Source organism: Microbacterium sp. NPDC079176 (assembly GCF_040686675.1).
Classification (GTDB): Bacteria; Actinomycetota; Actinomycetes; order Actinomycetales; family Microbacteriaceae; genus Microbacterium.
The window spans coordinates 673133-785374 of the sequence record NZ_JBFBLM010000001.1 but is presented as its reverse complement, the minus strand read 5'-3'; the positions used below and the strand labels follow the sequence as shown (position 1 = coordinate 785374).

General features: G+C 67.7%; 111 protein-coding genes, 1 tRNA gene and 1 pseudogene (2 of these 113 only partly in view). 44 read left to right on the top strand and 69 right to left on the bottom strand.

Going from position 1 to position 112242, the window contains the following annotated elements; translation table 11 throughout:
• Positions 1-867: the 3' portion of a M1 family metallopeptidase gene (locus AB0P11_RS03765; protein WP_363519860.1), read on the top strand. Its footprint begins 435 nt before the window's first position; 867 of the gene's 1302 nt are visible here — the last part of the coding sequence; its start codon lies beyond the left edge, outside the window; the stop codon is at positions 865-867.
• A 12-nt stretch (positions 868-879) separates the two neighbouring features.
• Here AB0P11_RS03765 and AB0P11_RS03760 read toward each other — a convergent pair whose 3' ends face one another.
• From AB0P11_RS03760 to AB0P11_RS03730, 7 genes are all read right to left on the bottom strand, one after another.
• Positions 880-1524 (bottom strand): hypothetical protein, encoded by a 645-nt coding sequence (locus tag AB0P11_RS03760; RefSeq protein ID WP_363519857.1) that lies wholly within the window; start codon positions 1522-1524, stop codon positions 880-882.
• Positions 1525-1558: 34 nt separating this feature from the next.
• Positions 1559-1858 carry a Dabb family protein gene (locus AB0P11_RS03755; RefSeq protein ID WP_053098852.1) on the bottom strand — a complete coding sequence of 100 codons (300 nt, stop codon included), beginning with the start codon at positions 1856-1858 and terminating at the stop codon, positions 1559-1561.
• Positions 1855-2145, bottom strand: a complete 291-nt coding sequence (locus tag AB0P11_RS03750; RefSeq protein ID WP_053098851.1) for a glutaredoxin family protein — start codon at positions 2143-2145, stop codon at positions 1855-1857. The genes AB0P11_RS03755 and AB0P11_RS03750 overlap by 4 nt, the downstream gene beginning before the upstream one ends.
• Complete coding sequence (locus AB0P11_RS03745; protein ID WP_053098850.1) at positions 2142-2444, bottom strand: rhodanese-like domain-containing protein; 303 nt, start codon at positions 2442-2444, stop codon at positions 2142-2144. Before AB0P11_RS03745 ends, AB0P11_RS03750 begins: the two co-directional genes overlap by 4 nt.
• 81 nt (positions 2445-2525) lie before the next feature.
• On the bottom strand, positions 2526-2624 hold the full coding sequence (locus AB0P11_RS03740) for an AURKAIP1/COX24 domain-containing protein (protein WP_003792170.1): 99 nt from the start codon (positions 2622-2624) through the stop codon (positions 2526-2528).
• A 135-nt stretch (positions 2625-2759) separates the two neighbouring features.
• Entirely contained in the window at positions 2760-2951 is a 192-nt protein-coding gene (locus tag AB0P11_RS03735; protein WP_053098849.1) for a helix-turn-helix domain-containing protein, read from the bottom strand.
• Between the two features lie 325 nt (positions 2952-3276).
• Positions 3277-3693, bottom strand: a complete 417-nt coding sequence (locus AB0P11_RS03730; RefSeq protein ID WP_053099390.1) for a metalloregulator ArsR/SmtB family transcription factor — start codon at positions 3691-3693, stop codon at positions 3277-3279.
• 104 nt (positions 3694-3797) lie between these two features.
• Between AB0P11_RS03730 and AB0P11_RS03725 the strand changes: the two genes are divergently transcribed.
• Positions 3798-5228, top strand: a complete 1431-nt coding sequence (locus tag AB0P11_RS03725) for a potassium transporter TrkG (protein ID WP_053098848.1) — start codon at positions 3798-3800, stop codon at positions 5226-5228.
• Positions 5221-5892 carry a TrkA family potassium uptake protein gene (locus tag AB0P11_RS03720; protein ID WP_047520565.1) on the top strand — a complete coding sequence of 224 codons (672 nt, stop codon included), beginning with the start codon at positions 5221-5223 and terminating at the stop codon, positions 5890-5892. Before AB0P11_RS03725 ends, AB0P11_RS03720 begins: the two co-directional genes overlap by 8 nt.
• A 21-nt stretch (positions 5893-5913) precedes the next feature.
• Here the strand turns inward: AB0P11_RS03720 and AB0P11_RS03715 are convergent, their stop codons facing one another.
• The gene (locus AB0P11_RS03715) at positions 5914-6201 is read right to left on the bottom strand and encodes a DUF1905 domain-containing protein (RefSeq protein ID WP_072590792.1); all 288 of its coding nucleotides are present in this window, start codon (positions 6199-6201) and stop codon (positions 5914-5916) included.
• 1 nt (position 6202) lies between these two features.
• Entirely contained in the window at positions 6203-7042 is an 840-nt protein-coding gene (gene proC, locus AB0P11_RS03710; RefSeq protein ID WP_363519851.1) for a pyrroline-5-carboxylate reductase, read from the bottom strand.
• A 60-nt stretch (positions 7043-7102) separates the two neighbouring features.
• Between proC and AB0P11_RS03705 the strand changes: the two genes are divergently transcribed.
• Positions 7103-8074, top strand: coding sequence for a cation diffusion facilitator family transporter (locus AB0P11_RS03705; protein WP_072590790.1), 972 nt, complete (start codon positions 7103-7105; stop codon positions 8072-8074).
• A gap of 23 nt (positions 8075-8097) precedes the next feature.
• Here AB0P11_RS03705 and tadA read toward each other — a convergent pair whose 3' ends face one another.
• Positions 8098-8553 carry a tRNA adenosine(34) deaminase TadA gene (gene tadA / locus AB0P11_RS03700; protein WP_056277087.1) on the bottom strand — a complete coding sequence of 152 codons (456 nt, stop codon included), beginning with the start codon at positions 8551-8553 and terminating at the stop codon, positions 8098-8100.
• A gap of 81 nt (positions 8554-8634) precedes the next feature.
• Between tadA and upp the strand changes: the two genes are divergently transcribed.
• Entirely contained in the window at positions 8635-9267 is a 633-nt protein-coding gene (gene upp, locus AB0P11_RS03695; RefSeq protein ID WP_042538962.1) for a uracil phosphoribosyltransferase, read from the top strand.
• Here upp and AB0P11_RS03690 read toward each other — a convergent pair.
• Entirely contained in the window at positions 9252-10232 is a 981-nt protein-coding gene (locus AB0P11_RS03690) for a LysR family transcriptional regulator (protein WP_056277084.1), read from the bottom strand. The two genes, upp and AB0P11_RS03690, sit on opposite strands and share 16 nt — an antisense overlap.
• A gap of 122 nt (positions 10233-10354) precedes the next feature.
• On the opposite strand from AB0P11_RS03690, the gene AB0P11_RS03685 reads away from it, so the two are divergent.
• Together AB0P11_RS03685 and AB0P11_RS03680 are read left to right on the top strand one after the other, a co-directional pair.
• The gene (locus AB0P11_RS03685) at positions 10355-11362 is read left to right on the top strand and encodes a putative oxygenase MesX (RefSeq protein WP_363519846.1); all 1008 of its coding nucleotides are present in this window, start codon (positions 10355-10357) and stop codon (positions 11360-11362) included.
• A gap of 20 nt (positions 11363-11382) precedes the next feature.
• Positions 11383-12420 (top strand): methionine synthase, encoded by a 1038-nt coding sequence (locus tag AB0P11_RS03680; protein WP_363519843.1) that lies wholly within the window; start codon positions 11383-11385, stop codon positions 12418-12420.
• Positions 12421-12448: 28 nt separating this feature from the next.
• Here AB0P11_RS03680 and AB0P11_RS03675 read toward each other — a convergent pair whose 3' ends face one another.
• The 3 genes from AB0P11_RS03675 to nadE all read right to left on the bottom strand — a co-directional run bounded on the left by AB0P11_RS03675 (position 12449) and on the right by nadE (position 17622).
• Positions 12449-13240 (bottom strand): hypothetical protein, encoded by a 792-nt coding sequence (locus AB0P11_RS03675; protein ID WP_363519840.1) that lies wholly within the window; start codon positions 13238-13240, stop codon positions 12449-12451.
• 24 nt (positions 13241-13264) lie between these two features.
• Entirely contained in the window at positions 13265-16735 is a 3471-nt protein-coding gene (locus AB0P11_RS03670; protein WP_363519837.1) for a TM0106 family RecB-like putative nuclease, read from the bottom strand.
• A gap of 68 nt (positions 16736-16803) precedes the next feature.
• The gene (gene nadE, locus AB0P11_RS03665; RefSeq protein ID WP_363519834.1) at positions 16804-17622 is read right to left on the bottom strand and encodes an ammonia-dependent NAD(+) synthetase; all 819 of its coding nucleotides are present in this window, start codon (positions 17620-17622) and stop codon (positions 16804-16806) included.
• Positions 17623-17734: 112 nt separating this feature from the next.
• Between nadE and AB0P11_RS03660 the strand changes: the two genes are divergently transcribed.
• Entirely contained in the window at positions 17735-18292 is a 558-nt protein-coding gene (locus tag AB0P11_RS03660) for a nucleoside phosphorylase (RefSeq protein WP_056277071.1), read from the top strand.
• 26 nt (positions 18293-18318) lie between these two features.
• On the opposite strand, the gene AB0P11_RS03655 is transcribed toward AB0P11_RS03660, so the two are convergent.
• The 4 genes from AB0P11_RS03655 to AB0P11_RS03640 form a co-directional block, all read right to left on the bottom strand.
• Positions 18319-21315: an SMC family ATPase gene (locus AB0P11_RS03655; RefSeq protein ID WP_363519831.1), complete on the bottom strand. Its 2997-nt coding sequence runs from the start codon at positions 21313-21315 to the stop codon at positions 18319-18321.
• Positions 21316-21366: 51 nt separating this feature from the next.
• Positions 21367-22521, bottom strand: a complete 1155-nt coding sequence (locus AB0P11_RS03650) for an exonuclease SbcCD subunit D (protein ID WP_053098836.1) — start codon at positions 22519-22521, stop codon at positions 21367-21369.
• Between the two features lie 109 nt (positions 22522-22630).
• Positions 22631-24076: an MFS transporter gene (locus AB0P11_RS03645; RefSeq protein ID WP_363519828.1), complete on the bottom strand. Its 1446-nt coding sequence runs from the start codon at positions 24074-24076 to the stop codon at positions 22631-22633.
• Positions 24077-24229: 153 nt separating this feature from the next.
• Positions 24230-24538 (bottom strand): GNAT family N-acetyltransferase, encoded by a 309-nt coding sequence (locus AB0P11_RS03640; RefSeq protein ID WP_053099389.1) that lies wholly within the window; start codon positions 24536-24538, stop codon positions 24230-24232.
• 328 nt (positions 24539-24866) lie between these two features.
• Here AB0P11_RS03640 and AB0P11_RS03635 point away from each other — a divergent pair, with 328 nt between their 5' ends.
• The 3 genes from AB0P11_RS03635 to AB0P11_RS03625 are packed head-to-tail and all read left to right on the top strand — an operon-like array spanning position 24867 to position 26798.
• Positions 24867-25568, top strand: a complete 702-nt coding sequence (locus AB0P11_RS03635) for a winged helix-turn-helix domain-containing protein (RefSeq protein WP_053098834.1) — start codon at positions 24867-24869, stop codon at positions 25566-25568.
• Positions 25569-25602: 34 nt separating this feature from the next.
• Entirely contained in the window at positions 25603-26562 is a 960-nt protein-coding gene (locus AB0P11_RS03630) for a DNA-3-methyladenine glycosylase 2 family protein (protein ID WP_363519823.1), read from the top strand.
• 38 nt (positions 26563-26600) lie between these two features.
• A complete protein-coding gene (locus AB0P11_RS03625; RefSeq protein WP_053098832.1) occupies positions 26601-26798 on the top strand; it encodes a hypothetical protein in 198 nt (65 codons plus the stop codon).
• A gap of 3 nt (positions 26799-26801) precedes the next feature.
• Here the strand turns inward: AB0P11_RS03625 and AB0P11_RS03620 are convergent, their stop codons facing one another.
• From AB0P11_RS03620 to AB0P11_RS03605, 4 genes are read right to left on the bottom strand one after another with little or no spacing between them, the layout of a single operon-like run.
• Complete coding sequence (locus tag AB0P11_RS03620; RefSeq protein ID WP_363519819.1) at positions 26802-27557, bottom strand: ATP-binding cassette domain-containing protein; 756 nt, start codon at positions 27555-27557, stop codon at positions 26802-26804.
• Positions 27554-28579: an iron chelate uptake ABC transporter family permease subunit gene (locus AB0P11_RS03615; RefSeq protein ID WP_320490924.1), complete on the bottom strand. Its 1026-nt coding sequence runs from the start codon at positions 28577-28579 to the stop codon at positions 27554-27556. The genes AB0P11_RS03620 and AB0P11_RS03615 overlap by 4 nt, the downstream gene beginning before the upstream one ends.
• On the bottom strand, positions 28572-29570 hold the full coding sequence (locus AB0P11_RS03610) for an iron chelate uptake ABC transporter family permease subunit (protein WP_363519815.1): 999 nt from the start codon (positions 29568-29570) through the stop codon (positions 28572-28574). The genes AB0P11_RS03615 and AB0P11_RS03610 overlap by 8 nt, the downstream gene beginning before the upstream one ends.
• Positions 29571-29622: 52 nt before the next feature.
• Positions 29623-30615 carry an ABC transporter substrate-binding protein gene (locus AB0P11_RS03605; protein ID WP_285365127.1) on the bottom strand — a complete coding sequence of 331 codons (993 nt, stop codon included), beginning with the start codon at positions 30613-30615 and terminating at the stop codon, positions 29623-29625.
• 102 nt (positions 30616-30717) lie between these two features.
• Here AB0P11_RS03605 and AB0P11_RS03600 point away from each other — a divergent pair, with 102 nt between their 5' ends.
• From AB0P11_RS03600 to AB0P11_RS03590, 3 genes are all read left to right on the top strand, one after another.
• Positions 30718-31485, top strand: coding sequence for a siderophore-interacting protein (locus AB0P11_RS03600; protein WP_363519811.1), 768 nt, complete (start codon positions 30718-30720; stop codon positions 31483-31485).
• A 33-nt stretch (positions 31486-31518) separates the two neighbouring features.
• Positions 31519-31923 (top strand): VOC family protein, encoded by a 405-nt coding sequence (locus AB0P11_RS03595; protein WP_053098827.1) that lies wholly within the window; start codon positions 31519-31521, stop codon positions 31921-31923.
• 147 nt (positions 31924-32070) lie between these two features.
• Positions 32071-32382 carry a hypothetical protein gene (locus AB0P11_RS03590; RefSeq protein ID WP_363519808.1) on the top strand — a complete coding sequence of 104 codons (312 nt, stop codon included), beginning with the start codon at positions 32071-32073 and terminating at the stop codon, positions 32380-32382.
• A gap of 31 nt (positions 32383-32413) precedes the next feature.
• On the opposite strand, the gene AB0P11_RS03585 is transcribed toward AB0P11_RS03590, so the two are convergent.
• Both AB0P11_RS03585 and AB0P11_RS03580 read right to left on the bottom strand, forming a co-directional pair.
• On the bottom strand, positions 32414-33868 hold the full coding sequence (locus tag AB0P11_RS03585; protein WP_072590778.1) for an MFS transporter: 1455 nt from the start codon (positions 33866-33868) through the stop codon (positions 32414-32416).
• A gap of 58 nt (positions 33869-33926) precedes the next feature.
• Positions 33927-35270 carry a M20/M25/M40 family metallo-hydrolase gene (locus tag AB0P11_RS03580; protein ID WP_053098825.1) on the bottom strand — a complete coding sequence of 448 codons (1344 nt, stop codon included), beginning with the start codon at positions 35268-35270 and terminating at the stop codon, positions 33927-33929.
• An 87-nt stretch (positions 35271-35357) separates the two neighbouring features.
• On the opposite strand from AB0P11_RS03580, the gene AB0P11_RS03575 reads away from it, so the two are divergent.
• The 4 genes from AB0P11_RS03575 to AB0P11_RS03560 all read left to right on the top strand — a co-directional run bounded on the left by AB0P11_RS03575 (position 35358) and on the right by AB0P11_RS03560 (position 37641).
• A complete protein-coding gene (locus tag AB0P11_RS03575; RefSeq protein ID WP_363519803.1) occupies positions 35358-36368 on the top strand; it encodes an FUSC family protein in 1011 nt (336 codons plus the stop codon).
• A gap of 40 nt (positions 36369-36408) precedes the next feature.
• Complete coding sequence (locus AB0P11_RS03570) at positions 36409-36807, top strand: DUF1801 domain-containing protein (RefSeq protein WP_053098823.1); 399 nt, start codon at positions 36409-36411, stop codon at positions 36805-36807.
• 62 nt (positions 36808-36869) lie between these two features.
• On the top strand, positions 36870-37136 hold the full coding sequence (locus AB0P11_RS03565; protein ID WP_053098822.1) for a thioredoxin family protein: 267 nt from the start codon (positions 36870-36872) through the stop codon (positions 37134-37136).
• Positions 37137-37230: 94 nt separating this feature from the next.
• Positions 37231-37641 (top strand): VOC family protein, encoded by a 411-nt coding sequence (locus AB0P11_RS03560; protein WP_363519799.1) that lies wholly within the window; start codon positions 37231-37233, stop codon positions 37639-37641.
• Between the two features lie 5 nt (positions 37642-37646).
• Here AB0P11_RS03560 and thrC read toward each other — a convergent pair whose 3' ends face one another.
• Positions 37647-39050, bottom strand: a complete 1404-nt coding sequence (gene thrC / locus AB0P11_RS03555; RefSeq protein ID WP_363519796.1) for a threonine synthase — start codon at positions 39048-39050, stop codon at positions 37647-37649.
• 178 nt (positions 39051-39228) lie between these two features.
• Here thrC and AB0P11_RS03550 point away from each other — a divergent pair, with 178 nt between their 5' ends.
• The 4 genes from AB0P11_RS03550 to treZ are packed head-to-tail and all read left to right on the top strand — an operon-like array spanning position 39229 to position 45819.
• A complete protein-coding gene (locus AB0P11_RS03550) occupies positions 39229-39513 on the top strand; it encodes a hypothetical protein (protein ID WP_053098820.1) in 285 nt (94 codons plus the stop codon).
• A complete protein-coding gene (gene glgX, locus AB0P11_RS03545) occupies positions 39510-41720 on the top strand; it encodes a glycogen debranching protein GlgX (RefSeq protein ID WP_363519793.1) in 2211 nt (736 codons plus the stop codon). The genes AB0P11_RS03550 and glgX overlap by 4 nt, the downstream gene beginning before the upstream one ends.
• A complete protein-coding gene (gene treY, locus AB0P11_RS03540; protein WP_363519790.1) occupies positions 41717-44065 on the top strand; it encodes a malto-oligosyltrehalose synthase in 2349 nt (782 codons plus the stop codon). The genes glgX and treY overlap by 4 nt, the downstream gene beginning before the upstream one ends.
• Positions 44062-45819, top strand: a complete 1758-nt coding sequence (treZ, locus tag AB0P11_RS03535) for a malto-oligosyltrehalose trehalohydrolase (protein WP_363519787.1) — start codon at positions 44062-44064, stop codon at positions 45817-45819. The genes treY and treZ overlap by 4 nt, the downstream gene beginning before the upstream one ends.
• Positions 45820-45835: 16 nt before the next feature.
• Here treZ and AB0P11_RS03530 read toward each other — a convergent pair whose 3' ends face one another.
• Positions 45836-46306, bottom strand: coding sequence for a GNAT family N-acetyltransferase (locus AB0P11_RS03530; protein ID WP_363519785.1), 471 nt, complete (start codon positions 46304-46306; stop codon positions 45836-45838).
• Positions 46307-46427: 121 nt separating this feature from the next.
• Here AB0P11_RS03530 and AB0P11_RS03525 point away from each other — a divergent pair, with 121 nt between their 5' ends.
• Both AB0P11_RS03525 and AB0P11_RS03520 read left to right on the top strand, forming a co-directional pair.
• Positions 46428-46763 (top strand): helix-turn-helix domain-containing protein, encoded by a 336-nt coding sequence (locus tag AB0P11_RS03525; protein ID WP_053099385.1) that lies wholly within the window; start codon positions 46428-46430, stop codon positions 46761-46763.
• Complete coding sequence (locus tag AB0P11_RS03520; protein ID WP_363519782.1) at positions 46763-47491, top strand: cation transporter; 729 nt, start codon at positions 46763-46765, stop codon at positions 47489-47491. The genes AB0P11_RS03525 and AB0P11_RS03520 overlap by 1 nt, the downstream gene beginning before the upstream one ends.
• A gap of 206 nt (positions 47492-47697) precedes the next feature.
• On the opposite strand, the gene AB0P11_RS03515 is transcribed toward AB0P11_RS03520, so the two are convergent.
• Both AB0P11_RS03515 and AB0P11_RS03510 read right to left on the bottom strand, forming a co-directional pair.
• A complete protein-coding gene (locus AB0P11_RS03515) occupies positions 47698-48300 on the bottom strand; it encodes a response regulator transcription factor (RefSeq protein ID WP_053098815.1) in 603 nt (200 codons plus the stop codon).
• Positions 48297-49517: a histidine kinase gene (locus AB0P11_RS03510; protein ID WP_056277026.1), complete on the bottom strand. Its 1221-nt coding sequence runs from the start codon at positions 49515-49517 to the stop codon at positions 48297-48299. Before AB0P11_RS03510 ends, AB0P11_RS03515 begins: the two co-directional genes overlap by 4 nt.
• Before the next feature lie 154 nt (positions 49518-49671).
• On the opposite strand from AB0P11_RS03510, the gene AB0P11_RS03505 reads away from it, so the two are divergent.
• Positions 49672-50214 carry a hypothetical protein gene (locus AB0P11_RS03505; protein ID WP_056277023.1) on the top strand — a complete coding sequence of 181 codons (543 nt, stop codon included), beginning with the start codon at positions 49672-49674 and terminating at the stop codon, positions 50212-50214.
• Positions 50215-50280: 66 nt separating this feature from the next.
• Here the strand turns inward: AB0P11_RS03505 and AB0P11_RS03500 are convergent, their stop codons facing one another.
• From AB0P11_RS03500 to AB0P11_RS03485, 4 genes are all read right to left on the bottom strand, one after another.
• Positions 50281-51825, bottom strand: a complete 1545-nt coding sequence (locus AB0P11_RS03500; RefSeq protein WP_056277020.1) for a DUF5979 domain-containing protein — start codon at positions 51823-51825, stop codon at positions 50281-50283.
• 250 nt (positions 51826-52075) lie between these two features.
• The gene (locus AB0P11_RS03495; RefSeq protein WP_056277718.1) at positions 52076-52762 is read right to left on the bottom strand and encodes a response regulator transcription factor; all 687 of its coding nucleotides are present in this window, start codon (positions 52760-52762) and stop codon (positions 52076-52078) included.
• On the bottom strand, positions 52759-53874 hold the full coding sequence (locus AB0P11_RS03490) for a histidine kinase (RefSeq protein ID WP_150115155.1): 1116 nt from the start codon (positions 53872-53874) through the stop codon (positions 52759-52761). Before AB0P11_RS03490 ends, AB0P11_RS03495 begins: the two co-directional genes overlap by 4 nt.
• A gap of 4 nt (positions 53875-53878) precedes the next feature.
• The gene (locus AB0P11_RS03485) at positions 53879-54577 is read right to left on the bottom strand and encodes a DUF2306 domain-containing protein (RefSeq protein ID WP_363519775.1); all 699 of its coding nucleotides are present in this window, start codon (positions 54575-54577) and stop codon (positions 53879-53881) included.
• 131 nt (positions 54578-54708) lie between these two features.
• On the opposite strand from AB0P11_RS03485, the gene AB0P11_RS03480 reads away from it, so the two are divergent.
• Positions 54709-55725, top strand: a complete 1017-nt coding sequence (locus AB0P11_RS03480) for an NAD(P)-dependent alcohol dehydrogenase (RefSeq protein WP_363519772.1) — start codon at positions 54709-54711, stop codon at positions 55723-55725.
• Between the two features lie 63 nt (positions 55726-55788).
• Positions 55789-56349 (top strand): annotated as a pseudogene (locus AB0P11_RS03475) (PfkB family carbohydrate kinase); the annotation flags it as partial.
• On the opposite strand, the gene AB0P11_RS03470 reads toward AB0P11_RS03475, so the two are convergent.
• The 6 genes from AB0P11_RS03470 to AB0P11_RS03445 all read right to left on the bottom strand — a co-directional run bounded on the left by AB0P11_RS03470 (position 56322) and on the right by AB0P11_RS03445 (position 63008).
• A complete protein-coding gene (locus AB0P11_RS03470) occupies positions 56322-57089 on the bottom strand; it encodes an SLC13 family permease (protein WP_363519769.1) in 768 nt (255 codons plus the stop codon). The pseudogene AB0P11_RS03475 and the gene AB0P11_RS03470 sit on opposite strands and share 28 nt — an antisense overlap.
• A gap of 126 nt (positions 57090-57215) precedes the next feature.
• The gene (locus AB0P11_RS03465; protein ID WP_363519766.1) at positions 57216-58274 is read right to left on the bottom strand and encodes a zinc-dependent alcohol dehydrogenase; all 1059 of its coding nucleotides are present in this window, start codon (positions 58272-58274) and stop codon (positions 57216-57218) included.
• Between the two features lie 108 nt (positions 58275-58382).
• Positions 58383-59816, bottom strand: coding sequence for an MBL fold metallo-hydrolase (locus AB0P11_RS03460; RefSeq protein WP_363519764.1), 1434 nt, complete (start codon positions 59814-59816; stop codon positions 58383-58385).
• The gene (locus AB0P11_RS03455; RefSeq protein ID WP_311417206.1) at positions 59813-60394 is read right to left on the bottom strand and encodes a flavodoxin domain-containing protein; all 582 of its coding nucleotides are present in this window, start codon (positions 60392-60394) and stop codon (positions 59813-59815) included. The genes AB0P11_RS03460 and AB0P11_RS03455 overlap by 4 nt, the downstream gene beginning before the upstream one ends.
• A 272-nt stretch (positions 60395-60666) precedes the next feature.
• Positions 60667-61314, bottom strand: coding sequence for a response regulator transcription factor (locus tag AB0P11_RS03450; protein ID WP_056277004.1), 648 nt, complete (start codon positions 61312-61314; stop codon positions 60667-60669).
• Entirely contained in the window at positions 61311-63008 is a 1698-nt protein-coding gene (locus AB0P11_RS03445) for a GAF domain-containing protein (protein WP_082586506.1), read from the bottom strand. Before AB0P11_RS03445 ends, AB0P11_RS03450 begins: the two co-directional genes overlap by 4 nt.
• Positions 63009-63113: 105 nt before the next feature.
• Between AB0P11_RS03445 and AB0P11_RS03440 the strand changes: the two genes are divergently transcribed.
• Both AB0P11_RS03440 and AB0P11_RS03435 read left to right on the top strand, forming a co-directional pair.
• Positions 63114-63926 carry a universal stress protein gene (locus AB0P11_RS03440; RefSeq protein WP_363519759.1) on the top strand — a complete coding sequence of 271 codons (813 nt, stop codon included), beginning with the start codon at positions 63114-63116 and terminating at the stop codon, positions 63924-63926.
• Positions 63923-64372 carry a universal stress protein gene (locus tag AB0P11_RS03435; RefSeq protein ID WP_056276993.1) on the top strand — a complete coding sequence of 150 codons (450 nt, stop codon included), beginning with the start codon at positions 63923-63925 and terminating at the stop codon, positions 64370-64372. Before AB0P11_RS03440 ends, AB0P11_RS03435 begins: the two co-directional genes overlap by 4 nt.
• 167 nt (positions 64373-64539) lie before the next feature.
• On the opposite strand, the gene AB0P11_RS03430 is transcribed toward AB0P11_RS03435, so the two are convergent.
• Positions 64540-65142, bottom strand: a complete 603-nt coding sequence (locus AB0P11_RS03430) for a pyridoxamine 5'-phosphate oxidase family protein (protein ID WP_363519756.1) — start codon at positions 65140-65142, stop codon at positions 64540-64542.
• Between the two features lie 180 nt (positions 65143-65322).
• Between AB0P11_RS03430 and AB0P11_RS03425 the strand changes: the two genes are divergently transcribed.
• Positions 65323-65976, top strand: a complete 654-nt coding sequence (locus tag AB0P11_RS03425; protein ID WP_056276986.1) for a response regulator transcription factor — start codon at positions 65323-65325, stop codon at positions 65974-65976.
• A gap of 13 nt (positions 65977-65989) precedes the next feature.
• On the opposite strand, the gene AB0P11_RS03420 is transcribed toward AB0P11_RS03425, so the two are convergent.
• Entirely contained in the window at positions 65990-66658 is a 669-nt protein-coding gene (locus AB0P11_RS03420) for a BON domain-containing protein (RefSeq protein WP_363519753.1), read from the bottom strand.
• On the bottom strand, positions 66655-69171 hold the full coding sequence (locus AB0P11_RS03415; RefSeq protein ID WP_363519750.1) for a phosphoketolase family protein: 2517 nt from the start codon (positions 69169-69171) through the stop codon (positions 66655-66657). Before AB0P11_RS03415 ends, AB0P11_RS03420 begins: the two co-directional genes overlap by 4 nt.
• A 157-nt stretch (positions 69172-69328) precedes the next feature.
• Between AB0P11_RS03415 and AB0P11_RS03410 the strand changes: the two genes are divergently transcribed.
• The 3 genes from AB0P11_RS03410 (at position 69329) to AB0P11_RS03400 (ending at position 72149) form a co-directional block, all read left to right on the top strand.
• Positions 69329-69751, top strand: a complete 423-nt coding sequence (locus tag AB0P11_RS03410; RefSeq protein WP_363519747.1) for a pyridoxamine 5'-phosphate oxidase family protein — start codon at positions 69329-69331, stop codon at positions 69749-69751.
• Positions 69752-69829: 78 nt separating this feature from the next.
• Positions 69830-70300 carry a universal stress protein gene (locus AB0P11_RS03405; protein ID WP_215174454.1) on the top strand — a complete coding sequence of 157 codons (471 nt, stop codon included), beginning with the start codon at positions 69830-69832 and terminating at the stop codon, positions 70298-70300.
• Between the two features lie 19 nt (positions 70301-70319).
• Positions 70320-72149, top strand: coding sequence for a heavy metal translocating P-type ATPase (locus AB0P11_RS03400; protein ID WP_363519744.1), 1830 nt, complete (start codon positions 70320-70322; stop codon positions 72147-72149).
• On the opposite strand, the gene AB0P11_RS03395 is transcribed toward AB0P11_RS03400, so the two are convergent.
• Entirely contained in the window at positions 72146-72985 is an 840-nt protein-coding gene (locus AB0P11_RS03395; RefSeq protein WP_363519742.1) for a universal stress protein, read from the bottom strand. The two genes, AB0P11_RS03400 and AB0P11_RS03395, sit on opposite strands and share 4 nt — an antisense overlap.
• Positions 72986-73022: 37 nt before the next feature.
• On the bottom strand, positions 73023-73694 hold the full coding sequence (locus tag AB0P11_RS03390) for a BON domain-containing protein (RefSeq protein WP_363519739.1): 672 nt from the start codon (positions 73692-73694) through the stop codon (positions 73023-73025).
• Positions 73695-73885: 191 nt separating this feature from the next.
• On the opposite strand from AB0P11_RS03390, the gene AB0P11_RS03385 reads away from it, so the two are divergent.
• From AB0P11_RS03385 to AB0P11_RS03375, 3 genes are all read left to right on the top strand, one after another.
• Positions 73886-74089 carry a hypothetical protein gene (locus AB0P11_RS03385; protein ID WP_363519736.1) on the top strand — a complete coding sequence of 68 codons (204 nt, stop codon included), beginning with the start codon at positions 73886-73888 and terminating at the stop codon, positions 74087-74089.
• 291 nt (positions 74090-74380) lie between these two features.
• Positions 74381-74467 carry a hypothetical protein gene (locus AB0P11_RS03380; protein WP_363519954.1) on the top strand — a complete coding sequence of 29 codons (87 nt, stop codon included), beginning with the start codon at positions 74381-74383 and terminating at the stop codon, positions 74465-74467.
• Positions 74434-75420, top strand: a complete 987-nt coding sequence (locus tag AB0P11_RS03375) for a hypothetical protein (protein WP_363519733.1) — start codon at positions 74434-74436, stop codon at positions 75418-75420. The genes AB0P11_RS03380 and AB0P11_RS03375 overlap by 34 nt, the downstream gene beginning before the upstream one ends.
• Before the next feature lie 22 nt (positions 75421-75442).
• On the opposite strand, the gene AB0P11_RS03370 is transcribed toward AB0P11_RS03375, so the two are convergent.
• The 3 genes from AB0P11_RS03370 to AB0P11_RS03360 all read right to left on the bottom strand — a co-directional run bounded on the left by AB0P11_RS03370 (position 75443) and on the right by AB0P11_RS03360 (position 77527).
• Positions 75443-75889: a hypothetical protein gene (locus tag AB0P11_RS03370; RefSeq protein WP_363519731.1), complete on the bottom strand. Its 447-nt coding sequence runs from the start codon at positions 75887-75889 to the stop codon at positions 75443-75445.
• Between the two features lie 124 nt (positions 75890-76013).
• Complete coding sequence (locus tag AB0P11_RS03365) at positions 76014-77162, bottom strand: polymer-forming cytoskeletal protein (RefSeq protein ID WP_363519728.1); 1149 nt, start codon at positions 77160-77162, stop codon at positions 76014-76016.
• A complete protein-coding gene (locus tag AB0P11_RS03360) occupies positions 77159-77527 on the bottom strand; it encodes a GyrI-like domain-containing protein (RefSeq protein ID WP_056276953.1) in 369 nt (122 codons plus the stop codon). Before AB0P11_RS03360 ends, AB0P11_RS03365 begins: the two co-directional genes overlap by 4 nt.
• A gap of 151 nt (positions 77528-77678) precedes the next feature.
• Here AB0P11_RS03360 and AB0P11_RS03355 point away from each other — a divergent pair, with 151 nt between their 5' ends.
• The 3 genes from AB0P11_RS03355 to hrpB all read left to right on the top strand — a co-directional run bounded on the left by AB0P11_RS03355 (position 77679) and on the right by hrpB (position 82614).
• Positions 77679-78107, top strand: a complete 429-nt coding sequence (locus AB0P11_RS03355; RefSeq protein WP_363519725.1) for a MarR family transcriptional regulator — start codon at positions 77679-77681, stop codon at positions 78105-78107.
• Between the two features lie 250 nt (positions 78108-78357).
• Complete coding sequence (locus AB0P11_RS03350) at positions 78358-79959, top strand: SPFH domain-containing protein (protein ID WP_363519722.1); 1602 nt, start codon at positions 78358-78360, stop codon at positions 79957-79959.
• 102 nt (positions 79960-80061) lie between these two features.
• On the top strand, positions 80062-82614 hold the full coding sequence (gene hrpB / locus AB0P11_RS03345) for an ATP-dependent helicase HrpB (RefSeq protein WP_363519719.1): 2553 nt from the start codon (positions 80062-80064) through the stop codon (positions 82612-82614).
• Positions 82615-82621: 7 nt separating this feature from the next.
• Here hrpB and AB0P11_RS03340 read toward each other — a convergent pair whose 3' ends face one another.
• From AB0P11_RS03340 to AB0P11_RS03320, 5 genes are all read right to left on the bottom strand, one after another.
• On the bottom strand, positions 82622-83356 hold the full coding sequence (locus AB0P11_RS03340) for an ABC transporter permease (protein ID WP_363519716.1): 735 nt from the start codon (positions 83354-83356) through the stop codon (positions 82622-82624).
• Positions 83353-84129: an ABC transporter ATP-binding protein gene (locus AB0P11_RS03335; RefSeq protein WP_157538082.1), complete on the bottom strand. Its 777-nt coding sequence runs from the start codon at positions 84127-84129 to the stop codon at positions 83353-83355. The genes AB0P11_RS03340 and AB0P11_RS03335 overlap by 4 nt, the downstream gene beginning before the upstream one ends.
• A 96-nt stretch (positions 84130-84225) precedes the next feature.
• Complete coding sequence (locus AB0P11_RS03330) at positions 84226-84822, bottom strand: TetR family transcriptional regulator (RefSeq protein ID WP_056276946.1); 597 nt, start codon at positions 84820-84822, stop codon at positions 84226-84228.
• A 34-nt stretch (positions 84823-84856) separates the two neighbouring features.
• Complete coding sequence (locus AB0P11_RS03325) at positions 84857-85609, bottom strand: AAA family ATPase (RefSeq protein WP_056276942.1); 753 nt, start codon at positions 85607-85609, stop codon at positions 84857-84859.
• Positions 85610-85661: 52 nt separating this feature from the next.
• Positions 85662-87155 carry an L-serine ammonia-lyase, iron-sulfur-dependent, subunit alpha gene (locus AB0P11_RS03320; RefSeq protein WP_363519711.1) on the bottom strand — a complete coding sequence of 498 codons (1494 nt, stop codon included), beginning with the start codon at positions 87153-87155 and terminating at the stop codon, positions 85662-85664.
• A 16-nt stretch (positions 87156-87171) separates the two neighbouring features.
• On the opposite strand from AB0P11_RS03320, the gene AB0P11_RS03315 reads away from it, so the two are divergent.
• The gene (locus AB0P11_RS03315) at positions 87172-87591 is read left to right on the top strand and encodes a hypothetical protein (protein WP_363519709.1); all 420 of its coding nucleotides are present in this window, start codon (positions 87172-87174) and stop codon (positions 87589-87591) included.
• Positions 87592-87667: 76 nt separating this feature from the next.
• On the opposite strand, the gene AB0P11_RS03310 is transcribed toward AB0P11_RS03315, so the two are convergent.
• Positions 87668-89398 carry an FAD-dependent oxidoreductase gene (locus AB0P11_RS03310; protein WP_363519707.1) on the bottom strand — a complete coding sequence of 577 codons (1731 nt, stop codon included), beginning with the start codon at positions 89396-89398 and terminating at the stop codon, positions 87668-87670.
• A gap of 71 nt (positions 89399-89469) precedes the next feature.
• Between AB0P11_RS03310 and AB0P11_RS03305 the strand changes: the two genes are divergently transcribed.
• Entirely contained in the window at positions 89470-90402 is a 933-nt protein-coding gene (locus AB0P11_RS03305; RefSeq protein ID WP_056276933.1) for a LysR family transcriptional regulator, read from the top strand.
• A gap of 6 nt (positions 90403-90408) precedes the next feature.
• Here the strand turns inward: AB0P11_RS03305 and AB0P11_RS03300 are convergent, their stop codons facing one another.
• The 5 genes from AB0P11_RS03300 to AB0P11_RS03280 all read right to left on the bottom strand — a co-directional run bounded on the left by AB0P11_RS03300 (position 90409) and on the right by AB0P11_RS03280 (position 97261).
• The gene (locus AB0P11_RS03300; RefSeq protein WP_363519705.1) at positions 90409-91455 is read right to left on the bottom strand and encodes a family 43 glycosylhydrolase; all 1047 of its coding nucleotides are present in this window, start codon (positions 91453-91455) and stop codon (positions 90409-90411) included.
• Positions 91452-94076 carry a family 78 glycoside hydrolase catalytic domain gene (locus AB0P11_RS03295; RefSeq protein WP_363519703.1) on the bottom strand — a complete coding sequence of 875 codons (2625 nt, stop codon included), beginning with the start codon at positions 94074-94076 and terminating at the stop codon, positions 91452-91454. The genes AB0P11_RS03300 and AB0P11_RS03295 overlap by 4 nt, the downstream gene beginning before the upstream one ends.
• 1 nt (position 94077) lies before the next feature.
• Positions 94078-94983 (bottom strand): carbohydrate ABC transporter permease, encoded by a 906-nt coding sequence (locus AB0P11_RS03290; protein ID WP_230101259.1) that lies wholly within the window; start codon positions 94981-94983, stop codon positions 94078-94080.
• Between the two features lie 4 nt (positions 94984-94987).
• Positions 94988-95872 (bottom strand): sugar ABC transporter permease, encoded by an 885-nt coding sequence (locus AB0P11_RS03285; RefSeq protein WP_053098799.1) that lies wholly within the window; start codon positions 95870-95872, stop codon positions 94988-94990.
• 63 nt (positions 95873-95935) lie between these two features.
• Entirely contained in the window at positions 95936-97261 is a 1326-nt protein-coding gene (locus AB0P11_RS03280) for an extracellular solute-binding protein (RefSeq protein WP_363519700.1), read from the bottom strand.
• 168 nt (positions 97262-97429) lie between these two features.
• On the opposite strand from AB0P11_RS03280, the gene AB0P11_RS03275 reads away from it, so the two are divergent.
• Positions 97430-98476: a LacI family DNA-binding transcriptional regulator gene (locus AB0P11_RS03275; protein ID WP_363519697.1), complete on the top strand. Its 1047-nt coding sequence runs from the start codon at positions 97430-97432 to the stop codon at positions 98474-98476.
• 218 nt (positions 98477-98694) lie between these two features.
• Here the strand turns inward: AB0P11_RS03275 and AB0P11_RS03270 are convergent.
• Positions 98695-98767: transfer RNA gene (locus AB0P11_RS03270), tRNA-Arg, on the bottom strand.
• Between the two features lie 66 nt (positions 98768-98833).
• Positions 98834-99415, bottom strand: a complete 582-nt coding sequence (locus tag AB0P11_RS03265) for a hypothetical protein (protein ID WP_056276922.1) — start codon at positions 99413-99415, stop codon at positions 98834-98836.
• A gap of 128 nt (positions 99416-99543) precedes the next feature.
• Here AB0P11_RS03265 and AB0P11_RS03260 point away from each other — a divergent pair, with 128 nt between their 5' ends.
• Positions 99544-100383 (top strand): SDR family NAD(P)-dependent oxidoreductase, encoded by an 840-nt coding sequence (locus AB0P11_RS03260; RefSeq protein WP_285365202.1) that lies wholly within the window; start codon positions 99544-99546, stop codon positions 100381-100383.
• 1 nt (position 100384) lies between these two features.
• On the opposite strand, the gene AB0P11_RS03255 is transcribed toward AB0P11_RS03260, so the two are convergent.
• From AB0P11_RS03255 to AB0P11_RS03220, 8 genes are all read right to left on the bottom strand, one after another.
• On the bottom strand, positions 100385-101248 hold the full coding sequence (locus tag AB0P11_RS03255; RefSeq protein ID WP_230101003.1) for a hypothetical protein: 864 nt from the start codon (positions 101246-101248) through the stop codon (positions 100385-100387).
• Positions 101249-101258: 10 nt separating this feature from the next.
• Positions 101259-101504: a hypothetical protein gene (locus tag AB0P11_RS03250; RefSeq protein ID WP_072590746.1), complete on the bottom strand. Its 246-nt coding sequence runs from the start codon at positions 101502-101504 to the stop codon at positions 101259-101261.
• A gap of 151 nt (positions 101505-101655) precedes the next feature.
• A complete protein-coding gene (locus AB0P11_RS03245; protein ID WP_053098794.1) occupies positions 101656-102306 on the bottom strand; it encodes a GntR family transcriptional regulator in 651 nt (216 codons plus the stop codon).
• A 138-nt stretch (positions 102307-102444) separates the two neighbouring features.
• Positions 102445-103086: an NAD(P)-binding domain-containing protein gene (locus tag AB0P11_RS03240; protein ID WP_187249954.1), complete on the bottom strand. Its 642-nt coding sequence runs from the start codon at positions 103084-103086 to the stop codon at positions 102445-102447.
• 56 nt (positions 103087-103142) lie between these two features.
• Positions 103143-104090 (bottom strand): GNAT family N-acetyltransferase, encoded by a 948-nt coding sequence (locus AB0P11_RS03235; RefSeq protein WP_363519690.1) that lies wholly within the window; start codon positions 104088-104090, stop codon positions 103143-103145.
• Between the two features lie 31 nt (positions 104091-104121).
• Positions 104122-104556: a Fe-S cluster assembly sulfur transfer protein SufU gene (gene sufU / locus AB0P11_RS03230; protein ID WP_056276906.1), complete on the bottom strand. Its 435-nt coding sequence runs from the start codon at positions 104554-104556 to the stop codon at positions 104122-104124.
• On the bottom strand, positions 104553-105875 hold the full coding sequence (locus AB0P11_RS03225) for a cysteine desulfurase (protein WP_363519686.1): 1323 nt from the start codon (positions 105873-105875) through the stop codon (positions 104553-104555). Before AB0P11_RS03225 ends, sufU begins: the two co-directional genes overlap by 4 nt.
• A 56-nt stretch (positions 105876-105931) precedes the next feature.
• The gene (locus AB0P11_RS03220) at positions 105932-107953 is read right to left on the bottom strand and encodes a sigma-70 family RNA polymerase sigma factor (RefSeq protein ID WP_363519683.1); all 2022 of its coding nucleotides are present in this window, start codon (positions 107951-107953) and stop codon (positions 105932-105934) included.
• 154 nt (positions 107954-108107) lie between these two features.
• On the opposite strand from AB0P11_RS03220, the gene AB0P11_RS03215 reads away from it, so the two are divergent.
• Positions 108108-109694: a helix-turn-helix domain-containing protein gene (locus AB0P11_RS03215; RefSeq protein ID WP_072590742.1), complete on the top strand. Its 1587-nt coding sequence runs from the start codon at positions 108108-108110 to the stop codon at positions 109692-109694.
• Positions 109695-109698: 4 nt separating this feature from the next.
• Here AB0P11_RS03215 and AB0P11_RS03210 read toward each other — a convergent pair whose 3' ends face one another.
• Together AB0P11_RS03210 and AB0P11_RS03205 are read right to left on the bottom strand one after the other, a co-directional pair.
• Positions 109699-111603 carry a sigma-70 family RNA polymerase sigma factor gene (locus AB0P11_RS03210; protein ID WP_363519680.1) on the bottom strand — a complete coding sequence of 635 codons (1905 nt, stop codon included), beginning with the start codon at positions 111601-111603 and terminating at the stop codon, positions 109699-109701.
• Between the two features lie 259 nt (positions 111604-111862).
• Positions 111863-112242, bottom strand: partial view of a hypothetical protein gene (locus tag AB0P11_RS03205; RefSeq protein WP_056276892.1) — the 3' portion only. The gene runs 214 nt beyond the window's last position; 380 of the gene's 594 nt are visible here — the last part of the coding sequence; the start codon falls outside the window, past its right edge; it ends in the stop codon at positions 111863-111865.

Genomic DNA, 112242 nt, shown 5'->3' with positions numbered 1-112242 from the left:
ACGTATCGGTTGGAGTTCACGGCCGATCCCGAGTACACCGTGGTCAGCGGCGGCGCAGCCACGCGATCGACGCAGCGCGGTCGCACCCGATGGATCTTCGAGCAGCCGGTGCCGACCGCGACATACCTGATGACCGTGCAGATCGGCCAGTACGACGATGACAGGGTCGCTCTCGGTACGACTCCCGGGCGTCTGTTCCACCCGCGGGCTCTCGCGGGTCGCGTGCGCTCCGACTTCGCCCCGCTGCCGCACATGATGGAGACGTTCGTCGAAGCCTTCGGCACGTATCCCTACGAGTCCTACAAAGTCGTCATCACACCCGACGATCTCGAGATCCCCCTCGAAGCGCAGGGCATGGCGATCTTCGGTGCGAATCACGTGGACGGAGCCGGGGGCAGCGAGCGCCTGATCGCGCATGAGCTCGCGCACCAGTGGTTCGGCAACAGCGTCGGCGTCGCCCGCTGGCGGGACATCTGGCTGAACGAGGGATTCGCCTGCTACGCCGAGTGGCTGTGGTCTGAAGCGTCCGGCGCGTCGACCGCCCACGAGAACGCTCTGGCCCATCACGCCGCCCTCCGCGGCCTCGCCCAGGATCTGCTGCTCTCGGATCCCGGTCCGAACGACATGTTCGACGATCGCGTCTACAAGCGCGGCGCCCTCACCCTGCATGCCCTGCGACTCACGCTCGGCGATGAGCGGTTCTTCGCTCTGACGCGGGAGTGGACCGCGCGGTTCGCGCGACTCGCTGTCACCAGCGACGACTTCCTCGGCCTCGTCGGCGAGGTGGCCGACGACCAGGCGCGCACCCTGGTGCGGACCTGGATCGACGAACTCCCGCTGCCCGCACTTCCTGCATCCCGGTCCTGAGACCGAGCGGGATCACCCCCGAGCGACGCTCAGCACGTACCCCGGTGGGCCGACCAGCGTCGTGACGTCGATCGTGGCGGCACGACCCGGAAGCGCTGCCGACCACACGCAGGGATCCGTGTTCTCGCGCAGTCGGAGGAGCACCTCTGACGGCTCTGTCTCGAATCCGCGACCATCCGCCTTGACCGCCGCCTCGATGCGCGTCCACCCCGCGAGATCCGGGGCGGCGCCGTCAGGGAACATCGTTCGCAGCTCGTCGACCCGGCCGGCCGCAGATGCCTGCTCGACATCGACGCCGAGCGACGCCGCAGTCCCCACCGCTGCCGGAGCCACTGCGACGACGACGAGACCCTCCGCATGACTCACGCTGAGCAAGACGCCGTCGGCGCGCGGCCGACCATGGTCCGCCCCGCACCTGGCACAGCGGCTCGAGATGACCACGTCGTGCGTTCCGGTGATCCTGCGTACGAGGGCGCGCATCAGTGCCCTGCCGGCGAGGAACGCCCGGGCACGGCTGCCGCTCAGCTCGCGGAGGCGTTCCCGCTGACCCATCGCTGCGGCATCGGCTTCAGTGAAATCGTGCAGCTGCGAGGGCGATGCCCAGGCGATCGTGATGTCACGCCAGGTGGTCTCGCCTGCGATTCCCCCTGCGCTCATCACACCGAGAACCGCCGATCAGAGGTTCAGAGGTTCAGAGTTCGAAGTCGACGGCCACACGGGAGGCGACGACCGAGCGCACATACGCCACGACCTCTTCGTGCGCCGGGTGCACCTGATACTCCTCGAGCGCAGCGATCGAATCGACGTCCGCGACGAGGGTGACGTCCCAGTTCGCGTCGGGATAAGCGACGTTCGCGCCCGCGGTGATCGAGCGCAGCTGCGGCACGACGCCGTCGAGAGCGTTCAGACGACGGGCGACCTCGGCGGCCTGCTCGGCGCGTGTCGCCGCATCGTCGGCTGCGAGCTTCCAGGTGACGACGTGACGGATCATCGGGCTTCCTTCTCGAGTGCGTCCTGCTGCACGGCTGATTCGAGCGCGTCGCGCAGTCGGTCGGCGGACAGACGCCAGTGCGCGTGCAGGTCGCCGTCGATCAGGACGACGGGGATCTTCTCCCACCACAGCTCGTAGAGCACAGGATCGTCGGCGATCGAGGCCTCCACGATCTCGATGCGCTCGGCTGCCGCGTCAGGCAGGTCGGCGACGACGGCGTCGATGATCTCGGACGCGACATCGCAGAGATGGCAGTCCGGCTTGCCGATGAGGGTCAGCGTGGTCACGCCGACGGCACCTCGATATCGCGGCCCTGCGCGATCCACTCGCCCGTTCCGCCCTCGACGTTGGTGGCGTCGTATCCGCGGGACTCGAGCGCTTCGACGACGCGCGCCGACCGCCCACCCGCTTGGCAGATGACGTCGAACGACTCTGCGGGCAGCTCTTCGAGCCGGTTGCCGATCTCGGACATCGGGATGTTGACTGCCCCGGGTACGTGACCGGCGGCGAACTCATCCACCTCTCGGACATCGATGAGCGGGGTGTTCGACCGCTCGGCGAGTTCGGTGACGGTGATCGACTTCATGGCATGCTCCTGCGACGAGTGGGAAACCGGGGGCAGAGACACAAAGCGCCCGTCCGGAGACAGGCGCTCGTGTCTGGTCGCTTACTTCTTGTTGCGACGCTGGTGGCGAGTCTTACGAAGCAGCTTGCGGTGCTTCTTCTTCGCCATGCGCTTGCGGCGCTTCTTGATGACAGAACCCACGGAAACCTCACTAAGTCAGTGGCTGGGTGTCGTCGGTGACAGACACCCGGGTACGGGCACGGAAAAATGCCTCGGATCAGTCTAGCAAACCGTGGAGCTTCTGCTGCACGCGCTCACGAGACGACGCCGAGGACGTCAGCCGACGTCGGCTATCGGTCGCTGCAGGGCCTCAGCGACCGCGGATTCCGGAACACGGAAACTGCGACCGAAGCGGATGGCTGGCAGCTCCCCAGCGTGCACCATCCGATAGACCGTCATCTTCGACACACGCATGAGTTCGGCGACCTCGGCCACCGTAAGGAACCGGACATCTGGAACCTCGGGCATCCCACGTACCCCTTTCTGGATTGTGTGCACACTCTATGGGCAAGGTGGGACACGTGTAAACCCATGTGGCCTGTGTGATCAGTGTGCATCCCCGACGGTCGCGAAGGCGCGCACGGGAAAGGTCCCGAATCCGCGCACGGCCGGCGGAACGGGCGAGGTCACAGCGGAGACATAGGACGTATGCCGGAACCGCTCAGACTGCCCTGCGAGGCTGACCACACGACTCACGATGGCACCATCCGAGTCACGCGGGCTGGGGCCCGCGGCCTCGCCCCTGACGACACGCCCCCCGATCGTCAGGGGCGATGTGTGTCTCCGGCCGCGATCAGCCGCCGAGGCGCTTGAGGGCCGTCGCGACCACGTGCTTCGCCGATGCCGCGGCGCGGCCGACGACCTCGGCCGCGTGTGCGGCTCCGTCGGGCAGCGGCAGTCCGGGGTAGTCGATGTCGGGTGCGTCGTCGCCGTAGGCATCCATGAGGAAGGGCACGAGCCAGTCGTCGACGACCTCGAGCGGCTCGACGGCCAAGCTGTAGAAACGACGCTGCCCGTCTTCGCGGACGCTGACCAGCTCGGCCTCGCGCAGGACCTTCAGATGCTTCGAGACGGTCGGCTGGCTGATGCCGAGGTCGGCGACGATCTGGCTCACGCTCGTTCCGGCGTCCCCTTCGGCGGTGCGTCGCAGGAGAAGCTGGAGAATGTCTCGCCTCGTACCGTCTGCGATCACGTCGAAGATGTCCGTCATGTGATCAGGGTAGTCGTCCCCGGCACGGAGTACCATGACGAAGGCTCGGCGATCAGCGCCGTGCATCCGCGCACGTCGGAGCAGGAAGATCGAAGGGGGACGCGATGTCGGGCATCGTTTCGGCGTCGTCGCCTCGACAGCGTCTCCAGAACGCCGCCTCCTGGGGCAAGCACATCATCACGTCGTCGCCCTCGCGCTTCGCGATCGTCATCTTCGCGCTGCTCATCCTGGTCTTCACGGTGCTGCTCTCGCTGCCGATCGCCTCGGCCTCGCGCACGGTCACGCCGTTGGCGGATGCACTGTTCACCGCGGTCTCCACCATCTGCGTCACGGGACTCGCGACCGTCGACATGGCGACGTACTGGTCGCCCTTCGGTCACGTGCTGATCTTCATCGGCGTCAACATCGGCGCGCTCGGCGTTCTCACCCTCGCCTCGTTGATGGGCATGCTCATCTCCAAGAGACTGGGACTCCGCGCCAAGCTCCTCGCCGCGGGAGACACCAACCCCCTTCGCGCGCACGGTGGCGTGGTGAACGAGAGCCAGACCGTCCGGCTGGGCGAAGTCGGTCAGCTCCTGACGACCGTGGCCGTCTCCGCGCTGATCATCGAGGGCGTGCTCGCGGTCCTCCTCTACCCCGCACTCGTGATGGCCGGGGTCGAGCCGATCGCAGCGCTCTGGGAGGCCCCCTACTTCGCCGCGATGGCCTTCACCAACACCGGCTTCGCGCCGAATGCCGGCGGAGTCGCCGTGTTCGCCGACGACTATCTCGTCCTCACGCTGCTGATGGCCGGCGTGTTCCTCGGCAGCATCGGCTTCCCGGTGATCTACACCCTGGCCAAGCACGTGTGGCACGTGAAGAAGTGGTCGCTGCACACCAAGCTCACCTTGGTCACCACGGTGCTGCTCTTCGTGCTCGGCGCCGCCGTCTTCCTGATCCTCGAGTACGCGAACCCGAAGACGTTCGGGTCGATGGATGCCGCGGACACGACCTTCCAGGCGTTCTTCCTGTCCGCGATGACGAGGTCGGGCGGCTTCAACGTGATCGAGATGGACGATCTGAACGGCTCATCCCTCCTCGCCGCGAGCATGCTGATGTTCGTCGGCGGCGGCTCGGCCTCCACCGCAGGCGGAATCAAGGTGACGACCCTGGCGGTGCTCGCGATCGCGGTGTGGTCCGAGGCCAAGGGCCGTCAGTCCGTCGAGGCGTTCGGCCGTCGCATCCCCAGCGACGTGCAGCGCGTCGCGTTGAGCGTCGTCGCCTGGGGAGCCACGATCGTGGCGCTCTCGACGATCATCATCGCCCAGATCACCAAGGCGGACATCAGCCACGTCCTCTTCGACGTCATCTCGGCTTTCGCCACCGTCGGACTCTCGACCGGCCTCACCGCCGATCTCCCCGACGCCGGTTCGTACGTCCTCGCGACCACCATCTTCATGGGGCGCGTTGGTACAGTGACTCTCGCCGCGGCCGTCGCCGCGACATCGCGAACGCAGTACTACTCACTGCCCGTGGAAAGGCCGATCGTTGGTTGAAGTCCTCCGGGGCGACGCTCCCGTCCTCGTCATCGGTCTCGGCCGGTTCGGTGCCGCCTGCGCAGGCGAACTCGATCGTCTCGACCGCGAGGTCCTGGCGATCGACGACAACCTCGAGCTCGTGCAGAAATGGTCGGACCGCGTCACGCACACGGTGCAGGCCGACGCCAAGAACATCGACGCCCTGCGGCAGATCGGCGCGCAGGACTTCCAGGTCGCCGTCGTCGCCGTCGGCTCGTCGATCGAGGCGTCGGTGCTGATCACCGCGAACCTCGTCGATCTCAAGGTGCCGCAGATCTGGGCCAAGGCGGTCTCGCAGTCGCACGGCAAGATCCTCGCCCGCGTCGGCGCCAACCACGTCATCTACCCCGAGCGAGAAGCCGGTGAGCGCGTCGCGCACCTCGTCTCCGGGCGGATGCTCGACTTCATCCGCTTCGACGACGACTTCGTGCTGGCCAAGATGTACCCGCCGAAGTTCATCCGCGGCGTGGGTCTGAACGAGTCCGGCGTGCGCAGCAAGTACAAGGTCACGGTCGTGGGAGTGAAGAGCCCGGGCAAGCCGTTCCGCTACGCCGAGGCGAACACGATCGTGACCAACCACGATCTGATCATCGTCTCGGGCACCAACAGCGACATCGAGCGCTTCGCCGCCCTCGACCGCTGACCGGCATCCGCGCGACGGACGTCAGGCGTCGATGTCGAGCGCGATCTCGACGAGGTCGTCGACCGCGACGCCCTCACGGTCTTGCAGTGCCTTCTTGATCGGCACGATGTAGCCGCCGTCCTTGGGCCAGAGGGCGGTGGTCACCGTCGTGTCGCCGATCGTGACGGATGCGGGGATCATCCCCCATCCGTAGGTGACGACGCTCGCGACCTCACCGATCATCTCGCTCTCCGCCGGCGGCACGGTGACGAAATGGAACGGCGCGGGACCGCGCCAAAACCAGATCTCCCCGGAGAACCGCAGCTGCATGTCAGGCTCCGGCCGCGAGTTCCTTCGCGCGTGCGAGCGCGGCAGCGGCGGCATCCGCGAAGGTGCGATCGAGGTGCGCGTCCTGCAGCACCGCCACGGCCTTCTCGGTGGTGCCCTTGGGGCTCGTGACCCTGCGGCGGAGCTCGGACGGCTCCTCACCCGACGCATCGAGCAGCGCAGTGGCGCCGATGAAGGTCTGCTCCACCATGACCCGCGCGTCGCTCTCGCTGAAGCCCATTCCCACGGCCGCCTTCGTCAGCTCCTCGATGAGCAGGTAGACGTAGGCGGGGCCGGAACCCGAGATCGTCGAGAGTGCGTCGATCTGCGATTCGGGAACCTCGACGACCGCACCCACGGTGGCGAAGAGGCGGTGCACGAGGGCGAGATCGTCGTCGGATGCCGCTGCCCCCGCGGCCAGACCGGTGACTCCTTTGCCAACTGTCGAGGGCGTGTTCGGCATCGATCGGATGACCCGCACGTCGGCGCCGAGATTGTCGGCGAAGGTCTGGAGCGTGACGCCCGCGGCGAGGCTCACGACGATCGCGTCGTCGGCCAGATGGGGGGCGATCTCGCGCAGCAGATCGGGCACCATCGCGGGCTTCACCCCGACGAGGACGATGCGAGCCTTCGCGACCGCATCCGCGTTGCCGTCGGTGGTCTCGGACAGGGCGATGCTCCTGACCCCGTCGAGGTCGGCGAGGGCCGCCGCCTTCTCGGGCGTGCGGTTCGTCGCGGTGATTCCCCCGTCGACCTGGATGCCGGATGCGACCACCCCTCGGAGGATCGCGCCGCCCATCGATCCGGCACCGAGGAACGCGAGAGCGGGAAGCGAGTCAGCCATGTCGCCATCCTACGGCGGGCGCACCGGGCGACCACGGACGAGCCGATCTAGACTCGACGCATGAGTGCATCCGGCGGCGGCAAGGCCATTCTCGCGGCGTTCCTGGCGAACCTGGGCATAGCCCTGGCGAAGTTCCTCGCGTGGGCGCTGTCGGGATCCGCATCGATGCTCGCCGAGGCGATCCACTCGGTCGCCGACTCGGGCAACCAGCTGCTGCTCATGCTGGGCGGACGCAAGGCGAAGCGCGAGGCGGACAGGGCGCACCCCTTCGGCTACGGGCGGGAACGGTACGTCTACGCGTTCGTGGTGTCGATCATCCTGTTCTCCGTCGGAGGTCTGTTCGCGATCTACGAGGCGATCGACAAGCTCACGCACCCGCATGAACTCGACAAGACGTGGTGGTGGCTGCCGATCGTCGTGCTGGTGGTCGCGATCGGCCTCGAGTCGTTCTCGCTGCGCACCGCCGTCAGAGAGAGCAATCTCGTCCGTGACACGGGCCAGTCCTGGGTGTCGTTCGTGCGCCGCGCGAAGGCGCCGGAGCTCCCCGTCGTGCTCCTCGAGGACGTCGGGGCACTCACCGGTCTCACGTTCGCACTGCTCGGCGTCGGGCTCACCGTGATCACCGGAAACCCGCTGTTCGACGCACTCGGCACATTGATGATCGGCATCCTGCTCGTACTCATCGCGATCGTGCTCGGCGTCGAGACGAAGAGCCTCCTCGTGGGCGAGGGCGCCACGCAGGCCGATCACGATCGCATCGTCGATGCGATCAACGCGGGCGACGAGATCGAGAAGATCATCCACATGAAGACCCTCTACCTGGGCCCGGACGAGCTCATGGTCGCGGCGAAGATCGCACTCAACGCGAACAAGCCGCTGCGCGAGGCAGCGGTCGACATCGATGCGATCGAGGCCCGCATCCGCGAGGCTCTTCCGATCGCACGCGTGATCTACATCGAGCCCGACGTGTACCGGCCGTCGCTCGACCCCGAGCCGTCGACCGACGTCTTCGTGCTCAAGTCCTCCGACTGATCGCTCGCGGGGTGCCGTGGCCGTCAGCGCCGCTGCTCGAAGAAGCTCCGCAGAAGGGCCGTGGCGGCATCCGCTTCGACCCCGCCGACGACCTCGGCGCGGTACGGCAGCCGACGGTCGCGCAGCACGTCGTACATGGAGCCGGCGGCCCCCGCCTTGTCGTCCCACGCGCCGAAGACGACGCGGCCGATCCGCGCCTGCAGGATCGCCCCCGCGCACATGATGCAGGGCTCGAGGGTCACGACGAGGGTGTGGCCGTCGAGATTCCACGAGCCGACGGACGCCGCGGCCGACCGCAGCGCCGCGATCTCGGCGTGCCCCGTGGGGTCGTGGGTCGCCTCACGATGATTGCGTCCTTCGGCGATGATCCGGCCCTCTGCGTCGAGCACCACCGCGCCGACCGGGATCTCCGAGGCCGCCGACGCCTCGGCCGCGAGCTCGAGCGCGCGTCGCATCGCACGGGCGTCGGAGGCGGTCATGCGTCGAGCCTACGACAGCCGCTCGGGCAGCCGACGGCATCCGATGTCGTACCGGAGCCCCCGGCGCATTAGCCTGTATCCATGCGTGTCCACGTCGCCGACCACCCTCTCGTCACTCACAAGCTCTCGGTGCTGCGCGACCATCGCACCCCGTCGCCCGTCTTCCGGCAGCTGACCGAAGAGCTCGTGACGCTTCTCGCGTATGAGGCGACCCGCAACGTGAAGGTCAGTCCGGTCGAGATCACCACCCCCGTGACGACGACGATGGGCGTGAAGATCTCGGAGCCCCGTCCGATCGTCGTGCCGATCCTGCGCGCCGGCCTCGGCATGCTCGAGGGCCTGGTGAAGCTGCTGCCGACGGCAGAGGTCGGGTTCCTGGGCATGGTCCGCGACGAGGAGACCTTCGAGCCGACCACCTACGCCGAGCGCCTTCCCGACGACCTGAGCGATCGTCAGTGCTTCGCGATCGATCCGATGCTCGCGACCGGCGGCTCGCTGGCTGCCGCCATCCAGTTCCTCTTCGACCGCGGGGCCAAGGACGTCACGGCGATCTGCCTGCTCGGCACTCCCGAAGGCCTCGCCGCCATCGAGGCGCTCGTCGGAGACCGCGATGTGACGATCGTGCTCGGGGCTCTCGATGAGCGCCTCAACGAGAAGGGCTACATCGTGCCCGGACTCGGCGACGCCGGCGATCGGCTCTACGGCACCGTCTGACGGATCTCCGGCTCGCGCGGTTCGTCCTCGAGAAGGGGCACGCCGAAGCTCGCCACCACGTCTCGCACCTCGCCGAGGTACTGCTGAGCCTGTTCGGTGAGCGGTATGGCCGTGCGTCCGATCCAGCCGATCTCGATGCGCTCGTCGACGTCGAGGGGCACGGCGACGATCTCGGGATCGAGATCGTCGCTGATGATGCCGGTCGAGATCGTGTATCCGTCGAGACCGATCATCAGGTTGAAGATCGTCGCTCGATCGGAGACCCGGATCTCCCGCGCACTCGAGAGGGTCGAGAGGATCTCCTCCGCGAAGTAGAACGAGTTGTTCGCGCCCTGGTCGAAGGTGAGACGCGGAAGGCCGACGAGATCGTCGAGGGTCGCACGGTCTCGCGACGCGAGTGCGTTCCGCCGTGAGACGAAGATGTGCGGCTCGGCGATGAAGAGCGGATGGAATGCGAGACCCGAGTCCCGCAGGAGCTTGTCGATCACGTTGCGGTTGAAGTCGTTGCGGAAGAGGATGCCGAGTTCGCTGCGGAGCGTCCGCACATCCTCGATGATGTCCCACGTGCGGGTCTCGCGGAGCGAGAACTCGTATTCGGCGGCGCTCGAGCGCTTGACCATCCGCACGAATGCATCGACGGCGAAGGAGTAGTGCTGGGTGGAGACCCCGAGGAGGCGGCGCGACGGTGGCCGCCCGAGGTAGCGCTGCTCGAGAAGCTCGGCCTGCTCGACGATCTGTCTGGCATACCCGAGGAACTCCGTGCCGTCGCTCGTGAGCGTCACCCCTCGCGCCGAGCGGGTCAGCAGATCGCGTCCGACTCGGCTCTCGAGGTCTTTCATCGCCGCGGACATCGTGGGCTGCGCGACATAGAGCACGTCGGCCGCCGCGGTGATGGACCCCTCCGCAGCGACCTCGATGAAGTACTGGAGCTGTTGCAGTGTGATCCCGCTCGATCGTCTGGGCATAGGAGAAGGCTATATCACCGCATAGCGGAGCCGAATTACCCGATAGCTCCGGCATCGCGGCACTATGAGATCACCGCTTTCGCGAGGCCCGATGGGCCTCCCCTCCCCCGGATTGGCCCCTCATGGCGAACGAGATCACGTTCAGCATCACGACCACTCGCTTCGACGAGGACTATGCCCCGTCCGACAGCTCGCGCATCACCACGAACTTCGCCAACCTCGCGCGCGGCGAGCGCCGCCAGCAGAACCTCCGCAACACCCTGGAGATGATCGACCGTCGCTTCAACGACCTCGCGGGCGGCGACGAGCGCTACACGGTCGAGCTCGACATCGTCTCGGTGCAGTTGCGATTCGCCGATGGCAACGACGAGGAGTTCCCGGTGCTCGAGGTGCTCGACGTCCACATCGTCGACCGGCTGACCGGAGAACGCCGCCATGGGATCGTGGGAAACAACTTCTCCTCCTACCTCCGCGACTACGACTTCAGCGTCGTCCTGCCTGCGGCGAGCGCGGCCGCCGGCGGATTCTCCACTCCCGACGACTTCGGCGTGCTGCACGGCAAGCTCTTCCAGCATTTCCTCGAGTCCGAGGCGTACCAGGAGCGCTTCTCGACCCTGCCGGTGATCTGCATCAGCGTCTCGACCAGCAGGACCTATCAGCGCAACGGCAACCACCACCCCGTGCTCGGCGCCGAGTACGTCCAGGACTCCTTCTCGCTCACCGACGAGTACTTCGGGAAGATGGGGCTGCAGGTCCGCTACTTCATGCCACGCGGCAGCGTGGCCCCCCTCGCCTTCTACTTCCGCGGCGACCTCCTGAGCGACTACTCCGATCTGCAGCTCATCGGCACGATCAGCACCATGGAGACCTTCCAGAAGATCTACCGGCCTGAGATCTACAACGCGAATGCGCCGGCCGAGAGCGTCTACCGTCCGAGCCTCGCCCACGACGACTATCAGCAGACGGAGATCACGTACGACCGCGAGGAGCGCAGCCAGCTCGCCGTCGTGCAGGGACGCTACGCCGATGAGCACTTCGTCACGCCGCACCGGACGGTGCTGGACCGGTGGGCTGCCGGGTATCCCGCTCCGTCCTCCCCCGCGTCCGCCTCCCCCGTTGCGGTCCGATGACCGGCCGCGGATCGTCGACCGTGCGAGAACTCCTCCCCACCTCGATCGTCGGAAGTCTGCCCAAGCCGGCGTGGCTCGCCCGGCCCGAAGCCCTCTGGTCGCCGTGGGAGCTGCAGGGCGATGCGCTCGCGGAGGGCAAGCATGACGCCCTGCGCGCCGCAGTGCACGAGCAGCGTCGACGCGGGATCGACATCATCAGCGACGGGGAGCAGACCCGTCAGCACTTCGTCACCACCTTCATCGAGCATCTCGACGGAGTCGACTTCGAGAATCGGGAGACGGTCCGCATCCGCGACCGCTATGACGCGAGCGTGCCGACCGTCGTCGGCGCAGTGAGCCGCCGCGCGCCCGTGTTCGTGGACGACGCGGCCTTCCTGCGCCAGCAGACCGACCAGCCGATCAAGTGGGCGCTGCCTGGCCCGATGACGATGATCGACACGCTGTCGGACCGCCACTATCGCAGCCGCGAGAAGCTGGCATGGGAGTTCGCGACGATCCTCAATCAGGAGGCGAAAGAGCTCGAGGCAGCCGGAGTCGACATCATCCAGTTCGACGAGCCCGCGTTCAACGTGTTCTTCGACGAGATGAAGGACTGGGGCGTCGCTGCTCTGGAGCGGGCAGCAGAAGGACTGCGTGCGGAGACCGCGGTCCACATCTGCTACGGCTACGGGATCAAGGCCAACAACGATTGGAAGGCGACCCTCGGAGCCGAGTGGAGGCAGTACGAGGAGTCGTTCCCCCTTCTGCAGCGATCCACCATCGACATCGTCTCGCTGGAGAGCCACCACTCCCACGTGCCGCTCGACCTCATCGAGCTGATCCGCGGCAAGAAGGTGATGCTCGGCGCGATCGACGTCGCGAGCGAGCAGATCGAGACTCCGGAAGAAGTCGCCGACACCCTGCGGCGCGCGCTCGAGTTCGTCGATGCGGACCTGCTCATCCCCAGCTCGAACTGCGGGATGGCGCCCCTACCGAGGCGCGTCGCTCTCGACAAGATGAGCGCCCTGTCAGCGGGAGCGCGAATCGTGCGCGACGAACTCGGCGGCACCGGCGCCTGACCGCGCTCGAGCAGCCGCGTCGTGTGACTCACGCCCTCACGAGGTAGCAGCGCTCCTCGCCGTACTTCGTGAAACCCGCTCGCGCGAGGATCGGCGCGGAGGTGGCGGTGCGCCCCTTCACCAACGCCGTGGTCGCTCCCCGTGCCGCGCTCTGGCGAAGCCGCTCCACGAGGACGGCACGGTAGGCTCCTCGTCCCCGTGCCTGCTCGATCGTCGCCGCTCCCCACAGACGTGCGAAGCCGTCGACGATCGTGCAGCCGCCCGTGCTGACCGCCTCGCCGTCCGCGCTGAGACGGGCGAGAACACGCACCTGCGTGCCTGCGTCGTACGCCGATGTGATCTCGTCGAGTTCGATGCGCAGGCATTCGTCATCGAGCGGCTGCTGCTTCCAGACCGGCACATTGATCGCGTCGACTTCGCGAACCTGCTCGAGCGTTCGCACGACCTCCGCCCTGGCTTCAGGCGGGACATCGCTCGCGGCGCTGTCGATCGTGGCGCTGTCGATCCGGCTCGCGAAGACGGCCACGGTGTCGATGTGCTCGGCTCCGCGCTTGCGGAGCTCGGCTTCGAGATCGGGGCGGTCGGACGCGTTGGTCCAGAACCGCAGCTCGCTCTCGTCCCACGCCCTCGTGCGGTCGATGGCGTGTTCTACGACGGTCGCGGCATCCGCATCCGAGTCGACCTGCGAGCCGCGCACTCCGCCACCGAATCGCGTCGGATACCGCACCAGCTGCAGATGGCTCCGCTGCTGCTCGCTGCCGCGGGGAAACCACACCCACGCCGCCGAGGCTCGCAGGACATCATCGATCGTGTGAGTCATCGCTCTCCTCTGCCGACGGCGACCTCAGCTCGCCGCTCCGACCAGACGCGCGAAGGCGCTCATCCGAGCGACCCCCTCGGGAGTGCGCGGAAGATCGTCGAGCAGGGCCGGTGAGTGGATGAGGTACGCCGCGACCTGCGCCCTCGAGATCGCCACATTCAACCGATTCTGCAGCAGGAGGAACTCCGGGCCTCGAGGAGCATCGCGTCCGCTGGACGCCGCGAGCGAGGTGATCGAGACCACCGCCTCCTTGCCCTGGAAGTTGTCGACCGTGCCGACCGGGACGTCGTGGAAGCCCGCCGCGGCGAGCGCATCGTGCACGGTCTGACGCTGGGCGTTGTACGGCGCGACGACGATGATGTCGTTCTGCGCCAGCGGGCGCGCCGTGGACTCTGCGTCATTGTCGGTGAACGTGCGTCCGACGAGACCGCGTACCAGCGCCACCACTTCGGCCGCCTCTTCCGGCGACTCTGTGGCGTTGCCTCGATGCCGCAGCGGGACGACGTGGAGCCCCGCGTCGACGCCGTCGATCGACCGCCTCTCGGTTCCGGGTGCCGAGGCGAGCTGGCCCGCGTACGCGAGCCTGGACACCGGGGCCGCGACGAACGGATGCATGCGCCACGATCTCGCGAGGAAGTAGCCGTGATCGGGCTTGATGACCGCGTCGCCGTCCATGACCCAGCCGAGCGCCGAGGTGTCGACCGGCTCGGGGTGCGCGCCCTGACTGACCTGAGGAAGCTGCTGCGGGTCTCCGAGGAGCAGCAGGTTCTTCGCTCCGGCCGCGACGGCGATCGTCGACGCGAGCGAGAACTGCCCTGCTTCGTCGACCACGAGGAGATCGAGCCCTCCGCGCTCGACGCGGGCGGTGTTGCTGAAGTCCCACGCTGTGCCGCCGACGACCGCACCGTGCTCGGCCTGCTCGGCGAGGAATGACGCCATGCCGTTCTTGGGGATGACGGTGTAGCCCGGCTCGACGGAGGGGTCTTTCGGAGCCTTGCCGACCTGACTCGCCGGCACACCGTCGGCGACGACTCGTTCGAGGAGGTTCTCGATGATCGCGTGGGACTGCGCCACGACACCGATCCGGAATCCGTGCTCCTTCACCAGCCGGGCGATCACCTGCGAGCCCGTGTAGGTCTTGCCGGTCCCCGGGGGACCCTGCACAGCGAGGTAGCTGCGGTCGAGATCGAGCACGCCTCGGACGATGGCGTCGATCACGTCGTCGCCCTGCTCGGGCAGCGGACGACCGGACAGCGTGCGCGGAGGGATGCGACGAAGCACGTCGGTGGCCGCGTCACGCGGGAACCCGGGTGCGGCCGCGTGGACGGAGTCCGCCCACTCATCGATCGCGCCCTGCAGCGAGACGACGCGTGGCGGCGCAGCCGGAGTGAGAGCGAGGGGAAGCTCGTCCCAGGTCTGCCCCTGGATCGCCGTCTCGGTGATCAGGTAGCCGTCGTCGAGCAACTCGGCGACCGTGACGGTGTGAGGGACATGCACCGCTCGTGACGGTGCCTCGGTGTCGAAGGGAGCCGGCACCGGATACAGGGCGAACGGCTGCGCCCCGGCGCCCAGAGTGGTGCCCGGCGACACCTCGCCGCGGATCTCGATGTCGCGCGACATCACCCGTCGGCCCTCGCCGATGCTCCAGTCCCTCTGCACGCGCGATGAGGCGCGGTCGATGCGCACGACGTCACGCGTGCCGTCCCACATCGTGACCGGTTCGCGCAGTCGCTGGAAGTGCGAGACCCAGAAGCTCTTCGCCTCGCGCGGGAAGTAGTCGATCGCCGCGGCCGCGATGCGATGCACCTGACCGTCGTCGCCTGCGTCGACCGCGCGCTCCGCATCGGCGAGCAGTGACACCGAGCGCGGTGACGGCTCGTAGATCACCTCGTCCGTTTCATCCGGCGGCGCCGGATTCACGCCCTCAGCCCTCGCGATGTCGATCAGCCAGTTGCGGAGGCGCCGGGTGGAGACGCAGTCGTAGCGGTTGTAGTCGGCGAGGTCGGCGAACACGGCATCCGCTTCTTCCTGCTCCCCCGCCGCCGCGAGCTCTCGAGCCGCGACGTACTGCACGATCGAGTCATCGCCCTTCTGGACGTCGCTCGTGCGCACATCCGCGCCCATGTAGAGAGGCTCGAGCTTCTTGATGGAGTACGACCTCGTGCCGACCCGCACGGTCCGCAGCACGAGCGGATACAGGTCGACGAACACTCCTTCACGCAGCAGTCGATCGATCTCACCCTCACGGACGCCGTGCCGCGCCGCCATGGCCACGAGGTGCGAGGTCTCATACGGGGCGTAGTGATAGATGTGCATGCCCGGATGAGCCGCGCGCCGCAGCTTCACGAAGTCGAGGAACCTCTCGAACGCCTCGCGTTCCGCCGCGAAATCGTGTGCCCAGAGCGCGGTGTACTGATCGGAGTTGTCGACCCATCCGAAGAGGTAGTCGATCCCCCAGTGAGCCTGGCCGTCCGGCGCCGGCTCGGTGTAGAGAGGGTCACCCTCGAAGTCGAAGAAGATGTCTCCGTGGCTCGGCACCGGGAGGGTATGGATCGCGGCCGCGTAGTGCACGTCGTAGGTCGGCGCACCGTCGGCATCCGCCTGGATCTGCAGTCGGGCCTGTGCCCTCAGAGTCTCGAACGTGTCGGTGTTCATGCCGTCAGGGGGCGTGGGCGCCTCTGCCAAGGCGTCGATGGTCTCGATGCCGGCGGCTCTCAGTCGCGCACGCTGCACGGGCCGCATGCGGGCGACCATGAGGAGATCTCGGTGCGCGATCACCTGTTCCTCGCAGGTGGCGCAGCGCCCGCACGCCACGACCTCGAGATCGCCGCGGTCGTCGCCCCACGCCAGCGCCGCCCCGGCGGAACCGTCGCCGATGCGACGATCTGCGATGAGCGCGCGCAGACGCGCCCGTCGCACCTGGAACAACGGGAGGAGGTCGTCGACGGAGTGGGTGCTCACTGAGCCGTCGCCGAGGATGAGGTCGACCTCGTCGGATCGTGGGATGCCGAGCCGATCGAGCTGATCGACATATGCCGCGAGCTGCATGAGGGCCGTGACCCGCGCTTTTCGGGCGAGCTTCGAATCCTGCACCCGCCAGCGACCGTCGTCGTCGCGCTTCAGGAAATCTGCGAATCCCACGAACTCGGGTGTAGCGAAAGCCGCCTGGAAGACGACGACAGCGTCGGAGCCGAGTGCCTGAACCGTCTCTTCGACCGCCGCCGCCAGGGCAACTGCGTCGACGGACGACACCTTCTCGACGAGATGCACCCGATCGGCGCCGAGATCATCGAGATAGCGCGCCAAGACGTTCCGCTCATGCACGTCTCCGAGCAGCGCCGCCCGCGCCAGCGTCGCGTCTTCGGGCTCGTCGACCGCGGGGACCCGCCCCAGCTTGGCGTCGATCGCACGGCACCACGCGAACTCGCATTCGGCCGCCGCCTTGAGGTCGCTCGCGCTCCAGATGACGCGCTGCGCCTGAGTGTCGATCCGCACGATGCTCCCGTTCTGTCGGACACTTCGACACTAGCCGCGGCATCCGACACGGGATCACGATGGGCCGCTCAGCGCCACCAGGAGTCGTCGGGCGTCACGGGCAGGTTGCGCTTGTGCTGGGTGGCGAGATAGCGCGACTCGATGCGCCCGGCGACCTCCGGGTCGACCTGGCGCCCTTCGAGGAAGTCGTCGATCTGCTCGTAGGTGAGTCCGAGCTCGTCCTCATCGGCGCGACCGGGCTGACCGTCGAGCAGATCGGCGGTGGGCACCTTGTAGGCGAGCTGGTCGGGAGCGTCGAGGAGCAGGAGAAGCGAACGCCCCTGCCTCTTGGTGAGCCCGGAGAGCGGGAGGATGTCGGCGGCCCCGTCGCCGAACTTCGTGTAGAAGCCCGTCACGGCCTCAGCCGCGTGGTCGGTGCCGATCACGAGCAGACCGTCGTGGCCGGCCAGCGCGTATTGCGTCACCATGCGCACTCGCGCCTTGATGTTGCCGCGATTGAAGTCGCTGATGTCGCTCGTGACGGCGAACTCGATGTCCTCCTCGACGCCGTCGACGCCGTTCTGGATGTTCACCTCGACCGACGCATCCGGCTCGATGAACTCGAGTGCTGCCTGGGCATCCGCCGCGTCCTTCTGGATGCGGTACGGCAGCCGGACGGCGAGGAACTTCGCCTCCCCGCCCGCTGCTCGCACCCGCTCGACGGCGAGCTGCGCCAGACGACCGGCGAGTGTCGAGTCCTGACCGCCCGAGATGCCGAGCACGAAACCTTTCGCGCCGGTGGTGCGCAGGTAGTCGACGAGGAACTGCACGCGGCGCTCCACCTCGATCTCGGGGTCGATCTCGGCCCTCACGCCGAGCGCTTCAGAGATCTGCTGCTGCAGGGTCATGTGTTCCTCCGGTCTACCCGACGTCAGTATCCTCCTCCAGTGTTACATCGAGATGACGTGGATCGCACGCGCGTGACTCCGCGGCGGCCGATGCACCTGAGAGGATGGCGGAGTGAAACTTCTCGTCGCAGCCATGGCCTCCGAACTCGCAGCGTTCCCGGAGGAGCTCGAGGGATTCGACCAGCTCGTGACCGGCGAGGGCAAGATGCAGGCCGTCTACGCCCTGACCCGTGCGCTCGACGCCAAGGAGTACTCCGAGGTCGTGGTCGTCGGCACCGCCGGTGGGATCGACCCTGAACTCGAGGCGACGGTCCACGAGATCGGCAGCGCGCTGCAGCATGACGTGTTCGACCTCGACGGTGTCGCAGGGCAGCACGTGTCTCTGCCGGCGCGCGTGTCGACGGGCCGCGAGGGTGTGCTGATCGCGACCGGAGACAGCTTCGTCGGCGATGCGGGGATCACGGCCGTCATCCGGCCGTCCGGTGCGGGACTGGTCGACATGGAGACCTATGCGTACATCTGGGTCGCCGAGAAGTTCGGGGTGCCGATCCGTGCTTTCCGAGCGATCTCCGATCGAGCCGAGGACGGTGCGCTCGTCGACTTCCGCGAGGCGATCGCCCGCTGCAGCGTGCAGCTGCGCGAGGTGATCCGTCGGGAGTACGGCGTCTGAGACACGCACCGCGTCGGTGCGGGGTCTCAGCGAGTCTCGATGACGCTCGGCCCGTTCGGCGTCGCGCGTACGGAGAGCTGCGCGGGGATCTGCTCCTGCATCGCCTCGACGTGGCTGATCACCCCGACGGTGCGACCGCCCTGTCGGAGCTCGTCGAGGGTGCGCATAGCGACGTCGAGCGTGTCGCCGTCGAGGGATCCGAACCCCTCGTCGATGAAGAGGGTGTCGAGACGGATGCCGCCGGCTCGCGCCGTGACCACCTCGGCGAGTCCGAGAGCGAGGGCGAGCGAACTCAGGAACGTCTCGCCTCCTGACAGGGACTGCGCTGGCCTTGTCTGGCCGGTGAATGCGTCGAACACGACGATCCCGAGCCCGGATGCCGCGCCGCGCGCGGCGAGCGCGTCGGAGTGACGCAGTTGGTAGCGCCCGGTCGACATGTCACCGAGGCGTCGATTGGCCGCCTCGACGATCTCCTCGAGCTCCGCGGCCAGCACGAACGTCTCGAGGGTCATCTTTCGCGTGTTCGCACCGCGCCCGGCGATGGTGTCGGCCAGGTTCTGCAGGACTTCGTACTCGGCGGCGTCCTCCGCGGTGCGCGCGTGCTCGGCGGCGGCGGCCTCGATGAGTGCTGCGAGCTGCTCCGCCACGGCGGCAGCTCGCCCGGCTTCGTCGACCGCTGCCGACCAGCGCTGCCGAGCGGCGAGGGACCTCAGCTCGGCGGGATCGAGATCGATCGGCTCCTCGGGCAGCGTGCGCAGTTCGAGGTCGAGGAGGATCGCGCGCTCCTTCTCTCTGAGCACGGCATGCTGCGTGATCCGGCTCTCGAGCGCCGCCTGGGAAGCGGCGGAGCGCAGCGCCCGCTCGACAGCGGCCACGTCGGGAAACTCGGAGGCGGCGAGTGCGGCGTCCCGCTCGAGCATCGCCGCGGTCGCCGCCTCTGCTCTGCGCTCACGTTCGGCCGACGCCTCGACCAGCGCGAGAGCAGCCTGAACTTCATCGAGCGTCGCAGCGAGCCGCGCTGCCACGGAGTCGAACGGTCCTTTCGCGTCGGCGATCGCCTGACGCGCCTCGGCCATGCGCTGAGCCACGAGCGAGTGCTCCTCGCGGGCTGCGGCCAGCGCGGCGGAGTCACGTTCTCTATCGATCTCGAGCCGCCGGATGCGTTCGATCAGGGCGTCGCGCCGCTGTTCGAGCCTCGTCCGCTCGTGCGAGGCCTCGACGCTCTCCGCGTGTGCGGCGGTCGCGTCGTGCAACTCTGTGGCCGCCTCATCGGCTGCTCGGCCGTCGGCCCGGGTGACTGCGGCGGCGAGATCCGCACGCAGCGCGGACACGTGCTCGGCGGCGTCCCGCTCACGCCGGGCGATGATGTCGCGCTCGGTCTCGGCTTCGTCGACGTCGTCGGCGGACACCGGATCCGTGTGCACGGCGGGAGCGGGATGCTCGGGGGATCCGCATACCGGACACGCTTCGTCGTCCTGCAGGGAAGCCGCCAGCTCTCCCGCGATGCCGTCGAGGCGCCGCTGTCTGAGCTGAGCCAGCGCCGTCTGGGCCGCGGCGAGCGCGGCGCTGGCCTCAGCGAGCTCTCGCTCCGCGCCGCCGTGCGCGACGCGGAGGCGTTCCGCCTCGAGCGCCGCCGCATGCCGCACGGCGGCACCATCTCGCGCTGCAGCCAGATCCGCGACGCGATCGGCACGCTGCCTCGCGGCGTCGCGGTCCAGAGTGAGCTGTTCGAGCTGTCCCGGAAGAGCGAGGCGATCGGCCTCCGCGGCCTCGATCCGCGCGGTCGCCGCCGCCACGGCATCCGCGGCCGCGGTGAGTTCGGCGTCGAGAGCGGACGCGGAACCCTCCAGTTCCGCCGCCCGCTGCCACGTGCCCGTCTGCCTGGTGCGCTCAGCCGCCCATTCCGCGAGATCGTCCGTGACGATGTCGTGAGCCGCCCACACGGCGCGTGCGCGCTTCTCGGCTTCGATCGACGCATCGAGCGCAGAAGACGCCGTCGCCGCGGCCGTGATCGGGCCCCGAAGAAGCTCCGCAGTCCGAGCCTCGTGCAGTTCCGTCCGCGCGTCCGCGATCCGATGCTCCTCGGCCTCGAGACGATCGAGCGCTGCCCTGGCACGATCGCGCTCGATCTGCGCCCTCTGCTCGTCTCGCAGCGTCGCGAGCGCCGCATCCGCGGCATCCGACTCCTTCTCGGCGTCGACACGCTCCGCCGCGCGACGCTCGGCGCGGTAGTCCGCTCGAGCCTGAGCGCGACGCAGACGGTCGAGACGCTCGTCCGTCGTCATCACGAGGGACTCCGCCTCACTCGATGCGGTGTCGCCTCCCTGCGCGTCGCTGTCATGCCCGAGGTCGGCGTTGTCGACCAGTCGCTCGCCTTCGTCGAGGCGGGCTGACACGGTGGCGAGACGGGCTCCGAGTGACCGCTCCGCCGCCTTGCGTCGCTCGTCGAAACGCGTCTGCACGTCCTCGAACCGCTCGGTGCCGAACAGCCGCCGCAGCAGCGCCTGCCGCTCACGACTGCCGGCGAGCAGGAACTCCGAGAAGCGGTTCTGCGCGAGCAGGATCACCTGCAGGAACTGCTCACGGCTGAGCTGCAGGATCTCGTCGAGTTCGTAGGCTGCCTCGCGTTCCTTCGCAGCGAGTCCGATCCACTCGCCGCCGACCAGCGTGTCGAGCTGCACGGCTGCCGACTGCACCGTCATTCCGCCGCCACGCTTCTTGGGCCGCTCGTACTCGGGCGAACGTGTGACCCGGTATCGGCCTGCCGGAGTGCTGAACTCGACGACGACCTCGGTGACGTCGTCGGGCTCGCAGTGGTCGCTGCGCAGTCGCTTCTCGCCGCCCTCGTACCGTGGCACCCCACCGTAGAGAGCGAAGCAAACCGCATCGAGGATGCTGGATTTGCCTGCTCCCGTGCGACCGGCGATCAGGAAGATGCCGTCGTCTGCGAAGGCGTCGAAGTCGACGACCTGACGATCGCGGAACGGCCCGAAGCCCTCGACCTCGAGGAGGTGCAGCTGCATCAGAGCGCCTCCTTCGCTGTCGGAGAGTCTTCGCGTCGAGCGGCCACCGGACTAGACGAGGGCTTCTGCACGAACGCGGTCATCGAGCACCTCGCGGATCAGCTCGGCCTCGCGCTCGGTCGCCCCGTGTCCTGAGCGGACGTGCTCGAGGAAGGCCTCGATCCGTTCAGGATCGGTCACGGCACCCTGCAATCTCTCGACGTACGACCGCTCGATCGTCTCCGAGGTCTGGGACGGCTGATGCTGCACCATCGCGCAGTGCGGATACCGCTCACGGAGTCGGCGCATCGGCTCTGTCTGGGCGAGCGCGTCGGTGTAGACCGCGCAGACCCAGTCCTCCGCGTGAGCGGCGACGTTCTCGGTCGACAGGATCTCCTCGAGGGTGCCCGTGAGCGTGACGAGACGGCGAGGCACGGGGAGCTCGAGCCACTCGACCGATGCCAGTCCGGTCGCGTCGAGCTCGACCAGCCAGGACCCGCGCGGCTTGTTCTGCTCGCCGAAGCTGTAATGCAGGGGGGCGCCCGAGTAGCGCACGCGCTCGCTGATCTGCTGGCGCCCGTGGATGTGACCGAGGGCGACGTAGTCGGGACCGTCGAACACGGTCAGCGGCACGACGTCGAGACCGCCCTGCCGGACCTCGCGCTCGAGGCCCACCGTGGCGTCGACCCCGGCGGAGAAGCAGTGGGCGATCGCGACGGACCGGCCGGGGTGTTCATTCATACCGACCCGTACGAGGTCCATGGCGTGCGCCAGCGTCTGCGCCTGCGTGCGCAGTTCGGCCCCGTTCCAGTGCTGTCGGACGATGGCGGGCTCGAGGTAGGGGATGCCGAAGAAGTGCACGGGGCCGTCGGCGTCTGTCAGTGTCACCGGAGTGCCGATCGCGAGGGGGTCGGTCAGCACATGGATGCCGTCACGCAGCAGTCGCGCCTGGAACCCCAGCCGCGCGGCGGAGTCGTGGTTGCCGCTCGTGACGATCACACGGGCCCCCGTCTCGTGCAGCGCCACGAGAGCGTCACCGAGAAGCGTGTACGCGGGGCCGGCGGGGGTCGCCGAGTCGAACACGTCGCCGGCGACGATGACGACGTCGACCGCGTGGTCGCGAACCTGCGCCGTGAGCGCCCCGAGCACCTCGGCCAGCGCGTCCATGGTCGAGTTGCCATGGAAGGTGCGGCCGATGTGCCAGTCGGAGGTGTGCAGGATTCGCATACTCACACGCTACGAACCCCCACCGACATTCGGTCCGAGGCGTGCCGTGGCGCCCGTTCCCCGCATCGAGATCTCCGCGATCCGGCCGAGAGAGGACGCCACGACGACGTCAGTGCGCAGCGACGGCCAGTCCCGGCTGCGCCGGCATCAGCTCGTCCTTCGTGCCCCGCACCATCACCGCGGCGATCACGGCGGCGACGAGCATGAGGATCGACGCGACGATGAAGACCCAGCCGTAAGCGTCGGTCAGCTGCCCGGGGTCGAGATCCGCCTGGGCGTGCCCTCCGACCGACGCGGCGTACACGGCTGTGAACACCGACAGGCCGATCGATCCGCCGATCTGCATGGCCGAGTTGGCGACTGCCGACGCGATGCCCGCGTCGTACGGAGCCACTCCGGTGAGAGCGAGGTTCTGCAGCGGGATGAAGACGAAGCCCATGCCGACGCCGAGCAGCACGAGCGCCGGGGCGATCTGCACCAGGTAGGCGCCGTCCGGGGTGATGCCCGACAACAGGAACAGACCCGCCGCGGCGATGAGCGGTCCGACGATCATCATCGGCCGCGGTCCGATCACTCCGAGCAGCTTGGTCGCGATCGGGGCGATGATCATCGTGGCGATCGGCAGCGGCAGGGTCGCCGCGCCCGCCTGAAGCGCGCCCATCCCGAGCACGAACTGCAGGTGGAAGGTCAGGTAGAGCGTCGCGCCGATCATGATCGCTCCGGCCACGCCCTGGATCAGGAACGCACCACCCCTGACCCGGTCCGCGACGACCCGCAGCGGAAGGAGCGGCTGGGCCACGCGGCTCTCGACCCAGACGAACGCGGCGAGCAGCACGACTCCGAGCGCGAGGAAGGTGATGGTGAGCGGGTCGCCCCAGCCGTTCTCGGCGAGGCTGAACCCGTAGACGAGGGAGCCGAGACCGAGGGTCACGGTGATCGCGCCCCAGACGTCGTAGCGGTTGTCGCCGTCCGCCCTGCTCTCCGTCAGGAAGAGCGCTCCGCCGATCAGTCCGATCGCGACGAAGAACAGGTTGACGAGCAGGCACCAGCGCCAATCGGTGAACTCCGTGAGGAATCCGCCCAGGAGCAGACCGACGGCCGCTCCTGTTCCTGCGACCGTCCCGAAGACGGCGAACGCCGTGTTGCGCTCCTTCCCGGAGGGGAAGGTCACGGTGAGGAGAGCGAGGGCGGCGGGAGCGAGGAGCGCGGCGAAGACCCCCTGGAGGCCGCGCGCGAGGATCAGCTCCCAGCCGGACTGCGCGAGGCCGCCGAACAGGGACGCCGCGCCGAAGCCCACCATCCCGATCATGAAGGTGCGCTTGCGACCGAGGTAGTCGGCGATGCGTCCTCCGAGCAGAAGCAGCGCGCCGAAGGCGAGGGCGTAGGCCGTGACCACCCACTGACGCTGGCCGTCGCTCAGACCGAGCGATGCCTGCGCCTGCGGCAGGGCGATGCTGACGATGGTGCCGTCGAGGACGACGATCAGCTGCGTGAGGGAGATGACGACGAGCGCCCACCACCGTGTCTGGGGGCGGGCGCGCAGGGACGATGACATGGAAGAACCTCCGGTGTCGGGGACGATGCCGGAGGTTTCGAGCCTCGGACCAGCGCGCGTCAGCGCCTGACCACCTCAGCCGACGGGGCTGAGCAGAGCATCCATATTACCGGAGGAATGACGCCGCGTAACACAGCGTCACACGTCGATGCGTCAGCGCGAGCGCAGCAGAGACGCGTGCTCGGGATGCGCCTGGAACCAGTCGGCGACATACCAGCACACGGCGTCGACCTTGCGATCTCCGCGCTCCTCGATCTCGGCGACCGCTCCCTCCACGACGACGCCCGCGTAGCCGTGGCCGCGGAAAGTCGGGATGGTGAAGGCTCGCGTCAGGGCGATAGTGTTCCCGTCGTCGCGATAGTCGAGCACGCTGACGAGCTGCCCGTCGCGCGTCAGCGTGTACCGCGAGGCGTCCTTCTCATCAGTGAGGATGAAGCCGGCAGCGAGGGTCGAAGTGGTCACCTTCTCCACGTTACGCCTCGCTCCCCGGCCGGCGGCCGTTTTGACACGCGCGGACTTCTTCCGACATAATCCCCCCATGACTACCAACGCAAGCCCTTTGTCCGCCCAGGAGGCGAACAGGACTGCCGGGATGATGATGCCCGGTCGCGTTGGCATGTGTTGCCGAATGTGTCGCTGAACGAACAGCCACTCCGTCTGACCTGACTTCTCGCGATCTGCGAGGACTGGTCTCCGAGCACCCACCCCGTGCTCGCTTCCCGGCTCGCCCGGTCATTCATGCAACGCATCAGAGCCTTCTTCCGGCTCACGTCCTGAGGACTACATCATCATGTCGAACATCGCACTTCTCGAGCGTCCCGCCGCCGCCACCGCCGTCCGCACCGTCTCGTCGGAGCCCGCCGCACCGCTCGATGCAGATCTTCCCGCCGTCCGCTCGCCGCGAGGATTCGCCCTCTACGTCGGTCTCGACGAGATCAAGGCGGCCGAAGCCGGCGTCAGCCTCCCGCTCCTGGTCGACGCTCTGCGCCGCACCCTCGCCGAGCTCGCACCGGGTGCCGAGACGCACGCCACCGTCGCCCTGGCCCCGCACGGCTCCGGCGGCCGCGACCTCGACGTCGTCCGTCTCGCACTGCACGAGCCGGGTGCGATCGCACGCACCAAGGCCGCGGCCGAAGAGGAGGCGACCGACGAAGAAGGCGGCGTCGTGGTCGACATCTCGCGCAAGCGCGTGCTGATCGACGGCGAGTCCGCGGCGTTCACCTACAAGGAGTTCGAGCTGCTGCAGTACCTCGTGCTCCGTGAAGGACGGACGATCGAGCGCAGCGAGCTGGTCTCCGCGCTCTGGCAGGCGCAGGACGACGAGACTCCCGGCGAGCGCACGATCGACGTGCATGTGCGGCGTCTGCGCGCGAAGCTCGGCCGCTACGAGGACATCGTCCGCACCGTGCGCGGCATCGGCTACCGCTTCGACCGGCACGCCGACGTCGTCATCCGCTACGGCCACGGAACGCCCTCGCCCGACCGCTTCTGATCCGAGTGTCAGCCCCGCCACGTATGGTGGGCGCATGACCCTGACCGCGGATGCCGGAGCCGCCGATGCGGCCTCCCGCGGCGCGCCGCGCGAGACCGTGTATCGGCCGGCCGCACCCGTCGATCTCCGCGCGACGGTGGGCATGCTGCGACGGGGGCCCGGCGACCCGACCATGGTGTTCGACGGCCCGGTGATCTGGCGCACGCTGCGAACGCCGCTCGGTCCTGCCGCACTCGCGCTGCGCGCCCGCGGCGACGAGATCATCGCCACGGCGTGGGGCGACGGAGCGGAGCACGCGCTCGACAGCGTCCCGGAGCTGTGCGGCGCGAACGACGACCCCACCGGCTTCGATCCCTCCCATCATCCGCTGATCGCCGACGTCGCACGCCGGTCGGTCGGCATCCGCCTGGCTCGCACGGGCGTCGTGTTCGACGCTCTCGCGTGCGCGATCATCGAGCAGAAGGTGACCGGCCTCGAGGCGTTCCGCGCATGGAGACAGCTCGTCACGAAGTTCGGCGAGCGCGCACCCGGTCCCACCCCGAGGCCGATGTACACCGCCCCCACCGCCGCGCAGTGGCGCCGCATCTCGTCGTGGGACTGGCACCGGGTCGCGGTGCAGCCGCCGCAGTCGAAGACCGTCGTGCGCGCCGCCGAGCGCGCTGAGAGCGTCTCGCGCGCACTTCTGGCCGCCCCCGCCGGCGAGGAGCGCGATCGCGTGCTGACGAGCTTGCCGGGCGTCGGCATCTGGACCTCGGCCGAGACCCGCATCAGAGCCCTCGGCGATCCTGACGCCGTGAGCGTCGGGGACTACCACCTGGCCCATCAGGTCGGCTATGCCCTCACGGGCCACCGCACGGATGACGACGGGATGCTCGAGCTGCTCGCCCCGTGGGCCGGCCACCGGCAGCGAGTGATCCGCCTCATCTTCGCGAGCAGGGTGAGCGAACCCCGTCGTGGGCCGCGGCTCTCCCCCGAAGATCATCGGAGTCGCTGACCCTGCCGCACGGCGCGGATCGCCCCTAGGCTGAGGCCATGTCCCGCAACGCACTCCGCTTCTCCGTCACGGCAGGGCTGCTCATCGTCGGTGTCGTGATCGGCCTGATCTTCCAGAACGTCTGGCTCGGCATCCTGCTCGCCGCGATCGTCTGGCTCGGCTGGTTCATCGGCTACGAGTCCCGGCGCGGCCACAACACCGGCGTCAACGACGAGGACCACGGCGTCGAGCTCTGAGCGTCAGTAGTAGACCGCCAACGGACCGGACGGCCCCTCGACCACCCGCACGGGCGTATCGAACACCCGGGTGAGCACGTCGCCGGTCATGATCTCGGCGGGCGACCCGAACTCGACGACGGCACCGTCCTTCATGGCGCAGATGTGGTCGGCATAGTGCCCCGCGAAGTTGATGTCATGCAGCACGATGACGATCGTGCGCCCCAGCTCCTCCGACGCCCGGCGCAGGTGCTTCATCATCTGCACGGCGTGCTTCATGTCGAGGTTGTTGAGTGGCTCGTCGAGCAGCACGAACTCGGTGTCCTGCGCCAGGACCATGGCGACGTAGGCTCGCTGTCGCTGGCCGCCGGAGAGCTCGTCCAGGTATCGACCTTCGAGGTCCCCGAGATCGAGGAAGTCGATCGCTCTGCTGATGAGCTCCTCGTCGGCGCGCGTCAGCCGGCCCTTCGAATGCGGGAAGCGCCCGAAGCCCACCAGCTGGCGCACGGTGAGACGGGTGACGAAGTGGTTCTCCTGCCGCAGCACCGAGACGATCTTGGCGAGATCCTTCGACTTCGTGGTCGCCACGTCGTATCCGGCGATCTCGATCGCTCCGGCGTCCATGCCGCCGAGCCGGCCGATCATCGTCAGCAGAGTCGACTTTCCCGCGCCGTTCGGACCGATCAGTGCCGTGATGCCGCCGGAGGGGATCCGGAGGTCCACAGGGCCGATCGCGACCTGGTCGCTGTAGTCGCGGCGGACGCCGTCGAGTGTGATCACAGCCTGCCCTTTCTGAGGATGACGACGAGGAACACGGTTCCTCCGACGAGTTCGATGAGGATCGACACCATGCCCTGCGCGTAGAAGACGTTCTTCATGACGAAGTACGCCCCGGCGAGGATCGTGAAGGCGGTGAGCACCGCCACCGGGAAGATGAGCCGGTGGTCGTATGTATCGGCGAACTGGTACGCGAGGGTCGCAACGAGGAAGCCGAGGAACGTCATCGGGCCCACCAGCGCGGTGGAGGTCGCCATCAGCACGGCGACGAGGAAGAGCACGGCATAGAGCTCGCGCTTGTGGTCGAGTCCGAGCGAGCGCGACACGTCGGGTCCGAGCGCGAGGAGATTCAGCCGCCGTGCCCGCAGCCACAGCAGCGCGGACGCGGCGATGCACAGCGGGATCGCGAGCGGCAGGTAGGACGCGTCCGCGTTGGAGACGTTGCCGAAGAGGCGAGCCGCCAGCACGTCGAACTCGCTCGGTGTGAGCAGCCGCTGCATGAAGGTCGATATCGCCCCGAGTCCGCCGCCGATGATGATCCCGATCAGGAGCATGATCTGGAGGTTTCCGTAGCGCCCCGACAGCAGCCATCCGTAGAGCGCCATCGCGAGCCCCACCATGATGACGACCTGCAGGCCGAACTGCCAGACGCCCTGGATCGCGACGAGCCCTGCGACGCCGAACAGGTAGACCGTAGTCGTCTGCACCACCCGATAGAGCGATTCGAACCCCATGATCGACGGCGTGATGATGCGGTTGTTCGTGACCGTCTGAAAGCTCACGGTCGCGATCGCCTGCGCCACCGCGACCACTGCCATCACGGTCACATTCGTCACGCGGAGCTTCGCGATGCGCCAGAACCCCGGCGATCCGATCGGCATGGGGTTGTCCCAGGCGAGCAGGGCGAAGGCGAAGGCCGCGGAGAGGACGATGAGGACGCCCAGCACCAGGGCGTAGCGACGGCGCGCACGCGCGGATGTGAAGGATCCGGAGGTGCGGGCATCGACCGCGAGTGCGCTAGCCACGACGACGCTGCCTCAGCAGGAGGAGGATGAAGACGATCGCGCCGACGATCCCGAGGATCAGCGAGACCGGGACCTCGAACGGCATGATGATCGTGCGGCCGATGATGTCGCAGACCGTGACGATCGCGATGCCCAGCAGACACACCCACGGCAGGTTGCTGCGCAGGTCGTCTCCTCGGACCATCGAGACGATGTTGGGCACGATCAGTCCGAGGAACGGGAGGTTGCCGACGACGACCGTGACGACTCCGGTGGTGACGGCGATCAGCACGGTCCCGAGCAGGATCACGCGGTTGTAGTCGACGCCGACGTTGGTGGCGACCTCCTCCCCCAGTCCGGCGATCGTGAGGCGGTCCGCCACGATGAAGACGACGACCCCGACGACCGCCACGATCCAGAGCATCTCGTACTGCCCGCGGAGCACCGAGGTGAAGCTGCCGGCGAACCAGACGCCGATCGCCTGCAGCGAGTCGGTGACGAGCGCGAAGTACGTCGACACCGATCCGACGACGGCACCGAGCATGATCCCGACGATCGGGACGATGAGCGACGACCGGAGGGAGACGCGGCGCAGGAACGCGAAGAAGACCATCGTGCCGATGAAGGCGGCGATGATGGCGCCCGTCATCCTCAACGGGATCGACGGGTTCGGCACCAGCACCATGACGGTCAGCAGACCGAGCCCTGCCCACTCGGTCGTGCCGGTGGTCGTGGGTTCGACGAAGCGGTTCTGGGTGAGGAGCTGCATCACGAGCCCGGCCATCGCCATGGCGGCTCCCGCGAGGACGAGAGCGATCGTGCGCGGCACGCGGGTGATCTGGAACATCTCCGCGCCGTCCGCGGCCCCCGCGATGTCGTATACGCCCGTGAAGAGCGACACGACGAGGAGTGCGACGACGACGAGGATGCCGACGAGCAGCTTCACGTCGAAGAGCCGCCCGACGGAACGGGGCGACTCGATGGATGCGGTGCGGGTGTGGGTGCGGGTCATCATGCGACGCCGGACGGCGGCATCCGCTCGGAGCGGATGCCGCCGGTCGGCCCTACTTCTGCGCGGCCTCGAGCGCGTCGGCGAGGTCCTCGAGGAACGTGGTGTACGTCTGGATGCCCTCGTTCAGGTAGGTGTCCGTGGGCATGTAGACGATCTGCTCGTCGGCAACGGCGGTGACGCCGGCGAGCGCCTCGGAGCTCTCGAGGATCTCGGACGCCTGCACGTAGTCGGGGGTCTCGGCGGCGAAGACCGCATCGCGGTCGAGCACGAGAAGCCAGTCGGGGTTGGAGGAGGCGATCGCCTCGACGGAGATGTCGTCGCCCTGGTGGTCGTCGGAGGCGTCATCGACCTCGAGCGCCGGCGTCAGACCGAGGATGTCGTAGATCGGTCCGAGCGAGCGCCCGACGGTCGGCGCGAGGTACCCGATCTCGCCGCCGGAGGTGTTCACCGCCATGACGGTGTCGGCGTCGTCGTATGCGGCCTTGGCCCGCTCGACGGCCGCGTCGAAATCGTCGACGAGCGCCTGCGCCTCGTCCTGCTTGCCGAAGATCTCGCCGAGGACGGTGGTCTGACGCTTGAGCTCCTCGTCGAAGGGCTCGCCCTCGCGCGGCTCGAGGTCGATGATCGTGGCGTCCGGCACGAGCTCCGCGATCGCCTCGTTGTGCTGGGTGAATCGCTGGCCGCTGATGATGAGGTCGGGTTCGACGGCGACGATCGCCTCGAGGTCGGGCTCGCTGTGCAGGCCGATGTCGACGATCGACTCGTCGTCGAGGTACGACACGGTGTCCGGCATGAGCGCGACAGCGCCGGCCGAGAGCTCGACTCCCCAGTCGGAGAGGGTCTGGAACGTGCGGTTGTCCAGTGCGACGACGGATGCAGGGGGCGTGGCGATCTCGTGCGATCCGCTGTTGTCCTCGACGGTGACCGAGTCCGCTGCGGCTGCGGTCCCCTGCGGCTCGGCGTCGGAGCCGGAGGCGCAGCCGGCGAGGGTGAGGAGGCCGACGAGACCGACGCTCGTAGCGGTGAGGATTCTGGGCATGGACATGGAGAGACTCCTGTTCTGCGGTGATGAGTGCGCGGAAACGGCGCGGGAACGGCGGACTTAGGATGCCCTAACTCCACCTCCAAGATAGGTTAGCCTTACTTTATGAGCGATATGAAATCCCGCTTCTCCATCGAGCGCCGCGGCCTCGATCTGCGCTTCCGCACCGTCACGCTGACCGCCCGGGAATGGCTGGCCCCTGGCTACGTGCGTGTCCGGCTCAGTGGCAGTGACCTCGAGGGCTTCGACTCTCCCGGCTCCGACGACCACATGCGCCTCTTCTTCCCGTCCGGTCCCGTGGAGTCCCTCGAGCAGATGCGGGAGGCGCCGAGTCGCGAGTACACACCTCTCGCCTGGGGCGACGACTGGCTCGACGTCGAGTTCGCGGTGCACGGCGACGCGGGGGTCGGCGCCCCGTGGGCCGCGACCGCTCCGCTGGGTGGATCGATCGGAGTTGGTGGCCCCCGCGGTTCGGCCGTGCTCAGCGGCAGCCCCGGATCCTGGCTTCTCGTCGGAGACGAGACCGCCATCCCGGCGATCCGACGCTTCGCCTCGTCGATACCCGCCGGGGTGCCCGCCCGCATCGTGATCGAGACGGCCTCCGTCGGCCGGGAGATCGAGATCGACACCCCGGTCGACGTGGAATGGCTGCACCGTGGCGACGCCGCCGAAGGCTCCGCCCTCATCGCATTCCTCGACCGCCTGACCGCCGACGATTCGGTCGGCGACGACCCGTTCGTGTTCATCGCCGCCGAGCAGTCGGTCGTGAAGCCCGGGCGCGCGCTGCTCAGCCGGTGGGGCGTCGACTCCGCGAACGCGGTGGTCAAGGGCTATTGGAAGCGGGGCGAAGCGGAGTACCACGCTCCGCACTAGTGCGATCCGGGCGCCGACTGGAAGACTGGACGCATGGCTCTTCTGGATCACCTGGGCATCACCGTCAACGAGCTGGAGCGCGGTCGCGCGCAGTTCCATCCCGTGCTGACGGCCCTCGGCTATCAGAGCGGCGGCGAGGACGACCACTCGATCTCGTGGCACAACGGCGACGAGACCGAGATCATCCTGTACGCCTGGGATGAGGAATCCGGGCCCCATCGTCACGGCCGCGTGGGATGGCAGCACATCGCTTTCTCGGTGTCGACGCGAGACGAGGTCGACCGCCTTCACGCCGTCGCGCGCGATGCGGGATGGTCGGCCGTGCGCGAGCCCAAGGAATATCCGCGATACACGGAGCGCTACTACGCCTCGTTCGTGGAGGATGCCGACGGCATCCGGATCGAGTTCATGCACAACCCGCCGCGCGAGTCCGAGTGACGCGCGAGCTCTGCGGCGGGTGAGCCCGGCTCTCCTGCACACCGAGGCCGGAACACGAGTTCCTCCCACTGCTCGGGATGGCGGTATACAGCGACGCCTCTTCCGATTCCTCGTCTGGAACGATGCGAGGATGACACGGTGCACCTCATGAACGACGCTCAGATCTGGACCATGATCGGGTGCTTCACCGCGCTCATGTTCGGCATGCTCACGGTCGTCTCGACGGTGTTCATCCGCGTGGTGCGCACCGAGATCGGCGGGCTGCGCGGGGAGATCGGCGGGCTGCGCGGGGGGATGAACGCGCAGATCGGCGGGCTGCGCGGGGAGATGGACGCACAGATCGGCGGACTCCGGGGCGAGATGAACGCCCGCTTCGATGCCCTGAACACGCGGATCGACGGACTCGACCGCGACATGCAGGCCGTCGTCAAGCGCTCATTCGGCCTCGACCGCGACTGACAACTGACACCGGCAGCCGGCCGCCCGCAGCTCAGACCACGGGTGCGGCGACGGCCTCGGCATCCGTGCGGTCGGTGAAGGCCTCTTTCGGAACGAAGACGAGGATCGCGGCGGCGATCAGCGCGGTCACACCGCAGACCACCCACACGGTGATGTACCCGGCGAATGATCCCGCAGTGCCTTCGACCGCCCCGCTCACGCCGTTGAGGAGCGCGATCCCGAAGATGCACGAGGCGATCGCTCCGCCCACGGTCTTGACCGAGTTCGTGAGGCCTGTCGCGACGCCCGTCTGGGTCGCCGGAGCCGCCGACGCCGCAGCCGCGGGAAGGGCGGCCACGAGAGCACCCGAGCCGAGGCCGACGATGACCATGTTGGTCACCACCTGCACGTACGAATCGTGGAACGGAAGGAACAGCAGGAAGCCGATGCCGACGAGCAGAGATGCGCCCATCAGGGTGATCCGCGGAGTCAGCAGACGAGCGATGAGCGGGAACAGCAGGGCTCCCGCGATCATCGCGATCAGGTAGAGCCCGATGATCAGGGACGTCGCGAAACCCGTGGTTCCGAGCCCGTAGCCGTAGACACCGGGGTCGGTGCGGGCGAATGTCGACAGCGGCGCCTGTGCACCCAGCACGCTCACCCCGAAGAGGCCGGCGGTGAGGAAGACCGGGCCGAGTGCCGGCGAGCGGAACATGCGCACGTCGATGAGCGGGTCGTCGCAGCGCAGTTCCCAGAGCACGAACGGGATGACGAGCAGAAGGCCGAGGACGACGACGGCCCAGGACCAGGGGTTGACGAGTCCGCCCTCGAGACGGAGCAGGCTGAGACCCCCGGTGAAGCAGATCAGCGCGAGCGAGATCAGCACGACGCCGACAGTGTCGAAGACACCGCCGGTCGGATCGGGAGACTCCTTCACCCCGAACAGGATCACGAAGAAGCACACGACGATGAGCACGGCGGGGATGAGCAGCACCACCGTCAGGGGCAGGACATCGATCAGGGCTCCGCCCACGAGCGCACCGATGATCGCGCCGCCTTCGAGCGCCGCGACGAGGAGTCCCGCGGCCTTCGCCGTGATCGACGAACGCCCCTCCATGCGACGGGAGCGCGACCAGATGAGCGCGATCTCGAGCGGCAGCCAGACGACGTAGAACCCCATCAGCGTCCAGCCGACCAGGAACACGGGGAACGAATCGGTGAAGGGCAGGACGAGCGCCGCCGCGGCGGTGAGCGCCGTCGAGATGAGCAGCATCCGCTTGTGGCCGACCATGTCGCCGAGCTTCGCGAAAGCGGGCACCACCAGAGCCGACAGCATGAGCTGCGTGCCCTCGAGCCAATTGACATCGGCGTCGTGGATGCCGAGGTGCCGCGCGATGTCCGTGAGCATGGGCGTGTAGTAGCCCTGCAGCACGCCGCTGGTGAACTCGACGAAGGCGAGGAAGCCGACGACGGTGGCGAGGGTTCCCAGAGTTCGGGTGCGCGTCATCGCGGCTCCTCGGTGAAAGGACTGGATCGGGCACCGAAGCGCCCGCGGAGGGGTGAGATCACCCTAGCCGCTCGAGGAGCGCCCGATGGAACCGCTCCCCCCGCTCGAGCGCGACGATCTCGACGTTCTCATCGACGCCGTGGATCGACGCCCGCTGTGCGTTCGACATCTCGAGCGGCGCGAAGCGGTAGACGGCGGGGGCGAAACGGTGGAAGTGGCGGGAGTCCGTCGCCGCCATCATCACGTACGGCACCGCGGGGACTCCCGGGTGAGAGACGGCGAGAGCGTCGGCGAGCAGCGTGAACTGAGCGTTGTCGGTCGCGGACTCGGGCGACGGCTCGCTCGCCTCCTCGACGGATACGGTGATGAGCGGATCCCGGATGCGCCGACGCACCCGCAGCACCGTCTGCTGCGTCGTCTCACCCAGCGCGATGCGCAGGTTGACCGTCGCCGAGGCCTGCGACGGCAGGACGTTCGCGGCAGTGCCGCCCGACTGCATGGTCGGAGCCACCGTTGTGCGCACGAGTGCTGCAGGCTCGCCGCCGAGCGCGGCGAACAGCCGACCGGTGACCGGCGGGGCGGAGCCGAGCAGCCTGAGCAGATGCCCTGCCGGACCGGGAGTCTGAGCTCCGAGCTGCGACAGCATCCGTCCGATCGCTTTCGACGGACGCGGTCGGAACGTGCGGGGGCCGAGCCGATCGACGGCCCTCGCCACGCGCCGGACCGCTGTGAGAGCGGGCGGTGCCGAGGCGTGACCACCCTCACCACGCGCCGAGAGCGTGAGCGTCATGACGCCCTTCTCCCCCACGCCGATCATCGCCGCCCGTCCCGGAACGAAGGGCAGCGGCGCATCCACGACGGCGCCGCCCTCGTCCACCACGAGCCACGGGATGATGCCGCGATCGCGCAGGACGCGGGCGATCTCCTCGGCTGCTCGACCGAAGGTCTCCTCATTGCCCCCGAACGACAGGTAGACGTCCCGTGCGGGGGTGAACCCGTCGGCGAGCAGGTTCTCGACCGCCTCGAGCACGACGATCAGCGGACCCTTGTCATCGAGAGCACCACGACCGTAGACGACTCCGTCGGCGATGACGCCCTCGAACGGGGGATGCGTCCATGCGTCGCTCTCGTCGACGGGGACGACGTCATAATGCGCCATCAGCACGACCGGCCCCGCAGCGCCGGCGTCCCTGCCCGTCCAGTGGAAGAGCAGCCCGAAATCGGTGTGCCGTTCGAGTGCGAGATGCTCGTGGACGAGCGGGTAGAGCTGCGCGATCAGGGCGACGAACGACTCGAACGGCTCGGTTCCGCGCTCCTCGACCTCGGCCGACACGGTCGGCAGCTGGATCATCTGCGAAAGCCGTTCGGCGATTCCCGGTCGAGGTTCCGTCACGTCGGCCATCGTATCGCCGGGGCGATTCCCGCCGGCTCGCCGTACTCCGGTCGACGTCCGTCCTGCTCGGCGCCGGCGCCGCGAGACAATGGAGGGATGAGCCTGTTCGCCCTGGCACCCAAGCGCGGTCCGCGCTGGCATCTCGCCACCCAAGCGGCGCTGGGCATCGCGGTGCCGATAGCGGTCATGACCGTGCTCGGCGAGCCGTCGCTCGGCTACGTCGCGGCCTCGGGCGCATTCACGGTCCTCTTCGCCGGGACGGCACCGGTGATCGATCGGGCGAGGATCCTGCCGTTCGTGGCCGCGGGCCTCATCGTCAGCGCCGCTCTCGGAGTGGTTGTCTCCGCCAACGCCTGGCTCGTGAGCATCGGCGTCGTGGTGGTCGCGGTCGTCAGCGCTGCCCTGGCGTTCGGGTTCCGACTGGGCCCGCCCGGACCGCTCTTCTTCGTGCTGGTCTTCGGTCTGTCGGCGCACGTCGTGGCGAGCTCGCCCCTGGCACCGCTGACCTACCTCGGGGCACTCGCGGCCGGCTGCGTGTTCTCCTATCTGCTCGCGATGGCGCCGCTTCTGCGTCCTCGAGCGCGCTCGATCTCCGCTCGGCCGCTGAGCGAGCTGCTCCCGGGCCCCGCATTCACCCCCGATTCGCGCATGCTCGTAATCCGGGTCGCGATCGTCGCCGTCATCGGCGTCCTGCTGGGACTGGTGATCGACCCCACCCGGACGTACTGGATCGTGGGGTCGGCGGTGGCGGTGATCGGCGTGGCCGCCGCCCGTCGCGCCGCCGTCCAGCGCGGACTCCATCGCATGCTCGGAACCGTGGTCGGGGCCGGCGTGTACGCGCTGCTCGCGCTGCTGCATCCGTCGGGGCTGTGGCTCGCTCTGCTGCTGGGCGCGCTGCAGTTCACGATCGAGCTCGTCGTCGTCAGGCACTACGCTCTCGCGCTCGTCTTCATCACCCCTCTGGTGCTTCTGCTGACGGGCGCAGCGACGGGCGAGATCGGTTCGATGGACGTCGCCGGGGAGAGGATCGTCGACACCCTCGTCGGAGCTGCTCTGGGTGCGATCTCCGGCTTGCTGCATCCGCGCGCGACCACGTCTTCCGTGTGACTCTCTCGACGTCTGCCGTCGCACGCGCCATACTCACAGCATGACCCGTGCGCCTGAGATCGCCGACTACCACCGCAGGCTCAGCTCGGAGGATCGGCTGATATGCGACCTCCTCGCGGACGAGATCGACCGAGCACTCCCCGACGCCGCCGCCAAGGTCTGGCACGCGCACCCGGTCTGGTTCCTCGACGGCAATCCGATCGTCGGATACGACCGCTTGAAGGATGCCGTCCGACTGATGTTCTGGAGCGGCCAGTCGTTCGCAGAGCCCGGACTCGTCGCCTCAGGATCCTTCGAGGCCGCCGAGAAGAGATTCACCTCCGCCTCGGAGATCGACACCGACCGGCTCGCCGTCTGGCTGTCGGAGTCGCGGGTCGTGCAATGGGACTACGAGCACATCCGCACGAACCGGGGCCTCGTCAAGCGCACCTCGTTCTGATCGCGGCTCGGGAACACCGCGAGACGGTGCGCGGTTGCACCTCGAGAGCCGAGAGGAGAGCCATGGAACTGACGCTCGTGACCTCCGCGTTCTGCGGAGCGTGCTCGCGCACCCGCTCGGTCGTGGAGGACGCCGTGCGCTACCTTCCCGACGCGACCGTCACCGAGATCGACGTCGCGAGAGAACCGGATGCCGCGGAGGCGCTCGACATCCGCTTCACCCCGACCGTCATCATCCGCGATGATTCGGGCGCAGAAGTGTTCCGCGCCGAAGGTGTGCCGACGGTGCCTCAGGTGCTCACGGCGGCGGTGAAGGCCCTCCCCGCCTGAGCGCGACGTCGCTCTTGCGGATGTCCGACCCCCGGCGCAGAATGAGCCGCAGCGGGACCGACGGCGGCCCCGCCTGACAAGGCTGGGGTCAGTCATGGCCAATCTCAATCCCTATCTCTCGTTCCGCACCGAGGCGCGACAGGCGATGGAGTTCTATCAGGGCGTGCTCGGCGGTGATCTCGAGATCAACGTGTTCGGCGAGTTCCCCGACATGGTCCAGAACCCGGATCAGCACGATCTCGTGATGCATGCGCAGCTCACGACGCCGGACGGCCTGGTGCTCATGGCCTCAGACACCCCCGACGGCATCCCGTTCGAGCCGCCCCAGGGATTCTCGGTCTCGCTCAGCGGCAACTCGCAGGAGAAGACGCAACAGGTCTGGGACGCCCTGTCCGACGGTGCGGCGATCACCATGCCGCTCGACACCCCGCCGTGGGGCGGCACGTTCGGAATGCTCGTCGATCGTTTCGGAGTGCCCTGGATGCTGCACGGCGACCCCGATTGAGTCGCTCAGCGCAGGGCTTCGGCCTCGATGAACGCTCGGAGCTCGTGCTCGTCGTCGGCCATCTCGGTCCTGCGCTGCGGAGCGTCGAGCATCGCGCGCAGCTCTGAGGAGTACTCGAGCTCGACGCCGATCGCCTCGCAGATCGTCTCGGCGAACTTCTGCGGCTTCGCCGTCTCGAGCACCAGCATGGGCACGCCGGGCTCGACGTTCTCGCGAGCGACCTTGACACCGTCGGCGGTGTGCGGGTCGATGATGTCCCCCGTCGCCTCATAGACGGACCTGATCGTCGCGAGCCTGTCGTCGTGCGTCGAGGTGCCGCTGACGATGCCGAACTCCTCGACGAAACGCGCCAGATCGGAGGTGAAATCGAAGAAACCCTGGGTGTCGAGCTCCTGCCAGGCCTTCACGACGCGGCTCGCGTCACGACCCACGAGTTCGAAGATGAAGCGCTCGAGGTTCGACGCCTTCGAGATGTCCATCGACGGGCTCGAGGTGGCGAGCGTCTGCGCGGCGCTCCGCGGCCGGTAGACGCCGGTGCGGAAGAACTCGTCGAGCACGTTGTTCTCGTTGGCGGCGAGCACGAGGCGACGGATGGGCAGCCCCATCTCCTTCGCGAAGAACCCCGAGAGGATGTTGCCGAAGTTTCCGGACGGCACCGTGAACGACACCTCGGTCCATCCCCCGGCGTCCGTCGCGCGCAGCCACGCCCAGAAGTAGTAGACGACCTGGGCGGTGATGCGGGCGAGGTTGATCGAGTTGACCGCACCGAGGTGCTGAGCGCGCTTGAAGTCGAGGTCGCCGGCGAGGGACTTGACGAGGTTCTGGCAATCGTCGAACACGCCGTCGACGACGATGTTGTGGATGTTGTCATCGTCGAGCGAGAACATCTGCGCGCGCTGGAACGCGCTCATGCGCCCCTTCGGGGACAGCATGAACACCGAGATGCGGTCCTTGCCGCGAAGAGCGTGCTCGGCAGCCGAGCCGGTGTCTCCCGAGGTCGCGCCGAGGATGTTGAGGACAGAGCCCTTGCGCTCGAGCGCGTACTCGACGACCTGCCCGAGGAACTGCATGGCCATGTCCTTGAAAGCGAGGGTCGGCCCCTCGGAGAGGCCCACCAGGGTGAGATCGTCGCCGATCGACCGCAGGGGCACGACCTCTTCAGGGAACGGCTCGTAGGCGGCCTCCGTCATGCGGGCGAGATCGGCCCGCGGGATGTCCGTGGCGAAGAGACCGAGCACCTCGGTGGCGAGCTGCGGATACGTCAGGGCACGCCAGCGCTCGAGCGTCTCTCCGTCGACCGTGGGCATCGTCTCGGGGACGGCCAGTCCTCCGTCGGGCGCGAGCCCCTCGAGCAGGGTCTCGCAGTACGGCAGCGGCTGCATGCCGCCTCGGGTGGAGATGTACTGCACGGGAGCTCCTCGGTTCGGGATCGGCACGGGGCTTCCATTGTCGCAGGTGGGCGCGGGGTGATTTCACGATCAGGACGCGCGTCTCACGACATAGCGCGTTCATCGCGCGGAGGCAATGGTGTTCCGCTGTGAACTCGTATCTCTTAGCGTGGACCCCATCAACAGAACAGGAGCCCTCATGACTGCGAAGACCCATACCGCGCATGACCACAAGCCCGCGGACGGCCAGGCTCCCACGACAGCCTCGACGCCGGCCGAACCCCTCTACGAGCGTGTCGACCTCGATCGCTACGTCGTGCTGCACGACGGCCCCGTCGGATACGTCGAGCACGTGCATCCTGTCTTCGTCTGCTACGTCGGCCACCCTTACCCTCACGCCGACGAGATCGCTCAGGTGCATGACTTCCACGACGCGGTGAGGACTGTCCTGCACCGCGCCGTCTCGAAGCGGCGCGCTCAGTGAGCCACGAGGTCTGGCCCGGTTCCCCCTACCCGCTCGGCGCGACCTTCGACGGCCAGGGCACGAACTTCGCCCTGTTCAGCGAGGGCGCCGAGAAGGTCGAACTGTGTCTGTTCGACGACGACGGCAACGAGGAGCGCGTCCAGCTCGAAGAGGTCGACGCGTTCGTCTGGCACGGCTACCTGCCCTCCGTGCAGCCCGGACAGCTCTACGGATACCGCGTGCACGGACCGTACGACCCCGCGCAGGGAAAGCGATTCAACCCGAACAAGCTCCTCCTCGACCCGTACGCGAAATCCGTGGCCGGCCGGGTCGACTGGGGGCAGCCCCTGTTCGGCTACGACTTCGGCGACCCCGATTCCCGCAACGATGAAGACTCCGCCGCGACGATGGTCAAGGGCGTCGTCGTGAACCCGTTCTTCGAGTGGGCGGGCGACCGACTGCCCAAGACCCCTTACGCACAGAGCGTGATCTACGAGGCGCACGTCAAGGGACTGACCGAGCTGCACCCGGACATCCCCGAGGAGCTGCGGGGCACGTATGCGGCCATCGGCCACCCGTCGGTCATCGAGCACCTGGTGCACCTCGGCGTCACCGCGATCGAGCTGATGCCGGTGCATCAGTTCGTCTATGACTCGACCCTCGAGGAGAAGGGCCTCACGAACTACTGGGGCTACAACACGCTCGCCTTCTTCGCGCCGCACAACGACTACTCCTCCAGCGGGCAGCACGGTCAGCAGGTGCAGGAGTTCAAGGCCATGGTGCGCGCACTGCACTCGGCGGGGATCGAGGTCATCCTCGACGTGGTCTACAACCACACCGCCGAGGGCAACCACATGGGGCCGATGCTGTCGATGCGGGGCATCGACAACGAGGCGTACTACCGCCTCGAAGAGGACCGTCGCTACTACACCGACTACACGGGCACGGGCAACAGCCTCAACGCCGGCAACCCGCACGCGCTGCAGCTGATCATGGACTCGCTGCGGTACTGGGTCACGGAGATGCATGTCGACGGCTTCCGCTTCGATCTCGCCTCGACTCTCGCGCGCGAGTTCTACGACGTCGACCGTCTCGCGGCCTTCTTCGAGCTGGTGCAGCAGGATCCGATCGTCTCGCAGGTGAAGCTCATCGCCGAGCCGTGGGATGTGGGCCCCGGCGGATACCAGGTCGGCAACTTCCCTCCGCAGTGGACGGAGTGGAACGGCAAGTACCGCGACACCGTGCGCGACTTCTGGCGCGGTGAGCCGCAGGCGCTCGGCGAGTTCGCATCGCGTCTCACCGGTTCCGCCGACCTGTACGAGCACTCCGGTCGGCGTCCCGTGGCGTCGATCAACTTCGTCACCGCTCACGACGGCTTCACGCTGCGCGACCTCGTGTCGTACAACGAGAAGCACAACGAGGCCAACGGCGAGGACAACAACGACGGCGAATCCCACAACCGCTCGAGCAACAACGGCGTCGAGGGGCCCACCGACGACGAGACGATCAACCGCGTCCGCGCCCGACAGCAGCGCAACTTCCTCGCGACACTGCTGCTGTCGCAGGGAGTGCCGATGATCGCGCACGGCGACGAGCTCGGTCGCACCCAGGACGGCAACAACAACGGTTACGCGCAGGACAACGAGCTCACCTGGGTCGATTGGGAGGCGGCGGATCGTCCTCTCGTCGAGTTCACGGCAGCGGTGGCGAGACTGCGCCGCATGCACCCGACGTTCCGCCGCAGCCGGTTCTTCGACGGCCGGCCGGTGCGGTCGGAGGACGGCGAACGAGTGCCGGATGTGGTCTGGCTGCGACCCGACGGCCGCCGGATGGAGCCCGAGGACTGGGATTCCGGATTCGGTCTCGCGATCGGCATGTTCTTGAACGGACAGGGCATCCGCGAGAAGGACCGCCGTGGACAGCCGGTGACGGATCAGAACTTCCTCGTCTACTTCCACAGCGGGACGGAGGCTATCGACGCCGTGCTCCCCGACGAGCGCCACGGGCGTGCGTGGGAGGTCGCCGTCGACACCGCCGGCGACCGTGCCGGAGGCGACGCGATCGACGCCGGCGCTCCGGTGACCCTCGAAGCCAACTCGATGCTGGTGCTGCGCGAAGTCGATCAGACCGAGGTGCCGACGGACGACTCCGTCGAGGCCTCGCTGCGCATCCAGACCGAGCGCGCCGAAGCTCCGTCACCCGCCCCGACCCCGGAGCTGCCTCGATGACCCACCGCCCGCTCTCGACCTATCGTCTGCAGATCCGAGCGGGTTTCACGCTCGACGACGCGGCATCGATCACGGAGTACCTCACCGAGCTGGGTGCCTCGTGGGCGTACCTCTCACCGCTGCTCGCGGCCGTGCCGGGGTCGGACCACGGCTACGACGTCGTCGATCATTCCCGGGTCGACGATGCCCGCGGTGGCCCCGAGGGGCTCGAGCGCTTCTCCGCCGCGGCCCGCTCAGCGGGGCTCGGGGTCCTCGTCGACATCGTCCCGAACCACGTCGGCGTGGCCGTCCCGCGCGCGAACCTCTGGTGGTGGGATCTGCTGCGGCTCGGGCGCTCATCGCGCCATGCGCTGGCATTCGACGTCGACCCGCGACTGTCCGACGGACGGGTGCGACTGCCGATCCTCGGGTCGTCGCTCGCGGAGGTGCTGTCAGCCGATGAGATCGTCGTCGACACGACCCCGGCCGACGATGCCCCCGACGGAACGCTGTCGTACTTCGACCACGTGCTTCCCCTGGCACCGGGATCGGGAGAGCTCGCAGACGATCTGCCTGCCCTCCTCGACGCCCAGCACTACGAGCTGCGGTTCTGGGAGGACCAGAACACCGACCTCGACTACCGTCGGTTCTTCGCCGTGTCCGAGCTCGCCGGCATCCGCGTCGAGATCCCGGATGTCTTCGAGGAGTCGCACCGCGAGATCGCCCGGTGGATCACCGACGGTCTGGCCGACGGACTCCGCGTCGACCATCCCGACGGGCTGACGGATCCCGGCGAGTACCTCGAGCGACTCGCCGACATCACCGGCGGCGCGTACACGGTCGTCGAGAAGATCCTCGAACCGGGTGAGCAGCTGCCGTCCTGGTGGCGCACCGACGGCACGACCGGCTACGACGCGATGGGCGAGATCGACCGCGTGCTGATCGACGGCGACGGAGTCGCAGCCCTCGACCTCCTCGACTCGCGGCTGCGGGACGAGACCGGTCTGCCGGCCGCGAAGTCCTGGGCCGACCTGATCCACTCCACGAAGCGGATGATCGCCGACGACCTCCTGCAGTCCGAGGTGCGACGCCTCGTCAGGGCTCTGCCGTTCGGCGTGGTCGGCGCCGAGGACGCGCTCGCCGAGATCGTGGCGAGCTTCCCGGTCTACCGGTCCTACCTCCCGGCGGGACGCGAGCATCTGCAGCACGCGATCGACGACGCCGCACGGCGCCGCCCCGACCTCGCGGGATCGTTCGCCGAGCTGACACCCCTGCTGCTCGACACCTCGCTCGAGGTCTCGCAACGCTTTCCGCAGGTGACGGGAGCGGTGATGGCCAAGGGCGTGGAGGACACCGCGTTCTACCGCCACACCCGCCTCGGCACCCTCACCGAGGTCGGCGGCGATCCCTCGATCGCCTCCGTCTCGGTCGACGAGTTCCATGACGCCCAGCAGGCGCGGCTCGCGTCGTGGCCGTACTCGCTCACCGCTATGTCGACCCATGACACCAAGCGATCCGAGGACGTCCGTGCGCGTCTGTCGGTGCTCTCCGAGATTCCGGACCGCTGGGCGCAGGTGCTGACCGAGCTCCGTGCCGTCGCCTCGACAGGACACGGGCCACTCGATTCCCTTCTCTGGCAGGCCGCGGTCGGAGCATGGCCGATCTCGTCGGAGCGCCTGCTCGCCTACGGGCTGAAGGCCGCGCGCGAGGCTGCGGAATCGACCGGATGGCAGCATCCGGACCTCGAGTTCGAGAAGGGCGTCGAAGCGATCGCCGAGGCGGCGAACGGGCGGGCTCGACCGATCCTCGAGGGATTCGTCGGCGAGATCGTCGACTCCGGTCGGGTCAACTCGCTGTCCGCGAAGCTCCTGCAGCTCGCAGCCCCCGGTGTGCCCGACGTCTACCAGGGCACCGAACTGTGGGACCACTCGCTCGTCGACCCCGACAACCGGCGGCCGGTCGATTTCGCAGCGCGTTCGGCGATGCTGGGTCGACTCGATGCCGACGTCTCTCGCGGCATCCTTCCTCCCATCGACGACTCGGGCCTCGCGAAGATGCTCGTCACGTCGCGCACGTTGCGTCTGCGCCGGGACAACCCCGAGCTCTTCTACCGGTATCGCCCGGGCGGTGTCGCCGGTGAGGCGTCGGATCATGTGGTCGCGGCGGACCGGGGCGGTGTGCTGGCGGTGGCGTCGCGTCTGCCCGTCGGACTCGAGCGCCGCGGCGGATGGGGCGACACCGTGCTGCTGCGCCGCGAACTGCCGGCGACGGACGCGATCACCGGTCGCCGCTTCGGCCGCGGTCCGATCCGGCTGGCCGACCTGCTCGACACGTATCCGGTCGCGCTGCTGGTGGACGAGCGATGATCTCGGTCTGGGCTCCCCGCGCCGACAGCGTGCGGCTGCGTCGTCTGACACCCGCGTGCACCACGATCTCGGAGCACGACCTCACGACGGCTGATGACGGTTCGGGATGGTGGAGCACCGATGTGGCGATGTCCGAGGGCGAGCGCTATGGCTTCCTCCTCGGCGACAGCACCGACCTGCGCCCTGATCCGCGGTCGCTGCGGCAGCCGCGGGGCGTGCACGGGCCCTCGGCTCTCTTCGATCCGGCCCGCTTCGAGTGGACCGACGGGGACTGGCGCGGTGCGCCGCTCGACGGTGGCGTGATCTACGAGCTGCACGTCGGGACATTCACACCGGACGGCACGCTCGACGCGCTCATCGGGCATCTCGATCACCTCGTCGAACTCGGCATCACGCATGTCGAGCTGCTCCCGGTCAACGCGTTCAGCGGCGACTGGAACTGGGGTTACGACGGCGTGCTCTGGTACGCCGTGCATGAGGGGTACGGCGGACCCGCCGCATACCAGCGGTTCGTCGACGCCGCCCACTCACGCGGCATCGCGGTGATCCAGGACGTCGTCTACAACCACCTCGGACCCAGCGGCAACTACCTGCCCGAGTTCGGTCCGTATCTGCGCGAGGGCCGGCACACGGCGTGGGGCGACTCGGTGAACCTCGACGAGCCGGCCGTGCGCGAGTACATCATCGAGAACGCGCTGATGTGGCTCCGTGACTTCCACGTCGACGGGCTGCGGCTCGACGCCGTGCACGCACTGCACGACGAGAGCACCCCGCACCTCCTGCACGAGCTGTCCGAGCGCGTAGATGCGCTCGCTCGCGAGGTCGATCGCCCGCTGAGCCTGATCGCCGAGTCGGATCTGAACGACCCGGTCATGGTCCTCTCCCACGAGGAGGGAGGGAACGGCCTCACCGCGCAGTGGTCAGACGACTGGCATCACGCGGTGCACGTCGCGCTCACCGGCGAGACCGACGGGTACTACGCCGACTTCGCCGCGCCGGACGCGCTGGCGAAGGTCACTCAGACCGGGTTCTTCCACGACGGGACGTACTCGTCGTTCCGCGGGCGCACGCACGGCGCGCCGCTGCCGCCGAGCGTCCCTGCCTGGCGACTGGTCACATTCGCGCAGGACCACGACCAGATCGGCAACCGTGCAGCGGGAGATCGGCTGACCGCTTCGCTCTCCTCCGATCGACTCGCCGTCGCCGCGGTTCTCACTCTGACCGCACCGGGCACCCCCATGCTGTTCATGGGTGAGGAGTGGGCTGCGTCCACCCCGTGGCAGTTCTTCACCTCGCACAAGGAACCGGAGCTCGCGAAAGCCACCGCGGAGGGGCGGATCGCGGAGTTCGCGCGCATGGGGTGGGACCCGGCCGCCGTGCCCGACCCACAGGACCCGGCTACGTTCGAGCGATCGCGGCTGGACTGGAGCGAGCTCGCATCGGCATCGCACGCCCGCATCTTCGATCTGTATCGACGCCTGATCGCCCTGCGGCGCGAGGTGCCCGAGTTGACCGATCCCGAGATGTCGCACAACCACGTCATCGTGTCGAAGACGGAGGGCGCACCAGAGAACCGGGCCTACCGGATCGAACGAGGCGAGGTGTCGGTGCTCGTGAATCTCGCCGAGCAGGAGGTGGAGTTCGATCTCGCCCCCGACTCGCGGATACTGCTGGAGACGGCGCCCGTTCGGACGATCGCGCGGACCGTCGTGCTCGCACCCGAGTCCGCGGCGATCGTCGCACCTGCGCGCTGATCGCCTTTCGGCCAGGTCAGAGAGACTTGGCGAAGCACAGGGACAGACCGCTGCCGATGTAGTGGCCGAACAGCGGGATCGGTCCGTAGCCCTCGCGTTCGTAGAAGCGCACGGCATCCGGCTGAGCGGTGCCCGTCTCGAGCACGAGGGACCGGATGCCGAGCAGGCGCGCTTCTCTCTCGAGTGCGCGCAGCAGCGCCACAGCCGCGCCCGTCCCGCGCGCGGAGGGAGCCGCGTACATCCGCTTGATCTCTGCGACGTCGGTTCCGAGCACGGCCGGATCGAGGGGTCGGAGACCGCCGCATACGATGGCGAGCCCGCTCTTCTCTCGTGCGACGAGGAAGACGGGCACGTCGTCCGCGGAGGGGATGACGCCCGGCTCATGGTCGTCGCTGCCGTACCGCGCATCGAGTTCGCTGCGCTGCGCGGCCCTGAGCCGCTCCGCATCCGGATGCGACCATGTCACCCGCTCGACCGTCACTCCCATGTCGCCCTCTCGATCCGATGTCGCCGCCCGATTCACGGTACCGAGCGAAGATGTCGGGGATGTTGCCGCGCGTCACCATAGATTCACGATTCTCTTAATTCACGCTTTTCTGTACAGTTGCATCGTGACCCTCGCCGCCTCGCCCACCCATACCGCCGCCGTCGCCCGCCTGGGTCATGCCCTGTCGGACTCGACGCGCGCAGCCATCCTGCTGGCGCTTCGAGCGGCGCCGGCGTACCCGTCCGACATCGCGGACGAGCTCGGGGTCAGCCGACAGCTCCTGTCGAACCATCTCGCGTGCCTTCGAGGATGCGGGCTCGTCGAAAGCGTCCAGGACGGACGCCGCAGCCGCTACGCGCTCGCCGACCCGCATCTCGCGACCGCGCTCGACGAGCTCATGCGCATCACGCTGATCGTCGAACCGGACTGCTGCGACGGCGAAGGATGCAGCTGCTGATGTCGACGAGCACTCTCACCGCCGAACGGCGCGCGACTCTGCACCGCCGCATCCGCCTCATCGTGGCGTTCACGATCGTCTACAACGTGATCGAGGCGGCCGTCGCGATCGCCGCAGGGTCAGTCGCATCGTCGGCCGCGCTGATCGGGTTCGGGCTCGACTCGAGCATCGAGGTGCTCTCGGCAGCGGCCGTGGCCTGGCAGTTCACGCGACGCGACCCCGAGCGCTGGGAGACGCCCACCCTCCGTGTCATCGCCGTCGCGTTCTTCGCTCTCGCGGCCTATGTCGTCACGTCGTCGGTGCTGTCGCTGCTCGGCGGTGATCGGCCGGAGCACAGCACGGTCGGTCTCGTGCTGACCGCGGTCAGTGTGATCGTGATGCCGCTCGTGTCGTTCGCCGAGCGACGCGCCGGCCTCGAGGTCGGGTCGACCACGGCCGTCGCCGACTCGAAGCAGACGCTGATCTGCAGCTACCTCTCGGCCGCCGTGCTCATCGGACTCGGCGTCAACAGCCTGTTCGGGTGGTGGTGGGCGGATGCCGTCGCCGGCCTCGTCATCGCGGTCTTCGCGGTACGCGAGGGTCTCGAAGCCTGGAAGGGCGACGCCTGTGCCACTTCGATCGGCATGATCCTCGAGGACGAGCACGAGCACCACGACCACGACCACGACCACGACCACGACCACGTGCACGACGACCACCGTCACGACGACGCGCGTCACATGCACTGACGACCACGGAGTTCCAGAAAGAATTCCCGCCCGCGTCACTTTCCGTCGAGTTCGGGGTCTTGCATACGAGACCTGAAGTCGGCCTGGGGGGATACGAGCCGGTTTCGGGTCTGAGCCGCACTCTCCCCTTTGAGCGGCTCGCGGGTGGGGCAACTCCCACGGCCCCACCCGCCCTTCCGGGCTTCACGGGTCAGGCGTCCGCGCAGTCAGATCCAGCCGCGCTCCTCGGCCATCAGCACCGCCTGCTGGCGGGTGCCGACCGACAGCTTCGCGAGCACCGCCGAGATGTGGTTGCGCACCGTGCCGGGCGCGAGCGAGAGGGTCCTGGCGATCTGGGTCGTCGTCTCACCGCGGCGCCCGGCGCGGAGCACGTCCAGCTCCCGATCCGTGAGGGGCGACCGTTCGTCGCTCAGCGCGTCGGCCGCGATCTCAGGGTCGACGTAGCGGGCACCCGCGGCGACCCTGCGGATGACATCGGCGACCTGATCCGCTCCTCGTGACTTCGGCAGGAAGCCCGCGACACCCGATGCGAGAGCCCGCCGAAGCACCCCGGGACGCGCGTGACGGGTGACCACCACGCAGCGCGTGACGATGGCTCGGTTCAATCGCTCCGCGACCTCCACACCGTCGAGACCGGGCATCTCGAGATCGAGCAGGCACACGTCGGGCGTCAGAGCGAGCGCAGCAGCGAGCGCCTGCTCACCGTCGGCGCACTCGGCGACCACCTCGATGTCTCCTTCCAGACGCAACAGGGCGGCGAGCGCCGAACGGATCATCCCCTCATCGTCAGCGAGGAGCACACGGATCATCGGCTCTGCCCATCTGCGGTCGACACATCGGATCGCGGAACCGTCACCGAGACGATGAACTCGTCGGCATCCTCCCGGATCTCCAGGGTTCCTCCCGCCTCCGAGATCCGGCGCCGCACTCCGTCGAGGCCCGACCCGACGGGGTGTGTCGCCACGCCGGTCACCACATCGTTCGCGACCTCGTAGCGCCACCCGTCGTCGACCCTGCGAAGGTCGAGCCGAGCCCGTCGCCCGGCCCCGTGCCTCAGGACGTTCGTGGTCGTCTCCCTGATGACGGGACCGAGAGCCGATGACGGCGCCTCATCGGCGTCGGGTGCGATGTCGGCCTCGACGGAGAGTCCGGCCGCGGCGAGAAGGTCTCGGGCATTCGCCACCTCGTCACCCAGCGGCACCGAGCGGAAGCGCGTCGCCAGATCTCGGGTCCCCTGCCTGGCTTCGTCGACGCTGACCCTCGCGGCCCGGAGCTGCTCGAGAGCGGCGTCGGGATCGATCCTCATCAGGCGCTCGGCCAGTTCGAGCTGCAACGCGATCACCTGCAGGTGGTGCCCCTGGAGGTCGTGCACGTCGGTCGCCACGCGCAGACGCTCCTGCGTCGCGGCGAGGCGGGCCTCCGACGCCCTCGCACGATCGACGGTGACCAGCACATCCCACCACCACAGCGAGCTCACCGACATCGCCGGGATGAGGATCGCGTACAGCGCAGGGATCCAGCCGGGGAGCGCGATCTCGGTCGCGCCCCGAGCGGCGTCGGCGACGGCGACGAGCACGAGCACCACGGTGGTCAGGACGACCATCCGCAGGCGCACCCCCTTGGGCCAGTTGAGCAGCAGCACCGACTGAGCGATGGGCATGAGCGCGAGCAGCCAGCTGTCGAGCACGAGGCCGCCCGCGATCCCGTAGCCGACCGCGATGAGCAGCGGAAGGGCGATGCGCGTCCACGCGATGCCCGGCTCGGCATCCAGCCGGTGGCGATAGTCCGCGAGCAGCACGATGGTGGAGCCCCACCAGAGCAGGCCGCCCACGCCGACGACGAACGCCGCCGTCGCATCGCCGGGCACGGCGAGCGCCTGCAGCGTCCAGACCAGCACCAGGAAGAGCTCGAGGAAGGCCACGGCCGACACCGTGTACCACCAGGTCGCGGTGATGCCTCGGGCGAGCTGGCGGGCTCCCGGGGGTGGGTCGTCGGCAGGATCGACGACCGGAGAAGTGCTGCGCATGCCCCCACGATACGGGCGTGACACATGTCATGGATGCCGCGGGCGAACCACCCGGAAAGCAGTGACGGTTCGGCACTGCCGCAGCGCGACGCCAGACGGTGGACTGGATGCATCGCGACGGAGACACCGTCGCTCAGACCGGCAGGAGCCACCCATGAATCTCATCGAGACCTTCCAGGGCTTCGTCGCCCAGGTGCCTGAACTCATTCAGCCGCTCATCGTCGCCCTCGCGGGCGCCATCCCCTTCATCGAGGGCGAGGGAGCCGTGTCGATCGGCATCATCGGCGGCATCAATCCGGTGATCGCGGCCGTCGCGGCGATCGTCGGCAACTTCCTCTGCGTGGCCGTGCTCGTCATCGCGAGCTCCGGTGCACGCACCGCGATCGTGAACCGGTCCCGCAGCCGGCAGGCCGTTGCGGCCGGTGGCGGAGCCGTCGAGACGGCACCCGCCGACACGATCGACTCCGACCGCGGTGGCGCCCGCCGCGAGAAGTTCCAGCGGGCGTTCGAGCGCTACGGCGTGCCGGGGGTCAGCCTGCTCGGTCCGCTGCTGCTGCCGACGCAGTTCACCGCCACGATGCTCGCCGCGGCGGGTGTCGGCAAGGTCCGCATCCTCATCTGGCAGGCTGTCGCGATCATCGGCTGGACGACGATCGTCGCGGTGATCGTCGGCAGCGCCGTCTACGCGATCCGCTGAGACAACGACGTCGAACGCACGGAAGCCCACTCGCCGAACGCGAGTGGGCTTCCGTGCGTGTCGGGGTCAGCGACGTCCGGCGCTCGAACGGCGCCTGGCGGCGATTCCGGTGGCCAGTCCGCCACCGACGATCAGTGCGACCGCCAACGACAGGAATGCCGCGCCCGATTCGCCTCCCGTCAGAGCGAGCTCGCCGGGAGCCGCGACCGGGGTCTGCGTCGGCGCCGGAGTCGGTGCCGGAGTTGCGACCGGCGTCGGGGTCGGGGTCGGAACCGGCGTGGCCGGGGTCGGCGTCGGCGTCGGCGTCGGCGACACGACGGGCACCGGGTTGGCGATGTTGGTGAGGGTGAGCTCGATACCGGCCGTGGTTTCCGGCGTGACCTCGAAGGTGCCGTCTCCGACGTCGACGACGCCGTCGCCGGTGATCGTCCACTCACCCCAGGTCACACCCTGGATCTCAGGCAGATCGATCTCCTCGATCACGAAGGTCGAACCGAGCGGAGCACGTCCGCTGAGCACCGACTCCCCCACCGGAACCGTCATCGTGGTGGCTGCCGCATCCGAACCCTCGACCGAATAGCGCACGGTGTAGGTCGCATCCCGAGCGGCATCCGCCTGCGCGCCGGTGAGCTCCTTCGTGATGCCGAACGTCGTGTACGAGACACCACTGCCGTCGCCACCACCCGTTTCGACGACCGTGTGAGTCGCCGAGGTCGCGAACGTGTTGACGATCGCGTGGTTGCCGAAGACATCTCCCTCGGACACCGGCGCATCCGCCTGCGTGTAATACAGCAGCTCATACGCGAATCCGCCCGTCGGCAGACCGGATGCAGCGAACTCGAACGACTGTCCGTCGCCGGCGATGTCGATCGTGTACGCAGAGGGGTCGACCTCGCTCCAGTCGCCGACCTGTGCACCGTTCTCGACGGCCCGCCGGCTCAGCCGGACGTCGCCGGTGTAGTGATGGTCGGTGCGGCCGGCGTCGAGCGTGTCGGCGATCGTGAAGGCACCGTCGTCGACATAGCCGCTCGGAATACCGATGACCCACTTCAGGAGTCCAGGGGTCGCGGTCTCGCCGCCGTACTTGTAGGGCTCGTCCTCTTCCGCCGAATCTCCCGGTACGACTCCGCCGTCACCGGGCAGGTCGACGATCTCGATCGTGTCGCCCAGGTCGAACTCGACGGTCTCGCTGGTCGTCGACTGCGAAGCCCGCGCCTCCATCCAGAACGAGCCGCCGACCTCCTCGAGGCCGCCGACCGCTGCGGTCAGAGTGCACACCATGTCCGGCCCCTGCCCGGCAGCGACGACGCAGTTCGCCATGACCAGACCCGTCGCCGGGTCTGTGATCGTGAACTCACCGGCCGACTGACGACTGAACTCCGCGGGCAGGGTCATCCCGAAGGTCTCCCCTGCCTGCGCCCCGGTCGGGACGGCCCACTCGCCCGTGATCCGCACGGTCTGCCACTGCACCAACGGACCACCGCCGTTCTCGTTCTCGAGCGAGACGCTGCCGATCGCCCCCGGATAGGTCACGGACGGAGCCGCCATCGCGGGTGCGGTGGAGCCGAGCAGCCCCGCGATCGCCAAGACCATCCCCACGATGATCGCCACGATGCCGCGCTGTCGCGGCCTCGCTCCCTCGGCTCTCCTGGCCTCATTCATCCTCTTCGTCCGTGCACGCACGACACCACGCTCCCCAGTCATCGTTCTCCCCATCCGATTCGCGTCGCTCCCAATGCGACACATCTAAGAGATCAGGAAAAGGCGGGGGGATTACGCGGCAACCGGTATACAACTCCGATATACCGGGATGCGGTGTTGGCTGCCGCGTACCGCGGACTGTCTCGACGCGTCCCGGCCGTCATCGATTCCGGTGTTCCCCGCCCGTGGCTCGCGGGCTCATGCGCCCCGTCTGATGCGCCCAGATGGCGATCTCGACGCGATTGCGGACCCCGAGCTTGGTCATGAGGCTCGCCACGTGCGTCTTCACCGTGCTGAGGGTGATGAACAGCTCGCGCGCGATCTCGCCGTTGCTCAGACCCGCAGACACCTTCGCGAGCACCTGCTCCTCGCGCTCGGTCAGCGACTCGACCGGCGGCGGCGATGGTGCGGCGGCGGCCGATCCGGCGAAGGCCTCGAGCAGGCGCACCGTCACGTTGGGGGCGATCAGGGCATCACCGCTCGCTGCGGCGCGGATCGCCTGGGCGAGCAGCTCCGACCCGGCGTCCTTGAGCAGGAACCCTCTGGCGCCGGCCCGCAATCCCGCGAAGACGTACTCGTCGAGGTCGAAGGTCGTGATGAGGACGACCGCCATGGGATCGGGCACCCCTGGGCCGGCGAGCATCCGGGTCGCCTCGATGCCATCGAGGCCGGGCATCCGGATGTCGAACAGGCACACGTCCGGTCGCAGACTGCGGGCGAGGGCGACCGCTTCGGTGCCGTCGGCCGCCTGACCGACGACTTCGATGTCGGTTTGGGCGCCGAGGATCATGCTCAGTCCGGTGCGCACGAGTTCCTGATCGTCGGCGACGAGCACTCGGATCATCATGGCGCCCACCCGGCGCGGGGCAGCACCGCGTTGACGATCCATCCGCCGCCTGACGCCGGACCCGCCTCGCAGGCACCGCCGAGGAGGGCAGCACGCTCCCTCATGCCGATGATGCCGAAGCCGGGAGTCGGCGACGCGGCCACGTCTCCGTCGTTCGTCACTCTCAGGCGCACACCACCCGCGTCTGCCTCCACGCGGACGTCGACGCGGGTGACCTGTCGCGCGTGACGGAGGGCGTTGGTCACCGATTCCTGCGCGAGACGGAAGACGGCGGCAGCCACGGGTGGCGGGATGCTGTCGTCGTTGCGCGCGACCTCGACGACGACGACCGTTCCGCCCGGCCGCGTTCCGGCGAGCTGCGCGATGTCGTCCAGCTGCGCGCTCGGCGCGAGCTCGGCCGTCTCGCCCTGCCGCAGGACTCGCACCATCGACCTCAGCTCGCTCAGCGTCCTGGCCGCCTCCGCCTCGATCACGCCGAGCGCATCCTGCGCTGCGCGCGAGTCCCGCCCGGCCACCGCGATGCCCGCCTGGGCGCGGATCGCGATCGCCGAGACATGGTGGGCGACCGTGTCGTGCAGGTCGCGAGCCAGGTGCTCGCGCTCCAGCATCCGGATCCGGTCGAGGCTTCGTCGTCTCGATCCCGCCCGGTAACGAAAGGCGATGCCGAACAGGGCGACCGTCAGCAGCAGCGCGAACCCCCCGACGAGTTCATCGAAGCCTTCCCCGCGGACGAATGTCAGCGCGAGGCTCGCCAGGAGGATGGCCGACCCGATCACGAGGTCGCGACCTGCCCCCCACCGGTACACGGCGTACACGTTCACCATCACGAAGAGACTCGAGTACAGCGCCGAGTCGGGCAGGAGCAGATCGACCGGCACCATCACGATGATGAGCATGAGAAGCGGCTTCGTGCGGCGCCACAGCACGGTCGGCAGCACGACGAGGAGGGCGATCACCGCGAACAGCGGCTGCGTCAGGTCGGTGCGGACGATGCCCTCGACCACGGCCAGGACGGCGACGAGGGCCAGGAGCACCCAATCCCGCCAGACTCGGGACGGCGGAGGGGGCACAGCGCTCGGCGCACTCCACACGGAACGCACGAGCCCGGTCACGCTGTCATGATACAAGCGCACCACGGCGCGACACCCCGCGCGTCCGCCGGCGAGAGCGGCGCCGGATGAGCAGCTCCGCCACGGCACTGTTGATCATGAACGCGGCGGCGACGAGCCATGCCTCACCGAAGGCGTCGACCTCACCGAGGGGGATCGTCCACAGCGCGAAGACGAGCGCCTGGGTTCCTCCCGACACGGAGGTGGCGTAGGCGCGGGTCATCCAGGCTCCGTGCGCCACGAAGTCGCGTCGTGTGATCGCGATCACGCCCCGCACGAGGAACAGGGTCATCGCCACGGCGAAGACGAGACGAACCATCGCGAGCGCGAGTTCATCCGGTGGACCACCGAAGAAGACCGCTAGCCAGGCCGCTGAGAGGGCCGCGACGAATCCTGCGGGAATCAGCACGCGGCCGGCCACGCGGTGCCAGGCACGCCGCGTTCGCAGCGCGGGTGAGAACTGGAATGCCCCGAGAACGCAGTAGACGGTCATCGCCACGATGTGCGCGACGATCGCGACCGTCGACGCCAGGAGGAGAGTCCTCACGGGTTCCCCGCTCACCTCCTGCAGACGAAGCACTCCACCGATCACGGGAAGCACGCTGAGCAGCAGAAGGCCGGTGATCGCCGGCCACCCGCTCTTCGATCGCCGACGCCGCTCCTTCTGCTCGGGAGTCGATCGGGCGGCCTTCATCTGCTGCGACATGTCTCGATGCTCGTCTCATCGACAGTCGGGGGCATCGGCCGTCAGCACGGACTCGGAACCGTACTTTCGGCCGAGCGGATCCGGGCTTCCTGGCCGATGACGAGCATCCCCGGGACGACCAGCATCGAGACATGACCACTGACACGACCATGACCGCGGCCGTCTACCACCGCTTCGGCGCCCCTGAGGAGGTCCGCCTCGAACAGCGGGCGGTCCCCACGCCCCGGCCCGGCGATGTGCTCATCCGGGTGCACGCGAGCACCGTGAGCGTCGGCGATCATCGCGCCCGCGCTCGGGACATCCCGGCCGGCCTCGGGGTGCTCGCCGCAGTCGGACTCGGCGTGTTCCGTCCCAGTCGGCCGATCCTGGGCATGGATGCCGCGGGCGTCGTCGCGGCCGTCGGCTCGGGCGTCACCGCCTTCGCACCCGGCGACAGGGTGATCGCCTCGACCGGCGGAGCGTTCGGCGGTCATGCCGAGTACGTGCGCCTGTCTGCCGACGGCCCGATCACCCGAGCTCCCGACACAATGAGCTTCGAAGAGGCGGTGACGCTGGTGTTCGGCGGCATCACCGCGCAGTGCTTCTTCGCCCAGGTCGCGATCGGCCCCGGCACCTCCGTGCTCGTCAACGGAGCATCCGGCGCGGTCGGCACTGCCGCGATACAACTCGCGAAGCAGCTCGGAGCAGACGTCACCGCCGTCACGAGCGGCGGCAACGTCCCACTGGTCGCGTCCCTCGGCGCCGATCGGGTCATCGACTACACCCGCGAGGAGTTCGCGGCGGGGGGCGACACGTACGACGTGATCGTCGACTGCGTCGGCAATGCCCCTTTCAGCCGGGTGGAGACACTCATCAACCCCGGCGGTGCACTGCTGCTCGTCATCAGCGATCTGCGGTCGATGCTGACGAGCCGCAGGCACACTCGCCGGTCGGGAAAGCTCGTCACCTGGAACGTCGGCACGCCGGGCGCGGAGGACCTCGCCCACCTCGTGAGCCTCGCGGATTCCGGTCGCTTCCGGGCCGTCATCGACAGGACCTTCGAGCTGGCCGACATCGTCGAGGCGCACCGCTATGTCGACACCGGCCGCAAGCGGGGAAACGTGGTGCTGCGCATCCCCCAGCCCGGAGCGAACCACGCGCATGGGTGATGACCGGCAGCATCTCGCTCGACATCGCGGCTAACCGTCGCGGATGTCGAGGCATCGGCGAGCGCGGTCAGCCGTGCAGGCACGATCTGTCTGCAGTCTCAGCAACCGGGCGATGCACTGTCGGCCGCTCTGATGATCGCGCGACGAGCGGACGCGACGGTGGCGCTCGACGGAGCGCCCGAGCCGGAGGTTCGCGACGAACTGCTCGCCGGAGCGGACGTCGTGCGTGCCGACGCCACGGAAGCCGAAGGACTGACGGGGATCGCCGTGTCGAACCTGGACTCGGCTCACGAGGCGTGCCGGTGGCTGCTCGCTCGCGGACCCCGCATAGCGGCCGTGGAGGTGGCAGGCGAAGGCGACCTCGTCGTCTGGGAGGACGGCAGCGCCTACCGCGCACATGACGACGACGAGACGGTGGTGGACCGCACGGGAGGCGGCGACGGATTCTTCGTGGGACTCGTGCGGGGTATCGCGAACGGGTGGTCGATGGATCGCGTCGCGGATCTCGCTGCACGGGCTGCCGCGTCGACCGTGGCACGGCTGGGCGGTCGGCCGGAACTCGCGCACCTCGTGCGGTCATGCCGCGTGATCGGGAGTCAGAACGGCCAGATGAGCGGGACGTAGAGCACCGCGACGGCGACGTAGATCGCGACGAGTGGGAGACCGAGACGCCAGTAGTCACCGAATCGGTAGCCGGCGGGCTGCATGACCATGAGATTCACGGGTGTCGCGATCGGCGTCAGGAACGCAGCCGCTCCGACGACCGTGAGCGCCATCATGAACGGCTGCACGCTGACGCCCATGCTCGATGCGACCGACACCGCGATCGGCGCGATGACGATCACGGTCGCCACGTTCGAGATGAACTGCCCGAGGATCACCGACGCGACGCAGATGGTGAGCAGAGCGAGATGGGGCGAGGTGTTGCCGACCAGCTGGAGAACCGCGTCGCCGACGAGATCGGCGGCGCCGGTGGAGACGAACGCCGATGACAGCGGGATCATCCCGGCGATGAGCGTGACAGTGGGCCACGAGATCGCCGAGAACGTCTGCGTCACGGTGAGCACCCGCGTGACGATGAGGGCACCGGCCGCGAGAAGGCCAGCGATGACGGGCGGGACGACACCCGTGGCGAGGAGCACGACCATCGCTCCGAGGATCACCAGCGCGCGCCGCGCACCCCGGCCGAGCGGCACTGTCCGCTGCATCTGCTGGGGCGAGCTGACCGGAATCACATCGGGTGAGCTCGTATAGCGGTGCAGTGCCTCCCACGGCCCCTGGACGAGCACGGAGTCACCCGCCTGCAGCGTGACCGCGCCGGTCGCCCTTCCGCCCACGTCGCCCGGACGGCATCGCCGACCCACGTGGGGACTTGACCGCATCTGCCGGCTATCGGCGTCACGGTCGTCGACAACCGGATTCATGTTCTGTGGTTGTCGCATGATTCGGGGCTGGCTGGCTCCCACATAGAGATCTCAGCCCGCAATCCCTCAGCGCCCTGCCGTAGCGGGTTCTCGAACCGGAACGACGTCCGCGGTGTGGTACCGGAACACAAGCCGAGCGGGCACCGTGCCGGCGAGCACCTCATCGACAGAGGAGTTCACGCTCTGAAGTTCGCGTGTCTCAGTGACCACCCGAGTCCGCCCTGCAGCATGCAGGGCGAAGACCTCGGCGAGGTCCTGTCTCGTACCGACAATGGAGCCGATGATGCTGATCCCCTTCAGGACGGTGTCGAAGACCGGCACGGTCAGCTCGCCTCCGGCTGGCAGCGAGACAAGGACGAGTCTGCCTCCGCGATTCAGGGAGCTGAATGCCTGATCGAAGACTGCGGGCGCGACGGCGAGGACCACGACGACGTCCGCTCCGCCGAGAACCCGGATCGCCTGAACCGGATCCGTGTCGCGCGCGTTGACGACATGATCCGCTCCAAGCTCAGTGGCCAAGTCGAGCTTCTCAGCGGTGACATCCACTGCAATGACTTTCGCACCGACCAGGCGTGCGTACTGGACCGCGAGGTGTCCGAGTCCACCGACACCGAAGATGGCGACTGTCTCTCCGGGGGTGACGCGTGCGTTCTTGATCGCCGCATAGGTGGTGACTCCGGCACAGGTGAGAGGTGCGGCGTCGAGGGCGCTGACACCGTCAGGAACGGGGGTGGCGAAGCGGGCGTCGGCAAGCATGTACTCGCTGAACCCTCCGTCGACGGCGTAGCCGTTGTTGTACTGATGCTCGCAGAGGTTCTCTCGGCCGCTGACGCAGTATCGGCATTCCCCGCACGCGTGGCCGAGCCAGGGCATCGCCACCCGCTGCCCGACAGTACGGCCGGTCACCCCGTCGCCGATCTGCTCGATGATCCCCACTCCTTCGTGGCCCGGGACCAGAGGCAGGTTCGGCTTCACAGGCCAATCTCCGTGCATCGCATGGATGTCGGTGTGACAGAGTCCGCACGTTTCCAAGCGGACCAGGACCTGGCCGGCACCAGGCTGTGGGATCGGACGCTCGTCAACGTGCGCCGGTGAACCGAACTCTGAGACAACTGCTGCTCGCATCATTCCTCCTTGACGGGTGGGTACGCTCGAAGTCTTTCGCTGTGCAGGCGCACTTGTCGGGTCGAAGGTCCTTCGCCGCAGCGTCGACGAAGCTGCTGATCTCACGTATCAGGCCGACATCGCGTGCGCAGCTGCATGGTGCTCCGTGATCTGAACCTGCTGCTCTTGATCGGGCACCTGAGCCGGCCACCCCATCTCCCGTTCGATTCGGAGTCTGAGAGTGTCCGCTGCGGAAGGTTCGCCGTGGGTGACGTATACGGCCTGGGGCGGATGCGGAGCACCCTTCATCCATGCGATGAGCTCGTCGGCATCCGCATGAGCTGACATCGCATCGATCATCGCGACCTCGGCCCGGATCGGCACATCGTTGCCAAAGATCCGGAGAGACCGTTCCCCCGCAAGAAGTCGAGCGCCGCGTGTGCCCCCGGCCTGATAACCAGTCAGGACGATGGTGTTGCGGTGCTCGGGTCCGTAGGCGCGGAGATGGTGCAAGATGCGTCCACCGTCGAGCATCCCGCTCGCCGAGACGATGATCATCGGGCCGCCCCTCAGGTTGAGGAGTTTCGATTCATCGACGCTCCGGACGAAGGTCGCGAGACCGTAGATCCGCTCGACTTCATCCTTCGATATGCGGTGCTGCTCAGGACGGTTGCGATAGACGTCGGCGACGCTGACCGCCATGGGGCTGTTGACATAGATAGGCGCGTCGGGGATCGCCCCGCGTTCCCGAAGCCGCGACAGGTGCAGAAGTACTGTCTCCGTACGCCCCACGGCGAACGCCGGGATCAGCACCACTCCCCCACGATGGACGGTGCGATTCACGATGTCACGCAGCTGCTCTTCGGGATCGACCTTGGCGTGTCGGCGATCTCCATAGGTCGACTCGGTGACGAGGACGTCTGCTCCTTCGAACGCGTGAGGGGCGCGCATGAGGGGGTCGTCCGAGCGGCCGAGGTCGCCGGTGAAGCACACCCGCCGTGCGTCGACGTCGAGGTAGACGCTGCTTGCCCCGAGGATGTGGCCGGCACCGAGAAGTCTCGCGGTCATCGAACCCGCCACCGGCACCGCTCCCCCTTCGGGTACGGCGACGAATCGCTCGAGTGCCACCTTTGCGTCATCGACCGTATAGAGCGGTCGCGGCTTTTCATGCCTGGACCATCCATGCCGTGCGGCGTGACGCGCCTCCTCCTCCAGCAGGTGCGCGCTGTCCAGGAGCATGATCCGGCAGAGAGCCGAGGTGCCCTCGCTCGCGTAGATGTGTCCGCGGTACCCATCGCGCACGAGCGCCGGAAGATACCCGGAGTGATCGAGATGAGCATGGGTGAGAACGACTGCGTCGATCGAGCTCGGTGGAACCGGGAACGGAGCACGGTTGCGCTGGCGCAGCACCTTGAAGCCTTGGAACAGACCGCAATCGACCAGAACCCGTGAGGTGGAGTCGGTGACGAGGTAGCGTGACCCGGTCACGGTATCGGCGCCGCCGAGGAAGGCCAGGGTAGCGCCTGATGTCGTCCGCGCGTGACGCGTATTCGTGGCGTTCACGTGTGCACGCGCGTCGAGGGGCCTGTCAGCGCCCGCGTTGTCGCCGCGATCTCACGACCCCAGCGCAGTGCGCGGTCATGCTCGTCCGGGAGGAGATGACTGTCCTTATCCACGAGGAAGCTCTCCGCCGGGAGCACCTCGCGTAGCCCGTGCTTCTTCAACCGCCTACCGATCGCGGATGACGCAGCGCCGGTGAAGATGCGGGGCATGTCGACACGAGTATCGAAGGCCACGTAGCCGTGTCGTGCGGCGGGCGGTAGCTCGATCCACTCTCGGACTCCTGTGGTCAGACTCCCGCTCTCCAGCGCCAGGTGCCTCGAGGGATTGAGCGCCCATCGTTCGGCTTCAGTGCGTGATGCCGGGCTGCTCAACGAGTGTGCGTGGGTGGGAGCTCCCACCACGAGGACATCGCATTCTGGGAGCGCGGCTGCTTTCGCGACCGGCACGACGGTCACGGGCATGTGTTGTTCGCGGATGCCGTCCGCGATTGTCTCTGCGATGAGACGAGTGTTGCCGAACAGCGATTCGTAGACGATCGCGATCATCGGCCCCGGGCTGGGTGAGCTGTTCGCTGTCACGATTCCTTCTCCTCGAGCATCAGAGCGGTGATGTCGATGGGCTGGGTCGGCGGAAGTGCGAGGTCAGCGGGACCAACCTGCAAGGTGGGCAGGACGGCGAAGATCGAGTCGTTCATGGTGCTCCTTCAGCAGCGATGTGGCTCCCCCTCCTCCGATCGTTTCCGTTCGCGTGCTCGCCGGGCAGGGCCGAAGGTCCCCCGGCGAAAGTGGTGAGGCCGGAACCTCGGATCTGTGATGCGCGGGACCAGCCGGCCGAGCCGGCTGACGCCTGATCACGGCCGGGCGCGACCTTCCCACTCTTCTGTCGCAAACACGGCAGCTTGGGTGCGGCGTTGCATCCCGAGCTTGGCGAGGAGCCCGGAGACATAGTTCTTGACGGTCTTCTCGGCGAGGCCAAGGCGCTCACCGATCTGACGGTTGGTGAGCCCCTCCGCGATCAGCATCAGCGCCTGGCGTTCTCTGAGAGTCAACTCCACCGCTGGCGATTGAGCTTCCGCTACTCGAGCCTGAAGCCTGCGGTGCACGCCATCGGCGACCTCGGTGGGGATGAGGTTCTCTCCCCGCGCCGCACGATGGATCGAGTCGACGAGGTCCGTTCCACGGATCGTCTTGAGCACGTATCCGGATGCACCTGCAATCACCGCTGCGACGCTCGCAGCATCGTCGTCGACTGCTGTCAGCATGAGGCAGCGGATCTCGGGGTGGTCGGATCGAATGAGTCGGCACAGATCCACCCCGTTTCCGTCCGGAAGGTTCACATCGAGGACGACGACGTCCGGAATCGTCGCTGAGACACGGCCGCGAGTCCCCTGCACCGCGCCGGACTCCCCCACAACCTCGAGGCCCGGGTCTGCATCGATGATCTGGGCGATGCCGCGGCGAACGATCTCATGATCGTCCACGAGGAAGACCCTGGTCATGAGGATGCCTGCGACGTTGATCCGAGCGGCACGCGCCAGCGTACCCGCGTGCCACCTGTGCTTCGCCGCTCGATTTCGCACGTACCGCCATGCGCACGTGCGCGCATGAGGAGGTTCGCAGTACCGCTGGACCGAGGGAGTTTTTCGGGAACGCCGACCCCGTCGTCTTCCACAACAACCGTGACGAGCGATGCTGTGACGGAGACGCTGACTTCCGCGCTGTTCGCGTGGGCGTGACGAGCCACGTTGCTCAGTGCCTCTCGCACGACCGCGATGACGTCTTCCGCGAGTCGGCCGGTCACCAGCAGATCGACCGGGCCGGTGAAAGCGATTCGGGGCGGACTCTGGAGCAGCGGTGCGAGTTCATTCGCGACGTCGATGAGTCGATGTCGAACGGATTCGGGGTCAGAGGTCTGAAGAGTGAATATCGCCGTACGGAAATCGGCGATCGCAGCGTCGATCTCTGCGACCTGCGCACTGATGGCGACAGCGTGCGCAGGCAATCGTGCGGCAAGCGCCTGTAGCCCTAGACCTGTCCCGAACAGACGCTGGATGACATTGTCATGGAGATCTCGGGCGATACGCGCGCGCTCTTCGATGAGATCCAACCGCTGGCGATCAGTGCGGGCCTGAGCAAGCGCGAGTGCGAGACCTGCCTGCGCTGCGAATTCCGCAAGGCTGGAAAGATCCTCGGGCGAGAACCGACGACCGCTCTCATCGCGAGTCACGCAGAGTGCACCGACAGGTGCGCCGGTGGCGATCAGTGGCACGGCCACCGTCGATCCACCGGTGTCCTGCTGCTGCTCCGACAGGATCTCGGTGACTCCGTCGGCCACGACGACACCTCCGCCGGACATGGCCGCTGAGATCAGGGTGTTACTGGCAGGGACCTCAGCGCCCTCGAGAGATTCGGCGCCGAACCCGCGAGCGGTCTCGATGCGGTAGTCGCCCGTGAGCGGGTCTGAGACCACGATGCACACCACATCGGCGTCAACCAGTGTCGCCACGCGTTCTGCGAGAACACCGAACACGTCGCCCGCGTCGGGTGACAGGAGGGCAGCATTGATCTCCGCGAGTGCACCGCTCAGCCGCTGCAGCCTCCGTGACTCCTCGAAGCGTCGCGCGTTGTCGATCGCGATCGCCGCTGTCGATGCGAGGGCGAGCACGAGCTCCTCGTCCTCTTCCGAGAACGAGCCCGCGGCTGGGTTGGTGAGGTACAGGTTTCCGTAGATTTCGTCTCGTACGCGAATGGGCACCCCGAGAAAGCTGCGCATCGGGGGGTGATGCGCGGGGAACCCGACTGACCGCGGGTCTTCTCCGAGATCGTCGAGCCGGATGGGATGTTCGTTCTCGATGACCGCCCCGAGAATGCCCAGCCCCTCCGGAAGGTGTCCGATCTGGTGGGCCAGCTCCTCCTCCATGCCTACATGGATGAATTGCTCGAGGCCTCCGTCGCGGTCGATGACGCCGAGCGCGCCGTACTGCGCTTCCACCAGGGCGACGGCTGCTTCCGCGATATGACGGAGCACGTGCTCGAGTTCGATGTCCTCTACGACGGCCTGGTTGGCGCGCAGAAGACTTCTCAGTCGTCCCTGATCAGCGAGGACGAGATGGGCACGATCCAGTATTTCCCCGATCGTGTCATCTGGGTCCGTTCGTCGCCGGCCAGGTACGTGGAGGTGATCGTCGGCCATCACATTCCCTTCCGGGCTCCCGCTGGTGATGACCTTACTCTCAAACGCCGCTCGGGGGACCTTCGCCTCTGTGCGAGCGGTGACGCAGGTCGCAGCATGGTGTGAGTGCCCGATCTGATCTGTGAAGGCGATGCACGCATGCCCGCTCGATATGTACTTGGCGTCGGCGATTCCGACGCGGCTGCCGCAGGACGGTGGGCAGAATCCCACGCCCGCCGTGAGGCCGTTCCGCTGGTGCGAGTGCACGTCGGTGATGGCATCACCGACGAAACGTTAGGTCTCAAGGACGGCACAGAGGAAATGGACATCGTCCATATCGGCGGGCGGGTTCCTGAAGCGCTCGCCCGGTTCGTGACCGCCGATGACGTTCTGGTCATCGGCACGGGCAAGACCGGATTCATTCATAGCCGCGTTTTCGGCACCGTGAGTCTGCAGATCGCCGCCGAGGCGCCGTGCTCTGTGGCGGTTATCCCGACGATCGATCTACGTTTCCGACGGGGAATCGTCGCCGGCGTGAAGGACGACGATCTCATGACCGCTATCGTCGGCGCTGCCGCCGGTGAGGCCCGGGCCCGCCAGGAGCCGATCGAACTCATCCATTCGTCCTTCAGCGGGGTGATTCCTGCCACGGTCGAAACGCGCGCGACCATCGCGGCTCGTGTCGCTGCCGTGGAGAGCATGGTTGATGCGGGCACGAGGGTTCGAACGCGTTACACGCAGCGACCGCCCGCAGAGGCACTGCTCGACGCCTCGCGTAACGCCGCACTCCTCGTTGTAGGGGTAGGGCACCCACGCGGTGCCGGGCACGCGCTCGGCGCTGTGACGCACGACGTCCTCGTGAATATTGATGCCCCTGTCCTCGTCGTGCGGCGCTCTGCCGCCGACCGTACCTCACCGGGATCGGCCCAGAATTCATGAGCGACAACGCAAACACTCCGCCCGTAGTCGTCGGGGTAGACGGTTCCACATCGTCGGTCGAGGCGCTCATCCGCGCCGCGACGATCGCGACAGCACTCCACGCACCATTGCAAGCGATCATCGCGTGGACCTACCCGGTGATGCTGGGCCTTTTCGACCCAAGCACCGACTGGTCGCCGAAGGCAGATGCGGAACACCTGCTACAAGACGCGATGCAGGAGGCCTTTCAAGGATCCCCTCCGGAACAGTTCAGCCAGTCAGCCGTTCCCGGCCCGGCCGCTGCCGTACTGCTCGAACAAAGCGATCGCGCCACCATGCTCGTCGTGGGAAGCCGCGGACGCGGCGGATTCTCGAGGCTCTTGCTCGGTTCGGTAAGCGCCTCCTGTGCATCCCACGCGCGTTGTCCGGTGCTGATCGTGCATACGCCGAACGGGTCGGTTGGCTGACGTTCGTATGGGCAGGGGTGGTCTGCCCGAAGCACCACCCCTGCCCACGTCCCCCCTCGGCGCCGCCCTTCCTCGTTTCCCAGGGCCCCACACCTGGCGAACGGAGAAACCCCATGAGAGGCGGCTGACCGCGACCCTTTCGGGTGCAGTGGCGTAGCGTCGACGAGTTATCCACCCCACGGCCGAAGGTGCGGGATGGGCTGCGGCTTATCGGCCGCCCGTGCCCCTGGAGCACCGTGATCGACGTGCTCGCCACGTGCGCGCCCGCCCGAAGTGGAAGCGGATGGGACGTTCCCCCGCGTCGCGGACCGGCCGCGGACGGGGAAGCGGCGGCCCGTCACGGTGTCGGGTACGAGGCGCACGTAGTTGTGCTTCGCCGTGGGACTGTCAGATGCAAGCGTGAGAACACCGGAGGCTTCGATGTCAGCATCCGTGTCCATGCGCATCGCGTGTCCGCGGATCACGATGCTCCACTGGAACGCGCCATCCACCCCGTCGATCTCGAGAGCAACGTCCGGATGCCCGGCAAGGCTTCGCAGCTTAGCCCCAGGCGCCGATTTCATGAACACGCTGCCCTCATGCACGAGGTAGTTAAGGGGAAACAGATCAGGGCGTCCGTCGATGTTCTGAATCGCAAGGCGACCGAGCGAGTTCGCCTCGACGAGTTTCCAGCAAGCGGCTGTTCCGATCTCCTCTACACCGGCTGACGCGGCCGTCTCCGGCGCGGTCGGTGGATCCCGGTAGTACGGGTTGGGGTCATCATTCGCCATGGTGGGTCTCCTGAGCATCGGGTCTTCGGATCAGCCGCCGACGTGTTGTCGTCGGTGGTCGAGACGCGTCCAGTCAATCGCTGACACCTTCCTGTGAGCAGGGTCGAAAGTCCCGAGGGCGCGTCACCGCGGAGTTGTACTCTGTGGTTACCCGCCAGTGTGAGGGGATCGGAGGGCGACATGTTCCGGATCGTTCTCGTAGACGATCATGAGATGGTGCGGCGCGGGATCGCGGATCTTCTCGAGACGCAGTCTGATCTCAGCGTCGTCGGTGAAGCAGCAACGGTTCACGATGCACGAGCGGTCGTCGCCGCAACTCTGCCGGATGTGGCGGTCTTGGACGTACATCTCCCCGACGGCAGTGGCATCGATCTGTGTCGTGAGATCCGCCAAGCGCACCCGCAGGTGCAATGTCTGATATTCACGGCGTTCGATGACGACGATGCCTTGTTTGCCGCCGTTCTCGGAGACGCGGCCGGCTACCTGATGAAGACGCTCCGCACCGATGAACTACTTCACTCGATCCGCGCCGTCGCGCAGGGCCAGCGACTTATCAAACCCTCGATGGTGCGCCATGTCACTGGCACCGTCGATCGTGCCGACACTGCTGATCCTCGCTTCGGTGCTCTGAGCATGCGCGAGAAGGAAGTCCTCGCACTCATCGCTGAAGGGCTCTCCAACCGGCAGATCGGCGACCGGCTCGGCCTCGCGGAGAAGACCGTCAAGAACTACGTCTCATCTCTGTTGAACAAACTGGGTCTCGAGCGACGCACGCAGGCGGCGGTCCTGCAGGCCGAGAGAGCCAGCCGCGCGTTCGACCATCGCGCCCCGTAGCTCTGATCCCCGGTTACCGGGCGCGCACCTCGATGCGATTGTCCACGTATGTCACGTGTGGTGAGGCCCAGGCCGCGTCTGCCGCTTGACTCTTCTCCGGCCATGAGCGCACGGTGCCGGTGAGGATCGCAGTGGTCCCTTCGATCGCGACAGAGACCGCGTTCGCATCCACCGCCGCGTTCCGAAGTATGGCACCACGGATGCGCTCTGTCGCATCTTCCGATGACGGTCGTGCGCTCAACGTGATCAGGCTGTTGACGTTCCTGACCCCGCGAAGGTGTTGTACTGCGCGCTTCGCCGACCGGCGTTGGTGGTCCCACTCGACTTCCCCCATGAGCGTGACTTCGCCGTCGTCGATCACCGCTTTGACCGTGTTCGGCACGTTCGCGGTGGCGTGGAGGGCGTGGTCGACTTCCCTAGCCACATCGGTGTCGGTGATCTGCGCGCCGTCCATCGGGCGCACGATCATGTCGTCGACTACGGTGCTCGCGCCGCGGACGCGGAGAGCCGCGTGCTTGACCGTGAGGCGCTCAGAGTAGCTGTTCACCTCCCCCGACAGGGCAACCGCGCCGTCTGTCACAGCCACTCCGATCGCCGCGTCATCGAGACCCGGTGTCCATTGCAGCTCCTGAGAGACAGCCCTTTGCACATCTCGATCGTCGATGTGTTCTGTCGTGTTCATCGTCTTGTTCCTTTCGACCGCTCTTCGTCGAGGGCTTCACCACTTGCTGCTGGCTCTGGCTCGTGCCATTCCCAGTTCCTGATCTCAGGCGCGTCTTCTCCGTGGAGCCGCGTGTAGGCCCTCGCTCGCAGGCGCGAATCCTGCATCTCCTGACGCAGGACAGCCTCCCGGGGTCCCAGGCCGGGCACATGGTCGATCACGTCCATCACGAGGTGGAAGCGGTCGAGGTCGTTCATCATCACCATGTCGAACGGGGTGGTCGTCGTTCCTTCCTCGATGTACCCGCGGACGTGGAGCTGGTCGTGGCCGTGTCGACGGTATGTCAGACGATGGATCAGCCAGGGGTACCCGTGGTAGGCGAAGATCACCGGCCTGTCGGTGGTGAAGATCGCGTCGTATTCTCGATCTCCGAGGCCATGCGGATGCTCCCCCTCGGTCTGCAGGCGCATGAGGTCGACGACGTTCACCACGCGCACCTTCAAGGAGGGAAGCCGCTGGCGCAGGATGGATGCCGCAGCGAGCACCTCCAATGTCGGCACGTCGCCGGCCGCGGCGAGCACCACATCGGGTTCCTCGCCGGCATATTCGGAGCCCGCCCAGTCGAAGATGCCGAGTCCACGGGTGCAGTGCTCGATCGCCGCATCCATCCCGAGCCAGTTCGGTGCGGGCTGCTTTCCTGCGACGACGACGTTGACATAATCGCGTGAGCGCAGACAGTGGTCGTAGGTCGACAGGAGGGTGTTCGCATCGAACGGGAGGTACACGCGCACGACGTCGGCCTTCTTGTTGACGACATGGTCGATGAAACCGGGGTCCTGGTGCGAGAGCCCGTTGTGATCCTGCCGCCAGACGTGCGAGCTCAGCAGGTAGTTCAGCGAGGAGATCGGGCGACGCCAAGGGATGCCCCCGGTGGTCTTCAGCCACTTGGCGTGCTGATTGAACATCGAGTCCACGATGTGGATGAACGCCTCATACGAGTTGAGCACGCCGTGTCGACCCGTCAGCAGGTACCCCTCGAGCCAGCCCTGACACTGATGCTCACTGAGCATCTCCACCACCCTGCCGGTGTGCGACAGATGATTGTCGGCATCCATCGGCAGCGACTCCGCGTTCCACTGTTTGTCTGTCACCTCGAAGACGGCATCAAGTCGATTGGATGCCGTCTCGTCGGGACCGAAGATGCGGAAGTTCTCGGGGTTGGCCGTGATCACGTCACGAAGCCAGCCTCCGAGGACGCGGGTGGCCTCGGTCACCGTGGCACCGGGGCTGGGCACGTCGACGGCGTAGTCGCGGAAGTCCGGGAGTCGCAGTTCTTTCCTCAGCAGCCCGCCGTTGGCCACCGGGTTCGCACTCATACGGAGCTCTCCTTCTGGAGCCAGCGCCGTCACCCACTCGGCGACGGCACCGTTCTGATCGAAGAGCTCTTCCGGCCGGTACGACAGCAGCCACGAGTGAAGCAGCTCTGTGTGCGCTTCCGTATCGCGCGCATCACGCAGCGGCACCTGGTGTGAACGCCAGTTGTTCTCCGCCGGATGCCCGTCGATCTCGTGCGGACATGTCCATCCTTTCGGCGTGCGCAAGATGATCATCGGCCATGCCGGCCGGGTGCGGAGAACGCCGGCCGCGGCATCCGCTTTGATCTGTGCGATGTGGTCGAGGACGTCATCCAGCACGATCGCGAAACGTCGATGCACGTCCATCGGGGCCTCGCCATCGAACCCGCCGGAGACGAGATACGGAATGTGCCCGTACCCACGCATGAGGGAGAGCAGCTCCTTCTCGGGGATACGTGCGAGCACTGTCGGGTTGGCGATCTTGTACCCGTTCAGGTGAAGAATCGGCAGAACGACGCCGTCGTGCAGCGGATCGAGGAACTTGTTCCCGTGCCAGCTCGTCGCCAGCGGCCCCGTCTCCGCCTCGCCGTCTCCGACGACTGCAGCGACGAGGAGGTCGGGGTTATCGAACGCGGCGCCGTACGCGTGAGAGAGGGAATAGCCCAGTTCCCCACCCTCGTGAATCGACCCGGGTGTCTCCGGCGCCACATGGCTCGGGATCCCTCCGGGGAACGAGAACTGGCGGAAGAGACTGCGCAGTCCGTCCTCGGAGTGGTCGATGCTGTTGTAGACCTCGCTGTACGTGCCGTCCAAGTAGGCGTTCGCGACCATCCCCGGTCCCCCGTGTCCTGGCCCGGCGATGTAGATCGTGTGGAGAGAGCGTTCCCGGATCACTCGGTTGAGGTGGGCGTAGATGAAGTTCAGCCCCGGGGTCGTTCCCCAGTGTCCGAGAAGTCGAGGCTTGATGTGCTCGGGTCTGAGAGGCTCGCGGAGTAGCGGGTTGTCGAGAAGGTAGATCTGCCCCACCGAGAGGTAGTTCGCCGCCCGCCACCAGGCGTTCAGAACCTCTAGAGTCGACGCCGCAGGAGGGTTTCCGGCTCCTCGGGGCCAAGAGGATGTGGGCGCGATGTCGACCGCGATCTCGGTCTGCGCGGGAGATGAAGTCCGAGATGCGTCCATGCACGCAGTCTTGCCCGGGGACGGTCGCGGGATAGAGCCGAAGGTCCCTCGCCCATGCCGATGCAGCCCACGCGATGACAGGACCTTGGTCCCCCGGCTCGCTGAGTCCCCCGTGCACCATGAGAGCGAGACAGGAACCTCTCAGGACGGGAGAATCATGACTGAGATCGAACGCTCGCCGACACGACAGCTGACCGAGGACGAGTGCTGGGAACGTCTCGCCCGAGCCCCGTACGGACGGATCGCCTGCGGTGCGGCCGGAGAGATCGACATCTTCCCGATCAACCACAAGACCGACGATCGAACGATCTTCTTTCGAACCTCGGCAGGTACGAAGTTGCTCGAGCTGACCATCCGCGCGGCCGTCGCCTTCGAGATCGACGGCTACGACGAGCACGAAGCCTTCAGCGTGGTGGTGAAGGGGACAGCCCAGGAATTCGATCGCGACGCCGACGTGCTCGCGGCAGAACGACTGGGTGTGCACCCATGGGCCCCGGAAGAGAAAGACCGCTGGGTACGGATCGATGCATCTGAGGTTCGCGGCAGGGTCTTCGATCTTGAGGCGCAGAGCGCGCCGTGAACCTCAACGGCGAAGGTTCCGACGTTCCGTGTGACCTTTGGCCCAGTGGCCTGAACCCAAAAGCAGGATCGTGAAGCTATGTCGAACACACACTCACACCACATCGTCGTCGGCGTGGACGGATCCGATTCCTCTATCGACGCCCTCCGTTACGCAGCACGTCTGGGGAAAGCGCTGAAGGAGCCTCTGCATGTCGTCACGACCTGGACGGCTCCCCCGATCGATCCATACTTGGCTATCGAGTGGTCACCCGCTGAGTTCGCCCGCGAAGCTCTGGACGAATCGCTCCAGGGAGCATTCGCTGGCAACCCACCACGCGACCTCACCAGCGAAGTCCTGCTCGGGTCGGCCGCGCGAACCCTGATCGGCCTCAGCAACTCGGCATCGATGCTGGTCCTCGGCAGCCGCGGGCACGGCGGCTTCGTCGGGCTCCTCCTGGGATCAGTCAGCGCTGCCTGCGCGGAACACGCCCACTGCCCCGTCCTCATCGTGCACACGAAGAAGACGACCGACAGCGAGTCCTCTCCGTCATCTTCGGACGAGACCTGAACCCTTGAGGCCCGTCCTGTTGCGGTACCCGATCATCACTCTCACGGTTCTCGTCTTCGTCGGAGTCATCACGGCGCTCGCGGCGGGAGCCGAGAACACCGGTCGTTGGGCGGCGACGATCTACGTGGCCGCCTTCATCAGCTGGACACTGGTGAGAATGGTGCGGGATGTGCTCCGAGGGCACGTCGGTCTCGACATACTGGCGCTCGTGGCGATGATCGCCACGTTGGCGGTCGGTGAGTACGTAGCGTCGCTGATCATCGTGTTGATGCTGTCGGGGGGCGAGGCGCTGGAGGATTTCGCCGGACGACGCGCAAAGCGCGACCTCTCCGCACTTCTGGACCGCTCGCCTCGCACCGCGCACGTCCTGGAGTGGGCCGACGCGGACGCCGGCGAAGCCATCCGTGACGTTCCCGTCGACGAGGTCAAGATCGGGGATGTGCTTCTCATCCGCCCTTCTGAGATCGTGCCGGTCGACGGGTCTCTTCTCACGGAGACCGGATCATTCGACGAGTCGTCGTTGACGGGCGAGAGTATGCCGGTCACCCGCGAGATGGGCGGAGAGGTGCTGTCCGGGGCGATCAATGGAAGCCGGGCGGTGCGGATTCGAGCAGTGCGGACCAGCGAGGACAGCCAGTACCAACAGATCGTCGCTCTCGTGCGTGCAGCGGAAGACTCCCATGCGCCGGTGGTGAGGCTGGCCGACCGATTCGCTATCCCGTTCACCGCAGTCTCGCTCGTGCTGGCCGGGACCGCATGGGCGTTGTCGAGTGATCCGACGCGGTTCGCAGAGGTCCTGGTCCTGGCAACGCCCTGTCCACTCCTGATCGCCGCCCCGGTCGCCTTCCTCGGCGGGCTCTCCCGTGCCGCGAAGGCCGGCGTGATCATGAAGGGCGGCGCCGTCATCGAGCAGATCGCCCGCGTGCGTTCCGCCGCCTTCGACAAGACGGGAACCCTCACCCAGGGTCGCCCACGACTCATCAAAGTCCGACCAGCCGAAGGCTTCGATGCGGATGAGCTCCTGATGCTCGCCGCCTCGGCAGAGGAGTACTCATCACATGTTCTCGCCGACGGTATCCGTCGCGCTGCGGAGGATCGGGGCCTGGCGCTGCGCACCGCCAGCGCCGCACGTGAGGAAGCGACCAACGGTGTGGTGGCGACGATCGATGGGCGCACCGTGACTGTCGGCAAACCCGCCTACGTCATCGCTATCGCCCCCGATACTCCCAGGGCCGCGCTCGACGTCGGCGAAGCCGCCGCATACGTCGCCGTGGACGGACGATTCGCCGGCGTTCTGGTACTTGCCGATGACGCGCGCCCCGAAGCCGCGTCCGTGGTGTCCTGGCTCCGGAGTCACGGCATCGAACGGATCATCATGCTGACCGGCGACGTCCGGTCGACGGCGGAATCCGTGGGACATCGAATCGGTGTCGACGACATTCACGCGGAACTCCTCCCGCCCGAGAAAGTACGGCTCGCGCAAGACCTGCAGCCACGCCCGGTGATGATGATCGGCGACGGAGTCAACGATGCCCCTGTGTTGGCCGCCGCCGACATCGGCGTGGCGATGGGCGCGAAGGGCGCGACGGCGGCCGGCGATGCCGCCGACATCGTGATCCTGGTGGATTCGCTGTCGAAGGTCGTGGACGCCGTATCCATCGGCCGTCACACGCTGCGGGTCGCCCTCACGGCGATCTGGATCGGCATCGGGCTGAGTCTCGCGCTCATGATCGTGGCGATGACCGGAATCATCCCCGCAGTCGCTGGCGCGGTCACGCAGGAGTTGGTGGATCTGGCCACGATCCTCTACGCATTGCGGGCGTTGCGGGGCCCGCGGGATCTCGCTTAGCGCACCACGACGGTGGCGGTCGCGAGCCGGGAGAGGACTTCCTCGCTGGTGGATCCGAGAAGAAAACGAGCGATCACCCCGCGCCCGTGAGACCCGACCACCGCCAGCCGGGCTTTGGCTGCCCGGTCGCTGATCGTCCGTCCCGGAGTGCCCCTCTCCACCACGCGATGCACGACGAGATCCGGATACTGTTGCCCGATCCCCGCCAGCGCAATGGCGAGTGTCTCTTCTGCCGCCTGCTGCATCCCTGACAGGTAGGTCGACGGGTAACCGTGCATCCCCACAGGCAGCGGAACGGTCGTCCATGTCGTCACAGCCGTGAGGACGTCGCCAGCTCTGTCAGCCTCCTCGGCAGCGAACGATATTGCTCGCTCGGAATCAGCCGATCCGTCGATGCCCACGACAACTCCACTTCGGTTAGTGAGATCGATGTCGGGCACCACCGCGACCGGGCTATGAGCGCCCGCCGCTATGCGGACACCGTGCAGACCGCGTCGGTCCCCTTTCGACGGACCACGGTGGTCGCTTCCGATGACGAGGAGATCGCAGACCATCGAGGCCTCGATGAGTTCGCCGACAGGATCGCCCCGCCCCACACGCGTGTCGACGGTCAGTCCCCGTGACTGCAGCCGAGTCGCCTCACGCGCAAGCATCGCCGCCGTCAACGCGAGAGCCTCCCGGAGCATCTCCCCCTCCCCGACCGCACCTACAGCACCACCGACGATCGAGATGAGGGTGAGTCTGCCACTGCGGTCATATGCGCGTCGTGCCGCCCACTCGACCGCCTCACGCGAAGCGTGAGTGTCGACGACGCCGACCAGGATGCTATCCGGCATGGGATCCTACTTTCCGCTCCAGCGAACGCTCTCGTCATCAATCTGACTGGACTCTCACGTTGTTCTCGACCTCAGTGATGTGAGGAGAGGCCCACGCGGCACGACCTGCCTGCTCCTTCTCTGCCCATGACCGCACATGTCCGGACAGGGTGGCCCTGTTCCCGATGACGGTGACGACGATGTGGTTGGCGTCGAGCTGCGCGTTGCGGACAAGCGCGTTCCTGATTCGCTCCTTCGCATCGCTGGCAGAGACTCGAGCGAACAGCGTGATCCTGTTGTCGACCCGATGCACCCCGCGCAGATGCTGCACGGTTCGCTGCGCGGCCCGGCGTTGGAAGTCCCAGAGAACCTCGCCGGTGAGAATCACGTTGTGATCCGACACCTCAGCTTTGACTGTGTCGGGGACATTGTCTGCCCACTGCAGAGCGCGTCGCACCTCCCGGGCGACGTCCGTGTCCGTGATCGTGATCGATGCCTTCGGGTGCACGGTCAATGCGTCGACGACGGTCGACACGCCTCTCACACGCCGTGCCGCACGCTTGGCAGCGAGACGCTCCGAGTGCTGGTCGACCTCACCAGTGAGGATCACGGCGCCGTCCTCGACAGCAACGCCGATTCCGGCGGCGTCCACGTCCGGGGTCCAATCGAGTTCGTCCTGAACGGCGGTCTGGATGTCGTTGTCGCTGCGCGCCACGGTGGGAGTGCTCATTGCTCGTCCTCTCTTCGGTGCGGGCGATATCGCGCGCTATCCACAGACTTCCCGACTTCGCGAACCCCATGCAGGGTCATTGGTCCCGCAGGGACTGGATCAGAGGCGACCCATGACCGTCTCGGTCATGGGTCAAGGTTGAAAGGACTTCCGACCCAGGAGCTGCGCCCGGGCTGTGTGAAGCTCCGTCCATGCACGAACAACCGAGTCGAATCAGGGTCGTTGAGAAAGCCGGCCCATGGGGGTTCTTCTTCCTGCTCTGCTACATCGGTGCTGCCATCTATTTCGTCTCGAACTCCAGCGGGGGTTTGTGGGACGTCGTTCTCGGCCTGCTTCAGGCAGCGGTCTGGCCCGTCTACGTGACCTTCCACGTGCTCGGCATCCTCGGGGCGTGACGGCACACCCGGTGTGACGATGCAGATGGTGGGAGAACAGCTGTTCGTTCCTGATGAACGGGCGGTCGAGATCTACCGCGTCTTCGCTCGCTCTGTCAGTGCTCTCGCGCATGTTCGACTCATCGTGACTCGGAGCCAGGTGGCATTCTGGGCGCGGCGCCCTTTCGCCTATGCGTGGAACCCCTCTCGTTACATCACGAGCGCAGTACCGATGGTCGTTTCTGTCGCGACGAAGGGACCGCTGAGCTCTTCACGATCAAGGAGGTTGTCCATCCGTCGCCGCGGACCTGGATGCATCACATCGAACTCCGCTCGGTCACCGATGTCGATGAGGAACTTCTTCGATGGGTCGTGCAGGCCTACCAGGAAGCAGCCTAGCTGGCTCCGCACTCGCCCTCGTTCACACTGTCGGTGGGACCTTCGGTCCGGAAGTCATGGTCCCTGCGGGCCATGCTGTCTGGGTGAGGCAGTCAGAGGAGATCAGCTTTCTCGGCAAGGTCACCGTGGCCCATGTCGTCACCTACTTTGTGGTGGGCGCGGCCGCAGCGGCGATGCTCGATTACGAGTCGGTGTTCGCAGCACCAATCGTGCGTGACTACATGAAGGATTTCGGATCCGTCGCCGTGCTGATCGGGCCGCTGGTGCAGGTTTTCCGTGGTCTTATCATCGCCGCCGTGCTTCTGCCGTTCCGCTCTGCTCTCATACCGCGCTACGGGTGGCTTCGCCTGTGGATGCTGCTCATCGGGATCGGCATCCTCTCGACCGCAGCTGCGGCACCATCATCGGTCGAAGGAGTCATCTACACCAGACTTCCTCTGTGGTATCACTTAATCGGCTTGCCCGAGATGCTCGGACAGACCCTCCTCTTCAGCATCGCTACTGCGCTGATAGCCCGCCACCCGACGGGAGTGCTCGCCGCACTCCCGCCGATCTTCGAGCGCCTCCTGCGCGCACTCGTGGCGGCATCTCTGGCGTTCGCCGGCTATGCGGTCGTGTCGGTCCTCTTCGCTCTGTCCGCAGGCGCTGAGATCGACCCCGGGGAAAGTCTCACCCTCAAGGTCCAGGGCCTGTTCATCGCGCCGTTTCGTATCAACGGGATCATCGCATTCGTGGCGACTCACGGCTTGACTGCTCGGGCCCGCCTTGTCGCTGCCCTCGTCTCGTTCTCCGCCGGTGTTGTGGTGATCGCCCTCTATCAAGCAGTAGTGAGCGGCGGCACGAACCTCCCCTACGCGCTGATTGCCCCTGCCGTTCCGGCGGCCATCCTGTGGGTGCTGATGCCGCGAGACTCGAGGCGGAGTGGCCCGGAGCCTCTGGCCGACGTTAGATAGCGTCGGGAAGCCGTTTCGGAGATCACGGAGTCAACAGCTGCTGCTCTTGAACGGTTCCGCGCTGCCGCGCCTCCGATGACGGCTCTCGATCCGACGAGTCAGCGTCGACCGCGAAGATCCGACCCTCGATGCTGATCGGTACGAACGTCACCCAGCGCCGGTCAGCGGGCGGAGACGGCTGCGGTGCATGGCCGTCGAGCCGGAGAGCCTCCGATCCTGGCGCGATGTCCTCTGCGTATCCGATCATGGACACGGTGAACGCCTCACGCGTGTTGTATCCATCGATCTGAACGGACATCAGGCTGTGAGCCAGGAAGTCTCTTGAGCCATTGTCGGAGGCGGCGCAGAACATGAGGCGACCGTCCTCTATTACGTGAGATACCGGCGTGGCCTCTCGACCAGTCACCACCTGCGCCGCGATACGGACGTCGGCGTCCGCAAATCTGTTCCAGCACTCGTCCTCAGCCATCTCTCTGCACTGTGCACGGTCTCCCCACGGGGATCCGGAGCGGACTAGTTTCACCATGGTTCCACGCTGGTCCTTCCGACGCGGTGGCGTAGAGTCCAACGTCCCATGTGTGAGGGGGCACACGTCATTGAGTGATGTTCGCAGGGGGTGCCTCCTGTGCTGGCCGCGTAGGCGCCGTTTCCGTGTCGTGCCACGGTCGCTGACGGTGGATCGCGAGGAGCTGGGCGCCGAGGCCGAAGAACACCATAAGTACCCATGCGACGATGTTCAGCCACGGGATCTGCAGAGCCGCGATGAGGATCACGCCGCCCAATAGCGAGCGGCTCACCGGCCGTCGGTCCCCGCGAAGGATGAGGGAACCGAGGTAGTGGGCGACGAACGGAAAGCTTGCGAGGGTCAGCAGGAACCAGGTGATTGTTACTGCGAGCGCTAGCGGAGCTCCGACAATCGTCGTGAAGAGCAACAGAAGCACCAGAGGCGCGGCAATCGACGCGACAAGACCAACGAGGAGCGCCTTCCACGGTGACGGACGAAGGTGGTCTGTCACTCGTCGCAATAGGCGCGGGAACAGAAGGGCGGTGAAGAGTGTGACGAGGCTGAGTGCGACGAGCGCGTAGACGAGTCCGAGGAGCCAGCCGGCGAACACACCCCATGGCGACACTTCGACCTTTGGCGACTGCGGCTGGCTGATGCGTTGCACTGAACCGGCGACCGCATCGTCGGCTATGGACGCTTCCGTGTCGCTGACGTAGGTAACATCACCTCCCACCGAGCCGGCGATGCGGAGGGTGCCGACGCTCAGCACAAGGTCCCTCCCCACAGCGCCGGTAACGTGCATGGTGCCTGTGGCGCCGACGAGATCGTCGCCGACGGTTCCCGTATCCGCAACGGTGACGTCGGCGGCGAGGATAGTGCCGCTGCGTGAGATGTCACCACTGATCGTGACGGTTTGCGCGGACAACCGCACGCTTCCTTCGATGTCGCCGGTGATGGTGATGCTCTGGGCAGCTGCGATCACGTCTCCGGAGATGTCCCCGCTGATCACGAGACTCTGCGCGGATGCGTACACGTCGCCGTCGATCGTTCCGGACACGTCTACGGAGACGCCACTGTAGAACTGCGGCCCCTGGGCGTCGCCTGGCGCGAGAGGTGCCTGCGATGACCCTGTGCCCTGCGGACTGGTCGCTGCCGCGCCCAGCCCGGTGGCGAGGATGACGAAGCCCAGGAAGAGTGCTGACGCACACCTCCGGAGGACATGCGACACGTTGATCATCGCCTGTCCCCTTGCTTGCTCGTCTTCCCGGTCTTGGTGACTGGCCAGCAGATGCGGGTCAGCAGGTGCTGAGGATCGGGTTCGGTCGTGGGGTCCGATAGGTAGGTTTCCCACATCAGACCCGCCGGGGCGAGGTTCGCTTCTGACATATGCCGCGCGGCATCTGCGTACGCGCTCCCGATCGTCTCGTACAGGCCGACATGCGTGGCTTCCAGCCGTTCCCCTGCTGGCAACATCCCTGAAATCACGTTGCGAGTCGGAACGAAGTGCGTGGCGATCGGGTAGCCCGCTTCGATATCGACGGTCTCAGTCGGCGTGCCGTAGTACGCAGGCCCGTCGAGATTTCCGTGACCAAACCGTTGCATTCGTTACCTCGCCGTTATAGAGTGATCGCACGGTGAATGTTTGCTGTGGCATACACCGCATGTGATTGCAGGACACTCTTGGTGCAAGGGACAAGGGCCGGTCGGGAGCCTCTCCGACCGGCCCTTTACTGTTGCCAGTACGCTGTTCTCCATGACCGATCGCAAGCTCGCCCTCGAGGCCTGGGAGAGCCTGTTCCGTGCACAGCACGAGCTGTTCACGGAGATGAACACCGACTTCGATGACACCGATCTCGGGCAGGCGGAGTATGACGTGCTGCTCACGGTGACCCGCTCCCCCGGCATGTCGGCCCGCCTGCGCGACGTCACGGCGAACATGCTGATCAGCCAGCCGAGCGTCTCGCGCCTCGTCGACCGCATGGTCACCCGCGGACTCGTCTCGAAGTGCCCCGACCCCGACGACGGGCGCGGTGCGCTGATCAGGGCCACCGACGCGGGTGTGCGCCAGTTCCGCAGCGTCGCCACGGTGCATGGCCGGTCGATCGCCGAGCGGATGTCGCGCCTCGACGACGCCGAGCTGAAGACGCTCCGCGATCTGGCGGAGAAGCTCCGCGGTCGCTGACCCCGACGCACGCACGCAATCCGCGGTCGCTGACCGAACGAGCTCGGCGCATACGGAGGGTTTCCGCCGTACGGAGGATGTCGCGGCGCTGAGCCTCCTCCGAATCGCAGATCTCCTCCGCATCGCCGAGATCCGGCGGCGTCCCGCCCCGACACCCTCCCCTCTTTTCTGGCAGGGTGGAGCGTGAACGCCCGCGCGGCCGCGCCGGCATCCACGACCGCCCCCTCGGGGGGAACCAGGGAGGTCATCCATGGAGATCGCCGGAATCGTCGGCATCCTGATCATCGTCGGGATCGGCATAGCCATCGCTATCGTCGTCCTGCTCATCCTGCTGCTGTTCGCACGCAGCTGGATCAAGGTGGCTCGCGCCGATGAGGCGCTCGTCATCTCGGGGCGCAAGCAGAAGGTGCAGCGGGCCGTCATCTCGGCCGACGGCACGACCAGAGACGAGATGTCGGAGTCGCCCGTCACGGTCATCGTGAACGGCAAGTCCCTCGTCAACCCGATCACCCAGCGCCACGAGATCATCTCGCTGCGCTCGCGTCAGGTGTCGCTCAACGCCGAGGCCCAGTCGCTCGACAGCGTCACCCTCAACGTCGACGGCGTCGCCATCGTGAAGATCGGCTCCGACCCCATCCTCGTGCGCCGCGCCGCCGAGCGTTTCGCCTCGCAGGACAAGGCGATCGAGCAGTTCACCACTGAGCAGCTCGAAGGTGCGCTCCGTGGAATCGTCGCGACGCTGTCTGTCGTCGAGCTCATGCGCGAGCGCAAGAAGTTCTCCGACCAGATCGCCGCCGACGTCTCGCAGGAGCTCGCCGAGCAGGGTCTGATCCTCGACTCGTTCCAGATCAAGGGCATCACCGACAAGGTCGGCTACATCCAGTCGCTGGGTGCTCCCGAGATCCAGGCGAAGCGTCAGTCTGCCGAGATCTCGCAGACCAATGCCGACCGCGCGATCAACCAGAAGAACATCGCCAACCAGGAAGCCAACCTGGTCGAGCAGACGGCTCTCGACACGAACACCGCCAACGCCAACGCCGGCATCGGTCGGGCTCGCGCCGAGGCCGAGCAGGCCGAGAATCTCGCCCGCGAGCAGGCTCAGCAGGCCGTGCTGCAGCAGCAGGCGGAGAACCGCCAGGCCCAGCTCGACGCCGACGTCAAGCGCGTCGCCGACGCACAGCGCTATGAGGCAGAGACCCGGGCACAGGCCGAGCTCTACACGCGTGAGCGTGCGGCGGAGGCCGGAGCGATCGAGCAGGTGAAGCAGGCCGAGGCCCGCACCCGCATCGCCGAGCAGCAGGCGCAGGCCGACAAGGCCAAGGCCGACGGTGAGGCCGCAGCCGCGATCGCTCGAGCCACCGGTGAGGCCGACGCACTGCGTGCGCAGGCCGAGGCCGAGTCCGAGGCCCGCCGACTGCGTGCGAACGCCGAAGCAGACGCCATCCGCGCCGAGGGTGAGGCGCGAGCCGCCGCCGTCGAGGCAGAGGCGAAGGCCATCGCCTCGAACCAGGACGCGTTCCTGTCGCAGCGGGTGCTCGACACCCTGCCGTCGATCATGGCCGAGTTCTCGAAGGGCTACGCCGCGATCGGCAGCGTCTCGATCATCGGCGGCTCCGGCGAGGACGGCGCGTCGAGCATCGTCGGCGCCGACAGCGCGAAGGCACTCAAGTCGGTGTTCGACAGCGTCAGCGCGGCGACGGGCCTCGACCTCGCGTCGATCATCCAGGGCCAGGCCGTGGGTCGCGGGATCGGCGAAGGCGTGGCTGCGGCATCCGCACCGTCCACGCCGACCCGCCAGTCTGCGCCGACCACCCCGCCGCCGCCGGCACCTCCGGCTCCCGCAGCGGAGTAGTCAGCACACAGCGCACAGCGGATGCCGCGGCCGATTCGGTCGCGGCATCCGTCGTCTCCGCCACCGTGCTCGATGACTCCGGAGACCAGGCAGACTGAGGGAATGACCGCCGCCGCCTTCGACCTCGCCGCCATCGGCGCCGGGCTCTCGTTCGCGGCCGCGCTGGACGAACTCGGGGCCGCGCTCGACGGGAGCGGATCAGTGGTCGTGAGCGCCCCACCCGGCACGGGCAAGACCACTCTCGTGCCGCCGCTGCTGGCGTCACGGTCGTCCGGGCGCGTGATCGTCACCCAGCCTCGCCGCGTCGCGGCTCGCGCCGCAGCCCGCCGCCTCGCTCATCTCGACGGCTCGGCGCTCGGCACCCGCGTGGGCTTCACCGTGCGCGGCGAGCGGTCGGCAGGTGCGGCGACCCGCATCGAGTTCGTCACCGCCGGAGTGCTGCTGCGTCGCATGATCGACGACCCCGGCCTCGACGGTGTGGATGCCGTCATCCTCGATGAGGTGCACGAGCGCGCACTCGAGACCGACCTGCTGATCGGCCTGCTCTCGGAGGTCCGCGAGCTGCGCGACGACCTCGTGGTCGTCGCCATGTCGGCGACGCTGGATGCCGCGCGCATCGCCTCCGTCCTCGGCACCGACGACCAGCCCGCACCGATCGTCGACCACGTCGTGCCGGCGTTCCCTCTCACCGAGCGCTGGGCTCCCAGCTCGACGCCGCGCCTCGATGAGCGTGGTGTCACCTGGGGCTTCCTCGACCACGTCGCACGCACGACGACAGCGGCCGCACTCGAGCTGGTCCGCGAGAACCCTCGGGCCGATGTGCTGGTGTTCGCCCCGGGCGCGCGGGAGGTGTCGGAGATCGCCCGCCGCATCCGCGATGCGAGCGCGGCGTTCGACGTGCGAGAGCTGCACGGTCAGATCCCCGCGGCGGAGCAGGATGCCGTGATCCGCGGGCGTCGACCGGATGAGCCTCCGCGCATCATCGTGACGACCTCGCTCGCGGAGTCGTCGCTCACCGTGCCCGGAGTGCGCCTCGTCGTCGACAGCTGTCTGTCGCGGCATCCGCAACGTGATGCCGCCCGCGGCATGACGGGCCTGGTCACGACTGCCGCGTCGCGCTCGTCATGCGTGCAGCGCGCCGGTCGCGCCACGCGCCAGGGACCGGGCGTCGTCATCCGCTGCGTCGACGAACGCACCTATGCGGCCGCCCCGGCCCGCCCGGCACCCGAGATCGCGGTGACCGACCTCGCGGATGCCGCCCTGCTGCTCGCCTGCTGGGGTGCCCCGGGTGCAGAAGGCCTGCGCATGCTCGACCCGCCGCCCCGAGACAACCTGGCCGATGCCGTCTCGGTGCTGCGCGGTCTCGGCGCGATCGACGACGAGGGCCGCGCCACGGCCGAGGGTCGAGCTCTCGCCCGGATCCCCGCCGACCCCCGGCTCGCCCGCGCTCTCCGTGACGGCGGCCCGGTCGTCGGCAGCCGTCTCGCCGCAGAGGTCGTCGCCGTGCTCGGCGGCGACCTGCGCATCGCCGAGGCCGACGTCGCACAGGCGCTCATCACCATGCGCGGCGGACGGACACCGGACGCTCGCCGCTGGCGTGACGACGCGAGCCGCCTCGAGCGCATGGTCGCTCCGGCGAGGGACGTGCGATCGGATCTCGACGGCGTCGGACTCGTGATCGCACTCGCATTCCCCGACCGGATCGCGCATCGCGTCGAGCGCACCGCCGACGGAGCGGTCTTCCTCCTGGCATCCGGAACCCGTGCCGGAGTCACCGGCCCGCTCGCCGCAGTCGAGTGGCTCGCGGTCGCCGACGTCGCGCGGGCCACGGCCCGAGTGGCGGCCGGGTCAGGCGCGATCATCCGATCCGCGGCTGTGCTCACGGAAGCCCAGATGGAACGCGCTGCGAGCCACCTGCTGACCGACCGAGTCGAGGCGGAGTTCACGGGAGGTCGCGTCCAGGCGCGCCGTGAGCGCCGCGTCGGTGCGATCCTGCGTTCGTCCTCGCCCGTGCGACCCTCTGCTCGAGAGGGGCGGGATGCCGTGCGCCGCGCGATCCTGCGCGACGGGCTCGGCATGTTCGCCTGGTCGGATGCCGCGACCGCGTTCCGACGCCGATTGGCCCTGCTGCGGCGAGAGCTCGGCGGCCCGTGGCCCGACGTGTCGGATGCCGGGCTGCTCGGCACTCTCGATGACTGGCTCGCTCCCGAGCTCGACACCCTGGCGGGCGGCACCCCCGCAGCGCGAGTGGATCTGTCCTCGGCTCTGCGTCGACTGCTGCCCTGGCCCGAGGCGGCGCGCCTCGAGGAGCTCGCACCCGAGCGCCTCGCGGTGCCGAGCGGATCCCGTATCCGCATCACCTACCCCGACCCGGACGACACCTCGGCACCCCCGGTCGTCGCTGTGAAGCTGCAGGAGTGCTTCGGCTGGGCCGAGACTCCTCGACTGGTCGACGGACGCGTGCCGGTGCTGTTCCACCTGCTGTCGCCCGCGGGGCGCCCTCTCGCGGTCACCGACGACCTCGCCTCGTTCTGGTCGGGCCCCTATGCCCAGGTTCGCGCGGAGATGCGAGGGCGCTACCCGAGGCATCCTTGGCCGGAGGACCCGTGGGCGGCCGTGCCCACGAAGCACACCAAGAACCGCGCCGCGCGCTGACCCTGCCTCACGCGGTGCGACGTCGCAGGGTCAGCGATGCGAGGACGAGCGCTCCGACTCCGAAGGCGACGACGACCAGCAGGGGTCTGTACACGTCCCACCCCTCGCCGCCGGCCGTGACGGCGTTGATCGTGTCGATCGCATAGCTCAGGGGCAGCCAGTCCGAGATGGCGTACAGCACGTCGGGCATCTGATCGCGCGGCATGAAGAGCCCGCCGAGGATGATCTGCGGGAAGACGAGCAGCGGCATGAACTGCACCGCCTGGAACTCGGTCTGCGCGAAGGCGCTCGCGAGGAGCCCAAGCGCGGTGCCCAGGAGAGCGTCGACGACGGCGACGAGCCCGAGCTGCCAGAGCTCACCGTCGACGTCGAGCCCGCAGGCGCCGACCGCGAACGACACGGTGATGATCGCCTGCAGCAGCGCCATCAGCCCGAACGCCAGGGCATAGCCGAGAATGAAGTCGGCCTTGCCGAGCGGAGTGGTCATCAGACGTTCGAGGGTGCCGGAGCGTCGCTCCCGCAGAGTGGTGATCGAGGTGATCAGGAACATCACGATGAACGGGAACAGCGCGAGGATCGCTCCCCCGAACTGATCGAACACGCCGTCCTGATCGCTGAAGAGCCACGCGAAGAGTCCGACCAGCAGGCTCGGCGCGATCAGCATCAGCGCGATCGAGCGAGGATCGTGCCGCAGCTGTCCGAGCACCCGGGCGGCGGTGGCGAGCATCCGACCGCCGTTCATTCCGAGGCCTCCCGCCGTGCGCGCCGGGTGCTGCCCGCCGCTGGACCCCCGGTCGCTCGGCTGTCCCGCTCGATCAGGGCGAGGAACGCCGCCTCGGGCTCCGTCGTGCCCGTGTCGGCGAGGAGTCCGGCTGGGTCCGTGTCGGCGATGATCCGCCCGCCCCGCATCAGCACGAGCCGATCGCATCGCAGCGCCTCGTCCATCACGTGACTCGAGACGATCATGGTGACGCCGCGCGCGGCGAGGCCGCGGAACAGGTCCCACAGTTCGGCGCGCAGCACGGGGTCGAGGCCGACCGTGGGTTCGTCGAGAACGATGAGCTCGGGGGATCCGATCAGTGCCATCCCCAGCGAGATGCGCGTCGCCTGGCCACCGCTGAGCGAGTCGACGAGCTGGGCGGCCTGCGCCCGAAGCCCGACCTCGTCGAGCACCCGGTCGACGTCGCCCTTCGGTGCTTTCAGCACCGCCGCGAAGTACGAGAGGTTCTGCCGGACGGTGAGATCGCCGTACACGGCGGCACCCTGTGTTCCGTACGCCACCCGATGACGCAGCCGCGGCGATCCGCCCGGTTCTCCCAGCACCGTCACCATGCCGGCGGTGATCCGCTGCACACCCACGATCGCGCGCATCAGCGTGGTCTTGCCGCATCCCGAGGGACCCAGCAAGCCGGTGATCTCGCCCCGGGGGATCACCAGGTCGACACCGTCGAAGACCTGCGTCCTTCCCCGTCGCACTCGCAGCCCCGAGATCTCGACCGCCGCGTTATTCATCATGTGATGAATTATGCGCCGCGCGAGTCGCGGGGTCAACGGGTACTCGTGCCCGAAGCCGAGGCGGGATGCAGGCGGCAGTGCGGCGCGTGGCCCGCGCTATTCGAAGAGGTAGCGCTGCACGGTCGGTCCGACCCGCAAGACGATGTCATCGACGGATGCCGCGGCGATCGGCGCGAGCCGCAGCACGTAGCGCGTGAGCAGCAGGCCGGCGATCTGCGAGGCGACGAGTGTGGCGCGCAGCTCGGCATCCGCGACGCCGAGCGTCTTCGCGATCCGGCCGATGAGTTCGCGAGAGAGGAACCCCGCGAGAAGGGGCGTGGTGAGCCGGCTGCCGATCGCCGTCCGAATGAGCATGACGCCGCGGCGACGGATGTCGGGCTGCTCGAAGGCCTCGAGCACGTACCGCACGAGACGCTCGCCGACGGCGTCACGCGGACCCGCAACGATGGCCGGCACGTCGATGTCGGGGCGCAGAGGAATGCCGACCGCCTCAGCGAAGAGGTCTGCCTTCGTGCCGAAGTAGTGGTGCACGAGCGCCGAGTCGACGTCGGCACGAGCCGCGATCGAGCGCACCGTCGTGCCGTCGTATCCGTGCTCGCCGAACTCGTCGACTGCGGCGGCGATGATGCGTTCGCGCGCATCGGACACGCCACGCGGACGCCCGCGCTTCTTGGGCGCACGCTGCTCGGTCATGGCGCCAGCCTACGACCAGATCTGCGCGCTCCCCTCAGTCGAGCAGATGCCGCAGGTACCGCGGCGGGTCCTGCAGGAACGACCGCCAGTGGTTCACCAGCTCGAGGTCGTTCCACTCGGCGGGACGGATGCCCCACTCCCCCACTTCGAGGATGCGAGCTCCCGGCAGCGCGGCGAGCACCGGCGAGTGCGTCGCGCACAGCACCTGACCTCCGTCGTCGACGATGCGCTGCAGCACCGCGATCAGGGCGAGGGTGGACTGGAACGAGAGCGCTGCCTCTGGCTCGTCGAGACAGTAGAAGCCGGGTTCATCGAATCGGCTGTCGAGCAGAGCGAGGAAGGACTCGCCGTGGCTCATCTCGTGGAACGCCACGTCGCCCCTCGCGGAGGGATTCTCTTCGAGGTAGGTGTAGAACGAGTGCATGGTCTCGGCTCGCAGGAAGAATCCCCAGCGGTTGGCTCCGACTCCGCGCTGCAGCTGCAGCCACTCCGACAGCGGCGACTCGCTGGGGCGCGTGCTGTGCATCGCCTGGCGGGACCCTCCCTCGGGCGAGAGCCCGTAGGCGACGGCGATGCCCTCGACGATCGTCGACTTGCCGCTGCCGTTCTCGCCGACGAGGAAGGTCACCCCGGGAGCGAGATCGATGCCTTCCTCGAGCACCTGGGCGACGGCGGGAATGGTGGTCGGCCACATGCGGCCGGAATCCGGCGCGTCACCATTCGCGCGCACGGCGACGATGGGCTGCTCCCGCCGCCTGCGACTGCCCGGGGTCCAGATCGATTCCATGCGCGCCTCCTCAGAGGAGGCTATCCGCAGCCACCGACGCGCTCGGAGTGACTCAGCACTCGATGACGTTGACCGCGAGACCACCCTCGCTGGTCTCCTTGTACTTGGTCGACATGTCGATTCCGGTCTGGCGCATCGTCTCGACCACCGCGTCGAGGGAGACGTAGTGGCTGCCGTCGCCGCGCAGCGCCAGACGGGCGGCAGTGACCGCCGTCGACGCGGCGATCGCATTGCGCTCGATGCACGGAATCTGCACGAGGCCGCCGATCGGATCGCAGGTGAGCCCGAGGTGGTGCTCCATCGCGATCTCGGCGGCGTTCTCGATCTGCCGGTTGGTGCCGCCCATCACGGCGGTGAGCCCTCCGGCAGCCATCGCGCAGGCCGAGCCGACCTCGGCCTGGCAGCCGCCCTCGGCCCCCGAGATCGAGGCGTTGGCCTTGAACAGCGAGCCCAGTGCCGTGGCCGTGAGGAGGAACCGACGGATGCCACGGCGGCGGTTCGCGTCGGCGACGGCGTCATCGTCCTCGGCCTGCGCCGCCTCGATCGCCCGCGTGCCGTCGAAGCCGAGCAGCGCACTGCCGACGAGTTCTCCGTACGGCGTCACGGCATTGCCCGCACCGAGGCCCGAGTCCGCCAGGAACCGCCACCAGTACATCGCGACGGCGGGAAGGATGCCGGCGGCGCCGTTGGTCGGCGCCGTGACGACGCGACCGCCCGCCGCGTTCTCTTCGTTGACCGCGAGCGCGAAGGCACCGAGCCACTCTCCCGGTAGCTCGCGATGACCGTCGGCCTCCGCCTCCTCGAGCTGCGCGCGGATCATGCTCGCCCGCCTCTTGACCTTGAGCATCCCCGGCAGGACGCCGTCCGAGTGCAGTCCGTTCTCGACGCACGCAGCCATGGCGTCCCAGATCGCATCGAGTCCGGTGGCGACCTCTTCTTCCGAGCGCTCAGCGGTCTCGTTGAGTCGCGCGATCTCGGCGATCGACAGTCCGTGCTCGTCGCACAGTGCGAGCAGCGACGCGGCGTCGGCATACGAGTAGGGCAGTGGGGCCGAGGCGAGCTTCGCCTCCTCGCCGTCCCGGCGGATGAACCCGCCGCCGACGGAGTAATAGGTCTCTTCGGCGACGACACCGCCGGCATCGTCCCGGGCGGTGATGGTCATCGCGTTCGGATGACCGGGCAGCCGGGTCCGCGGCTCGAAGACGATGTCGGCCTTCGAGAACGGGATCTCATGGACCCCGTCGACGCGCACCGTGGCGCCGTCGCGAAGGTCGGTCCAGGCTGCGCGCACGTCGGCCGGGTCGCAGCTCTCCGGCGACAGCCCGCGAAGGCCCGCGACGACCGCATCCGGCGTGCCGTGACCGATTCCGGTGGCGCCGAGAGAGCCGTACAGCGTGCATGCGATGCGGGCGACGCGATCGAGAGCTCCGGACGAGCGCAGGCGCTGAGCGAACGCGAGGGCCGCCCGCATCGGCCCGACCGTGTGGGAGCTCGAGGGGCCCACTCCGATGGAGAAGAGATCGAAGGCCGAGACGTACGCTGTCACCTCCTCAGCCTACGTCGTGCGCAGGAAGACGGACGCTCCGGAGGCTGTCGTCAAGGCCCTTCTCGCCTCGCAGCCGCTGGCGGATGCTGGGGGTGCACTCGATGCGAAAGGGACGATCATGACGAACAGCACGCCCGAGCAGGACCCGACCTCCGGCCTCGACCCCGAGGCCCAGACCCCCACTCCCACGCCCTCGTCCGGCGATGCCGGCGAGTTCAAGGATCCGGCGAACACCGCCGAGAAGCCGGCGGAGGCGGAGTCCCCCGAAGACGCGGATCCGTCGGAGGTTCCGAGCAACGACGAACTCGAAGAGCCGAGCACCGAGAAGGAGCCCTCGGAAGAGCCCAAGGCTCCGTCGCGAAACGACCCCGAGCCCGACCATGAGGCGGTCGGGATCGGGGTCATCGACGGTCCGGAGACCGACGAGGGCGACTGAGCGACTCCTACCTCGCTCGACCACCCCACCGCTCCCGTCGCGATGCACCCTGCGACGGGAGCGAGTTCGGATGCGGCTATTCGACGAGCTTGCCCTCGGTGTCGACCTCGCGCATGAGCTCGGCGATCTCGGCGGGGATCTCCGGGATCGACTCGCGCGTGACTCCGCCGGTCGGCGACCAGACGAGGTTGACCTGCAGCGTCGGGTCGGTGTCGGGGTAGTCGCTGCGGTTGTGACATCCGCGCGTCTCCCGACGCTCCAGCGCCGCCTCGAGAGTGGCTCGGGCGGCGAGCGCCGATGCCTTGAGGTCGAAGGCATGCGCGAGATCCTGGAATCCGGCGATGTCCGGGTGGATGCCGATGTCCTCCATCCGCCCCTCGATCATGTCGAGTTCGGCGAGGCCGGCACGGAGTCCGTTTTCCGACCGCACGACACCGGCATGCTGGGTCATGGTGTTGCGGATCGCGCGCTGCAGGGCTCGCACGTTCTCGCGACCGTCGGCCGTGAGAAGGTCGTCGATCTCGGCGCGGGCCTGGGCGACCGCATCCGCCGAGCGGCGCTGAGCGTCGAGCCCCGCGGCATGCGCCATGGCCGCCTGCCCGACGATGCGCCCGTAGACGAGCAGCTCGATGAGCGAATTGCCGCCGAGGCGGTTGGCTCCGTGCAGGCCGCTCGATGCCTCGCCGATCGCGTAGAGCCCGTCGACGTCGGTCTGGTGGTCGTCGGGACGCACCCACACGCCACCCATCGAGTAGTGCGCGGTGGGCGCGATCTCGATCGGATCGGTCGTGATGTCGAGCATCTGCAACTCCATCATCGTCTGGTAGACGCGGGGCAGACGGGTCATGATCGTCTCGCGCGGCAGATGCGAGACGTCGAGCCAGACGCCGCCGTTCTCGGTGCCCCGCCCTTCGGCGATCTCGGTGTACGCGGCGAGCGCGACACGGTCGCGTGTCGAGAGCTCCATGCGCTCAGGATCGTACTTCGACATGAAGCGCTCACCGAGGGCGTTGCGCAGGATCCCGCCCTCGCCGCGAGCCGCCTCCGAGATCAGGGTCCCGGCGGCGTTCTCGGGCTCGATGATCCCGGACGGGTGGAACTGCACGAGCTCCGGGTCCCGCAGGCGGGCGCCCGCATCGACCGCGAGCCGGAACGAGTCTCCGGTGTTCTCATCCCGTCGTGACGAGGTGCGGCGCCAGATGCGGTTGTGCCCGCCCGCGGCGAGGATCACGGCATCCGCGTGGATGAGGTAGCGCGTGCCGTCCGACTGGTCGAAGCCGTAGGCGCCGAAGACGACGTTGTCGCGCACGAGCAGACGCGTGATGTAGACGTGGTCGAGGATCGGCACCTCGAGCTGTTCGGCCTTCGCGACGAGGGTTCGCTGGATCTCGAGACCCGTGTAGTCGCCGGCGAAAGCCGTGCGACGGAAGGTGTGCGCCCCGAAGAACCGCTGCGAGATGCGGCCGTCGTCCTCGCGGGCGAAGTCCATGCCCCAGCGCTCGAGATCCCGGATGCCGCGCTCGGCCCCCTGCGTCACGATCTCGACCGTGTGCGGGTTGGCGAGCAGGTAGCTCTCCTTGATCGTGTCCGCGGCGTGCTGTTGCCAGCTGTCGGCCTCGTCCATGGTGCCCAGCGCGGCGTTGATGCCGCCGGCGGCGAGAGAGGTGTGCGCGTCCTGGCGCGGGCGCTTGCCGACGGCGAGGACGTCGATGCCGTGCTCGGCGACCTCGATCGCCGCCCGCAGCCCGGAGCCGCCGGTGCCGATGACCAGGACCGTGGTGGAGATCTGACGTTCGCGAGTGCTCATGCCTTCCACGCTAAGTACGGTGTCCCGATAACTCCAATGCATTGTTCTACTGGTATCGATACACTGAAAACATGAACCTCGAGCAGCTCCGCGGGTTCGTCGAGGTCGCCCGCCTCGGCCATTTCACCCGTGCCTCCGAGCACCTGCACCTCGCGCAGCCGTCGCTGAGCCGACAGATCTCGACACTCGAACGCGAGCTCGGCGCCGAGCTCTTCCACCGGGCGCGCGGGCACATCGGACTCACCGCCGCCGGAGAGGCCCTGCTCCCCCGCGCTCAGCGCATGCTCGCCGAGTCCGACGCGATCCGCGAGGAGATGGCCGAACTCGCCGGACTCCGCCGTGGCCGCGTGCGACTCGGCGCACCGCCCACCCTCTGCATCAGCCTCGTCGCCGAGGCGATCAGCACCTTCCACGCCGCCCACCCGGGCGTCGACCTGCACCTCACCGAGAGTGGGTCGAGGCTGCTCGTCGATCAGCTGGCCGTGGGTGCCGTCGACATCGCGCTCATCACGGAGTCGGAAGGTCCGCCGCCGTCGGGCTTCAGCCTGACGCGCATGCCGCTGCTGACCGAAGAGCTGGTGGTCGTGTCCGCGGCATCCGAGCCTCCCGTCTCGACCTCCACGGTGATGAGCCTCGCCCACCTCGCCACCCTGCCGCTGATCGCGCTCGACGAGACCTATGAGCTGCGGGCGACGACAGATGCGGCCTTCCGCTCGGCAGGGCTGACCCCGAACTTCGTCCTCGAGGGCGCCGAGATGGACGCGCTGCTCCGCTTCGTCGAACGAGGCGTCGGCGTGGCCGTGGTTCCGGCGATGGTGCTGCTCGATCAGCCGGCGCTGCGGTCGGTCAGGATCTCGCACCCGATGATGAGGCGCACGGTGAGCCTGGCCCACCGTGCGGACGTCACGCCGGCCGTCGCGGTGGCCGCGATGCGTCACGTGATCGTCGGCACGGCCGCTGAGGTCGCCCGCCGAGACCCTGCCATCACGAGCCTGCTCGACTGAGGTCGCTCAGGCGTCTTCGTACTCGTCGGGAGACCACTCGTCGCGCCAGTCGATGATCGGCCGGTCGCCCTCGAATCGGATCGGTAGCCAGACGTAGTCGGCGATCGAGGTGTCGACGTAGGCGAATTCCTCCATCGGCTCGTCGCCGTCCTTCCCCGGTGCGAAATGCTCGATGAACGCCTGTCGCGCGCGGTCGCCGTGCTCGAGATACCGCGGCAGCCACCGATCGGCGACGGCGATATAGAGGTCCTTCTTTCTTGGATGCCGGAACGCCGATGAGATCTGGGAGTGGTACGAGGTGCGCGACTCGTCGCCCGGATGCAGGTCGCCGAGCACCTCGAACGGACCGTGATAGCTGCGCGCCACCGCCGACTCGGACGGGTTCGGGTAGTACCCCGTGGTGCCGGAGGTCAGCAGGTAGTGCAGTCCGCCGCGCTGGAAGTGCGCCGGAGCCTCGCGCACGTACGGCGGCTGCGGCTGCGGGAAGTGGGTCGAGTAGTACCCGGTGACATCGGTGTAGTCGCTGGTGAGGTCGGCGCAGATCATCTCGGAATGCACCCGTTCGAAGTAGTAGTACCCCTTGCCGTCGTGCGGATCGACGACCAGATCGAAATCCCCGGCGCTCATGTCGAGCGGACGCAGCCAGGTGCGCTGGATCTCGTACGGACCGAGGATGCTGTCACTGGTGAGCACCGTCGAGCGCTGCACCGATCCCTTCGTCATGACCTTGACCCAGCACACGTACGTGCGGGTCTCGGCGTTGAAGATGATGTGCGGTCGGTCGAGCCCCTGAGTCGGATGCAGCGGTGAGGACTCGTCGTCCTCGTCCGGCGGGATGATGACACCCCGGTCGTCCCAGTTCACGAGGTCGATCGACGAGTAGCACCGCACTCCCCAGTGCCAGATCCCGCTCCCCGGCGTCGAGAACTCCTTGTTCTCGCCGTACCAGTAGTGCACGCCGTCGACGGTGATGACGGATCCGCCGTGGGCGTGGATGCGCTCGCCTTTCGTGTCGAGCCACACCTGCCCCGGCCGGATGTGCTGCTGAGTCATGCTGCTCCCTCGGTCTCGAGAACGGGCTCCGGTCTGCGCCAGCCGAAGAACGGCCGTTCGGGGTCGTCCTCCACGGCGCGGAACGTCGTGGTGAACGAGTGGCGCCCGGGGCCGACGGGGATCTCCTCCGCGGATCCCGGAAGAACGAGCACGCCGACGGATGCCGCGGGCACCTCGACGTCGATGGACAGGCGCTCGCCGTCACGCCGCCACGCGATCGACGCCGTGCCGCGAACGCTGTCGTACCGCGCACTCGCGTGCTCGAGACGACCGCCCGGCTGCGGCTCGAAGCGGATCCTCTCCCACCCGGGCGCATCCGCCGCGAGCCCCGCGACCACCCGGTGCAGGAAGTCGGCGACGGCTCCGAGCGCGTAGTGGTTGAACGACGTCATGTCGCCGGGGTTGATGGATCCGTCCGGCAGCATGCTGTCCCAGCGCTCCCAGATCGTCGTCGCGCCCATGCTGACCGGATACAGCCAAGACGGCAGCTCGTCCTGCAGCAGCAGGTGATAGGCGTAGTCCATGCTCCCGGCGCGCACCAGCGCATCGCAGATGATCGGGGTGCCGACGAAACCGGTCGAGATGTGGAAGCCGCCCGCTCCGACGAGCTCCTGCAGCCGCGAACCGGCCCGCCGCACCTGCTCCTCGTTCTCGAAGAGCTCGAACACCAGCGCGACGGCGATCGAGGTCGGAGTGTCGCTGACCACGCGGCCGCTGTCGCTGAGGAACTCATCCTGGAAGGCGCGGGACGCTCGTTCCGCGACACCGCGATAGTGCGCGGCATCCGCCTCCTCGCCGAGCAGAGCAGCCGCGTCGGCCACGATGCGCGCCGTGCGCACGTGATAGGCGGTCGCGACCAGGTACTTGTCGGTGTGGGACTTGCCGGGGTCCTCCGGTGGTGCGGTCGGGTCGAGCCAGTCGCCCAGCTGGAAGCCGGTGTTCCAGAGTCCTGTGTGATCGGTGAGCTCGTCGACCAGGTCGACCCAGGCGCGCATGCTCGGGTACTGGTCGGAGAGGATCCGGATGTCGCCGTCGTTGCGGTACATCTCCCACGGCACGATCACGGCCGCATCGCCCCACGCGGCCGTCGGGAAGTTCGGGAAGCCGCACTCGACCCACGGTACGAAGTTGGGTACGTGCCCCTGATCAGCCTGCTCGACAGCGAGGTCGCGCAGCCATCCGGTGAGAGTGCCGTGGGCCGCGAACAGGCGCAGCGCGGTGGGCGCGAACACCTGGATGTCGCCGGTCCACCCCACGCGCTCGTCACGCTGCGGGCAGTCGGTCGGCAGATCGACGAAGTTGTCGCGCATGCTCCACACGACGTTCGAGTGCAGCCTGTCGAGCCCGCCGTTCGACGACTCGAACCAGCCGGTGCGCCGCATGCCGGTGTGGATCACCACCGCCTGGACGTCTCCGTCGCGGAGCTCGCCCGGCCAGTTCTCGAGCTCGGCGTACTGGAAGCCGTGGATCGTGAAGCGAGGGGTGTAGATCTCCTCACCCGAACCCGCGGCGGTGTAGCTGTCGACCGATGTCGCCGCCCGGAGCGGACGGATGCCGAGTTCGCCGTTCTCGATGACCTCCGCGTGGTGGAGCGTCACGGTGTGACCGGCATCCGCTCGCACCCGGATACGGAGCACCCCCGAGATGTTCTGACCGAAGTCGAGACGGATGCGGCCGCTCGGCTGACGCTCGACCGTGACCGGGCGCAGCGTCTCGGTCTCCTGCACCGGCAGAGCGGTCGGCGGTTCGATCGCCGCCGGGAAATCGGTTCGGGGCAACATGGCCGCCGGACTCCAGCTGGAGGCGTCGAATCCCGGCGCGGACCAGCCGTCCTCCGTCAACCGCGCATCGAAGCTCTCGCCCTCATACAACCCGACCGCGGTGATCGGCGACGGCGCCGTGAGCCACTCGAGGGCCACCTGTCGAGTGACACCGTCCGCCGTGGTGACCTCGAGCTGCGCGAGCAGCGCGACATCCGATCCGTAGATGTCCCACACGCCCCCGTCGAACCCGATGTGGCCGCGGTACCAGCCGTCGGCGAGCCATGCGCCGATCACGTTCTCTCCGACGCGAAGCGCCGCGGTGACGTCGTGCGTCTGATAGCGCAGACGGTGGCCGTAGCTCGTCCACCCCGGTGCGAGCACGTCGTCCCCGATGCGCTCGCCGTTGACCTCGAGCTCGTACACGCCGTGCGCCGTGGAGTGGATCCGGGCCCGCACGATGTCGCCGGGCAGTGCCCCCTCGACGATGGCAGCCCGCAGCAGATACGCGGGCCGCGGTGCCGTGCGGTCGGCCACGACCGAGGGCGAGGCGAAGTCGACCTGCCAGTCGTCACCGAGCCCGGACTCGATCCGCACCGGTTCGCTCCAGGGGCCGGAATCGAGGGCGCGGATGCGCAGGTCTCCCCCGGCGCGTGGCGCGAGAGGGGCGAACGGCCAGGCGACGCGCTGCGTCGACGTCGTGCGCTCGGCGCGCACCGTTCCGTCGTCGGCGACGAACTCCAGTTCGAAGGCGTCGGCCGCAGCATCCGCCACGAAGGAGATCCGCGGTTCGGCTTCGCCGATGCCGAGAGTCTTGCCTCCGCGCCTGTTCTCCAGCCAGATCTCGATGATGTTCGTCATGTCAGCCCTTCACCGATCCGGCGGTCAGGCCCTTCATGACCTGCTGGTTGAGGAACACGTAGATGAGCAGCGTCCCGAGCACGTTGACCGAGATCGCGGCGAAGGTCGGCCCGTACTGCACCGCTCCGTACTCTCCGGTGAAGTTGAGCAGTCCGACCTGGATCGTGCGCAGGTCGCTGCTGTTGGTGAACGTCAGGGCGATGAGCAGGTCGTTCCAGAGGAAGAAGAACTGCACGAGACCGATCGTGAACAGGGCGTTCTTGACCAGCGGGAGGCCGATCGAGAAGAACGAACGGAAGATGGATGCGCCGTCGAGTGTCGACGCCTCGAAGATCTCCCGAGGCACCGAGCGGAAGAAGGTCGCCATCATGAACACGGTCAACGGCATCCCCAGCGCCACGTAGGTGATGATGAGCGGCCACAGCGTGCCGGTCATGTTCGTGCGGAAGTAGATCGTGAACAGCGGCAGCAGGATCATCTGCGCAGGCACCATGATGCCCGCGAGGAAGAGCAGCAGCACCGTGCCGCGCCCCTTCCAGACCATGACCTCGAGCGCGAAGCCGGCTGCGGTGCCGAAGACCAGGATGATCGCCAGCGACGGGAACACTGCGACGACGCTGTTGAGGATGTACTTGCCGAACTCGCCGGTGGTGAACACCTCGATGTAGTTGACGATGTCCCACGACTGCGGCAGAGCCCAGAACGGCTCGTTGAGGAACTCGTTCTGCGTCTTGAACGACCCGAGCAGCATCCACAGGATCGGATAGACCTCGACGATGAGCAGCACGGCGATGAGCAGCCGGATCGGCAGCCGTCGGAAGAAGTCTCTGGCGCCTCGACGGTTCGGATCGACGTCGCGGCGGGTGGGCAGCGGGGTGCCCGTGACGATGGCGGTTGTCGCACTCACTGGTTCAGTCCTTCGTCAGATCGCGGCGGGTGGAGCGGAAGATGAAGACCGTGAACAGCAGGCACAGGATCGTCAGCATGAGGGCGATCGTGCTCCCGTACCCGTAGTCGCCGTAGGCGAACGAGGTGCGGAACATGTACAGGGTCAGCGGCGTGGTCGCGTTGCCGGGTCCGCCGTTGGTCAGCGCCACGACCGTGTCGAAGACCTTCAGCGTGCCGTTGATGCTGAAGATGATCGATGACAGCAGCACGGGCAGCGACAGCGGCAGGACGATCGTGCGGATGAGCTTCCAGCCGGATGCCCCGTCGATGCGCGCCGATTCGATGAGCTCGTCAGGGATGTCGACGAGTCCGGCGTACAGCAGCACGGCATAGAAGCCCATCGACCGCCAGAGGTCCATCGCGATGATCACCCAGAAGGAGGCATCAGGAGTGCCGAACCAGTCGAGGTTCTGCCCGCCGAGGATCCCGAGGAACGAGTTCACCGGTCCGACGGTCGGCGCGGCCTCGAACAGTCGCTGGAACAGCAGCGCGACCGCCACCGTGGGGAGCACCACGGGGAAGAACACGATCGTGCGGATGATCCCCGATCCCTTGCGCAGCCAGAAGACGTACATCAGAGAGAGCAGATAGCCCACGATCACCTGCAGGGCGGTGAGGATGAGCGCGTACTTCAGGGTGAAGAAGATCGCGTCCCAGGCGGCGGGGTCCTGGAAGAACTTGGTGAAGTTGTCGAACCCGTTGAAGGTGAAGCCCGTGATGGGGTTGCCGTCCTGCACCGTGTAGAACAGCGACCACACGATCGGGACGAGCATGACGAGGGAGTAGACGAGCAGCGCGGGTCCGAGCAGGACGAAGATGGCGCGCTTGTCACCGAGGACTTTGTGCATGGTGGATCTCCTGATGCGACGAGGACGGTCTCGGGGCGGGCGGATGCCCGCCCCGAGAGTGGATCAGCCTTCGTCGTTGGCGGCCTGGACGAGCGTCATGAACTCTTCGCCGGAGAGGCTGCCGTTGGCGAGACCTGCACCGTTGTTCTGGCTGATGCCGGTCGCCTTCGGGGTGAAGAGCGCCTCGAACCAGAGCACGCTCGACGGAGCGTTCGCGATCTCGTCCTGCACGGTCTGCGTCGTCGAGGGCAGATCGGCGGGAGGGTTGTCGACCACGAAGCCCGAGACGACACCGCTCTCGTTCAGCGCCGTGTCGCCGTAGCCCTCAGCGATGCACTTCAGCCACGCGGCCGCTTCATCGTCGTAGTTCTTCTCGGCGAACATCACCGGGATGCCGACGTTGGCCGGGATCTGGTCGATGCTGCCCTCGCCGCCCTCGACTGCGGGGAAGCGCGCGAAGCCGACGTTGTCGACCCCGATCTGGTTCTGCTCCTCGTCGTTGAAGTTCGCCAGCGCCCAGCTGCCCATGTAGTAGAAGGCGGCTTTCCCGCTGAGGAACAGGTTCATCGAGGCGTTGTAGTCGATCGAGCCGACGGCGTCACCGAAGTATCCGGCCTTGCCGAGTTCAGCGACCGCGTCTGCGGCGGCGACGTATTCGGGGTCCGTCAGTTTCGCATCGCCGTCCGCGACCTTCTGGAGTGCGTCGGGGCCGAGCGTGCGGAAGATGTAGTCGCCGACGAGGCGGGTGACGGGCCAGCCGTCCTTGCCCGCGGTGGCGAACGGCTGGACGCCGGCGTCCTTGAGCGTGGCTGCGGCATCGACGAGGTCGTCCCACGTCTCGGGCACCTCGATGTCGTTCTTCTCGAGAAGCTCCTTGTTGTACCAGAACCCCTCGATGTTGAATTCGGTCGGCAGCGCGTACAGGGCACCGTCACCATAGAGCGCCTTGACCGTCGATTCAGCCGCGGGCAGCAGCCGGTCGGAGACGCCCAGGTCGTCGAGTGCCTGGGAGAGGTCGAGAACCTTGCCCCCGTCGATGAACTCCGACATGAGCGCGGGGGTGCCGGCAGCCATCTGCATGTCCGACAGACCGTCCTGACTCGCGAGCAGCTGGAGCTGCTGGTCCCACTGCGTGCCCGAGATGTCATCGGACGTCATCGGCGCCGCGTCGGCCGCAGCCTTGCACTGGTCGCCGGCGAGGGTCTCGAGCGTGCTGATGATCGTGGTGTTCTCGGTCTGGCCGAGATAGGTGAATTCGCCGGAACCGGCGCCGGACTCGGAGCCCGATCCTCCGGAGCCGCCGGAGCAGGCGGAGAGCGCGAGAGCGCCGACGCCGATGAGCGCGATTGCGGGGGCCAGGCGACGGGCGCGCCTCATTGCTGTGGTCACTGTTCCTCCTTGAAGAGCGACGCCTCTTTTGAAGCGCTTCATTCACACCATGCCATAGAAAAAAAGGCATTGTCAAGAGAGTTACGCATCACAAATGAAGCGCTTCACGAATAGTGATGCTCTAGAGTTGAAGGGCCAGGTCATGGCGACGATGCCGAGGAGGATGACGTGACCGACACTCCCCCGCCCGGGCGCTCGAAGCCCAGCATGGCGGACGTCGCCGCTCACGCGGGAGTCGCCCTCGGCACTGTGTCCAACACCCTCAACAATCCCGAGAAGGTGCGAGAGGCGACCCGCCGCAAGGTGCTGTCATCCATCGCCGAGCTCGGATTCGTCCGCAATGATGCTGCGCGCTCTCTCGCCGCGGGAAACAGCACCTCGGTCGGCCTGGTGCTGGCCGACCTCGGCAACTCCTTCTTCGTCGACATCGCGCGCGGCGCCGAGAGAGCGCTGCGGCGCCACAAGATGGACGTGCTGATCGTCAACTCGGACGTCGACCCCGATCGCGAGGTGCACAACCTCGAGCTGCTCGACCGTTCGCGCGTGGCCGGCATCATCCTCGCCCCTCTCGACACGGCGCTCGCGAAGTCGCCGCACCCCGAGAACCGCACCACTCCGACCGTGCTGGTGAACTTCGAGTCCCCGTCTCTCGCGTACCCGGGGGTCACCGTCGACGAGCGCCACGGCGGGGCGCTCGCCGCATCGCACCTGATCGCGCTCGGGCGCCGACGCGTTCTCTTCGTAGGCGGTCCGCGTTTCCTCACGGCCGTCAACCAGCGCTGGGAGGGCGCCGAGCAGGCGACCGCCGCGCACCCCGACGCGCGCATCGAGATCCTCGAGACGCGAGGCGTGAACATCAGGCACGGACGGGATGCCGGACGGCAGATCCTCGCCCGCGGTGCGGGCACCTACGACGCGATCGTCGCGGCATCCGATCTCGTGGCCATCGGCCTCATCCAGATCCTCAACGAGGTGCCCGGATTCTCGGTTCCGAACGACATCGCCATCACCGGCTACGACAACAACCACTTCGCGTCCGAGAGTGCGATCCCGATCAGCACGGTGAGTCAGCCGGGCGAGGAGATGGGCGCCGTCGCAGCAGATCTCCTGCTGGAGCGCATCGCCGACCCTGGTGCGGCGGCGCGCAGCGTCACCCTCGAGCCGCGCCTGCTCCCCCGCACGTCCACCCTCGGCGAGATGTGGCGCAGGGACTGACCTGCAGTCATGTCCCCGCTCGCTCGCTGCGACGGAGATCACCCGTACCAAAGGTCTGAAACTCGCATCCGCTCCTTCGCAGCGTGAGTTCTCCTTCGCTGGACGGGCCTTCGCTGGACGGGCGTGAGGGCCGAAACGTGGAGCCGAAGATGGAGACCGCATGGATGCCGGACAACGCAAAACCCCCGCCGCTTGCGCGACGGGGGTTTCAGCTGATGTGCGCCCGAAGGGACTCGAACCCCTAACCTTCTGATCCGTAGTCAGATGCTCTATCCATTGAGCTACGGGCGCTCCTGGACCGCTCAGCGGGCCGTAGAACAGCCTACAACAGACGAGACGCGAAAGCGAAACGAGCGCTCACTCGTCACCGTCGGGCGTGTTCTGCTTGTTCTTCCGCTTCGCTTTCGCACGCTGCAGAGACGACAGCGCCTGCAGGTCGACGAGTCGCAGCGCCTGCATCCGCGCCTCGCGCATCCGGTCGTAATCGGGGTCCTGATCGGGTCGCATGCCCTCGACGCGCAGCCGACGATCGAGGTTGTGCCGCACGTCGGCCCAGGCGCCTTCGCGCGCCTCTTCGACGATGACGCGCAGGGCGGCCTCGTCCTCCATCATGTCGCGCAGCTTGGTCGCGACCCCGTGCGACTGCTTGGCCCTCCGACGCAGGTTGCGCACGTCGCGGTCCCGGTAGTCATGGGTTCCCGAGGGGTCGGAATGGCGACCGCGAGCGCGTTTGCGCAGCTCGGTCAGGTTGCGCTCGACCTCTTCGGACTCCTCGGCCATCGCCCGCAGCGCTTCCCGCGCATCGGCGACGTACTTGTCCGTGTCGAAGACGCCGTTCTCGGCGATCGTGCCGATGAGGATGTGATTCTTCACGGCGAGGCGCGCCGCAGCGGTCGCGATCGCAACGCCTTCGGCGATGGCATCCGCTGTTCGTCCCACCCCTACCTCCTCCCTTCGAGCGTACCGGTATCGCTCGGGGATGCAGTGGGCCAGAATGGATCGGAATCGGGTCTCTCCGACCCGCTCCACGACCGGCTGCTCTCCCGATCGCCGCCAGGAGGGATGCGATGAAGCGTCTCACGCTCACCGGAAGCACGACGGTCATCACGGGCGCTGCGAGCGGGATGGGTGCCGACATCGCCCGGCTGCTCGCTCGCCGACGCGTGCATCTGGCGCTCATCGACCACAACGCCGACGGCCTCGCAGCCATCGCCGCCGAGCTCACGGGCGCCATCGTCACCACCCATGTGGTCGATCTCCGCGACGACGACGCCGTCTTCGCCACGGCCGCGGAGATCACCGCGGCGCACCCCAGGGTGAATGCTCTGATCACGTGCGCGGGCTCGTCGATGCTCGGCGACCTCGACCAGCTGACCATGGAGGAGATGCGCTGGCTGACGGATGTGAACCTCTGGGGCACGGTGTCGATCACGAAGGCGCTGCTCCCCGCCCTGCGCGCGGCACCGGCCGCCCACATCACTCACCTCGCCAGCGTCTACGCGCTGGCAGCCCCCGCGGGACGCATCCCCTACTCCCTGAGCAAGTTCGCGGTGCGCGGGTTCTCCGAGGCCCTGCGCCACGAACTCGACGGCACCTCGGTGACGGTGGGAGCGGTGTATCCCGCCGGCGTGCGCACGGGCATCATCCTGCACGGACGGTATGCCGCGGCGATCGAGCCGGCCGTCGCCGCGCGAGCCGCGGCCGCCCAGGCGGCGATGTACCACACGGAGCCCGCGGATGCCGCGGCGCTGATCGTGCGCGCGACCGAACGTCGCCGCGCCCGCACGATGGTCGGACGCGAGGCGCGACTGATCGATGTGCTCACCCGCGTCGCCCCGTCGAGCTACTGGAGGGTCATGCGGCGTCCCCTGCGCGAGGCCATCGACACGACGACGCCGATCGCCTGAGTCAGCCGACTGCGCCGACCCAGATCCCGGACGCCCACGCCTGCTGGTCGGCGTCGCACCCGACAGATCCCGGATATCCGCGAACCACCGCCATGCAGTTCGCAAGGAACTCGGCGTCTCCTCCGAACGCGGAGTAGTAGGCATCTGACGACGTCAGGGCGCCCCACACCCGGAATTGGTAGATGTGCGCCAGCTCATGCGCCATCGCCCAGTTCAGTCGGTCGGCACTCCAGTCGACGATGTCGGCGCGGTACTTGATGAAGCCGCCGCTGTTCGCGCACGCCGGCGCGGTCCCTCCCGCACAGGAAGCCGATTCGTAGAGCCCGACCGCCCCGCCGCCGACCTGGTCGAGAGCGGCACGCACGCGCGCGTACCCGTCCGGACCGCTCGATGCCCACGCGGGGCCCGAGGGAGCGGCGTACTGCGCCGTCTCCCAGCTGCCGATGTCCTGACCCACCTTGTCGATGAGGGCATGCACGGTGGCTGTGGCGGCGACCACGGTCGCCGGGTTCTTGCGCTCGTCGAGCACGGACTGCTGGGCCGACTGCGCGGAGGCCCTGTGTGCCGAGGTGTCGACCTTGCCGACTGCTCCCTCGATCGCCGCAGTCAGCGCCGCGATCTCGTCGACGAACGCGGGCCGCACCTCGAGGACTGCGGCACGCGCGGCGGTGTCCTTCTCGGCGATCGCGATCGATCCGTCGAGGTGGTCCGTGCGCATCTCCGCCGTACGGATCGACTGCGCCAGCGACTGCAGCTCGGCGATCGCCTCTGCCCTGTCCTCGTCCAGGGCCGCGGCGCGACCGACGACGCCCGCAGTCAGCATCACTGCTGCGACGATCGTGACGGAGAGGAACCGCCGGATCACAGAGTTCGCCTCATGGCAGGAACCCGGAGGTGTCGGTGAGCAGCGTCTCCTGTTCGGCGATGGTGGTGCGCAGTGCCGTCAGCTGCTCGGCGAGACGGAGGTTCACCTCGCGCGCGAGCTCGAGCCGCTCTTCCGCCTGGACGACAGCCGCCCTCGCCTCGGCGAGGGCATCCACACGCTGCTGATCCGCGACAGCGATGAGCACCGTTCCGCCGAGGAGCAGCAGTCCCCCCGCGACGACGGCGACGCCTCTCATATCGCTCCCCAGGACACGACTCTCCGGAACCATTCCGTATGGCCAATATATCCCCGCGGGAGACCGCTCTCCAGGCCGGTCGGTGGTCGGCCGCGCGGCGCGGTCGTGCGCTGCGTTCGCGCGGCACGCCGGGCCGGGCCGATCAGATCGACTATGCCTGGTCGCTGAGGCGTCGCTCGGCGGCTTCCTGCCCGCTGGCCAGATGGCGCGGGACCATCACGCGCAGGGCGTCCGTGTCACGCGCGGCGACCGCTTCGAGGATCAGCCGATGCTCCTCGGCCATCGCGAGCAGATCGTCGTGCTGCCCGAAGAGCCAGCGCAGCCGTGTGACGAACACCGCGATGAGTTCGCCCAGCATCTCGTTGCCGGCGAGCTCGGCCGAGATCTCATGGAACTCGCCCGCAGCGATTCGCGCTGCCTCGATCTCGCCCGCGGATGCTGCGGCGAATTCGCGCTCATAGGCCGCCCGAAGCCGCGCGATCCCCTCGTCGGTGTGACGTTCGGCGGCGAAGACGAAGATCAGGGTCTCGATCGCCTCGCGGACCTCCCCGAAATCCCGGATGTCCCGATGCGTGAACTCCCGCACGACTGCCCAGGTCCGCGGGCGTGCGACGACCACTCCCTCGCCGACGAGAGTGCGGATGGCCTCGCGCACCGGAAGCCGCGAGACGTTGAGCTCGGCCGCGATATCTCGTTCGACCAGCCGGGAACCGGGGGCGCGCCGACCGAGCACGATGTCATCGCGAAGAACGCGCGTCACCCGCACCGACTCGAGTTCGCCGGTAGTCCCCACCCCCGCCATGACCGAATTGTCTCACTCGGAGAACCGCCCGACAAGTTTGGTATCCCAACGCGGCGCGTATGTTACGGGCGCTTCATCGGGGGCGGACAGAGAAAAGGGGAGCGAATGCCTCGGCATCCGCTCCCCTCGTCCGTGTCGTCAGGGCAGACGGTTGGCGATCGCGAGGTTCGCCGTCAGCTCGTCGGCGTTCTGGCGCACGACGTATGCCGGGCGATCCCGCTCGACCCTCCAGGACTCGCTGAGGGGTCCGACGTTGACCGTGTCGAAGCCGGCGTCGTCGTAGAAGCGGGTGACGAAGGCGACGGCCTCGGCGTCATCGCCGGCTGTGGCGAGGGCGCGTCGATCGGGTGTGCCCGCGGGCGATCCGTCGGTCGTGATGTCGGCCGCGAGGATGTGGTTGAACGCCTTGGCGATGCGCGACGTCGGCAGCTGCGCCTGCAGAAGCTCCGATGTGGTGGTCTCGCCGCGGTCGAGGGCCTCGATGTGCCCATCGCGCTCGAAGTAGTAGTTGTTCGTGTCGAGCACGATCTTGCCCGCGAGCTGCTCGACCGGCAGCTCGTCGATCTTGCCCAGGGGGACGGTGACGACCACGGCGTCTCCGGCCGCAGCCGCATCCACCGCGGTTGCGGCAGTCGCTCGATCGCCGAGTTCTGCGACGAGATCCGAGAGCGTCTCCGGTCCACGGGAGTTCGCGATCACCACGTCGTAGCCGTTCGCCACGGCGACCCGTGCGATCTGGCTGCCGATGTGTCCTGCACCGATGATTCCGAGAGTAGTCATGTGGGGCCCAACGCCCGTCCCGCGCCGCTATTCCCGCGCGACCCCGCGTGTCGCGATCACACCGTGAGCAGGAAGCGCTCCTCGACCCGCCGATAGCCGAGGCTCTCGTAGAGACGGATCGCGGAGGCGTTGAAACCGAAGACATGCAGCCCGATCGAGTCGGCGCCGAGTCGTGCGGCCTCGCGCTCGGCCGCGAGCATGAGATCACGACCATAGCCCTTGCGGCGCTGGTCCTCGGCGACTTCGATGTCGAGGATGAACCCGTGCGGGCGCCCTCCTCTCCGACGGACGCCGATCCACAGTACCCCGACCTCGATGCCGTCCACATGGGCGGTGAACAGCTCCTGCCCCTCCGAATCGATGCCGTCCGGCAGCTCGAGCTCCATCTGCCGGTGCGACTCGACGACGGCATCCTCCGCCGAATACCGACCGGATGCCACCAGGTCTTCCGCGAAGGCCGCCTCGGACGCGGCAGCGAAGCTCGCGAAGCGCTCCGGGGTCATCGGCGCCACGACGAACGCGCCGTCTGACGGCTGCGCCGCCCGAGACGGCAGCGGTTCGAGAAGCATCTGGATCGACGCGACCTCGAATCCCCGCCCCTCGACGAACCCGCGACCAGCGGTGTCGGACGAATGCAGGGCGACACTCAGACGACCGACCTGCTGCCTCCGCGCGAGCGTCGTCAGCTCGCCGAGGAGGCCGTCGAGCTGTCGGCCACTCGGCTCGGTCGCGAACGCGAGATCGACGATGAACAGCACGCCGTTGTTCGCGGCGAGCCAGACGGTGCCGATCCGGGCGTCGCCGTCATCGATCGTGAGGATGAGCGAGGTCTCGGTGTCGTGCCCTGCGGGGAGCAGCTCGTCGAGCACGGCGTCCACGTGCGAGACGGCATCGTCGCCGACGTGCATCCCGGACTCCTGCCGCAGCGACACGAGTCGTGCTCTCGTGGCCTCGCGCCAGTCGTCGAAGGCGTCTGCGGTGAGAGGAGTCAGTTCAAGAGGCATGGTTCCATCCTGCACCGCATCGCCTCGGTGCTCAGGACTTGTGGAGTGCATCCTCCGCAGCGACCCAGGCGAGCATGGCGCACTTCACCCGTGCCACGTATCGCGAGACGCCCCCGAGAGCAGCGGCATCGCCGAGCAGCTCTTCATCCGGTTCGATCTTGCCGCGCGAACGCATCGCCTCGCGGAACGCGGCGATGCGGATCTCGAGCTCGTCGACCGTGAGCCCCTCGGCGAGCTCGGCGAGCAGCGACGCGGATGCCTGCGAGATGGCGCATCCGTGTCCTTCCCACGCGATCGCCTCGATGCCGCCGTCGGCGCCGCGGTGCACTTGCAGAGTCACCTCGTCACCGCAGGTCGGGTTCACCTGGTGCGACTGCGCGGCGATCTCACCCCGGAGCCCGAACCCGTGCGGGGTGCGGGAGTGATCGAGGATGAGCTCTTGATACAGGTTCTGCAGGTCGCTCATGCGCCCCTCCGGAAGAAGTCGATCGCACCCTGGACGCCGTCGATCACGGCGTCGATCTCGTCATCGGTCGTGTACAGGTACGTGCTGGCCCTCGTCGATGAGGTGACGCCGAGGCGACGATGCAGCGGCTGTGCGCAGTGGTGTCCGACACGCACCGCGATGCCGCGATCATCGAGGAACTGCCCGACATCGTGCGAGTGGATGCCCTCGACGTCGAAGCTCGCGAGGCCCACACGCGGCAGATCGATGCCGGCACCGAGCACGCGCACCCCATCGATGGCCGTGAGCCCCTCGACGAGTCGCGCGCCGAATGCAGCCTCGTGCGCCGCGATGCGCGGCATCCCCACCGCGGTCAGATAGTCGATCGCCGCGGCGAGCGCGACCGCCTGGGACACCCGCTGGGTACCGGCTTCGAACCGCTGCGGCGGCGGCAGGTACGCCGCCTCCGTCGTGGTGACGGTGGTGATCATCGATCCACCCGTCAGGAACGGCGGCATGGCCTCGAGCAGCTCGCGCCGCCCGTAGAGCGCGCCGATTCCCGTCGGCCCGAGCATCTTGTGACCGGACACCACGGCGAAGTCGACGTCGAGTGCGCGGACATCCAGCGGCAGATGGGGCGCCGACTGGCAGGCGTCGAGCACGACGAGCGCGCCGACGGCGCGCGCACGCGTCACGAGATGCTCGACCGGATTGATGACGCCGAGCACGTTCGACACATGCGTGACGGCGATGAGCTTCGTGCGGTCGGTGATGAGATCTGCGGCGGCGTCGAGCCGGAGGGCACCGTCGTCGTCGAGCGGGATGACCCGCAGGGTCGCTCCTGTGCGGGCCGCGAGCTCCTGCCACGGGATGAGGTTGGCGTGATGCTCCATCTCGGTCGTGACGATCTCGTCGCCCTCGCGCAGACGCAGGCGCTCGGCTGCCGCTCCCCCGCGGCCGAGCGAGGCGTTCGAGATCGAATACGCGATGAGGTTGAGCGCCTCGGTGGCGTTCGACGTCCACACGATCTCGCCCTCGTCGGCTCCCACGAACCGCGCGACGGCGGCCCGAGCGTCCTCGAACACCTCGGTGGCCTCGGCCGCGAGAGTGTGCGCACCACGGTGAACGGCCGCGTTGAGGGTGGTGGCGAACTCGCGTTCGGCGTCGAGCACGGCGAGCGGACGCTGCGACGTCGCACCCGAATCCAGATACACGAGCGGGTGCCCGTTGACCTCGGAGCGCAGGATCGGGAAGTCCTCGCGGAGTCGCCTCACCTCGACATCGGTCAGCGGGCCGCCCCCGGTCGGGGCGATCACGTCGGATTCGCGGGAGATGCTCATCCTTCTAGCTTCTCATCTGGCGCACCCCGCGGGGCCCTGCGCACACGGGGCGACGGTCAGGGAACGACGAGGATGTAGTCCGTGTCCGAGATGCCGAGGACCCCCGTCGCCGGGTCGACGTAGCGCAGGGTGATCCGATGGAGCCCGGGCCGGATGTCGATGAACGACACGATGGTCGAGGAGTCGTCGAGAAGCGCGAGCGACGCCGTCTCCCCGTCCAGGGACACGGATGCCGTCGAGCCGGCGACGCCGCGGACGTCGAGCGAGAGGTCATCCCGTCGCCCGTCGCCGTCGGAGTCGACGCGGGAGATCGCACCGTCCGAGTCTTCGGCGAGCCCCGGGACCGGGAAGTAGAGGCGCCCCGTCGGATCACTCACCGTCCGCACGCCGGTGGTCCGGGATGTGTGGCGCATCGAGATCGACATGCCCTGGTGAAGCGTGTCGACATCGGGGCGCACCGAGAAATCTCCGTCAGGACCGACGAGGGTGGAGGCGATCACGAGGCCGGTCTCGTCGATGATCTGCACCGCTGCTCCCGGAGTTCCCGTGCCGGTGATGGTCGGGGGAACAGTCGTCCCCGGCAGGATGCTCCAGTCCATCGTCACCGGCTCGACGACGGGAGGCTCGACGACCGGAGGGTCGATCACCGGAGGGTCGATCACCGGAGGGTCGACGGCAGGCGGCTCGACGACCGGCGGCTCGACGACCGGCGGCTCGACGACCGGAGGGTCGACGACCGGCGGCTCGACGACCGGGGGCTCAACCGCCGGCGGCTCGACCACCGGCGGCTCGACGACAGGAGGCTCGACCGCCGGAGAGTCGACGACAGGAGGGTCGACGACCGGCGCCTTCACGACGGGAGGCGCGATGACCGAGGGGCCGCCGGCGGGAGGCGCGACCACGGACGGGTCGACCACCGGGGGAACCACGATGATCGGGTCGATGACGACCTCGGGGCCGGCGTGCTCCTCGGGAACGGTCACGGGCGTCTGCGGGTCGACACCCGTCTCGGCCTCCTCCGCCGGCGCGATCGGGCTCGGGACCGCCGTCGATTCGGGCGACATGATCGGCGCCGGAGATGCGACGACGAGCGCGGACGACGGTGTCGACGACTCCTCGGCGTTCGGCGCGCCCACGGGCGCCAGCTGTGCGGCCACCGCTGCGACCGCGACGACGGCCCCGGCTGCCGCGACGGATCCGCCGACGACCAGCCACCGAGCGGTACCCCTGGGCATCCAGGCCGGCGCAGACGCAGCCGTCGCAGGCGCAGGAGATCCGGCCGAATAGGCTAACGCCGCCGGTCCGCCGATGATCACGGGAAGCAGCACGGCGCGCAGCTTCGATGACGCCTGCTCGATCTCGGCGCTCGCCATCGTGCACCGCTGGCAGCGCTCCAGGTGCGCGTCGAATCGCGCTCGGTCAGCACGCGCCACATGGCGCCTGCGCCCCTGCGCCACGATGCGCTCGCAGACCCACCGGCATTCCGGGTCACGTCCCGGTTCCTTGATGTGGGCCTGCAGCCAGGCGAGCTTGAAGCCCTCGCGCGCCCGGGCCGCCAGCACCGAGACGGCGTTGGGAGTCATGCCCATGAGCGGCGCGATCTCGCGCGGCTTCATGCCCTCGACCTCGAGGTACCAGAGCAGTGTGCGCCACCGTTCGGGGAGGTCCTTGAACGCCACCGTCAGCAGCGCCTTGTCAGAGAGCAGGTCGAGCGAATCCTCCGTGTGCTCGGTCGGAAGCTCCTCGATGTATTCGAGCGCGACGACGTCCTTCTGCTTTCCTCCCCATGTGGCGGCCGCGCTGCGCACGGCCGCGAAGATGTAGGGACGGAACGCATCCGTCGGACCTCCGCCATTGCGGATTGCGCTGAAGGTCTTGGCGAACGCCTCACTGACGAGATCCTCGGGGTCGATCGAGCTCGTGATCGAACGCGCCGCGCGGAGGGCTGCCGGCGAGTGACGATCCCACAGCACGCCGAACGCACTGCTGTTCCCCGCTCGGGTCGCGAGGACGAGCTCGTCGTCACTCGTCTCGGGATCGATCCGCGTGCGCCGCTCGCGCACTGTCGACGAGCTCATGGCGCGACCCGTTCGGCGCGAATCGAGGCAGGAGCAACGGACGGGTCGTTCACAGGGATCCCTTTCGACTTCTTACTGTCAGTCTCGCGACATCGCGATCTGACCGGTATGTAGATTCATACGAGAGTTCTTGACACCGAATAGAGAAAATTCCATGGCCTTCGATGACATCCGCGCCGAAGCTCCCACGTTGCGCGACGCGCTCCGTCTGAGCGACGGGAGGCTCTTCTCCCCCCGTCGAAGCACGCGGCTCGATGCCAGGACGTACGTGGGCGTGGAGTTCTACGATCCGTCGGCATCCGCATCCGACTACACCGATCGCATCGTCCTCGGGGCCGGTGTCGCGACGACGAGCGTTCCGGCCCTCGTCGCCGAGCTGGCCGATGTCGGGGCGGCCGCGCTGGTGGTGCGCGCTCCCGATGACGGCGATGGCCTGGAGCGCATTGCCCTCGATCTGCACGTCGCCCTGCCTGTCCTCCACCACAGTGACGGGGACTGGGCACAGCTGGCGAACGTCCTGCGGTCGCTGCTGAGCGGTCACTCGATCGGCCGGGTCTCGGGTGTGCGACTGGGAGACCTCTTCGGCCTCGCCAACGCCATCGCCACCCTCGCGGACGGTGCCGTCAGCATCGTCGACTCGACCGGTCAGATCGTCGGCTACTCCACGCACAGCGAGCAGCCGATCGACGACGTCCGTCGACGCACCACTCTGCTGCTGCAGGAGGACATCTCGATCGCATCCGACTCGCGCTACCGGTCGCTGCTCCGCGCCAGCGAGGCACGGCACTTCCCCTCGAGCACCGACGAGTTCGGACGCGTCGGGATCGCCGTGCGAGCGTCCGGCGAGCTGCTCGGCTCTCTCTGGGTGATCCAGATCGATCCATCGCCGGCCGCCCGGACCCGGTCCCTGCTGGAGGAGATGGAACCGATCGTGGCCCAGCATCTGCTTCGTGCTCGAGCGGAGGCGGGCGACCGGGACCGTCGGACATCCGACCTGCTCCGCACGCTTCTCGAAGATCGACGGCATGCCCGCGGCGCGGCGTCGCAGCTCCTCATCCGTCCCGAAGCCGGATGCACGGTCGTGTGCTTCCGGATCACCACGTTCGACGAGGTGGAGGCGATGCGCGGTCTGCAGCGAGTACTCCATCTGGCGATGAGCGTGTCCGGCGCCGCTTTCCCCGGCTCCCACAGCGCGGTCGTCGGCTCGGAGGTCGTGACGCTCATCCCGGGCCCGAACGCGGCTGCGGTCGAGACCTTCACCCAGGCGGTGATCCGGATCGACGACGCGTTGATCGCCGGCATCGGCACGCGCGCGTACGACATCAACGGCATCGGCCGTTCCTATCGTGAGGCCGGGGCTACGGCCGGCGTGCTCGTGAGTTCGTCGCTCCGCGACGACCATGAGCTCCGCATCGCGACCTTCGACGAGATGCGCGATCGCCTGGCGATCCTCCAGGTCGCCGACCTGATCGACGGCCTGGATGCCACGGTCGGCGACGCCGCGAGCATCCTCGCCGAGCATGATGCCGCGCAGGGCACCCGTCTGACGCACACCATGCGGGTCTTCCTCGACCAGCTCGGCAGTGTGCGTGAGACCGCCAGCGCACTGCACGTTCACCAGAACACCGTCCGGTATCGGCTCGATGTCGTGCGCAACGAGCTCGGGATCGACATCGATTCGCCGGCCACGCGACTCTGGCTCTGGCTCCGGCTGTCGGCGACCGCGCGCAGCGCAGTGTGAGGACTCATTCGATCGCCGCCGGCAGCAGCACGGTCACTCCGGCACGACCCGTGGACGGCTCGATGTACCGGGCGGCGACGAACGGCTCACCGACACCGGATCGGACGACGATCCCGTCGATGTCGTCGGTCGCGAGCCGCACAGTGCGCGATCGCCCCTGTTCATCGAGCAGCTCGACCCACGCATCCGGTGCGGCACTCAGATGCAGACAGCTGACAGCGCCGAGGGACGCCTCAGGACAGGCATCCTGGTCCGCGGCCGCGATCGTGGGCGTCGCGAAGGTGAGCGGCCCCATCGCCTCCGCCCACTCGGTGACTCCGGTCGCCGCGTCGTACTGCCTCACGCTGAGCGTCATGCCCTGACGCAGGGCTTCGCCCGAGACGTCGAGCACGAATGCGCCGTCTTCGTCGATCACCCCGGTGTCGAGCATGACGCCGCTCTCGTCGGTCACCGTGACGACCGCGCCTGCAGCGCCGACCCCCTCGATCAGATCCGGCACGAGAGAGTCCTGGGCGATCGACCGGGTGATGCGGAACTCCGCCAGGTCGATGGGCGGCGGTGTCTCCGACGGAGCGTCGGTCGGGGTCGGGGTCGGAGTCGGGGTCGGAACCGCTGTCGACGGGGCCGGGGCGATACTGAGCGGGGTCAGTGGGGGCTGCCTCTCGCCGGGTCCTGGGGTCTCCGGTTCACGGCTCGCGTCCGAATCGGGCTCCAGTCCCGCATCGACCTCGGGCTCCGGCGACGGCAGGGGCTGCGGTTCGGGCATCGGCTCGGATGCGGGCGGCTGAGTCGGGAAGCGCGGCAGATCTTCGAGAACCGGGCCCGCCTCACCGGAGACCGACGCCTCGGAGATCGACCGGGTGAGTTCCGAATCGTCCGATTCCTCGGCCGACAGACTCAGGACGCTGCCCGCCAGGATGACGGCGCCGACCACGACGACGGCGGTCGCCGCCAAGGCGGCCAAGCCACCGGCCGGTACCACCGCCGCTGCTCCGTGCGCGGCGACAGGCGCCCCCGCGCCGATCGAGGAGGTTGCTGCATCGGCCCAGCCAGACGACCCGGTGGACCCCACCACGGAGCTCGCGCCCATGACCTGCGCCTCCGCGGAGGCATCACCGGTGTAGATCGCCGCCGCCACGCCTCCCAACAGCGCGGCAGGCAGGATCGCCCGCAGCCGCTGCGAGACGGTATCGATCTCCGCGGCGACGATCCGGCATCCGCCGCACACGCTCATGTGCTCTCTGAAACGGTCGGCGTCGCCGACCGCGACCGGACGACCGCGACGGTCGACCACGCGCTCGCAGAACCACCTGCAGTCCTCAGACCGCGAGGGATCGTGGATGTGCGCCTCGAGCCAGGCGCGTTTGAAGCTGTCGCGTGCGCGCGCCGCGAGAGCGGAGACCGCATTGGCCGTCATCCCCATCAGGGGCGCGAGCTCTCGCGGCTTCATGCCCTCGACCTCGAGATACCAGAGCAGCGTGCGATGCCGAGCCGACAGCGTGCCGAACACGGCCGCGATGCTGGATCGCTCGGCGATGCGCTCGAAAGCATCGCCGCCCTCCGACGACAGATCGCCCTCCGAGATCAGGTCGATCGACAGGTCGGTCCCGTTGCGGGACCAGCGCGCGGCCGTGTTGCGCAGCGTGGCGAGGAGATATGGCCGGAACGCGTCGCTCGGCCCGCCGCCCGCCTTGGTCACCCGGAGTATCGACGCGAACGCCTCGCTCACGAGATCGTCGGGATCCGCCGAGGGCGAGATCGCTCGCGCGGCTCGGCGCGCGGATTCGACATGCCGGCGCCACAGGAGGGCGAAGTCGCCGATGTCGCCACCCCGCACCGCCTCGATGATCTCGGCATCGGACGGCTCACCCGAGATGTCGTCGTCGTCGAGATACGTACCGAGGATCATGCTGCTCCGGATGCTGTCGAGTCCGGCATCGCGAGCGCAGCGCCGGAGACGGTTGAGGGACGAGGCAGTGGGGATGCCTCGTCCCTCCGACTCTCGTAAGGGTCGAATCCGCTCTGAGAAGGTTCGGCCGGGGAGTGGTCGACCTCTGCTGTGCGGGCGTCGGCCGGGAACCCGACGCGAGGCCGATGGCCATACCTACAAGACCGGTATGACCGGAAAACGTGACGGTCAGAACCCGAGATTCTCGCTGTGCAGGACATCAGCTGCCGCTCGCCGCCGGGTCCACGGGCGCGAGCGACAGGAAGCGCATCTTGTTCTCGCCGTAGAAGCACGTCTGGACCATGAACTCCCCCGTCATACCGGTGAGTTCTTCGACGTTCGACCACTTGGGCGTGTGCCGCTCCTCGACCACCTCGTAGATCACGTCGGAGCCCTCGACGGTGACCCGCTGACCGAGCTCCCAGCCGAGGATCACGTCTCCCCCGCAGTTGTTGTGTGCGGCGAACAGCGGCAGCACGTCGTCGATGCGGTAGCTGATCATCTCGGTGAACGTGCCGTCGCATCGGTCGAGCTCGACCATCCCGCCCTCGACCCCGAGCCTGATGACGGGAAGCTCGTCGGGCGCGAAGACCTCATGGA

Excerpts from the sequence above, each read along its gene's own strand:
- AB0P11_RS03610 (WP_363519815.1), bottom strand. The coding sequence starts at position 29,570 with ATGACCCGCACCCACACCCGCACCGCATCCATCGAGTCGCCCCGTTCC.
- AB0P11_RS03515 (WP_053098815.1), bottom strand. The coding sequence starts at position 48,300 with ATGATCCGTGTGCTCCTCGCTGACGATGAGGGGATGATCCGTTCGGCG.
- AB0P11_RS03415 (WP_363519750.1), bottom strand. The coding sequence starts at position 69,171 with ATGGACGCATCTCGGACTTCATCTCCCGCGCAGACCGAGATCGCGGTC.
- AB0P11_RS03550 (WP_053098820.1), top strand. The coding sequence starts at position 39,229 with ATGACTGCGAAGACCCATACCGCGCATGACCACAAGCCCGCGGACGGC.
- AB0P11_RS03570 (WP_053098823.1), top strand. The coding sequence starts at position 36,409 with ATGACCCGTGCGCCTGAGATCGCCGACTACCACCGCAGGCTCAGCTCG.
- AB0P11_RS03355 (WP_363519725.1), top strand. The coding sequence starts at position 77,679 with ATGACCGATCGCAAGCTCGCCCTCGAGGCCTGGGAGAGCCTGTTCCGT.
- AB0P11_RS03630 (WP_363519823.1), top strand. The coding sequence starts at position 25,603 with ATGACCCTGACCGCGGATGCCGGAGCCGCCGATGCGGCCTCCCGCGGC.
- AB0P11_RS03370 (WP_363519731.1), bottom strand. The coding sequence starts at position 75,889 with ATGGCTGAGGACGAGTGCTGGAACAGATTTGCGGACGCCGACGTCCGT.
- AB0P11_RS03330 (WP_056276946.1), bottom strand. The coding sequence starts at position 84,822 with ATGACCGAGCAGCGTGCGCCCAAGAAGCGCGGGCGTCCGCGTGGCGTG.
- AB0P11_RS03250 (WP_072590746.1), bottom strand. The coding sequence starts at position 101,504 with ATGAGAGGCGTCGCCGTCGTCGCGGGGGGACTGCTGCTCCTCGGCGGA.
- AB0P11_RS03725 (WP_053098848.1), top strand. The coding sequence starts at position 3,798 with ATGTCGGGCATCGTTTCGGCGTCGTCGCCTCGACAGCGTCTCCAGAAC.
- AB0P11_RS03625 (WP_053098832.1), top strand. The coding sequence starts at position 26,601 with ATGTCCCGCAACGCACTCCGCTTCTCCGTCACGGCAGGGCTGCTCATC.
- AB0P11_RS03410 (WP_363519747.1), top strand. The coding sequence starts at position 69,329 with ATGACTGAGATCGAACGCTCGCCGACACGACAGCTGACCGAGGACGAG.
- AB0P11_RS03425 (WP_056276986.1), top strand. The coding sequence starts at position 65,323 with ATGTTCCGGATCGTTCTCGTAGACGATCATGAGATGGTGCGGCGCGGG.
- hrpB (WP_363519719.1), top strand. The coding sequence starts at position 80,062 with ATGACCGCCGCCGCCTTCGACCTCGCCGCCATCGGCGCCGGGCTCTCG.
- AB0P11_RS03215 (WP_072590742.1), top strand. The coding sequence starts at position 108,108 with ATGGCCTTCGATGACATCCGCGCCGAAGCTCCCACGTTGCGCGACGCG.
- AB0P11_RS03635 (WP_053098834.1), top strand. The coding sequence starts at position 24,867 with ATGTCGAACATCGCACTTCTCGAGCGTCCCGCCGCCGCCACCGCCGTC.
- AB0P11_RS03435 (WP_056276993.1), top strand. The coding sequence starts at position 63,923 with ATGAGCGACAACGCAAACACTCCGCCCGTAGTCGTCGGGGTAGACGGT.
- AB0P11_RS03295 (WP_363519703.1), bottom strand. The coding sequence starts at position 94,076 with ATGACGAACATCATCGAGATCTGGCTGGAGAACAGGCGCGGAGGCAAG.
- AB0P11_RS03325 (WP_056276942.1), bottom strand. The coding sequence starts at position 85,609 with ATGGAATCGATCTGGACCCCGGGCAGTCGCAGGCGGCGGGAGCAGCCC.
- AB0P11_RS03310 (WP_363519707.1), bottom strand. The coding sequence starts at position 89,398 with ATGAGCACTCGCGAACGTCAGATCTCCACCACGGTCCTGGTCATCGGC.
- AB0P11_RS03380 (WP_363519954.1), top strand. The coding sequence starts at position 74,381 with ATGCATCACATCGAACTCCGCTCGGTCACCGATGTCGATGAGGAACTT.
- AB0P11_RS03240 (WP_187249954.1), bottom strand. The coding sequence starts at position 103,086 with ATGACTACTCTCGGAATCATCGGTGCAGGACACATCGGCAGCCAGATC.
- AB0P11_RS03360 (WP_056276953.1), bottom strand. The coding sequence starts at position 77,527 with ATGCAACGGTTTGGTCACGGAAATCTCGACGGGCCTGCGTACTACGGC.
- AB0P11_RS03520 (WP_363519782.1), top strand. The coding sequence starts at position 46,763 with ATGTCGACGAGCACTCTCACCGCCGAACGGCGCGCGACTCTGCACCGC.
- AB0P11_RS03605 (WP_285365127.1), bottom strand. The coding sequence starts at position 30,615 with ATGTCCATGCCCAGAATCCTCACCGCTACGAGCGTCGGTCTCGTCGGC.
- AB0P11_RS03395 (WP_363519742.1), bottom strand. The coding sequence starts at position 72,985 with ATGCCGGATAGCATCCTGGTCGGCGTCGTCGACACTCACGCTTCGCGT.
- AB0P11_RS03300 (WP_363519705.1), bottom strand. The coding sequence starts at position 91,455 with ATGACTCAGCAGCACATCCGGCCGGGGCAGGTGTGGCTCGACACGAAA.
- AB0P11_RS03505 (WP_056277023.1), top strand. The coding sequence starts at position 49,672 with ATGAATCTCATCGAGACCTTCCAGGGCTTCGTCGCCCAGGTGCCTGAA.
- AB0P11_RS03420 (WP_363519753.1), bottom strand. The coding sequence starts at position 66,658 with ATGAACACGACAGAACACATCGACGATCGAGATGTGCAAAGGGCTGTC.
- AB0P11_RS03465 (WP_363519766.1), bottom strand. The coding sequence starts at position 58,274 with ATGCGAGCAGCAGTTGTCTCAGAGTTCGGTTCACCGGCGCACGTTGAC.
- nadE (WP_363519834.1), bottom strand. The coding sequence starts at position 17,622 with ATGACCCTGCAGCAGCAGATCTCTGAAGCGCTCGGCGTGAGGGCCGAG.
- AB0P11_RS03650 (WP_053098836.1), bottom strand. The coding sequence starts at position 22,521 with ATGCGAATCCTGCACACCTCCGACTGGCACATCGGCCGCACCTTCCAT.
- AB0P11_RS03715 (WP_072590792.1), bottom strand. The coding sequence starts at position 6,201 with ATGCAGCTGCGGTTCTCCGGGGAGATCTGGTTTTGGCGCGGTCCCGCG.
- AB0P11_RS03595 (WP_053098827.1), top strand. The coding sequence starts at position 31,519 with ATGGCTCTTCTGGATCACCTGGGCATCACCGTCAACGAGCTGGAGCGC.
- AB0P11_RS03210 (WP_363519680.1), bottom strand. The coding sequence starts at position 111,603 with ATGATCCTCGGTACGTATCTCGACGACGACGACATCTCGGGTGAGCCG.
- AB0P11_RS03305 (WP_056276933.1), top strand. The coding sequence starts at position 89,470 with ATGAACCTCGAGCAGCTCCGCGGGTTCGTCGAGGTCGCCCGCCTCGGC.
- AB0P11_RS03730 (WP_053099390.1), bottom strand. The coding sequence starts at position 3,693 with ATGACGGACATCTTCGACGTGATCGCAGACGGTACGAGGCGAGACATT.
- treZ (WP_363519787.1), top strand. The coding sequence starts at position 44,062 with ATGATCTCGGTCTGGGCTCCCCGCGCCGACAGCGTGCGGCTGCGTCGT.
- proC (WP_363519851.1), bottom strand. The coding sequence starts at position 7,042 with ATGGCTGACTCGCTTCCCGCTCTCGCGTTCCTCGGTGCCGGATCGATG.
- AB0P11_RS03645 (WP_363519828.1), bottom strand. The coding sequence starts at position 24,076 with ATGTCATCGTCCCTGCGCGCCCGCCCCCAGACACGGTGGTGGGCGCTC.
- AB0P11_RS03285 (WP_053098799.1), bottom strand. The coding sequence starts at position 95,872 with ATGCACAAAGTCCTCGGTGACAAGCGCGCCATCTTCGTCCTGCTCGGA.
- AB0P11_RS03385 (WP_363519736.1), top strand. The coding sequence starts at position 73,886 with ATGCACGAACAACCGAGTCGAATCAGGGTCGTTGAGAAAGCCGGCCCA.
- AB0P11_RS03445 (WP_082586506.1), bottom strand. The coding sequence starts at position 63,008 with ATGGCCGACGATCACCTCCACGTACCTGGCCGGCGACGAACGGACCCA.
- AB0P11_RS03575 (WP_363519803.1), top strand. The coding sequence starts at position 35,358 with ATGAGCCTGTTCGCCCTGGCACCCAAGCGCGGTCCGCGCTGGCATCTC.
- AB0P11_RS03590 (WP_363519808.1), top strand. The coding sequence starts at position 32,071 with ATGAACGACGCTCAGATCTGGACCATGATCGGGTGCTTCACCGCGCTC.
- AB0P11_RS03580 (WP_053098825.1), bottom strand. The coding sequence starts at position 35,270 with ATGGCCGACGTGACGGAACCTCGACCGGGAATCGCCGAACGGCTTTCG.
- AB0P11_RS03450 (WP_056277004.1), bottom strand. The coding sequence starts at position 61,314 with ATGACCAGGGTCTTCCTCGTGGACGATCATGAGATCGTTCGCCGCGGC.
- AB0P11_RS03760 (WP_363519857.1), bottom strand. The coding sequence starts at position 1,524 with ATGAGCGCAGGGGGAATCGCAGGCGAGACCACCTGGCGTGACATCACG.
- AB0P11_RS03745 (WP_053098850.1), bottom strand. The coding sequence starts at position 2,444 with ATGAAGTCGATCACCGTCACCGAACTCGCCGAGCGGTCGAACACCCCG.
- AB0P11_RS03340 (WP_363519716.1), bottom strand. The coding sequence starts at position 83,356 with ATGAACGGCGGTCGGATGCTCGCCACCGCCGCCCGGGTGCTCGGACAG.
- upp (WP_042538962.1), top strand. The coding sequence starts at position 8,635 with ATGCGTGTCCACGTCGCCGACCACCCTCTCGTCACTCACAAGCTCTCG.
- AB0P11_RS03705 (WP_072590790.1), top strand. The coding sequence starts at position 7,103 with ATGAGTGCATCCGGCGGCGGCAAGGCCATTCTCGCGGCGTTCCTGGCG.
- AB0P11_RS03375 (WP_363519733.1), top strand. The coding sequence starts at position 74,434 with ATGGGTCGTGCAGGCCTACCAGGAAGCAGCCTAGCTGGCTCCGCACTC.
- AB0P11_RS03600 (WP_363519811.1), top strand. The coding sequence starts at position 30,718 with ATGAGCGATATGAAATCCCGCTTCTCCATCGAGCGCCGCGGCCTCGAT.
- AB0P11_RS03405 (WP_215174454.1), top strand. The coding sequence starts at position 69,830 with ATGTCGAACACACACTCACACCACATCGTCGTCGGCGTGGACGGATCC.
- AB0P11_RS03690 (WP_056277084.1), bottom strand. The coding sequence starts at position 10,232 with ATGCCCAGACGATCGAGCGGGATCACACTGCAACAGCTCCAGTACTTC.
- AB0P11_RS03560 (WP_363519799.1), top strand. The coding sequence starts at position 37,231 with ATGGCCAATCTCAATCCCTATCTCTCGTTCCGCACCGAGGCGCGACAG.
- AB0P11_RS03675 (WP_363519840.1), bottom strand. The coding sequence starts at position 13,240 with ATGACTCACACGATCGATGATGTCCTGCGAGCCTCGGCGGCGTGGGTG.
- AB0P11_RS03480 (WP_363519772.1), top strand. The coding sequence starts at position 54,709 with ATGACCACTGACACGACCATGACCGCGGCCGTCTACCACCGCTTCGGC.
- tadA (WP_056277087.1), bottom strand. The coding sequence starts at position 8,553 with ATGACCGCCTCCGACGCCCGTGCGATGCGACGCGCGCTCGAGCTCGCG.
- AB0P11_RS03565 (WP_053098822.1), top strand. The coding sequence starts at position 36,870 with ATGGAACTGACGCTCGTGACCTCCGCGTTCTGCGGAGCGTGCTCGCGC.
- AB0P11_RS03365 (WP_363519728.1), bottom strand. The coding sequence starts at position 77,162 with ATGATCAACGTGTCGCATGTCCTCCGGAGGTGTGCGTCAGCACTCTTC.
- AB0P11_RS03350 (WP_363519722.1), top strand. The coding sequence starts at position 78,358 with ATGGAGATCGCCGGAATCGTCGGCATCCTGATCATCGTCGGGATCGGC.
- treY (WP_363519790.1), top strand. The coding sequence starts at position 41,717 with ATGACCCACCGCCCGCTCTCGACCTATCGTCTGCAGATCCGAGCGGGT.
- AB0P11_RS03485 (WP_363519775.1), bottom strand. The coding sequence starts at position 54,577 with ATGTCGCAGCAGATGAAGGCCGCCCGATCGACTCCCGAGCAGAAGGAG.
- AB0P11_RS03685 (WP_363519846.1), top strand. The coding sequence starts at position 10,355 with ATGGCGAACGAGATCACGTTCAGCATCACGACCACTCGCTTCGACGAG.
- AB0P11_RS03245 (WP_053098794.1), bottom strand. The coding sequence starts at position 102,306 with ATGGCGGGGGTGGGGACTACCGGCGAACTCGAGTCGGTGCGGGTGACG.
- AB0P11_RS03735 (WP_053098849.1), bottom strand. The coding sequence starts at position 2,951 with ATGCCCGAGGTTCCAGATGTCCGGTTCCTTACGGTGGCCGAGGTCGCC.
- AB0P11_RS03530 (WP_363519785.1), bottom strand. The coding sequence starts at position 46,306 with ATGGGAGTGACGGTCGAGCGGGTGACATGGTCGCATCCGGATGCGGAG.
- AB0P11_RS03390 (WP_363519739.1), bottom strand. The coding sequence starts at position 73,694 with ATGAGCACTCCCACCGTGGCGCGCAGCGACAACGACATCCAGACCGCC.
- AB0P11_RS03510 (WP_056277026.1), bottom strand. The coding sequence starts at position 49,517 with ATGCGCAGCACTTCTCCGGTCGTCGATCCTGCCGACGACCCACCCCCG.
- AB0P11_RS03755 (WP_053098852.1), bottom strand. The coding sequence starts at position 1,858 with ATGATCCGTCACGTCGTCACCTGGAAGCTCGCAGCCGACGATGCGGCG.
- AB0P11_RS03220 (WP_363519683.1), bottom strand. The coding sequence starts at position 107,953 with ATGAGCTCGTCGACAGTGCGCGAGCGGCGCACGCGGATCGATCCCGAG.
- AB0P11_RS03430 (WP_363519756.1), bottom strand. The coding sequence starts at position 65,142 with ATGGCGAATGATGACCCCAACCCGTACTACCGGGATCCACCGACCGCG.
- AB0P11_RS03225 (WP_363519686.1), bottom strand. The coding sequence starts at position 105,875 with ATGAGCATCTCCCGCGAATCCGACGTGATCGCCCCGACCGGGGGCGGC.
- sufU (WP_056276906.1), bottom strand. The coding sequence starts at position 104,556 with ATGAGCGACCTGCAGAACCTGTATCAAGAGCTCATCCTCGATCACTCC.
- AB0P11_RS03235 (WP_363519690.1), bottom strand. The coding sequence starts at position 104,090 with ATGCCTCTTGAACTGACTCCTCTCACCGCAGACGCCTTCGACGACTGG.
- AB0P11_RS03655 (WP_363519831.1), bottom strand. The coding sequence starts at position 21,315 with ATGCAGCTGCACCTCCTCGAGGTCGAGGGCTTCGGGCCGTTCCGCGAT.
- AB0P11_RS03495 (WP_056277718.1), bottom strand. The coding sequence starts at position 52,762 with ATGATGATCCGAGTGCTCGTCGCCGACGATCAGGAACTCGTGCGCACC.
- AB0P11_RS03335 (WP_157538082.1), bottom strand. The coding sequence starts at position 84,129 with ATGATGAATAACGCGGCGGTCGAGATCTCGGGGCTGCGAGTGCGACGG.
- AB0P11_RS03260 (WP_285365202.1), top strand. The coding sequence starts at position 99,544 with ATGAAGCGTCTCACGCTCACCGGAAGCACGACGGTCATCACGGGCGCT.
- AB0P11_RS03585 (WP_072590778.1), bottom strand. The coding sequence starts at position 33,868 with ATGACGCGCACCCGAACTCTGGGAACCCTCGCCACCGTCGTCGGCTTC.